At 65.7% G+C, this 112,855-nt stretch carries 105 protein-coding genes and 1 tRNA gene (1 of these 106 only partly in view); 54 read left to right on the top strand and 52 right to left on the bottom strand.

What is annotated here, in order from left to right; translation table 11 throughout:
• The first annotated feature begins 120 nt into the window (after positions 1-120).
• Positions 121-786 (top strand): OmpA family protein, encoded by a 666-nt coding sequence (locus tag CX676_RS02225; protein ID WP_101754087.1) that lies wholly within the window; start codon positions 121-123, stop codon positions 784-786.
• Positions 787-847: 61 nt separating this feature from the next.
• Here CX676_RS02225 and CX676_RS02220 read toward each other — a convergent pair whose 3' ends face one another.
• Positions 848-1,303, bottom strand: a complete 456-nt coding sequence (locus CX676_RS02220) for a DUF6428 family protein (protein WP_157935824.1) — start codon at positions 1,301-1,303, stop codon at positions 848-850.
• A 72-nt stretch (positions 1,304-1,375) separates the two neighbouring features.
• Here CX676_RS02220 and CX676_RS02215 point away from each other — a divergent pair, with 72 nt between their 5' ends.
• Together CX676_RS02215 and CX676_RS02210 are read left to right on the top strand one after the other, a co-directional pair.
• Positions 1,376-1,744 (top strand): ArsR/SmtB family transcription factor, encoded by a 369-nt coding sequence (locus CX676_RS02215; RefSeq protein WP_101751159.1) that lies wholly within the window; start codon positions 1,376-1,378, stop codon positions 1,742-1,744.
• A gap of 16 nt (positions 1,745-1,760) precedes the next feature.
• Entirely contained in the window at positions 1,761-2,153 is a 393-nt protein-coding gene (locus CX676_RS02210; RefSeq protein ID WP_232816561.1) for a hypothetical protein, read from the top strand.
• Positions 2,154-2,339: 186 nt separating this feature from the next.
• Here CX676_RS02210 and ftsY read toward each other — a convergent pair whose 3' ends face one another.
• The 7 genes from ftsY to CX676_RS02175 all read right to left on the bottom strand — a co-directional run bounded on the left by ftsY (position 2,340) and on the right by CX676_RS02175 (position 10,848).
• Complete coding sequence (gene ftsY / locus CX676_RS02205; RefSeq protein ID WP_101751158.1) at positions 2,340-3,530, bottom strand: signal recognition particle-docking protein FtsY; 1,191 nt, start codon at positions 3,528-3,530, stop codon at positions 2,340-2,342.
• Positions 3,531-3,619: 89 nt separating this feature from the next.
• Positions 3,620-5,071 carry a sodium/proline symporter PutP gene (gene putP / locus CX676_RS02200; RefSeq protein WP_101751157.1) on the bottom strand — a complete coding sequence of 484 codons (1,452 nt, stop codon included), beginning with the start codon at positions 5,069-5,071 and terminating at the stop codon, positions 3,620-3,622.
• A gap of 178 nt (positions 5,072-5,249) precedes the next feature.
• Positions 5,250-6,863 (bottom strand): glucose-6-phosphate isomerase, encoded by a 1,614-nt coding sequence (gene pgi / locus CX676_RS02195; protein WP_101751156.1) that lies wholly within the window; start codon positions 6,861-6,863, stop codon positions 5,250-5,252.
• Positions 6,864-6,901: 38 nt separating this feature from the next.
• Positions 6,902-7,579: a 6-phosphogluconolactonase gene (gene pgl, locus CX676_RS02190; protein WP_101751155.1), complete on the bottom strand. Its 678-nt coding sequence runs from the start codon at positions 7,577-7,579 to the stop codon at positions 6,902-6,904.
• A complete protein-coding gene (zwf, locus tag CX676_RS02185) occupies positions 7,576-9,036 on the bottom strand; it encodes a glucose-6-phosphate dehydrogenase (protein ID WP_101751154.1) in 1,461 nt (486 codons plus the stop codon). Before zwf ends, pgl begins: the two co-directional genes overlap by 4 nt.
• Before the next feature lie 76 nt (positions 9,037-9,112).
• On the bottom strand, positions 9,113-9,652 hold the full coding sequence (locus tag CX676_RS02180) for an RSP_2648 family PIN domain-containing protein (RefSeq protein ID WP_101751153.1): 540 nt from the start codon (positions 9,650-9,652) through the stop codon (positions 9,113-9,115).
• Positions 9,652-10,848 carry an RSP_2647 family RNA methyltransferase gene (locus CX676_RS02175; RefSeq protein WP_101751152.1) on the bottom strand — a complete coding sequence of 399 codons (1,197 nt, stop codon included), beginning with the start codon at positions 10,846-10,848 and terminating at the stop codon, positions 9,652-9,654. Before CX676_RS02175 ends, CX676_RS02180 begins: the two co-directional genes overlap by 1 nt.
• A gap of 158 nt (positions 10,849-11,006) precedes the next feature.
• On the opposite strand from CX676_RS02175, the gene edd reads away from it, so the two are divergent.
• Positions 11,007-12,809 (top strand): phosphogluconate dehydratase, encoded by a 1,803-nt coding sequence (edd, locus tag CX676_RS02170; protein WP_101751151.1) that lies wholly within the window; start codon positions 11,007-11,009, stop codon positions 12,807-12,809.
• A 4-nt stretch (positions 12,810-12,813) separates the two neighbouring features.
• Here the strand turns inward: edd and CX676_RS02165 are convergent, their stop codons facing one another.
• Together CX676_RS02165 and CX676_RS02160 are read right to left on the bottom strand one after the other, a co-directional pair.
• The gene (locus CX676_RS02165; protein WP_101751150.1) at positions 12,814-14,388 is read right to left on the bottom strand and encodes a tetratricopeptide repeat protein; all 1,575 of its coding nucleotides are present in this window, start codon (positions 14,386-14,388) and stop codon (positions 12,814-12,816) included.
• Positions 14,389-14,460: 72 nt separating this feature from the next.
• Positions 14,461-16,032: a class I SAM-dependent methyltransferase gene (locus CX676_RS02160; RefSeq protein WP_101751149.1), complete on the bottom strand. Its 1,572-nt coding sequence runs from the start codon at positions 16,030-16,032 to the stop codon at positions 14,461-14,463.
• Between the two features lie 135 nt (positions 16,033-16,167).
• On the opposite strand from CX676_RS02160, the gene CX676_RS02155 reads away from it, so the two are divergent.
• From CX676_RS02155 to CX676_RS02145, 3 genes are all read left to right on the top strand, one after another.
• Entirely contained in the window at positions 16,168-16,740 is a 573-nt protein-coding gene (locus CX676_RS02155; RefSeq protein ID WP_101751148.1) for a thymidine kinase, read from the top strand.
• A 117-nt stretch (positions 16,741-16,857) separates the two neighbouring features.
• On the top strand, positions 16,858-17,538 hold the full coding sequence (locus CX676_RS02150) for a DUF2270 domain-containing protein (RefSeq protein WP_232816560.1): 681 nt from the start codon (positions 16,858-16,860) through the stop codon (positions 17,536-17,538).
• A gap of 220 nt (positions 17,539-17,758) precedes the next feature.
• Positions 17,759-19,264, top strand: a complete 1,506-nt coding sequence (locus CX676_RS02145) for an RNA-directed DNA polymerase (RefSeq protein WP_101751147.1) — start codon at positions 17,759-17,761, stop codon at positions 19,262-19,264.
• A 183-nt stretch (positions 19,265-19,447) separates the two neighbouring features.
• Here the strand turns inward: CX676_RS02145 and CX676_RS02140 are convergent, their stop codons facing one another.
• On the bottom strand, positions 19,448-19,906 hold the full coding sequence (locus CX676_RS02140; RefSeq protein ID WP_101751146.1) for an SRPBCC domain-containing protein: 459 nt from the start codon (positions 19,904-19,906) through the stop codon (positions 19,448-19,450).
• A 104-nt stretch (positions 19,907-20,010) separates the two neighbouring features.
• Between CX676_RS02140 and CX676_RS02135 the strand changes: the two genes are divergently transcribed.
• Genes CX676_RS02135 through CX676_RS02110 form a run of 6 tightly spaced genes read left to right on the top strand, consistent with a single transcriptional unit; the run spans position 20,011 to position 25,434 of the window.
• A complete protein-coding gene (locus CX676_RS02135) occupies positions 20,011-21,168 on the top strand; it encodes a D-alanyl-D-alanine carboxypeptidase family protein (protein WP_101751145.1) in 1,158 nt (385 codons plus the stop codon).
• The gene (gene tmk, locus CX676_RS02130; protein WP_101751144.1) at positions 21,168-21,770 is read left to right on the top strand and encodes a dTMP kinase; all 603 of its coding nucleotides are present in this window, start codon (positions 21,168-21,170) and stop codon (positions 21,768-21,770) included. Before CX676_RS02135 ends, tmk begins: the two co-directional genes overlap by 1 nt.
• Entirely contained in the window at positions 21,767-22,870 is a 1,104-nt protein-coding gene (locus CX676_RS02125; RefSeq protein WP_101751143.1) for a DNA polymerase III subunit delta', read from the top strand. Before tmk ends, CX676_RS02125 begins: the two co-directional genes overlap by 4 nt.
• A gap of 1 nt (position 22,871) precedes the next feature.
• Positions 22,872-23,666 (top strand): TatD family hydrolase, encoded by a 795-nt coding sequence (locus CX676_RS02120; RefSeq protein ID WP_101751142.1) that lies wholly within the window; start codon positions 22,872-22,874, stop codon positions 23,664-23,666.
• Positions 23,663-24,493, top strand: a complete 831-nt coding sequence (locus tag CX676_RS02115; RefSeq protein WP_101751141.1) for an MBL fold metallo-hydrolase — start codon at positions 23,663-23,665, stop codon at positions 24,491-24,493. Before CX676_RS02120 ends, CX676_RS02115 begins: the two co-directional genes overlap by 4 nt.
• Positions 24,490-25,434 carry an AEC family transporter gene (locus CX676_RS02110; protein ID WP_101751140.1) on the top strand — a complete coding sequence of 315 codons (945 nt, stop codon included), beginning with the start codon at positions 24,490-24,492 and terminating at the stop codon, positions 25,432-25,434. The genes CX676_RS02115 and CX676_RS02110 overlap by 4 nt, the downstream gene beginning before the upstream one ends.
• A gap of 21 nt (positions 25,435-25,455) precedes the next feature.
• Here the strand turns inward: CX676_RS02110 and CX676_RS02105 are convergent, their stop codons facing one another.
• From CX676_RS02105 to CX676_RS02085, 5 genes are all read right to left on the bottom strand, one after another.
• Positions 25,456-26,409 carry an ABC transporter permease gene (locus tag CX676_RS02105; protein ID WP_101751139.1) on the bottom strand — a complete coding sequence of 318 codons (954 nt, stop codon included), beginning with the start codon at positions 26,407-26,409 and terminating at the stop codon, positions 25,456-25,458.
• 6 nt (positions 26,410-26,415) lie between these two features.
• Positions 26,416-27,714 (bottom strand): ABC transporter permease, encoded by a 1,299-nt coding sequence (locus CX676_RS02100; protein ID WP_101751138.1) that lies wholly within the window; start codon positions 27,712-27,714, stop codon positions 26,416-26,418.
• A 65-nt stretch (positions 27,715-27,779) separates the two neighbouring features.
• A complete protein-coding gene (locus tag CX676_RS02095; protein ID WP_101751137.1) occupies positions 27,780-28,856 on the bottom strand; it encodes an ABC transporter substrate-binding protein in 1,077 nt (358 codons plus the stop codon).
• 122 nt (positions 28,857-28,978) lie between these two features.
• The gene (locus tag CX676_RS02090; RefSeq protein WP_101751136.1) at positions 28,979-30,055 is read right to left on the bottom strand and encodes an ABC transporter substrate-binding protein; all 1,077 of its coding nucleotides are present in this window, start codon (positions 30,053-30,055) and stop codon (positions 28,979-28,981) included.
• A 48-nt stretch (positions 30,056-30,103) separates the two neighbouring features.
• Entirely contained in the window at positions 30,104-31,192 is a 1,089-nt protein-coding gene (locus CX676_RS02085; protein ID WP_101751135.1) for an ABC transporter ATP-binding protein, read from the bottom strand.
• Between the two features lie 189 nt (positions 31,193-31,381).
• Between CX676_RS02085 and CX676_RS02080 the strand changes: the two genes are divergently transcribed.
• On the top strand, positions 31,382-32,209 hold the full coding sequence (locus CX676_RS02080) for a lysozyme family protein (RefSeq protein WP_198590261.1): 828 nt from the start codon (positions 31,382-31,384) through the stop codon (positions 32,207-32,209).
• Positions 32,210-32,256: 47 nt separating this feature from the next.
• Here the strand turns inward: CX676_RS02080 and CX676_RS02075 are convergent.
• Together CX676_RS02075 and dapA are read right to left on the bottom strand one after the other, a co-directional pair.
• Positions 32,257-32,343 (bottom strand) — tRNA-Leu (locus CX676_RS02075).
• Between the two features lie 187 nt (positions 32,344-32,530).
• Positions 32,531-33,406: a 4-hydroxy-tetrahydrodipicolinate synthase gene (dapA, locus tag CX676_RS02070; protein ID WP_101751134.1), complete on the bottom strand. Its 876-nt coding sequence runs from the start codon at positions 33,404-33,406 to the stop codon at positions 32,531-32,533.
• Positions 33,407-33,517: 111 nt separating this feature from the next.
• On the opposite strand from dapA, the gene CX676_RS02065 reads away from it, so the two are divergent.
• Positions 33,518-35,698: a lytic transglycosylase domain-containing protein gene (locus tag CX676_RS02065; RefSeq protein ID WP_101751133.1), complete on the top strand. Its 2,181-nt coding sequence runs from the start codon at positions 33,518-33,520 to the stop codon at positions 35,696-35,698.
• Here the strand turns inward: CX676_RS02065 and CX676_RS02060 are convergent.
• Positions 35,652-36,623, bottom strand: a complete 972-nt coding sequence (locus CX676_RS02060; RefSeq protein ID WP_198590260.1) for a DMT family transporter — start codon at positions 36,621-36,623, stop codon at positions 35,652-35,654. The two genes, CX676_RS02065 and CX676_RS02060, sit on opposite strands and share 47 nt — an antisense overlap.
• Before the next feature lie 142 nt (positions 36,624-36,765).
• On the opposite strand from CX676_RS02060, the gene CX676_RS02055 reads away from it, so the two are divergent.
• Together CX676_RS02055 and CX676_RS02050 are read left to right on the top strand one after the other, a co-directional pair.
• Positions 36,766-38,676, top strand: coding sequence for a hybrid sensor histidine kinase/response regulator (locus CX676_RS02055; protein WP_101751132.1), 1,911 nt, complete (start codon positions 36,766-36,768; stop codon positions 38,674-38,676).
• Positions 38,669-39,376 carry a response regulator transcription factor gene (locus tag CX676_RS02050; protein WP_101754083.1) on the top strand — a complete coding sequence of 236 codons (708 nt, stop codon included), beginning with the start codon at positions 38,669-38,671 and terminating at the stop codon, positions 39,374-39,376. Before CX676_RS02055 ends, CX676_RS02050 begins: the two co-directional genes overlap by 8 nt.
• Positions 39,377-39,385: 9 nt before the next feature.
• Here CX676_RS02050 and CX676_RS02045 read toward each other — a convergent pair whose 3' ends face one another.
• Positions 39,386-40,174 (bottom strand): inositol monophosphatase family protein, encoded by a 789-nt coding sequence (locus tag CX676_RS02045; protein ID WP_101751131.1) that lies wholly within the window; start codon positions 40,172-40,174, stop codon positions 39,386-39,388.
• Between the two features lie 274 nt (positions 40,175-40,448).
• The gene (locus tag CX676_RS02040; protein WP_101751130.1) at positions 40,449-41,354 is read right to left on the bottom strand and encodes a LysR family transcriptional regulator; all 906 of its coding nucleotides are present in this window, start codon (positions 41,352-41,354) and stop codon (positions 40,449-40,451) included.
• 93 nt (positions 41,355-41,447) lie between these two features.
• Between CX676_RS02040 and metF the strand changes: the two genes are divergently transcribed.
• Positions 41,448-42,341, top strand: coding sequence for a methylenetetrahydrofolate reductase [NAD(P)H] (gene metF, locus CX676_RS02035; protein ID WP_101751129.1), 894 nt, complete (start codon positions 41,448-41,450; stop codon positions 42,339-42,341).
• A gap of 172 nt (positions 42,342-42,513) precedes the next feature.
• Here metF and CX676_RS02030 read toward each other — a convergent pair whose 3' ends face one another.
• Together CX676_RS02030 and CX676_RS02025 are read right to left on the bottom strand one after the other, a co-directional pair.
• On the bottom strand, positions 42,514-43,650 hold the full coding sequence (locus tag CX676_RS02030; protein ID WP_232816559.1) for a DUF2235 domain-containing protein: 1,137 nt from the start codon (positions 43,648-43,650) through the stop codon (positions 42,514-42,516).
• 69 nt (positions 43,651-43,719) lie between these two features.
• Positions 43,720-44,874, bottom strand: a complete 1,155-nt coding sequence (locus CX676_RS02025) for a type III PLP-dependent enzyme domain-containing protein (RefSeq protein WP_101751128.1) — start codon at positions 44,872-44,874, stop codon at positions 43,720-43,722.
• A 131-nt stretch (positions 44,875-45,005) separates the two neighbouring features.
• Here CX676_RS02025 and CX676_RS02020 point away from each other — a divergent pair, with 131 nt between their 5' ends.
• Positions 45,006-45,437: an Lrp/AsnC family transcriptional regulator gene (locus CX676_RS02020; RefSeq protein WP_101751127.1), complete on the top strand. Its 432-nt coding sequence runs from the start codon at positions 45,006-45,008 to the stop codon at positions 45,435-45,437.
• Between the two features lie 68 nt (positions 45,438-45,505).
• Here the strand turns inward: CX676_RS02020 and CX676_RS02015 are convergent, their stop codons facing one another.
• From CX676_RS02015 to CX676_RS02000, 4 genes are all read right to left on the bottom strand, one after another.
• Complete coding sequence (locus tag CX676_RS02015; protein ID WP_101751126.1) at positions 45,506-47,221, bottom strand: bifunctional sulfate adenylyltransferase/adenylylsulfate kinase; 1,716 nt, start codon at positions 47,219-47,221, stop codon at positions 45,506-45,508.
• Between the two features lie 277 nt (positions 47,222-47,498).
• Positions 47,499-48,083, bottom strand: coding sequence for a phosphoribosylglycinamide formyltransferase (purN, locus tag CX676_RS02010; RefSeq protein ID WP_101751125.1), 585 nt, complete (start codon positions 48,081-48,083; stop codon positions 47,499-47,501).
• Entirely contained in the window at positions 48,080-49,126 is a 1,047-nt protein-coding gene (gene purM / locus CX676_RS02005; protein WP_101751124.1) for a phosphoribosylformylglycinamidine cyclo-ligase, read from the bottom strand. The genes purN and purM overlap by 4 nt, the downstream gene beginning before the upstream one ends.
• A gap of 113 nt (positions 49,127-49,239) precedes the next feature.
• Positions 49,240-49,992 (bottom strand): DsbA family protein, encoded by a 753-nt coding sequence (locus tag CX676_RS02000; protein ID WP_101751123.1) that lies wholly within the window; start codon positions 49,990-49,992, stop codon positions 49,240-49,242.
• 208 nt (positions 49,993-50,200) lie between these two features.
• On the opposite strand from CX676_RS02000, the gene CX676_RS01995 reads away from it, so the two are divergent.
• The gene (locus CX676_RS01995) at positions 50,201-51,337 is read left to right on the top strand and encodes a pyridoxal phosphate-dependent aminotransferase (protein WP_101751122.1); all 1,137 of its coding nucleotides are present in this window, start codon (positions 50,201-50,203) and stop codon (positions 51,335-51,337) included.
• 5 nt (positions 51,338-51,342) lie between these two features.
• Positions 51,343-52,554 (top strand): N-acetylmuramoyl-L-alanine amidase, encoded by a 1,212-nt coding sequence (locus CX676_RS01990; RefSeq protein WP_101751121.1) that lies wholly within the window; start codon positions 51,343-51,345, stop codon positions 52,552-52,554.
• Here CX676_RS01990 and CX676_RS01985 read toward each other — a convergent pair.
• The 6 genes from CX676_RS01985 to CX676_RS01960 all read right to left on the bottom strand — a co-directional run bounded on the left by CX676_RS01985 (position 52,544) and on the right by CX676_RS01960 (position 57,649).
• A complete protein-coding gene (locus CX676_RS01985) occupies positions 52,544-53,206 on the bottom strand; it encodes a thiamine diphosphokinase (protein WP_101751120.1) in 663 nt (220 codons plus the stop codon). The genes CX676_RS01990 and CX676_RS01985 overlap by 11 nt on opposite strands.
• A complete protein-coding gene (locus tag CX676_RS01980; protein ID WP_101751119.1) occupies positions 53,203-53,415 on the bottom strand; it encodes a DUF2842 domain-containing protein in 213 nt (70 codons plus the stop codon). Before CX676_RS01980 ends, CX676_RS01985 begins: the two co-directional genes overlap by 4 nt.
• 4 nt (positions 53,416-53,419) lie before the next feature.
• On the bottom strand, positions 53,420-54,712 hold the full coding sequence (locus tag CX676_RS01975) for an adenylosuccinate synthase (RefSeq protein WP_101751118.1): 1,293 nt from the start codon (positions 54,710-54,712) through the stop codon (positions 53,420-53,422).
• 95 nt (positions 54,713-54,807) lie between these two features.
• Positions 54,808-55,170 (bottom strand): cell division protein ZapA, encoded by a 363-nt coding sequence (locus CX676_RS01970; RefSeq protein ID WP_101751117.1) that lies wholly within the window; start codon positions 55,168-55,170, stop codon positions 54,808-54,810.
• Complete coding sequence (locus tag CX676_RS01965) at positions 55,171-55,833, bottom strand: hypothetical protein (protein ID WP_198590259.1); 663 nt, start codon at positions 55,831-55,833, stop codon at positions 55,171-55,173.
• 118 nt (positions 55,834-55,951) lie between these two features.
• Positions 55,952-57,649 (bottom strand): BCCT family transporter, encoded by a 1,698-nt coding sequence (locus CX676_RS01960; RefSeq protein ID WP_101751116.1) that lies wholly within the window; start codon positions 57,647-57,649, stop codon positions 55,952-55,954.
• 214 nt (positions 57,650-57,863) lie between these two features.
• Between CX676_RS01960 and CX676_RS01955 the strand changes: the two genes are divergently transcribed.
• Genes CX676_RS01955 through hisH form a run of 4 tightly spaced genes read left to right on the top strand, consistent with a single transcriptional unit; the run spans position 57,864 to position 61,151 of the window.
• Entirely contained in the window at positions 57,864-58,520 is a 657-nt protein-coding gene (locus CX676_RS01955) for a potassium channel family protein (RefSeq protein WP_101751115.1), read from the top strand.
• Entirely contained in the window at positions 58,517-59,872 is a 1,356-nt protein-coding gene (locus tag CX676_RS01950; protein WP_232816558.1) for a TrkH family potassium uptake protein, read from the top strand. Before CX676_RS01955 ends, CX676_RS01950 begins: the two co-directional genes overlap by 4 nt.
• A 47-nt stretch (positions 59,873-59,919) precedes the next feature.
• Positions 59,920-60,507: an imidazoleglycerol-phosphate dehydratase HisB gene (hisB, locus tag CX676_RS01945; protein WP_101751114.1), complete on the top strand. Its 588-nt coding sequence runs from the start codon at positions 59,920-59,922 to the stop codon at positions 60,505-60,507.
• Positions 60,507-61,151 carry an imidazole glycerol phosphate synthase subunit HisH gene (gene hisH / locus CX676_RS01940; protein ID WP_101751113.1) on the top strand — a complete coding sequence of 215 codons (645 nt, stop codon included), beginning with the start codon at positions 60,507-60,509 and terminating at the stop codon, positions 61,149-61,151. The genes hisB and hisH overlap by 1 nt, the downstream gene beginning before the upstream one ends.
• Positions 61,152-61,243: 92 nt before the next feature.
• Here hisH and CX676_RS01935 read toward each other — a convergent pair whose 3' ends face one another.
• The 6 genes from CX676_RS01935 to CX676_RS23195 all read right to left on the bottom strand — a co-directional run bounded on the left by CX676_RS01935 (position 61,244) and on the right by CX676_RS23195 (position 70,691).
• A complete protein-coding gene (locus CX676_RS01935) occupies positions 61,244-63,019 on the bottom strand; it encodes an ATP-dependent nuclease (protein ID WP_101751112.1) in 1,776 nt (591 codons plus the stop codon).
• A gap of 227 nt (positions 63,020-63,246) precedes the next feature.
• Complete coding sequence (locus CX676_RS01930) at positions 63,247-64,776, bottom strand: Ppx/GppA family phosphatase (protein ID WP_101751111.1); 1,530 nt, start codon at positions 64,774-64,776, stop codon at positions 63,247-63,249.
• A 75-nt stretch (positions 64,777-64,851) separates the two neighbouring features.
• Positions 64,852-67,017, bottom strand: coding sequence for an RNA degradosome polyphosphate kinase (locus tag CX676_RS01925; RefSeq protein ID WP_101751110.1), 2,166 nt, complete (start codon positions 67,015-67,017; stop codon positions 64,852-64,854).
• Positions 67,018-67,053: 36 nt separating this feature from the next.
• On the bottom strand, positions 67,054-67,743 hold the full coding sequence (locus CX676_RS01920) for a P-loop NTPase family protein (RefSeq protein WP_101751109.1): 690 nt from the start codon (positions 67,741-67,743) through the stop codon (positions 67,054-67,056).
• A gap of 3 nt (positions 67,744-67,746) precedes the next feature.
• The gene (locus tag CX676_RS01915) at positions 67,747-68,919 is read right to left on the bottom strand and encodes an AI-2E family transporter (RefSeq protein ID WP_101751108.1); all 1,173 of its coding nucleotides are present in this window, start codon (positions 68,917-68,919) and stop codon (positions 67,747-67,749) included.
• Between the two features lie 62 nt (positions 68,920-68,981).
• Positions 68,982-70,691, bottom strand: a complete 1,710-nt coding sequence (locus CX676_RS23195) for a pentapeptide repeat-containing protein (protein ID WP_101751107.1) — start codon at positions 70,689-70,691, stop codon at positions 68,982-68,984.
• Positions 70,692-70,792: 101 nt separating this feature from the next.
• Here CX676_RS23195 and proS point away from each other — a divergent pair, with 101 nt between their 5' ends.
• The 8 genes from proS (at position 70,793) to CX676_RS01870 (ending at position 78,493) form a co-directional block, all read left to right on the top strand.
• Positions 70,793-72,148, top strand: coding sequence for a proline--tRNA ligase (proS, locus tag CX676_RS01905; RefSeq protein ID WP_101751106.1), 1,356 nt, complete (start codon positions 70,793-70,795; stop codon positions 72,146-72,148).
• On the top strand, positions 72,145-72,633 hold the full coding sequence (locus CX676_RS01900; protein ID WP_101751105.1) for a DUF2937 family protein: 489 nt from the start codon (positions 72,145-72,147) through the stop codon (positions 72,631-72,633). The genes proS and CX676_RS01900 overlap by 4 nt, the downstream gene beginning before the upstream one ends.
• Positions 72,634-72,793: 160 nt before the next feature.
• On the top strand, positions 72,794-73,978 hold the full coding sequence (locus CX676_RS01895) for an ABC transporter substrate-binding protein (protein WP_101751104.1): 1,185 nt from the start codon (positions 72,794-72,796) through the stop codon (positions 73,976-73,978).
• A 132-nt stretch (positions 73,979-74,110) separates the two neighbouring features.
• The gene (locus tag CX676_RS01890) at positions 74,111-74,893 is read left to right on the top strand and encodes an ABC transporter ATP-binding protein (protein WP_101754080.1); all 783 of its coding nucleotides are present in this window, start codon (positions 74,111-74,113) and stop codon (positions 74,891-74,893) included.
• Positions 74,890-75,729: an ABC transporter ATP-binding protein gene (locus CX676_RS01885; protein WP_101751103.1), complete on the top strand. Its 840-nt coding sequence runs from the start codon at positions 74,890-74,892 to the stop codon at positions 75,727-75,729. Before CX676_RS01890 ends, CX676_RS01885 begins: the two co-directional genes overlap by 4 nt.
• A 1-nt stretch (position 75,730) precedes the next feature.
• Positions 75,731-76,129, top strand: coding sequence for a hypothetical protein (locus tag CX676_RS01880; protein WP_101751102.1), 399 nt, complete (start codon positions 75,731-75,733; stop codon positions 76,127-76,129).
• The gene (locus tag CX676_RS01875) at positions 76,129-77,136 is read left to right on the top strand and encodes a branched-chain amino acid ABC transporter permease (RefSeq protein ID WP_101751101.1); all 1,008 of its coding nucleotides are present in this window, start codon (positions 76,129-76,131) and stop codon (positions 77,134-77,136) included. The genes CX676_RS01880 and CX676_RS01875 overlap by 1 nt, the downstream gene beginning before the upstream one ends.
• Positions 77,137-77,149: 13 nt before the next feature.
• Positions 77,150-78,493: a branched-chain amino acid ABC transporter permease gene (locus CX676_RS01870; protein ID WP_101751100.1), complete on the top strand. Its 1,344-nt coding sequence runs from the start codon at positions 77,150-77,152 to the stop codon at positions 78,491-78,493.
• A 78-nt stretch (positions 78,494-78,571) separates the two neighbouring features.
• Here the strand turns inward: CX676_RS01870 and CX676_RS01865 are convergent, their stop codons facing one another.
• Complete coding sequence (locus tag CX676_RS01865) at positions 78,572-79,201, bottom strand: J domain-containing protein (RefSeq protein ID WP_101751099.1); 630 nt, start codon at positions 79,199-79,201, stop codon at positions 78,572-78,574.
• 68 nt (positions 79,202-79,269) lie between these two features.
• On the opposite strand from CX676_RS01865, the gene CX676_RS01860 reads away from it, so the two are divergent.
• From CX676_RS01860 to CX676_RS01840, 5 genes are all read left to right on the top strand, one after another.
• Complete coding sequence (locus CX676_RS01860; RefSeq protein ID WP_198590258.1) at positions 79,270-79,536, top strand: BolA family protein; 267 nt, start codon at positions 79,270-79,272, stop codon at positions 79,534-79,536.
• A gap of 51 nt (positions 79,537-79,587) precedes the next feature.
• Positions 79,588-80,553 carry a class II fructose-bisphosphatase gene (gene glpX, locus CX676_RS01855; RefSeq protein ID WP_101751098.1) on the top strand — a complete coding sequence of 322 codons (966 nt, stop codon included), beginning with the start codon at positions 79,588-79,590 and terminating at the stop codon, positions 80,551-80,553.
• A 69-nt stretch (positions 80,554-80,622) separates the two neighbouring features.
• A complete protein-coding gene (recJ, locus tag CX676_RS01850) occupies positions 80,623-82,368 on the top strand; it encodes a single-stranded-DNA-specific exonuclease RecJ (protein ID WP_101751097.1) in 1,746 nt (581 codons plus the stop codon).
• 62 nt (positions 82,369-82,430) lie between these two features.
• Positions 82,431-83,123: a metal-dependent hydrolase gene (locus CX676_RS01845; RefSeq protein WP_101751096.1), complete on the top strand. Its 693-nt coding sequence runs from the start codon at positions 82,431-82,433 to the stop codon at positions 83,121-83,123.
• Positions 83,120-84,934, top strand: a complete 1,815-nt coding sequence (locus CX676_RS01840) for an aminopeptidase P family protein (RefSeq protein ID WP_101751095.1) — start codon at positions 83,120-83,122, stop codon at positions 84,932-84,934. Before CX676_RS01845 ends, CX676_RS01840 begins: the two co-directional genes overlap by 4 nt.
• 33 nt (positions 84,935-84,967) lie before the next feature.
• Here the strand turns inward: CX676_RS01840 and purU are convergent, their stop codons facing one another.
• The 4 genes from purU to CX676_RS01820 form a co-directional block, all read right to left on the bottom strand.
• The gene (gene purU, locus CX676_RS01835) at positions 84,968-85,852 is read right to left on the bottom strand and encodes a formyltetrahydrofolate deformylase (RefSeq protein ID WP_101754078.1); all 885 of its coding nucleotides are present in this window, start codon (positions 85,850-85,852) and stop codon (positions 84,968-84,970) included.
• An 80-nt stretch (positions 85,853-85,932) separates the two neighbouring features.
• Positions 85,933-86,385 carry a group II truncated hemoglobin gene (locus CX676_RS01830; RefSeq protein WP_101751094.1) on the bottom strand — a complete coding sequence of 151 codons (453 nt, stop codon included), beginning with the start codon at positions 86,383-86,385 and terminating at the stop codon, positions 85,933-85,935.
• Between the two features lie 33 nt (positions 86,386-86,418).
• Positions 86,419-87,306 carry a bifunctional methylenetetrahydrofolate dehydrogenase/methenyltetrahydrofolate cyclohydrolase FolD gene (gene folD / locus CX676_RS01825; RefSeq protein ID WP_101751093.1) on the bottom strand — a complete coding sequence of 296 codons (888 nt, stop codon included), beginning with the start codon at positions 87,304-87,306 and terminating at the stop codon, positions 86,419-86,421.
• A gap of 342 nt (positions 87,307-87,648) precedes the next feature.
• Complete coding sequence (locus CX676_RS01820; protein WP_101751092.1) at positions 87,649-88,992, bottom strand: NAD(P)-binding domain-containing protein; 1,344 nt, start codon at positions 88,990-88,992, stop codon at positions 87,649-87,651.
• 165 nt (positions 88,993-89,157) lie between these two features.
• Here CX676_RS01820 and CX676_RS01815 point away from each other — a divergent pair, with 165 nt between their 5' ends.
• Positions 89,158-90,450 (top strand): ABC transporter substrate-binding protein, encoded by a 1,293-nt coding sequence (locus CX676_RS01815; protein ID WP_101751091.1) that lies wholly within the window; start codon positions 89,158-89,160, stop codon positions 90,448-90,450.
• 4 nt (positions 90,451-90,454) lie between these two features.
• Here the strand turns inward: CX676_RS01815 and CX676_RS01810 are convergent, their stop codons facing one another.
• A complete protein-coding gene (locus CX676_RS01810; RefSeq protein ID WP_232816557.1) occupies positions 90,455-91,159 on the bottom strand; it encodes a FadR/GntR family transcriptional regulator in 705 nt (234 codons plus the stop codon).
• Between the two features lie 144 nt (positions 91,160-91,303).
• A complete protein-coding gene (locus CX676_RS01805) occupies positions 91,304-93,091 on the bottom strand; it encodes an APC family permease (protein ID WP_101751089.1) in 1,788 nt (595 codons plus the stop codon).
• Here CX676_RS01805 and CX676_RS22435 point away from each other — a divergent pair.
• The 7 genes from CX676_RS22435 (at position 93,078) to CX676_RS01780 (ending at position 96,865) form a co-directional block, all read left to right on the top strand.
• Positions 93,078-93,440, top strand: coding sequence for a hypothetical protein (locus CX676_RS22435; protein ID WP_157935823.1), 363 nt, complete (start codon positions 93,078-93,080; stop codon positions 93,438-93,440). The two genes, CX676_RS01805 and CX676_RS22435, sit on opposite strands and share 14 nt — an antisense overlap.
• A gap of 158 nt (positions 93,441-93,598) precedes the next feature.
• A complete protein-coding gene (locus CX676_RS01800) occupies positions 93,599-93,886 on the top strand; it encodes a hypothetical protein (RefSeq protein ID WP_232816556.1) in 288 nt (95 codons plus the stop codon).
• Between the two features lie 3 nt (positions 93,887-93,889).
• On the top strand, positions 93,890-94,276 hold the full coding sequence (locus tag CX676_RS01795) for a hypothetical protein (RefSeq protein WP_101751088.1): 387 nt from the start codon (positions 93,890-93,892) through the stop codon (positions 94,274-94,276).
• Positions 94,277-94,286: 10 nt separating this feature from the next.
• Positions 94,287-94,454 carry a hypothetical protein gene (locus CX676_RS22430; protein WP_157935822.1) on the top strand — a complete coding sequence of 56 codons (168 nt, stop codon included), beginning with the start codon at positions 94,287-94,289 and terminating at the stop codon, positions 94,452-94,454.
• Between the two features lie 9 nt (positions 94,455-94,463).
• Entirely contained in the window at positions 94,464-95,879 is a 1,416-nt protein-coding gene (locus tag CX676_RS01790; protein ID WP_232816555.1) for an APC family permease, read from the top strand.
• 18 nt (positions 95,880-95,897) lie between these two features.
• Positions 95,898-96,596: a hypothetical protein gene (locus tag CX676_RS01785; RefSeq protein ID WP_101751087.1), complete on the top strand. Its 699-nt coding sequence runs from the start codon at positions 95,898-95,900 to the stop codon at positions 96,594-96,596.
• Positions 96,593-96,865 carry a hypothetical protein gene (locus tag CX676_RS01780; protein WP_101751086.1) on the top strand — a complete coding sequence of 91 codons (273 nt, stop codon included), beginning with the start codon at positions 96,593-96,595 and terminating at the stop codon, positions 96,863-96,865. The genes CX676_RS01785 and CX676_RS01780 overlap by 4 nt, the downstream gene beginning before the upstream one ends.
• A 15-nt stretch (positions 96,866-96,880) precedes the next feature.
• On the opposite strand, the gene CX676_RS01775 is transcribed toward CX676_RS01780, so the two are convergent.
• Positions 96,881-99,247, bottom strand: coding sequence for an aminomethyltransferase family protein (locus CX676_RS01775; RefSeq protein ID WP_101751085.1), 2,367 nt, complete (start codon positions 99,245-99,247; stop codon positions 96,881-96,883).
• A 204-nt stretch (positions 99,248-99,451) separates the two neighbouring features.
• Between CX676_RS01775 and CX676_RS01770 the strand changes: the two genes are divergently transcribed.
• The 5 genes from CX676_RS01770 (at position 99,452) to CX676_RS01750 (ending at position 105,582) form a co-directional block, all read left to right on the top strand.
• A complete protein-coding gene (locus CX676_RS01770) occupies positions 99,452-100,405 on the top strand; it encodes a LysR substrate-binding domain-containing protein (RefSeq protein WP_198590257.1) in 954 nt (317 codons plus the stop codon).
• 117 nt (positions 100,406-100,522) lie between these two features.
• Complete coding sequence (locus CX676_RS01765) at positions 100,523-101,773, top strand: sarcosine oxidase subunit beta family protein (RefSeq protein WP_101751084.1); 1,251 nt, start codon at positions 100,523-100,525, stop codon at positions 101,771-101,773.
• Positions 101,774-101,784: 11 nt separating this feature from the next.
• Positions 101,785-102,072, top strand: coding sequence for a sarcosine oxidase subunit delta (locus CX676_RS01760; RefSeq protein ID WP_101751083.1), 288 nt, complete (start codon positions 101,785-101,787; stop codon positions 102,070-102,072).
• Positions 102,069-105,023, top strand: a complete 2,955-nt coding sequence (locus tag CX676_RS01755; protein ID WP_101751082.1) for a sarcosine oxidase subunit alpha family protein — start codon at positions 102,069-102,071, stop codon at positions 105,021-105,023. The genes CX676_RS01760 and CX676_RS01755 overlap by 4 nt, the downstream gene beginning before the upstream one ends.
• Positions 105,016-105,582, top strand: a complete 567-nt coding sequence (locus CX676_RS01750) for a sarcosine oxidase subunit gamma (protein WP_101751081.1) — start codon at positions 105,016-105,018, stop codon at positions 105,580-105,582. The genes CX676_RS01755 and CX676_RS01750 overlap by 8 nt, the downstream gene beginning before the upstream one ends.
• A gap of 5 nt (positions 105,583-105,587) precedes the next feature.
• On the opposite strand, the gene CX676_RS01745 is transcribed toward CX676_RS01750, so the two are convergent.
• The gene (locus CX676_RS01745; protein WP_101751080.1) at positions 105,588-106,601 is read right to left on the bottom strand and encodes a GlxA family transcriptional regulator; all 1,014 of its coding nucleotides are present in this window, start codon (positions 106,599-106,601) and stop codon (positions 105,588-105,590) included.
• Between the two features lie 121 nt (positions 106,602-106,722).
• Between CX676_RS01745 and CX676_RS01740 the strand changes: the two genes are divergently transcribed.
• Complete coding sequence (locus CX676_RS01740) at positions 106,723-107,352, top strand: helix-turn-helix domain-containing protein (RefSeq protein ID WP_101751079.1); 630 nt, start codon at positions 106,723-106,725, stop codon at positions 107,350-107,352.
• 3 nt (positions 107,353-107,355) lie between these two features.
• Here CX676_RS01740 and CX676_RS01735 read toward each other — a convergent pair whose 3' ends face one another.
• From CX676_RS01735 to CX676_RS01720, 4 genes are all read right to left on the bottom strand, one after another.
• On the bottom strand, positions 107,356-108,396 hold the full coding sequence (locus CX676_RS01735; RefSeq protein ID WP_101751078.1) for a heme-dependent oxidative N-demethylase family protein: 1,041 nt from the start codon (positions 108,394-108,396) through the stop codon (positions 107,356-107,358).
• A gap of 10 nt (positions 108,397-108,406) precedes the next feature.
• Positions 108,407-109,372 carry a PDR/VanB family oxidoreductase gene (locus CX676_RS01730; RefSeq protein WP_101751077.1) on the bottom strand — a complete coding sequence of 322 codons (966 nt, stop codon included), beginning with the start codon at positions 109,370-109,372 and terminating at the stop codon, positions 108,407-108,409.
• On the bottom strand, positions 109,369-109,977 hold the full coding sequence (locus CX676_RS01725) for a dimethylamine monooxygenase subunit DmmA family protein (protein ID WP_101751076.1): 609 nt from the start codon (positions 109,975-109,977) through the stop codon (positions 109,369-109,371). Before CX676_RS01725 ends, CX676_RS01730 begins: the two co-directional genes overlap by 4 nt.
• 74 nt (positions 109,978-110,051) lie before the next feature.
• Positions 110,052-111,191: an aminomethyltransferase family protein gene (locus CX676_RS01720; RefSeq protein ID WP_101751075.1), complete on the bottom strand. Its 1,140-nt coding sequence runs from the start codon at positions 111,189-111,191 to the stop codon at positions 110,052-110,054.
• A gap of 359 nt (positions 111,192-111,550) precedes the next feature.
• Here CX676_RS01720 and CX676_RS01715 point away from each other — a divergent pair, with 359 nt between their 5' ends.
• Positions 111,551-112,447: a class II glutamine amidotransferase gene (locus CX676_RS01715; protein ID WP_101751074.1), complete on the top strand. Its 897-nt coding sequence runs from the start codon at positions 111,551-111,553 to the stop codon at positions 112,445-112,447.
• A 2-nt stretch (positions 112,448-112,449) separates the two neighbouring features.
• Positions 112,450-112,855 carry the 5' portion of a GltB/FmdC/FwdC-like GXGXG domain-containing protein gene (locus CX676_RS01710; RefSeq protein ID WP_101751073.1) on the top strand. It continues 284 nt past the right edge of the window, so 406 of the gene's 690 nt are visible here — the first part of the coding sequence; its start codon is at positions 112,450-112,452; the stop codon falls past the right edge of the window.

The raw sequence follows: 112,855 nt of genomic DNA, 5'->3' as shown, positions 1-112,855 counted from the left end.
GTGACTGGCTTTTTCCATCGGAACCTGTGCAATTTGTCCGCGTTATTCGCCCGAAGGCCCGGAAAACAGGGCCGAATGACGGGTTTGAAACCGAAACGGAATGAAAAGGACAGAAACCAGATGACCACCCGGCTTATCGCGCTTGCCGCAGCAACCTCGCTTTTCGGCCTCGCCGCCTGCACCGACCCGAATACCGGCGCCCCCCTTGGCGGCATGAGCCGCACCCAGCAGGGCGCCCTTGCCGGCGCCGCCGTCGGCGCCGTTCTCGGCGCGACCCGCGACAGCGACAACAACAACGAGGGCCGCGACGCGGCGCGCGGTGCCATCCTTGGCGCGGCAGCCGGTGCCGTTGCCGGCAATATCCTCGACCGCCAGGCGCAGTCGCTGCAGCAGTCGATCAGCAACCCGAACATCCAGATCATCAACCACGGCAGCTACCTGCAGGTGATCCTGCCCGAGGGCATCCTCTTCGCCACCGATTCGGCCGCCGTCTCGGGCCCGGCGCAGAACGACCTCTATGCCGTCGCGCGCAACCTGAACCAGTACCCGAACAGCCGCGTCGAGGTGGTGGGCCATACCGACGATACCGGCCGCGACGCCTATAACATGGACCTGTCGCAGCGCCGCGCGCAGTCGGTCGCGGGCATCCTGACCGCTGCGGGCGTGAATGCGGGCCGCGTCGTTGCCACCGGTCGCGGCGAAAGCCAGCCGATCGCCTCGAACGCCACCGCCGAGGGCCGCGCCCAGAACCGCCGCGTCGAGATCCTGATCCGCCCGACCCAGTAAGCGCGGGCTACACGATGTTGCGAAAGGGCCGGTTTCACCGGCCCTTTTTCATGTCAAAGCCTCAGGCCGCCCCGCAGCAGCCCGCCGCGACCACACCGGCCAGCGCCTGCTGCGCCGGCTTGCACAGGGCAGCGGATTCCGTCAGCTGCAGGGTTACGGCCTCGTCACCCTGCCGGGGTGCCTCGGGGCGATAGAGCCGCAGTCCGGCATTGCCCGGCGCGAACTCGACCTGAAACGGGCTGTCCGCCAGACCGTCAACATGGCGGATACTCTGCCCCAGAATGGTGACAAAGCGCCCGACGGTCATGTGCCGCCCGCCCGATCCATCCAGCAACTGCAGGATCGCTTCGGTCCAATCGGTCTTGCGCGCGCCGCAATCGATGCTCTGAGTCTGGTTCTGCCGCCATTCGGTCACGTGATAGCCGCCCCGGATCGGCCCCGCATTGGTCTGAAAGACCAGCGGCGCGTCGGGCGGCAGGGTCGAGAGTGCATCCAGCAATTCTTGAGGTGTCATCATTGGCCCTTTTCATTTCAATGATTCTTGAAATAGAATACACCAGCATTCAGTCATTTCAAGAATATTTGAATCATGGAAGAAACCCGCGCCCTCTCTGCCCTCGCCGCAATGGCCAATCCCACCCGGTTACGGATTCTGCGCGCCCTCGTCGCCGCCGAGCCACAGGGTCTGACCGCCGGCCAACTGGCCGAAACGGCCGAGGCCACCCCCTCGCGCGCCTCGTTTCATCTTTCCAACCTGGCCGATGCGGGGCTTGTCACGTCGACCCGCAACGCGCGTGAGATCACCTATCGCGTCGAATTCGCAGCCATTGGCGGGCTGGTCGACTATATCATCCGCGATTGCTGCCGGAACAACGGGACCGTGATCGCCTGCTGCGCTCCCTCACGCAACTGTGGCGGAAACCCGGACGCGGCGCGCGGCGTTGGTCCCGAAACATGAGGTAGGAGCCACCCAGATGACCCTTGCACCGAAACTGGCCGCGATTGCGCTGGCCACGCTGACCCTGCCCGGCATCACGCTGGCCTCGTCCGACGAGGCATGGGAGGAATTCCGCGCCGAGGTCGAAACCGCCTGCACCGCGCTGATCCCCGACGAGGGCGGCGAGGCCGTCATCGAGGTCAATCCTTTCGGCTCGGAAAGCTATGGCGCGGCGCTGATCATCAACACCCTGCCCGATGGCGCAGGCGCCGACCGCTATGTCTGCATCTATGACAAAGAGGCCAAGACCGCCGAGATCACCGCACCCTTCCTGCCGCCCGAGCCGGTGGCCGAAGCAGTTGCCGACCCCGACGGCACCATCGAGGCCGAGGTGGTGCCGGAAACCGACGCCGCGCTGGTCCAGCAGTAACGCCTGCAGGCCCGGCCCGGGAACGAGGGCGAAGCCCGCCCGGGCCAGCGGCCGACCGCCCCCCTGGGGCGGCCGCTTTGGTGCGGTTAAGCGCCGAACAACTGTTCGATGTACTGGCACCATAAAGGTTCTCGGATCAACTGCCGCAGCGGCCACCCTGCGGTCGCCCGCCGGCCCTCTCCCGCTCTACAGCCCGACCAGCGCCCGCGCGAACTCGTTGGCGTCGAACGCATCCAGATCGTCGATCTGCTCGCCCACGCCAATGGCATGGATCGGCAGGCCAAAGCGATCCGCCAGCGCCACCAGCACCCCGCCCCGCGCCGTGCCATCGAGCTTGGTCATTACCAACCCGGAGACATCGGCGAGCTTCTGGAAGGTCTCGACCTGTGACAGCGCGTTCTGCCCGGTGGTCGCGTCCAGAACCAGCAGCGTGTTATGCGGCGCGGTCGGGTCTTTCTTGCGGATCACGCGGACGATCTTGGCCAGCTCCTCCATCAGGTCGGCGCGGTTCTGCAAACGACCCGCCGTGTCGATCATCAGAAGATCGGCACCCTCAGCCTCGGCCCGGGTCATCGCGTCGAAGGCCAGGCTTGCCGGATCGCTGCCCTCGGGCGCGGTCATCACTGGCACACCGGCGCGTTGGCCCCAGACCTGCAATTGCTCCACCGCCGCCGCTCGAAAAGTGTCGCCCGCGGCGATCACCACCTTTTTCCCCGCGGCGCGGAACTGGCTCGCCAGCTTGCCGATGGTGGTGGTCTTGCCCGAGCCGTTCACGCCGACGACCAGCACCACCTGCGGCTTCTTCGGATAGATCGGCAGCGGACGCGCGACCGGCGCCATGATCCGCGTCACCTCGCCCGCAAGCAGCTCCTTGAGTTCGATCGACGACACCCGGCGGCCCATGCGGCCTTCGGCGATATTGGCGGTGACGCGCAGCGCGGTCTCGACCCCCATATCGGCCTGGATCAGCATGTCCTCCAGCGCCTCCAGCATCTCGTCATCCAGCGCCCGGCGCGGCTCGGCCGTGGCCGCAGGCGCGCCGCCGCCGAAGATCCGCCCCATCAGCCCGGGCTTCTGCGCGGCAGGCGGCGCGACCGGGGCCGCGCTGACCGGGGCCGGACGCGGCGGCACCGGTTCGGGATGGGGGCGCGGCGCCGGCTCGGGGCGCGGCTGCGGGATCGGATCGGGGCGCGGATGCGGCGCCGGTTCCGGCTGACGGGCGACGGGTTCGGCCACCGTTACGGCGACCGTCTCGACGACCGGTGCGGGCTGGTTGTCCTCAACCTCCGGCGCGTCGCCGACGATCTCGTCCAGACCCTGCCCGATCTTCGAGGAAGAGCGGGTCAGCCGCTCGCGCAGTTTCGAAAAGAACGACATGATCCGCCCCGCTGGCCTGTTCTCGCGTTGCGCGCAACCTAATCACCCGAGGGCGAAAGGGAAAGCCCGCGCGGGGCTTTCCCCAAGGCTCAACCGGCTTTCGGCGCCCGGTATTCGCCCCGGTCCGGGGTGGCGAGGCTGACCACGACAATCGCGATCCAGGCGGCGATGAAGCCCGGCACGATCTCGTAAAGCGTGCCGCCAAGGCCCGAGGCGATCCACAGGATCACCACCACCGCGCCGGTGATGAGGCCCGCCACCGCGCCCGCGCCGGTCATCCGCTTCCAGGTCAGCGCCAGCACGATCAGCGGGCCGAAGGCCGCGCCGAAACCGGCCCAGGCATTGGCGACCAGCCCCAGCACCTCGGAATCCGGGTTGCTGGCGATCAGTACCGCCACCGCACCCACGGCCAGCACGGCGATCCGCCCGACATTCACCAGCTCACGCTCGGTCGCGCCGCGCTTGAAGACGGTGCGATAGATATCCTCGGTCAGCGAGGAGGAGGCGACCAGCAATTGGCTCGACACGGTGGACATGATCGCGGCCAGCAGCGCGGCGTAGAGGAATCCGGTGACCAGCGGATGGAACAGCAGGTCCGACAGGATGATGAAGATGGTCTCGGGGTCGGCCACATCCAGCCCCGTGCGCAGCGCATAGGCGCGGCCAAAGATGCCCACGGCCACCGCGCCGATCAGCGAGACGATCATCCAGCTCATGCCGATGCGGCGCGCGGTCGGCACGTCCTTGACGCTGCGCACTGCCATGAAGCGCACGATGATATGGGGCTGGCCGAAATAGCCCAGCCCCCAGGCCACGGCCGACAGCCAGCCGAGGAAGGTGACACCGGAAAAGAGCGACAGGTAATTCGGATCGACGCCTTCCAGCCGCGTGACCGCCTGATCGACGCCTGCGCCGCCCTGGGTGGTCAGGATCACGATGGGCATGATCACCAGCGCCAGCATCATGATGCAGCCCTGCACGAAATCGGTCAGGCTGACGGCCAGAAAGCCGCCCATGACGGTATAGACCAGCACCACGCCAAGCGTGACCAACACCCCGGTCATGTAATCGCCGCCAAAGGCGCTGGCGAAAAGCTTGCCGCCGCCGACGAGGCCCGAGGCGGTATAGACCGAGAAGAACACCACGATGATGATGGCCGAGACGATGCGCAACAGAACCGCCTGGCTGGGGAAGCGGTTGCCGAGGAATCCGGGGATGGTCAGGCTGTTATCGTATTCTTCGGTCTGCTGGCGCAGCCGGGGCGCGACGATCAGCCAGTTCAGCCATGCCCCGATGACCAGGCCGATGCCGATCCAGCTTTGCGACAGGCCCGAGACAAACAGCGCGCCGGGCAGGCCCAGCAGAAGCCAGCCGCTCATGTCCGAGGCCCCGGCCGACAGCGCCGCGACCGAGGGCGACAGGTTGCGCCCGCCCAGCATGTATTCCTCGGAATTGGCGGTCGATTTGCGCCAGGCATAGACGCCGATGGCCAGCATCAGCAGGAAATAGGCCGCAAGGCTGACCCAGACTCCGGTATCCATCACGCGTCTCCACTTATTACGAATCCGTGATCTACCGGGTTACGGGGTCAGGCGCGGGGCCGCAACCCCGGTTCCTTGAAGGGCTGAGGGTCGCGTTCGGTACATGACCCGCGTCGAAATGCGCCCTCCCGATGGGAGGGTCGGCGCGGCCCGTGCTGGTCGCACGGGCCAAAGCTAACTATGCCTCGCCCCGCATCTCGCGCACCAGTTCGGCCAGATGCACCGTCGAGGGATCATGCCCCGGCGCATCCTCGCCTTTCAGCAGCGGCTCGACCTTCAGCGCCAGTTCCTTGCCAAGCTCGACCCCCCATTGGTCAAAGCTGTTGATGCCGAGGATCACCCCTTCGACAAAGACCCGGTGCTCGTACAGCGCCACGATCTGCCCCAGGGCATGCGGCGTCAGTTCCTCGATCAACAGCGTGGTCGACGGGCGGTTACCCTTGAAGACCCGGTGCCGCGCCTGACGCTCCAGCTCCGCGCCCTGCAGCCCCTTGGCCTCCATCAGCTTGCGCGCCTCATCGAGCGACCGCCCGCGCATCAGGGCCTCGGACTGCGCTAGGCAGTTCGCGGCCAGCAGGATGTGGTGATGGGCCAGATCCGGTTCGTGGCCGCGCGCGGCAAGGATGAACTCGCAGGGAATGACGGCGGTGCCCTGATGGATCAGCTGATAGAAGGCGTGCTGGCCATTGGTGCCCGGCTCGCCCCAGACCACCGGCCCCGAGGCGACGGTCAGGTCATTGCCGTCCATGCCGACGCCCTTGCCGTTCGATTCCATCTCGAGCTGCTGCAGATAGGCCGGCAGGCGCATCAGCCGGTTGTCATAGGGCAGCACGGCGCGGGTCGGATAGCCGCAGACCTGGTTGTGCCAGATGCCGACCAGCGCCAGCATGACCGGCAGGTTCTGCTCGAAGGGCGCAGATCGGAAATGATCATCCATCGAGGCCGCGCCGGCGAGGAACTGGTCGAAATGCTCGGGTCCGACGGCGATCATCAGCGACAGCCCGATCGGTCCCCACATGGAATAGCGCCCGCCAACCCAATCGGCGAAACCGAAAACCCGCGCGCCATCGATGCCGAAGGCGGCGGTGCGGTTGGCATCGGTGCTGAGGGCTGCGAATTGCGCGCCGGGATCGCGCACGGTTTTCGCCATCCAGTCCTTCGCCGTCTTGGCGTTGGTCATGGTCTCGATGGTGGTGAAGGTTTTCGACGCCACGATGACCAGCGTGGTTTCCGGGTTCAGCCTGGCCAGCGTGTCATGGATGTCGGCGCCATCGACATTGCTGACGAAATGCGCGCGCGGCCCGTCGTGATAGGGCGCCAGCGCCAGCACCGCCATGGCCGGGCCGAGGTCCGAGCCGCCGATGCCGATATTGACGATATCGGTGATCGCCCCGCCCTGCCCCCGGAAGATGCCGGTGCGCACGTCACGGGCAAAGGCGCTCATCCGCTCATGCGTGGCGCGGACCTCGGGCATGACATCCTTGCCGTCGACCATGACGCTACCCGAGAGGTTCCGCAGCGCCGTGTGCAGCACCGCGCGATCCTCGGTCTCGTTGATCTTCGCGCCCGAGAACATCGCCTCGCGGCGGTCCGCGACCTGCGCGCCCTCGGCCAGCGCGATCAGCATCTGCCGCGCGGCCCGGTCGATCAGGGTCTTGGAATAGTCGAACACCATCCCCCCGGCCGCGACCGCATAGCCAGTGGCGCGGTCGGCATCGGTCAGGAACAGGTCGGTGATCCGGGTCTCGCTCTGCGTGGCGCGGTGCGATTTCAGCTTTGTCCAGTCAGACATGGCGGGTCCTTTCCGGGGGAACGATCGGGGTAAGGCCGTCACTCGGCCCAGTGCACGGTGAGATTGTCCATCAGGGCGCGGATCGGCGCCTCGAGCGGATCGAGCTTCTGCGCCCGCTCGAAGGCCTCGCGCTTTTCCGGACCGGTGATCAGCAGATGCAGGTTGATGGCATTGCGAAGGTAAGGTGCGGTCAGGGTGATGCGCGGCTCGTCGGCACCCTCGGCACGGATGGCCAGCACCGGCGGGGCATCGGGGGCCAGTGCGGCGGCCAGATGATCGGCACCGGGAAAGAGGCTCGCGGTGTGCATGTCATTGCCCATGCCCAGAAGCGCCACGGTGATCGGAAAGACCGGCTCCAGCCGGGCGCAGAGGCCCGGCAGCGCCTCATCGGGCGTCGCGTCGCCGGTATAGAGGTCGATGTAATTCGCCGCCGCCGCCTCGTCCTTCAGAAGATGCCGGCGCAGGAGCCGCGAATTCGAGCGCGGATGCTCGCCATGGACCCAGCGTTCGTCGCCCAGAACCACGGTCACGCGGTCCCAGTCCAGGTCGGTGGCGCTCAGCGATTCAAAGACCGGCGCCGGGGTGGTGCCGCCGGGAACACACAGGCTTGCCTGCTGGTTGGTGCGCAGATGCTGGCCCAGCTGGCTGGCCAGCTTGTCGGCCAGGATCAGCGCCAGCATCTCGCGGTCGGGATATTCGACGAAGTCGACATTCATGCCCTGATCTCCCGCCACCTTCGCTTGTCGCGATGCATCAGGCCCAGGGCCTCGTCGGGACCGGATGAGCCGGGATCATAGGGTTCGGGGCGCTGCTTGCTGTTTTCCCAGGCATTGATGATCGGATCGGTCCAGGCCCAGCTGGCCTCGATCTCGTCGCCGCGCATGAACAGGGTCTGGTTGCCGCGGATCACGTCCATGATCAGGCGCTCATAGGCGTCCGGCATGTCGGCGCCCTCGGGGCCAAGCGCATCGGCGAATGTCATGTCCAGCGGCACCTGCACCAGGCGCATCCCGCCCGGCCCCGGTTCCTTGATCATCACCTTGAGGTTCATGCCCTCGTTCGGCTGCAACCGGATCACCAGCTCGTTCGCCTTGGGCTCGCCCGAGGTCTGGGCATCCTCGAAGATCGAATGCGGCGGTTCCTTGAAGATGATGGCGATCTCGCTGGTGCGCGCGCGCAGCTTCTTGCCGGTGCGCAGATAGAAGGGCGTGCCCTGCCAGCGCCAGTTCGAGATGCGCACCTTCATCGCCACATAGCTTTCGGTGCGGGTGGCCGGGTTCTCGGAATCCTCGACATAGCCCTTGCCGTCGCCATTGGCCTGATACTGGCCGCGCACGATCTCGGTCGCCTCGACCGGCTCCAGCGCGCGGATCACCTTCAGCTTCTCGTCGCGCACGGCATTCGGGTCGAAGTGATAGGGCGGCTCCATCGCGATCAGGCACAGAAGCTGCATCATGTGGTTCTGCACCATGTCGCGGATCGCGCCCGAGGTGTCATAATAGCTGCCGCGCCCGCCGACGCCGACGGTCTCGGCCACGGTGATCTGCACATGGTCGATATATTGCGCGTTCCACAGCGGTTCGAAAAGGATATTGGCAAAGCGCACGGCCATCAGGTTCTGGACCGTTTCCTTGCCCAGGTAATGGTCGATCCGGTAGATCTGCTGTTCCTCGAAATGCTTGCGCAGCGTGGCGTTCAGCGCCTTGGCGGTGGCGAGGTCGCGGCCAAAGGGCTTCTCCACCACGATCCGGCTTTCACCGTCGGCGATGCTGTGGCTCGCCAGCCGCTCGGCCAGGTCACCGAAAAGCGCCGGCGCCACCGAGAAATAGAAGGCATGGACCGCGCCCTTGCGCATCTTGGCCTTCAGCTCTTTCCAGCCGCCCTCGCCCTTGGCGTCGATGCGGACGTAATGCAGATGCTGAAGGAACCGCGCGAGGTCGTCGTCGCCTTTCTTCACCCCGCCGAATTCGACGATGGCCGCCTTGGTCTCGGCGCGGAAGGCCTCGTCATCCTGTTCGCTGCGGGCAGCGCCGATGATCTGTGCCGCTTCGGGCATCTGACCGGCGACAAAGCGGCGGAACAGGCCCGGCAGGATCTTGCGGCGGGCCAGATCGCCCGTTGCGCCAAAGATCACAAGGTCGAAATCCTCGACCGGAATCACCCGAGAAACCATTCAGAGCCTCCTATGCGTCGTGCCCGTTCATAGCGCGTGTTAGCGTTAACATCAACCCGCATCATGCCTTGCCGCGTCATCTTGCCAAGGCGCGCCCCAGACGCGGCAACCGCGCGCGCTTCATCATCTGCGCCAGCGGCATCGCGCCCCCCAGACGTTCGGCCTTGGCATGGGCGGCGTGCACCGCCGCCGCCACCGGGTCGGGGTCATGGGCAAAGAGGTCCAGAAGGAAGGGATCGGGATGGACCGCGCGCAACCCCACCGCAGCCAGCTGGGGTCGGGGAAAGTCGCGCAGGTTGGCGGTGACGATCAGCTCGGCCCCAGCGTTCAGCGCCGCCTCGATCACATGGGCATCGGCGGGGTCGGGCAGGTCCAGCCCGGCGCTGCGGCTGCCCTGATCGCTGACCATCGCCGCCGGAAAGCGGTCGGTCAGCAGCGCGATCTCGGCCCCGGCCACGGCAGCAACATCAGCCCCCTGACGCGCGGCAACATGGCGCCATTCCTCCAGCAATCGCTGAGACCAGAGTGGTTGGTAAAGCCCCGCCGCCGCCACGTCCGCCAACACCTCCCGCAACACGGTCGGATAGAGGACATTGGCGTCGAGCAGTGCCTTCATTACCCGTCCAGCCGGAAGAACAGCGCCTTCAGATAGCCGGTTTCGGCGAGCTGCGGCAGGGTCGGATGGTCCGGCCCGGCCTGCCCGGTATGGATCAGCTGCGACCGCCGCCCACCGCGTCCGATGCCGCGCGCCGAGACATTGCGGAAGGCCGTCAGATCGGCGGCATGGGAGCAGGAGCAGAGCACCAGGTAGCCACCGGGCGCGACCAGCGGCGCGGCCAGTTTCGCCACCCGCTCATAGGCGCGCAAACCCGCCTCGAGCGCCGGTTTCGAGGGCGCAAAGGCCGGCGGGTCGCAGACCACCACATCGAATTGCGCGCCCTCCTCGGCCAATGCCTCCATCGCCTTGAAGGCGTCGGACTGGGTGATGCTGAGGCGCGTTTCCGCCGCCATCGCCTTCGCTCCGCCCTCGGCAAGCCCCAAGGCCGGTGCGCTGCCATCGATACAGGTGGCGTGCTCGGCCCCGGCCGCCAGCGCCGCCAGCCCGAAGCCGCCGACATGGGAAAACACGTCCAGCACCCGCGCGCCCTTGGTGAGCCCTTGGGTAAAGGCGTGGTTCGGCCGCTGGTCATAGAAGAGGCCGGTCTTCTGCCCGCCCATCAGGTCGGCCAGGTAGATCGCCCCGTTCATCGGCACCTCGACCGGCGCCTCGGGCGCCTGACCCAGCAGCACCTCCATCCGTTCGTCCAGCCCCTCAAGGCCGCGCGCCCGCCCCTGCCCGTTCAGGATGACGGTTTTCACCCCCGTCACCTCGGCCAAGGCCGTCGCGATCTCGCCCGCCATGCGGTCGGCCCATGCGGCATTGGGCTGCATCACCGCCGCGTCGCCGAAACGGTCGATCACCAGACCAGGCAGGCCGTCGGCCTCGGCATGGACCAGACGATAGAAGGGCGCGTCGTAAAGCCGTTCACGCATGGCCAGCGCGCGGGACAGCCGCCCGGCGATCCATGCGCCATCGATTCGCGCCTCGGCATCGGCATCCATCACCCGGCCGATGATCTTCGAGTTCGGATTGACCGTCACCAGCGCCAAGGGCTTGCGCTCGGCATCCTCCAGGATGGCGAAGCTGCCGGGCTCGATGGCGCGGGTGCGGCGGTCGGTGACCACCTCATCGGCGAAAACCCATGGAAAGCCGTGGCGTATCGCCTGGGGCTTGGATTTCGGGCGCAGGCGGATGATGGGCAGGTCGGTCATGGAAGGGTCCTTTCGCTGCCACATCTGGCACGGGCCGCAGACCGGGGCAAGCCATGCCCCGACCCGCCCACACCCGCATTTATGTATGTATTGCCGGCGATCCGGGCTTGAACTGTTATCGCTAACAGAATAACCTGTCGGCAACCGGAGGAAGCGACATGACCCTGAACGCCACCATTGCCCGAGTGACCGACCGCATCCGGGAGCGCAGCGCCCAAAGCCGGCCGCATTACCTGCAAAAGATCGCCAAGGCGGCCGAGGATGGCCCGCGCCGCGCGCATCTGAGCTGCGGCAACCAGGCCCATGCCTATGCCGCGATGGATGACAAGGCCGACATGGCCCATACGCGGATGCCCAATATCGGCATCGTCACCGCCTATAATGACATGCTGTCGGCGCATCAGCCCTTCGAGGCCTATCCCGCGCTGATCCGCAAGGCCGGCAAGGCGGCGGGCGCCACGGTGCAGGTGGCGGGCGGCGTGCCGGCCATGTGCGATGGCGTCACCCAGGGCCGCGCCGGGATGGAACTGTCGCTATTTTCCCGCGACGTGATCGCACTCGCCTCGGGCGTGGCGCTGTCGCATGACTGTTTCGATGCGGCGATGTACCTGGGCGTCTGCGACAAGATCGTGCCGGGGCTGATCATCGCCGCCGCCACCTTCGGCCATATCCCCGCCGTCTTCGTCCCCGCCGGGCCGATGCCCTCGGGCCTGCCGAATGACGAGAAATCCAAGGTCCGCCAGCAATTCGCCGCCGGCGAGGTCGGCCGCGACGCGCTGATGAAGGCCGAGATGGAAAGCTATCACGGCGCCGGCACCTGCACCTTCTACGGCACGGCGAACACCAACCAGATGCTGATGGAATTCATGGGTCTGCACCTGCCCGGTTCCAGCTTCGTCAACCCGAACACGCCCCTGCGCGACGCACTGACCGTCTCGGCGGTGGAACGCGCCGCCGCCATCACCCGGCTTGGCAACGATTACCGACCGGCGGGCGAGATCCTCGACGAACGCGCCTTCGTCAACGGGCTGGTCGGGCTGATGGCCACCGGCGGCTCGACCAACCTCGTCATCCACCTGCCCGCCATGGCGCGGGCGGCGGGGGTGATCCTCGACATCGAGGATTTCCACGACATTTCCGAGGCGGTGCCGCTGATGGCGCGGGTCTATCCGAACGGGCTGGCCGATGTGAACCATTTCCACGCTGCCGGCGGTCTTGGCTACATGATCGGCGAATTGCTGGAGGCGGGCCTCTTGCATCCCGACGTGAAAACCATCGTCGGCGACGGGCTGGAGCGTTACACCGCCGAGCCTAAGCTGGATGGCGACCGCGTCCGTTGGGAAGACGGCGCCAAGGAAACGCTGAACGACAAGATCCTGCGCCCGGCCGGCGATCCCTTTGCCGTCACCGGCGGACTGAAGCTGCTCGAGGGCAACCTGGGCCGGGGCGTCATCAAGATCAGCGCCGTCGCCGCCGAACGCCATGTGATCGAGGCCAAGGCCCGCGTCTTCAGCGACCAGGAACAGGTGAAGGCCGCCTTCAAGGCCGGCGAGTTCACCGAGGACGCCATCGTCGTCGTTCGCTTCCAGGGGCCGCGCGCGAACGGGATGCCCGAATTGCATTCGCTGACCCCGATCCTCGCCGTGCTGCAGGATCGCGGGCTGAAGGTCGCGCTGGTCACCGACGGGCGCATGTCGGGCGCCTCGGGCAAGGTGCCGGCGGCGATCCATCTCTCGCCCGAGGCGGCCAATGGCGGGCCCTTGGCGCGGGTGCGCGATGGCGACCTGTTGCGGCTCGACGCGACGATGGGCACGATCGACTGCCTTGCCGATGATTTCGACGACCGCCGCCCGGTGGTGGCCGATCTCAGCGGCAATAGCGAGGGCATGGGCCGCGAGATGTTCGCGATGTTCCGCGCCAATGCCGGGCTGGCGACCGAAGGCGCCGGCTGCGTCAGCTGAGGCGTTAGCCCGCGGGCGGGGTCACCGGCTCGCGCCGGATCGACACCGCGTCCGGGTCAAGCTTCTGCAACCGGATCGCCGCGCCCAGTGCGGTCTGCGCATCGCCGGTCGCCTGCGCCATCTCGATCAGGGCGCGCAGGCGTTTGGGTTGCTCGTCCAGTGGAAATCGGTCGATGACCCCGGCCAGCAGCACCCGCGCGGCGGTCTTGTCGCCGTGATCGAACTCGGCCTCTGCCAGAGCCGCGATGATCGGCAGGGAATCCGGCGTGCGCCCATGTGCCGCGCGCAGGATCTGCAGGGCCTCGCCGCCCTGCCCGGTCTCGCGCAGCGCGATGCCCAGATGCGCTCTCAGCCGGGGATCGGTAAGCCCGTCGCTTTCCGCCTCGCGGCAGAGCCGCAGCAGGTCGCGCCATTGATGCCGCTCGGCCAGAATCCCGGCCCGCTGCAGGCGATAGAGCGGGTCGCGGCAGCCCATGGCCTGCAACCGGTCCAGAAGCGCAAACCCCACCTTGCCCGCGCCGGGGAAGTTCTTCAGGCGCAGATAGGCCAGAAGACCCTTTTCCGTCGCCGCCTTGTCCGTCAGCACCTCGCCCATCTCGGCCAGCACCGCCGCCACCTGCGGATGACGAGCATCGAAGGCGAAATTCGAGGGATAGCTGTTCTCGCCCAGCAGGATCAGCGCGCCCTCGGGATAGATCGCCAGGCCGGCGATGCGCCCGGCCAGCCGGTGCAGCGGTGCCTCGGGATGGTGGACCCGGATCTCGCGATGGTCGATCTGGACGAAGAGATCGCGCAGCAGCGCCGGGTCGCGCCACGGCCCGCGCAGCATCAGCACACCGTCCTTGCCGGCACTGGCGGCCAGCGCGGTCAGAACCGTCGGATGGACCAGATCGCCGGCCTCGGCCGCCACGATCTTGCGCCCCTCGGACTTGGCTGCAGCAAGATGGCGATCCTCGGTCAGCAGCGGGCGTTTCTGCCGGGCCACGCGCTTGTGGATCACGATCAGGTTGTGGAACCGCTCGATCCGGGCCATGCCGCCGCCCTGCCCGGCCTGCAGCTTGGCCACCCGCTCCAGCGCCATGGCGAGGCTGTTCGGTGCCTCGAGTTCAAGCGAGCCACCGAACTTCGCGAAAAAGGCGGTCTGCACGTCCTCGATGATATAGACCCCGCCCGAGGCCAGCGTGGGGAAAAGCAACCGAAAGCTCTCGACCACATGGGCGTTCTGATGGCTGCCATCGTCAAGGATCACATCGAACGGCCCGCGCTCCTCCACCAGCCGCGACAGGAGGTTTGCATCGACCTGACTGCCCTGCCGGATCGCCACCCGCGGCCCGAGGTTCAGCTCCTTGCGCGCGATGTCGAGCCCGGTGACCTGACCCTTCGGGAAATAGTCGCGCCACATCGCCAGCGACTCGCCGCCCCGCAGCGGATCGGCATAGCCGCCAATGCCGATCTCCAAGAGTCGGACCGGCCGGTCGCGCAGCGGACCCAGCATCGCGTCATAGCGCGGCGTGTAATCGTGGAAGCCGTACTTGTCGGTGCCATGAAGAATGGCCAGACGGGTCAAGGCATCGGTCAACAGCGCGGCTCCCTGCTGTGGGTTATGGTCAGCCAGCCTAGGGCTGATCAAGCCGCAATTGAAGACACGGCGTCAGGTCTTGGCATCTGAAGCTGCGACAGGGCCGAGAACCTCGGTCGCCAGCGGGTCATCGGGCACCGCCTCGCGCAGACGCCGGGCGACGCGCTGCGCGGCCTCCTGATCGCCACTGACCAAGCACAGCTCGATCAGCTTGCGCTGGCGGACGGCACGGTCGGCGGGCGGGAACAGGACCATCGCCTTTTCCAACAGCTCGATGGCGCGGGGCCGGTTACCCACCGAAACCTCGAGATTGGCCAGCGTGGTGACGATCGACCGGACCCGGGGATTGGCTTCATGGGCGGTCCGCAGCAGATCCAGCGCCTCGTCCAGCCGGCCCTGGCGGCGCAGCGCCAGCGCCAGCGTCGGCAGGACCTGCGGATCGTCCGGCAGATGGGTCAGCGCCTCGCGGCACAGCCGCTCCATCGCCGGCCAATCCTCGGACTGGCGCAAGAGCTTGGCATAGAGCAGATAGAAGCGCTGATCGGTGCAGCCCATCTGCGACAGGCGCTGCAGCAGCGGCGCGGCGGCATCGGCGCCGTGGAACCGCTCGGTCATGACGGCGGCCTGCTGCAAACCGTTCTCGGTCGCGGCAGGATCGGCGATGACCTCGGAAATCGTCGCCATGGCGGCAGCGGCCAGCGGGTTTTCCGGGCTGTAGTCGAAGTTCGAGGGATAGGTATTGTCCCCGATCTGCAGCACCACACCATCGCCATAGATGGCCATGCCCAGAATGCGCGGCGCAGACGGCAGCAGCGGCGCATCGGGGAAATGTACCCGGATCTCGGTATGATCGACCTCGACGAACAGCTGCAACAACAGTGCCGGATCGGGCTGGCCCTCGATCAGCAGCAGGCCGGTCTCGCCCACCCGGTCCACCGCCTGCATCAGCGCGGCGGCATCCGTCACACTGTCAGCGTCGATCCGGGTTACGCCATCGGCGGCGCGAACCCGGCGATCATCCTCGATGCCCGGCGCGGACCGGCCAGGATCGCGCTTCCAGAAGGCGAAGATATTGTGGAAGCGCTCGACCGCGACGATCTCGCCGCCCCGCCCGCTCTGAAGCTGCGCCATGATCTCGGCCGCCATGCCGACGCTGTTCGGCGAATCCAGCGTCAGCGAGCCGCCGAAGCGCGGGAAGAACGAGGTCTGCACATCCTCGACCAGATAAAGTCCGCCTGGCTTCAGACCCGGAAACAGCAGGGCAAAGCTTTCGACCACATGCTCGTTGCGATGGCTGCCATCGTCCAGGATCACGTCGAAGGGCCCGCGCTCGGCCTCGATCTGGCTGAGGCAGTCGGCGTCGACCTGACTGCCCTGAACGATGCGCACACGGGACCCGAGATCGATGGTCTTGCGCTGGATATCCAGCCCGGTGATCTGCCCCTCGGGAAAGAAATCCCGCCAGACCGCCAGCGATTCGCCCCCCCTGACCGGCGAGCCATAGCCGCCCACGCCGATCTCGAGCAGCTTCAGCGGCTCGTCGCGCAGATGGTTCAGCAATCCGAAGTAATGTGGGGTGTAATCGTGATAGCCGAACTTGTCGGTTCCGTTCAGGATCGCCAGTCGGGTCAAGGGGTCGGTCATCGGGAAACTCGTTTACAGCAGGTAGCGTTCCGGCACTGTCCACCAGAACCGCGCCATAGAAAAGGCGCGTTCTGCCGCAGACTGATCAAAGCCGCGCCCTTGCCGCCCCCGCAGTCGCCCGCTAATCCCCTGCGCATGGCCAAGCTCTATTTCCATTTCTCCACCATGAATGCCGGCAAGAGCACGCTGCTGCTGCAAGCCTCCTACAATTACCGCGAGCGCGGGATGGAGACGCTGCTGCTGACCGCCGCGCTGGATGACCGCGCCGGCGAGGGGCGCATTGCCAGCCGCATCGGGATCGAGGACAGCGCGCTGACCTTTGACGCCGCCACCGATCTCTTCGCGCTGATCGGGCGGCAGGGGGCCAATTCCGCCTGCATCTTCGTCGACGAGGCGCAGTTCCTGACCCCGGACCAGGTCTGGCAGCTGGCCCGCGTCGCCGATGACCTGGGGATCCCGGTCATGTGCTATGGGCTGCGCGTCGATTTCCGCGGCGAGCTTTTCCCCGGCTCGGCGGCGCTGCTGGCGCTGGCTGATGACCTGCGCGAGGTGCGCACCATCTGCCATTGCGGGCGCAAGGCCACCATGGTCATCCGCCGCGGCGCGGACGGGGCCGCCATCCGCGAGGGTGCGCAGGTGCAGGTCGGCGGCAATGAAACCTATGTCTCGCTCTGCCGCCGCCACTGGCGCGAGGCGATGGGGCAGTAGCCCCCCAACCCCCGCAGCGATCCCGGCCCAAGCACTTGCAGCGGCAGAAAAATCCCGCTGCCAGCTTGCGCCAACGCCCCGGGCCATGCCAAGCTTGCCGCAGGGGGAGGCCACAGCATGGCCGAAGACGGCGAGCTCCGCGAACGCAAGCAACTGGACTCGGCCGAGATGGGGGTGCTGGCGCATCTCTATCGCGGCGAGGTCTATCGCTCGACCATCTGGCGCACCCGGCTCGACACCTCGACCAACTGGTCGGTGGTGACGCTGGGGGTGGCGCTGTCGATCACCTATTCCTCGCCGCAGGCCTCGCCGCTGCCCTTGGTGCTGGTCGGCATCCTGATCGTCTTCTTCCTGATGCTCGAGGCCCGGCGCTATCGCTATTTCAACGTCTGGCGCGCGCGCTGCCGCTGGCTGGAGCTGCATTTCATCGCCCCGATCCTGAAAGAGGGCGACCTGCACCTGGAAGAGCACTGGCAGGACCGGCTGGCCGATGACTATATGCGCCCCTCCTACCACGTCAGCATGTGGACGGCGGTGGGGCGCCGCATCCGGCGCAACTATTTCTGGATCCTGCTCATCCAGACCATCGCCTACCTGGGCAAGCTGGCGGTGCATCCGACGCCGCTGACCTCGGCCGGCCAGTTCCTCGACCGCGCCGCCATCGGCCCCCTGCCCGGCTGGCTGGTCCTGCTGATGGGCGCGGTCTACTGCGCCAGCTTCGGGGTGATCGCGGTGATGAGCGGCAGGCGCGACCGCCGCCGGGCGCAGAAGCGGCGGGATCCGCTGGGGATGGGGTGAGGGGGGGAACTTCCTCCTTTTCGCTGCAGATGCTCAATCCCAAATCGGGCCGGGACGCCATCGGCAGACAGGCCGGGAAGTGGCCGTTCGCCGCTGTCGCCAGAGAGGAGCGTTATTCGCGGTTAGTGGCCTTGGCATTTCTCTGCTCATGTCGCATCAATAGGCCGTGTGCTGAGGCATAGCCCAGAAGCTTGATTAACATGGCTGTGGAATATTGTTTATGACACGAATTGTCGATTTAGAGGCTGCTGCTGCAAGATCTTACCTTGAGAAACCAGAATGCTACTTTCGGTCGGATTTCCCTCCATACATCAGCTTTGAAGCTATTTTGAAAGAAACTGCAGCGACCTTGGGGGAAGATACATATCTTGCCTTTCAAAAGACAAAGCCTAACCGTCCAGTTGATATGCCCGGTGTCAACTACGAGCTTCTGAGCACGAAAGATGGGCGCTTTGCCTGGCGACCGTTTGAGCTCATTCATCCAGCAATTTACATGACTTTGGTTAAGATTTTCTGCGAAGAATCAAACTGGAAATTGCTTCAAAATCGTTTTAAAGAACTGCACTCAGGCGTTGTGGAGTGCACTAGCTTTCCTATGGCATCTAATGGCGACGACAAGCATGATGCCGTTCAAGTTCGAAACTGGTGGCTGCGATACGAGCAACGTTCTCTAGAGCTGTCGATGGATTACACACACCTGCTAAAAACAGATGTGTCTAACTGCTATGGTTCGCTCTATACCCACAGTATTCCATGGGCTCTACACGGATACAAAGCTGCTAAAGCAACACAGAATGACAAAGAGCTGTTTGGAAATAAAATCGATTTTCACATACGGAACAGTCGTTACGGCCAGACGAACGGAATTACACAAGGCTCTGTTCTGATGGATATTATCGCCGAATTGGTATTAGCATATGTTGATCACTTGATTACCGAAAACCTAACAGGAGAAAAGAACTTTCATATCCTAAGGTATCGCGACGACTACAGCATCTTCACGTTGAACGATCAGCGAGCGTCTGAGATCGTCAGGGTAATCAGTGACTGTCTCAGAAAAGTTGGGATGCAGCTTGGCGCTGCAAAAACTTCTGTTAGCACCAATATTATCGAGGGCGCCATCAAGCCCGAGAAGCTGGCAGGTATGCAACTCGAGAATATGGACATCACACAAGCGAAGACTATTCAAAAGCAGTTACTGCGACTTCACTCGTTTGCTCGCCTTTACCCTAATACAGGTTCAATAAAACGCTTAGCGGATAGCGCGTTCAAGAAAATATCTACGATTGCTGAACCTCCCGAAGATCTTGGCGTTCAGGTGGCGATTATTTGCGATATTGCTGTGATTTCGCCTAGTGCCTTTCCTGCGTTATCTGGAATTCTTGCCAAACTTATTTCACTTGCCCCAGAGTCAGACCGCCAGGGAATATGGGGAAAGGTAGCCGAGAAATTGAAGCGGATACCGCATAACGGTCATCTCGAAATTTGGCTGCAGCGAGTCACAAGAGCCAAAGGCGTTGGATTAACCTTTGACAGCACCGAACCGATTTGCCAAATAGTCAACGGCAATAGTGTTCAGCTCTGGAACAATGACTGGATCAGCAATCAAGCTTTGCTCAAGGCACTTGATGTCAAAAAAATCGTTGTCAGCAATCCGGAAGAACTCGATGCAGTTCCACATACCGAAGAGCTCTCGCTTTTTCGTGAGTACGCCGAATTTTCCTAGTCATGGGCCGAAAAATGATCGGGTTTCCGTCAGCGTGTTCAAATGTCATCTATTGAAGTTCAGCACTAGAGCTTTTCGGTCGTAGCGGGGCGGACGCTGCACTTGATTAATATCTCGAGTTTGGGCCGGATATGCTACGGTCCGCTGCTGCATCTACGAAACGCCGGGATCGCGTCACCCCCCTCACACATACATCCCCTCCCGCAACCCCACCCCATGATCGACCCACGCCTTCATCGCGGCCAGCATCTGGGACCAGCCCATGACATTGCCGTAGGCCTGCTTCAGCCCCTCGGGGGTGGCGGGCCAGCCGGTTTCGGTGACGTGGACCTTGGTGCGGCCGGCGGGCAATTCCTCGAAGCGGAAGATCACCCGGTTCAGACCGTTGCCCGAGGGGGCGGGCCAGTCGAACTCGATGCGCTCGGGTTTCTCGGCGATCAGCACGGTCACGTCGAAGGGGCCGGGGAAATCGCCGAACTCCCAGCTGACGGTGGCGCCGCGATCCATGCGGCCCTTGGCCCCGCCGGTGGTGAAATAGGCCGAGAGCTGCGCCGGGTCGGCCACCGCCTCGAAGACCGTCTCGCGCGGCTTGTCGATGATCGCCCAGACCGTGAAGTCCATGTCGGTTTCGGAAATGCTCACTATCCCAGTCTCCCTTGGGTCAAACCTCCGCGCGCGCGTGCCGGGCGCGTTGCGGCAGGTCTGCAGCTGTTGTAGTCAAGGCTCAAACAGGCAAAGGAAACCCCATGCGCGCCCAATTGTTCCGCATCGCCGCCATGCTGCTGATCGCCCTGCCGGGTCTGGCCCAAGCGCAGGCCTTTGACACCAATGCCCGCGCGGCCTGGGTCTATGACGTGGCGACCGGCACGGTGCTGATGGAAAAGAACGCCGACGAGGCGCTGCCGCCGGCCAGCATGTCGAAGCTGATGACCGTCTACATGCTGTTCGAGGCGGTGCGCGAGGGCCGGGTGCAGATGGATACCCGCCTGCCGGTCTCGACCAAGGCGCGGCAGATGGGCGGCTCGACCATGTTCCTCAACGAACAGGACCGCCCCACCGTCGAGGAACTGATCCAGGGCATCATCGTGCTGTCGGGGAACGACGCCTGCGTGGTGGTGGCCGAGGGCCTGGCCGGCACCGAAGAGGCCTTTGCCCGGCAGATGACCGAGAAGGGCAAGGAACTGGGCCTGACCAATTCCACCTTCGCCAATGCCTCGGGCTGGCCCGATCCGCGCCACCGCATGTCGACCCATGACCTGGGCGTGCTGGCGCAGCACCTGATCCAGGATTTCCCGCAGCTTTACAAGTACTTCTCGGAAACCGAATACCCGTTCGACAACCGCGCGCCTTCGAACCGCTTCAACCGCAACCCGCTGTTGAAGCTGGGGATCGGTGCCGACGGGCTGAAGACCGGCCACACGCAGGAGGCGGGCTATGGCCTGACCGGCAGCGCCGTGCAGGGCAATCGCCGCATCATCTTCGTGGTCACCGGCCTGCCGACCGAGACGGCGCGGGCCGAAGAGGCCGAGCGCATCGTCAACTGGGCCTTTCGCCAGTTCACCATGAAGACGCTGGTGCCGAAGGGCGAAACCGTGGTCGAGGCGCCGGTCTGGCTGGGCTCGACCTCGCGGGTGGCGCTGACCACCAAGGACGGGCTGAACGTGCTGATCCCCGGCGGGGCCGGCGACCGGGTGACGGCCGAGGTGGTCTATACCTCGCCCATCCCCGCGCCGATCAAGGCCGGGCAGCAACTGGGCGAGTTGGTGGTGCAGATCCCCGGCACCGGCGAGGCGCGGATGCCGCTGCTGGCCGCGACCGACGTGGCCGAGGCGGGGTTCCTTGGCCGGGTCAAGGGCGCGGCCCTGCGGCTTGGAGGGCGCGCGGTCGAGGCCGTGGGCCTTTGATGTTCATCAGCTTCGAGGGCATCGACGGCAGCGGCAAATCCACCCAATCGCGTCTTCTGGCCGAGGCTCTGCGGGCCGAGGGGCGTGATGTCGTTCTGACCCGCGAGCCGGGCGGTTCCCCCGGCGCCGAGGAGATCCGGCGGCTGCTGGTCGAAGGCGCGGGTGAACGCTGGTCGCCCGAGACCGAGATCCTCTTGTTCACCGCCGCCCGCCGCGACCATCTGGAACGGCTGATCCGCCCGGCGCTCGCGGCAGGCCGCACCGTCATCACCGACCGTTTCGCCGATTCCACCCGCGTCTATCAGGGCGCCACGCGCGGCGATCTGCGCGGCATGGTGGACAGCCTGCACGAGACCGCCGTCGGCCTCGAGCCCGACCTGACACTGGTCATCGATATCGACCCGGCCACCGGCCTTTCACGCGGCAAGGCGCGGGGCGGCAGCGAAGATCGCTTTGAAAGCCTCGGCCTCGGCTTTCAGGAAAAACTCGCCGCCGGTTTCCGCGCGCTGGCTGCCGAGAACCCGGCACGGGTGCGGCTGATCGACGGCTCGGGCGCGCCCGAGGATGTCGCCGCCCGGGTCCGCGCGGCCCTGCCGGCATGAGTGCCACCGACGATATTCCCGAACCCGACCGGGTGCCCGGCGCGCCCCATCCCCGCATGGCCCCGCGCGTCATCGGCCAGACGGCGGCGGTCGCCGATTTCGTCAGCGCCGCGCGCAGCCACCGGCTGCATCACGGCTGGCTGATCACCGGCCCGCGCGGGGTGGGCAAGGCGACCCTGGCATGGTCCATCGCCCGCTGGCTGCTGACAGGCGCCGAAAGCGACGACCTGACCGCGCCGCCGGATGCCCCCGCCGCCCGCCGCATCGCCGCGCTGTCAGAGCCGAATGTCATGCTGATCCGCCGCCCATGGGACGACAAGGCCAAGCGTCTGCGGGCCGAGATCACCGTGGACGAGATCCGCAAGGTACTGGGCTTCTTCCACATGAGCGCGGCCGAGGGTGGCCGCCGCATCGCCATCATCGATGCCGCCGACGAGATGAACACGGCCGCCGCCAATGCGCTGCTGAAGGTGCTCGAGGAGCCGCCGAAGGACGCGTTGATCCTGATGATCGCGCATCAGCCGGCGCGGCTTTTGCCGACGATCCGGTCGCGCTGCCGGGAGTTGCGCCTGACCCCACTGGCGCCCGAGCACATGGGTTCGGTGCTGCAGGATCTGGGCAGCGAGGATGATCCCGAGAAGCTGGCGGCGCTGGCCGGTGGTTCGGTCGGCGAGGCGCTGCGGCTGGCCGGTCAGGACGGGCTGGCACGCTATCAGGACCTGATCGACCTGATGGACAGCCTGCCGTCGATGGACCGGCAGAAGGCGCTGAAACTGGCGGATCAGGCGGCCAAGCGTGCCGATGCCGATGGCGATCCCTTCGACCTGATGGTGACACTGATGGACCGGCTGCTCAGTCGTCTGGCGCGCGCCGGGCTGATGGGCGCGCCGCTGCCGCAGGCGGCCGAGCGCGAGGGCCGGGTGATGGCGCGGCTCTCGCCCGATGACCGCGCCGCGCGGGACTGGGCGGGCGCACAGGCCGAACTGCTGGCGCGGGCGCGGATCGGGCGGTCCGTGAACCTTGACCCTGCGGCGCTGGTGATGGATATGCTGACCGAACTGGCGCATCTGCCGCCGGCCCAATCAGCCAGGACCTCGTGACATGACCGATGCGCCCCCCGCAATCGTCGATAGCCATTGCCATCTGGATTTCCCGGATTTCGACGGCCAGCAGGGTGAGATCATCGCCCGCGCCCGCGCCGCCGGGGTGACGCGCATGGTGACGATCTGCACGAAGATGCCGAATGTCCCCAAGGTGCAGGCACTGGCCGAGGCGCATGACGGGCTTTTCTACGCCGTGGGCCTGCACCCGATGAGCGTGGCCGACCAGCCGCCGGTGACGCTGGACGAGCTTCTGGGCTATGCCGCGCATCCGAAGATGGTGGGCATCGGCGAGACCGGCCTTGATTACCATTACACTGCCGACAGCAAGGACGCCCAGCAGGTCAGCCTGCGCCTGCATATCGAGGCCGCGCGCCGGACCCGCCTGCCGCTGATCATCCATGCCCGCGATGCCGACGAGGACATGGCCCGCATCCTGACCGAGGAATATCGCAACGGCGACTATAGCTGTGTGATGCATTGCTTCAGCTCGGGGCCGGACCTCGCGCGGGCGGCGCTGGATCTGGGGTTCTACCTGTCGATGTCGGGCATCGCCGCCTTTCCCCGCTCGCAGGAACTGCGCGACATCTTCGCCGCCGCGCCGCTGGAGCGGATCCTTGTGGAAACCGACAGCCCCTATCTCGCGCCGCCGCCTTATCGCGGCAAGCGCAACGAACCGGCCTATGTGGCGAAAACGGCCGCTGTCGGCGCGCAGGTCTATGGCATCGATTATGCCGATTTCGCCCGTGCCACGACCGAGAATTTCGACCGGCTGTTCTGGAAGGCTGCCGCATGATCCGCGCCACGATCCTCGGCTGCGGCTCATCGGGCGGCGTGCCGAGGATCGGCAACCGCTGGGGCGCCTGCGACCCTACCAATCCCAAGAACCGCCGCCGCCGCTGCGCCCTTCTGGTCGAGCGCGTGGGCGAACATGGCATCACCCGGGTGCTGATCGATACCGGGCCGGACATGGTGTGGCAGCTGATCGACGCCAATGTGACCACGGTGGATGCGGTGGTCTATACCCATGCCCATGCCGACCACACCCATGGCATCGATGACATCCGCCAGCTGGCCTATAATGCCCATCAGCGCATGCCGGTCTGGGCCGATGCGCCGACGACCCGGGCGCTGGTCAAGCGATTTGGCTATATCTTCGAGACGCCCGAGGGCTCGGCCTATCCTCCGGTCGCGGACCTGAACCTGATCGACGGCCCCTTTGGCATCGATGGCGCCGGCGGGCTGATCCAGTTCCTGCCCTTCCGGGTGCAGCATGGCGACATCACCTCGCTGGGGTTCCGCATCGGCGGGCTGGTCTATCTGCCCGATGTCTCGTTCATCCCCGGCGAGTGCTGGCCGCTGATCGAGGGGGCCGAGGTCTTTGTCTGCGACGCCCTGCGCCTGACACCCCATCCCAGCCATGCCCATCTGGCGCTGGCGCTGGACTGGATCGAACGCTCGCGGGCCAAGCGCGGGGTGGTGACGAACATGCATATCGATCTCGACCATGCCGAGACCATGAAGGCCACGCCCCCGAACGTCATCCCCGCCCATGACGGGCTGGTGATCGAGGTGGGCGTGAACGCCCCTGCCCCGCAGCCCCTTGCCGAGGAGCCGGCATGAGCGATCTTTTCACCGTCATCCTGCCGGTCTTCCTGGTCATCGGTTTCGGCTACCTGGTCGCCTGGCGCGGCTGGTTCTCGGAAAGCGCCGTCGATGGGCTGATGCGCTATGCCCAGAATTTCGCCGTGCCGGTGCTGCTGTTTTCCTCGATCGCGCGGCTCGACCTGGGCGAGGGCTTCCGCATCAACCTGATGCTGTCCTTCTATGGCGGTGCCTTTGCCGGCTACCTGGCAGGCTGGGCCGGGGCCAAGTTCATCTTCAAGCGCCCGCCTGCCGATTGCGTGGCGATCGGCTTCGTCTGCCTGTTCTCGAACAGCCTGCTTCTGGGCATCCCGATCATGGAACGCGCCTATGGCCCGGACGCGCTGATGGGAAACTGGGCGATCATCTCGATCCATTCGCCGCTGATCTATACCTTCGGCATCACCATGATGGAATTCACGCTGGCACGCGGCAAGAACCTGTCGGTCGGCGCGGTGGCCGCGCGGGCGCTTGGCGGGGTGCTGAGGACGCCCTTGGTCATCGGCATCCTCGTGGGCTTCGTGGTGAACCTGCTGACGCAGGCCGGGCTGGCTCTGCCCGAGGGCTTCTGGGCCGGGGTCGACATGCTGGCACGCTCGGCCCTGCCCGCTGCTTTGTTCGGCCTTGGCGGCGTGCTGCTGCGTTACCGGCCCGAGGGCGACATGGCGACCATCGCCATGTGCTGCGGCATCAGCCTGATCCTGCATCCGGCGATCAGCTTCGGCCTTGGCCGCGGTCTGGGGCTGGATACGGACGGGATGCGCTCGGCGGTCGTCACCGCCTCGATGGCACCGGGGGTCAATGCCTATATCTTCGCAAATATCTACGGCGCGGCCCGGCGGGTTGCCGCCTCGACCGTGCTGATCGGCACCCTGGCCTCGGTCCTGACCATCTGGATGTGGCTGGCGATTCTTCCCTGACAGGGGCCTGCCCCGCCCGGATCAGTGCGGTGTAACGCCCCGCAGCCGTTCCGAGCGGCGGCGCAGCAGTTCCACCGTGGTCAGCAGCGCGATCGAGAAGATCACCAGGATGGTCGCGACGGCAAGGATGGCCGGCGAGATCTGTTCGCGGATGCCGTTCCACATCTGCCGCGGGATGGTCTGCTGATCCGGGCCGGCGATGAACAGCACCGCGACGACCTCGTCAAAGCTGGTGACAAAGGCGAACAGCGCGCCCGAGATCACGCCGGGCAGGATCAGCGGCATGGTCACGCGGAAGAAGGTGGTGCGCGGATTGGCCCCAAGGCTCGCGGCGGCGCGGTTCAGCGACTGGTCGAAGCCCACCAGCGTCGCCGTCACGGTGATGATGACGAAGGGAATGCCAAGCGTGGCATGGGCAAGGATCACGCCCAGGTAGGTGCCCGCCAGCCGCCCGCAATTCGTCGGCAACCCGACCCAGCCCAGCACCGAACAGGGGTTCGAATAGAAGAAGAACATGCCGGTCGCGGTGATGATCAGCGGCACGATCATCGGCGAGATCAGGATCGCCATGATCGCCCGGCGGAAGGGCATTTCCGGGCGCGACAGGCCAAGCGCGGCCAGCGTGCCGAGAAAGGTGGCGAGGATGGTCGAGAAGAAGCCGATGATGATCGAGTTCTTGGCGGCATTGATCCACTTGGCATTGGCCCAGGCATCGGCCCACCAGCCGGCATTGCGCGGCCCGTCGGGCGCCTGCATCCCGAAGGTCAGCAGGCTGTCATACCAGCGCATCGAATAGCCGTCCGGGTCAAAGGACCGCATCTTCTCGGTGAAGGTGAAATAGGGCTCGGCGTTGAAACTGAGCGGGATGATCACCAGGATCGGCGCGATCAGGAAAATGAAGATCAGCGTGCAGATCAGCAGGTAGGACCAGTGCCAGATCCGCTCGGCCGGGGATGCGTAATTCGGAAGCGCCATCTTGCGTCACCCCAGCTTCAGGTTGTCGATGCCGACCATGCGGTCATAGCACCAGTAGAGCAGCAGCACCGCCGCCAGCAGAAGCGCCGCCAGCGCCGCCGCCATCGACCAGTTCAGCGTGTCGGTCATGTGCATGGCGATCATGTTCGAGATGAGCTGGCCAGAGGAACCGCCGACCAGCGCGGGCGTGATGTAATAGCCCACGGCGAGGATGAACACCAACAGCGCCCCTGCCCCCAGCCCCGGCAGGGTCTGCGGGAAATAGATGCGGCGGAAGGTCGTCCAGCTGGTCGCCCCCAGTGACCGCGCGGCGCGGGCATAGGAGGGGTTGATCGTGCGCATCACCGAGTAGAGCGGCAGGATCATGAAGGGCAGCAGGATATGGGTCATCGCGATGATCGTGCCGGTGCGGTTGTAGATCATCTGCAACCGGCCATTGGCGTCGATGACATTGGCCCAGACCAGAAGGTCATTCACCACGCCCTGCTGCTGCAACAGCACGATCCAGCTGGTCGTGCGCACCAGAAGCGAGGTCCAGAAGGGCAGAAGCACGAGGATCATCAACAGGTTCGACTTGCGCATCGGCAGCGTCGCCAGAAGATGCGCAATCGGGAAGCCAAGGACGAAGGTCAGCGCGGTGATCAGCAGCGACAGGCCGAAGGTGCGCAGGAACAGCATGATGTAGACGCGCTGGTTCTCGGCCACCTGGGTGATGCTGCCCTCGGCATCGCGCTTGCGGTCCAGCGAGGCAAGATAGAAATTCGTCGTCACCGGGCTCGAGGCTTCGCGCATCGTGCTCCACAGCACCGGGTCGGCCCATTTCGCATCGATCTCGGTCAGCGCCGCCTGGTAGGGCGGCTCCAGCCCATCGCGGACCTTGCGGCCGGTCGAGGTGAACAGCGACCGCGTGCCGGCCATGTCGTAGTTGATGCGGGTGCCGACGACGCCGATGCTGCGGTTCTCCGCGGCGGCGGTCAGGTCGGCGGCCAGCGCGGCCCAGGCCGCCTCGTCGGGATCGGTGCCACGCTCGGTATCGGCGAACCAGGCCGAGACCTGCGGCATGTTGGCCGAAAAGCCGTCATTGTAGAAGGATCGCTGCAGCATCTGCGCGATCGGCACCACGAAGGTCAGCAGGATGAAGGCCAGCAGCGGCAGCACCAGCAGGAAGGCGCGGCGCTTGGCGCGCTTCTGCGAGCGGCGCAGCGCGCGGGCCAGGGGTTGGCCATCGGCCGTGGTCAGCGGGCCATCATCGATACCACCCGCTTGGGTGGCGATGGCGGCGTGGGGATCGAGGGCCTGTGCCATGATGTCTCTTCGCGGTGGAAGGGCCACCGCCCCCGGACCAGCCGGGGACGGCAGCGGTTGTCGGATCAGCCAGCCAGCCAGGCGTTGAACTGTTCGCTCATCTCGGCATCGTGGTCGGCCCAGAATTCCGGGTCATCCATGATCGAGGTGGTCATGTGGTCCGGGTTCGTCGGCATGTGCGGCGCCATGTCGGTGGTGCCGTCCTTGTACTTGCCGACCAGCGCCGCCGAGGATTTCCGCGACGGGCCATAGGCGATGTATTTCGCCTGATCGGCCAGACGCTGAGTGTCGGTGGCGAATTTCAGATAGGCCATCGCGGCTTCCGGGTTGGGCGAGCCCTTGGGAATGGCGAACATGTCGAGATCCATGTACTGACCGTCCCAGATGATGGTGAAGGGTTTGCCCTCGCCAACCATGGCGTCGAAGAAGCGCCCGTTATAGCCGGTGGCCATCGTCACCTCGCCATCGGCCAGAAGCTGCGGCGGCTGCGCGCCCGCTTCCCACCAGACAACGCTGTCCTTGATGGTGTCGAGTTTCGCAAAGGCCTGCGCCACGCCTTCCGGGGTCGCCAGCTTCTCATAGATCTGGTCGGCCGGCACGCCATCGGCGATCAGCGCCAGGTAGAGCGTGCGCTTGGCGCTTTTCGGCAACCCGCGCTTGCCGGGATATTTCTCGAGGTCAAAGAAATCCGCCGCCGTGGTCGGGGCACCATCGGGGAACTTGGTGTTGTCATAGGCAATGACCGTGCCCCAGAAGATGTTCGCCACCGCGCAATCCTGCAGCGCGCCGTCGATGAAATCCTCGGCGGCCGGGGTGCCATCGGGGGCGGCGGGCAGATCGGCGGGGTTGATCTCGACCAGCGCGCCCTCGTCGCACAGGCGGATGGCGTCGGACACCTCGATGTCGAAGACGTCGCCGGTGATGTTGCCGGCCTCGACCTGCGCCTTCAGCGGCGTGGCCGGGTTGTCGGCGGCGATCATGTTGACCTTGATGCCGGTCTCGGCGGTGAAGGGCTTGTTATAGGCCTCGACCTGGCTGACCTCGTAGGCGCCACCCCACGAGACGACGTTCACCTCGCCCTCGGCCAGCGCGGCGGATGCCAGCCCGGCCAAGGCGGTGGTAGCGATGAGGATAGACTTCATTATGGTTCACCCTGTTTCAAGATTGTTGTCTTATCTTTTTGTTTTTATTGGCCCGTCCTGCTTCCGACAGGTTGTCAGGCAGAAGCGGGCGGCCCCATGGGACCACCCGCCGGATTGTCAGATCAACCGGCCAGCCAGCTGTTGAAACGCTCGTTCAGCTCGGCGTCGTGATCGACCCAGAAATCAAGGTTCGAGCCGAGCGCATTGGTCATGTTCTCGGCCGAGGTCGGCAGGTTCGGACCCATCGGCACCTCCGTGCCCTCGATATTGCCGACCAGCGCAGCCGCCGATTTGCGCGGCGGGCCATAGCTGATGAACTCGGCAGCCCGCGCTTGCGGCTTGGGCGAGGTCGAGTAGGTGACGAATTTCAGCGCGTCTTCCAGGTGCGGCGCGCCCTTCGGCACCACCCAGCCTTCCATCTCGTAGATCTGGCCGTCCCAGATGATCTTGAACGGCTTGCCCTCGGCCTGCGCGGCATTGAAGATCCGGCCGTTGAAGGCATAGGCCATGGTCACTTCGCCATCGGCCAGAAGCTGCGGCGGCTGCGCCCCGGCCTCCCACCAGATCACGTCCGACTTGATGCTGTCGAGCTTGGCAAAGGCGCGGTCCACACCCTCGGGCGTGCCGAGCGTGGCATAGACATCCGCCGGGGCCACGCCATCGGCCATCAGCGCCAGTTCGAGGTTGAACTTGGCACCCTTGCGCATGGTGCGCTTGCCGGGGAATTTCGCCAGGTCGAAGAAGTCCGCCGGGGTGGCGGGCTTGGCGTCGGCGAACTTGCTGTCGTCATAGGCCAGGATCATCGAATAGACATCGGTGCCGACAAAGCAGTCGGTCACGGCCCCCTCGATGAAGTCATCCGCCGCCGCCGTACCATCCTCGGCCGCCGCGAGGATCGAGCCGTCGATGGTTTCCAAGAGACCCTCATCGCACAGGCGCACCGCATCGGCATATTCGACCGAGGCCACGTCGACCGTCACATTGCCCGCCTCGACCATGGCCTTGATCGGCGTGGCCGGGTTGTCGGCGTCCTGCATCACCACCTTGATCCCGGTCTCGGCCTCGAAGGGCTTGGCATAGGCTTCCAGATGGCTGTTGCCATAGGCGCCGCCCCAGGACAGCAGGGCAACCTCCTGTGCTGCCGCCGGCAGCGCGATCAGGCCCGTCAGGGCAGTGGTCAGGATCAGGGAATGTTTCATAAGGTCCTCTCGCTTCAATAAATCTGTCTCTCCGCGCAAGGCCCGTGTTCAGACCGGGTCCAGCGCGCGGGCATCCTGCGGATGCCAGCCAATGCGGATCTTCTGACCCGGCGACAGCCGGGTCTGACCAATGGTATTGCGGCATTTCATCACGAAATCATCGCTGCCCGCGACCTTCAGCCGGGTCCGTAGGATATCGCCCATGTAGACGACATCCATCACCTCGGCCTCGACGGTATGCGCGCCCGAGGGCATCAACTCGGGCTTGAACTCGACCCGCTCGGGCCGGATCGAGACGGTGGTATCCTGACCCACCTGCCGCACATTGACGGCGGTGGCATCGATCGCCTCGCCATTATGCAGGCGGATGATCGCGTTATTCCCATCCAGTTTCTCAAGAATGCCGGGCAGCGCGTTGTTTTCACCGATGAAGCTGGCGACAAAGCTGTTTTCCGGCTGCTCATACAGCGCCGAGGGGCTGGCCAGCTGCTGGATGCGGCCATCGTTGAATACGGCGATGCGGTCCGACATGGTCAGCGCCTCGCCCTGGTCATGCGTCACGTAGACCACGGTGATCCCCAGCCGCTCGTGCAGGGCCTTGATCTCGAACTGCATATGCTCGCGCAGCTGCTTGTCGAGCGCGCCGAGGGGTTCGTCCATCAGCACGAGCTTGGGATCAAAGACCAGCGCGCGGGCCAGCGCGATCCGCTGCTGCTGCCCGCCCGAAAGCTGCGCCGGGCGGCGGTTGATGAAGGCGCCCATCTGCACCATGTCCAGCGCCCGCTTGACCCGCGTCTCGCGCTCGGCCTTGGTCATGCCGCGCACTTCCAGCGGGAAGGACAGGTTCTCGCCCACCGTCATGTGCGGGAAGAGGGCGTAGTTCTGGAACACCATGCCGATCCCGCGCTTGTGCGGCGGCACGTCGTTGATGTTCTTGCCGTCCAGCCGAATCTCGCCATGGGTGGCCTGTTCGAAACCGGCCAGCATCATCAGGCAGGTTGTCTTGCCCGAACCCGAGGGCCCCAGCATGGTCAGGAACTCGCCCTTGCCGATGTCGAGATTCAGGTCTTTGACGACAAGCGTCTGACCGTCATAGCTTTTCTGCACATGCTCGAAGACGACAAAGCCGCCGTCCATGCGATCTTGCTGCAATCCGCGCACTCCCTGATTGGCTTATTGGTCTTGTGGCGCGTCGTCACGTTACGCGCGCCGCCACAAGGATTGCAACTGGCTTTTCGTCCAACGCGCGGCTCTGCCGCAGGCTTACCTTATCTTAAGCCGGGCCGGTTACTCTTCCACAGGATCGGACGGCCGCGAAAGGTGCAGATGCTGCAATATCAAGGACTTGCCCGGACCCGGGCGCTGTTGGCGCTTCTGGCAGCCTTTCTGCTGCCGGTGCAGGCAGTTGCGGTGCTGTCGCAGGCAGAGCTGTCCGACCCGGCGGCGATCTGCGAGGGCGCGGCGCGGCAGGCAGCGGCGGAATACGGCGTGCCGACGGACATCCTCGGCGCGCTGGCCCTGACGGAGACCGGGCGGCGACTGGACGGCCATGTCCGCCCCTGGGCCTGGAGCGTGAATGCCGAGGGCGCGGGATCCTGGTTCGACGATCCGGCCTCGGCCCTGGCCTTCGCCGAGGATCGGGTGGCACTGGGCCGGCCCAATGTCGATATCGGCTGTTTCCAGATCAATTACCGCTGGCATGGCGCGAATTTCACCTCGGTCGCGGCCATGTTCGACCCGCTGACCAATGCCCGCTATGCCGCCAGCTTCGTGCTGCAGCTCTACCAGGAAACCGGTGACTGGCGCGCCGCCGCCGGCGCCTTCCATTCGCGCAGTCCCGAGAATGCCCGGAAATACCTCGCCCGCTTCGACGAGTTGTACGCCATGCTGCAGACCCGCGGCTTCGACGGCCTGACCGACTCGCCCGAGACCTATAACGAATTCGCCGATGCCGCCCCGATGCCCGAGGAGAGGGTCCGGGCCGCGCGCGAGAAGCTGACCTTGCTCGGCGCCCCGCTCGGCACGCCCCTGACCGGCATGGCCGGCTCGCTGGCGGTGATCGGAGAGACGCAAGGCCCGCTGATCGGCGGCGACACCGGCGCGGCACCGCTGGCGGGCGAGCCCTCGCTCTGGGCCAGCGCACTGACGCCGTGAGGCGACCGCCAAGGGCGGCTGTGCCGGTTCACCGATGAAGAGAAAGTTGGTGCGGTCGAGAAGACTCGAACTTCCACGGGAGTTACCCCACAGCGACCTCAACGCTGCGCGTCTACCAATTCCGCCACGACCGCATCCGGGGCAGTGGGCGGGGTGATAGCCAAAGGCGCGGCGGATGAAAAGGGGTAATCGGCGGGTTCGACGCGAAGAAATGCGCGGGTCGATCAGCCTGGGGAAGCCGGCGGTCCCCTGCCCCGTCACATGCAAACGCGGCGGTCCGGGAACCGCCGCGATGCGTCAGGTCAACGTTAGATCAGATGCTCAGATCAGGCCGGCATGGGCCAGCGCGTCGTCGATCTGTTTGCGGGTCGCCTCGCGCAGCGGCGTCAGCGGCAGGCGCACGCGCTCGTTGCAGAGCCCCAGCCGCGACATGGCGTATTTTACCCCGACCAGGCCCGGCTCGACGAAGATGGCGATATGCAGCGGCATCAGCCGGTCCTGGATCTCCAGCGCAGTGGCGTAATCGCCTGCCTGCGTGGCCTTCTGCATCGCCGCCAGCAGCTTCGGCGCGACATTGGCCGTGACCGAGATGCAGCCCACGCCGCCCTGCGCGTTGAAGCCATGCGCGGTCGCATCCTCGCCCGACAGCTGGATGAAATCCGTGCCGCAGGTGATGCGCTGCTGGCTCACCCGCTCCAGCTTGCCGGTCGCGTCCTTGACGCCGACGATGTTCTTCAGCTTGGCCAGCTCGCCCATCGTCTCGGGCGACATGTCGATGACCGAGCGGGGCGGGATATTGTAGATGATGATCGGCAGGTCGGCGGCGTCATGAAGCGCGGTGTAATGCGCGATCAGCCCCTCTTGCGTCGGCTTGTTGTAGTAGGGGGTGACGACCAGCGCGCCCTGCGCCCCGGCCTCGGCGGCGAACTGCACCAGCCCCACCGCCTCGCGGGTGGAGTTCGAGCCTGCGCCGGCAATGACCGGGATGCGGCCATCGACCACGCGGATCACCGTCTCGATCACTTGGCGATGCTCGTCATGGCTCAGCGTCGGGCTTTCGCCGGTCGTGCCCACAGGTGCGAGCGCGTTGCTGCCCTCGGCCACATGCCAGTCGACCAGCTTCTTCAGCGTGTCCAGATCCAGCTCGCCGTCCGGGGTGAACGGCGTGACGAGGGCAGGTATTGACCCTTTGAACATGACACGCTCCTGATTTGCGATTTTCTGAACGCGCAATCCCTATATCCCGCAGCCGGAATTGCCAAGCTTGTGAGTTGCGCCGCGCGGCAAAGCACCGCACACATATGCGGAATGCGGTTCATCGGCCACATATTCCGGGCGGGCGCGCTGGCCTTGATGCTGCCAGCCCTGCCCGCGCGCGCCGAAAATGCCGGTGCGATGGCGCTGGCCTTGGCTGCAGCCGAGACCGGCGACTGGGTCACGGCGAGGAAGGCCGCCGGGCGATCCGGCCCGATGGCCGAGGCGCTGGTCGGCTGGCAGGCGCTGATCGCTGGCAATGGCGCCTTCCGCGATTTCCTCGCCTTCCGCCTGAACCATCCCGGCTGGCCCGGCGAGGCGGCGCTGATCCGGCGCGGCGATGCGCTCTTGCGTCCCGACCTGCCGCCTGACCAGATCCGCAACTGGTTCGGCGATCGCCTGCCCGACAGCCTGCGCACGGAAACGGCCTTTCTCGCCACGCTCTCGGCCAGCGAGGCCAAGGCGGAGCGCGAACGCTTCTGGACCACGGTGCCGCTGGAACCGGCGGAAGAGGCTGCGTTCCTGAAGACCTATGCCGACGAGCTGACGCCCCTCGCCGCTGCCCGCGCCTTTGCCATGCTGGACCTTGGCGAATGGCAGGCGGCCGAGCGGCGGCTGGCAGAGCTTTCGGCCCCCGATGCCGCCTTGGCCCGCGCCCGCATCGCCCTGCAGGCCCGGCGCGACGGGGTCGATGACCTGATCAACGCCCTGCCCGAACCCGCCCGCGCCGATGCCGGGCTGGCAATGGATCGCTATCGCTGGCGGGTCCGTGCCAAGATGCATGATCTGGCGCGGGACCTGATGCTGGAACGCTCGACCAGTGCCGAGGCTTTGCGTGACCCCGAAGTCTGGGCCGAGATGCGGGTCGACTATGCCCGGCTTGCCATGCGTCAGGGCGATTGGGCGACAGCCGAGAAACTCGCGCGGGCGCATTTCCTGCCGCCCGAGAACGAGCATTACCCCGATCTCGAATGGCTGGCAGGCTATGCCGCGATGCGCGCCGGGGCAGCAGACCGGGCACTTGCCCATTTCGACCATCTGGAAACCGTGGTCGGCAGCGCCATCAGCCGTGCGCGCGCCGATTACTGGCAGGGCCGCGCGCAGGAGGCGCTTGGCAAGGGTGATGCCGCCCGCGCGGCCTATCAGGCAGGGGCCGAATATATCGGCACTTATTACGGCCAGCTTTCCGCCGAGAAACTGCACCTGCCCATGCCCGCCGAATTTGCCGTGCCGGGCAAGGCGCTCGACAGCCTGCCCGACTGGCGCGGCAGCGATCTGGTCGGGAACGAGCTGTTCAATGCCGGGCTGTGGATGCTGGGCACGGGCCGCGCCGACCAGGCGCAGCAATTCTTCCTGCAGGCGGCGGCGACCGGTGCCGAACCCGACGACATCGCCCGCATGGCCCGGCTGATGCTGGAAGCGCGCAAGCCCTGGCATGCGCTGCGGCTGTCGAAGCGCGCGGCCTCGCTTGGCGCGATCTATCCGGCGGCGCATTTCCCGCTGACCGGGCTGGAAGATACCGATCTCGGCATCCCGCCGGAACTGGTCCTGTCCATTGCCCGACAGGAAAGCGAGTTCAACCATACCGTCGGCAGCCATGCCGGCGCGCTGGGGCTGATGCAGGTCATCCCCGACACCGCGCAGGCCATGGCCCGCAAGATCGGCGAACCCTATGAGCGCGCGCGGCTGACGCAGGATGCGGGATATAACGCCCGGCTTGGCGCGGCCTATCTGGACGGGCTGCGCGATCGTTTCGGCGCCTCGGTGGCGCTGGTCGCCTCGGGCTACAATGCCGGGCCGGGTCGGCCCGCGCGCTGGATCGGGGATTTCGGCGATCTGAGGAAGGGCGCCGATCACGGTGGCGCCGATGCGGTCGACTGGGTGGAACTGATTCCCTTCGACGAGACCCGCAATTACGTCATGCGCGTGGCCGAGGCGCAGCCAATTTATCGCGCGCGGATCATGGGGAAGACGGTGCCGATCGTGCCGACCTGGGACCTGACTGGCGGCGGCTTGATGCCGGCACCGCCGCTGCGGCTGACGCTGGCGCTGTCGGCCCAGCCTCCTGCCCGGCCGCTCAGACTGGCGCGCTTGCCGGTCAGTGACGAGATGCAGGCCGCCGTGGCCGCCATGCCGGTGCCGCGTCTGGCGGCGGATGCGGGCGATGGCTTCCGCTGGCCCGAGGGGATCAGTGCGCCTTCGCCCTTGCCTTCTGACGCTCGCGCCACAAGGTGAACAGACCCGCACCGACCACCACGGCGGCACCGATGACCACGTTGGTCTTCACCACATCGCCGAAGAAGATCACCCCGATGACGCTGGCCCAGACCAGCTGGGTATAGGCAAAGGGCTGCAGCGCCGAGGCCTCGGCCAGCTCATAGGCGCGGATCAGCAGGTAGTGCCCGGCAATGGCGGTTATGCAGAGGCACAGCATCCAGAACCAGTCGAGCGGCGCCAGCCAGACCCATTGCCAGATGCCGACCAGCGTGATCGCGGCGGCGCCGGAAATGCCGGTCCAGAAAAAGCTGACCAGCGAACTGTCCTGCCGCGAGACATAGCGCGTCGCCAGCCCGTAGACGGCAAACATCAGCGCGGCGATCAGCGGCAGGATGGCGGCGGGGGCGAACATGCCCTGCCCGGGATTGAGCACGATCAGGATGCCCAGGAAGCCGATCATGATCGCCGTCCAGCGCCGCCAGCCGACCTTCTCGCCAAGGATTGGCCCCGACAAAGCCGCGACCAGCAGGGGCGAGGCGGTGAAGATCGCGTGCGTCTCGACCAGGCCAAGGCGGACGAAGCTCTCGACCATGATGACCACCTCGGCCACCAGCAGGACCCCCCGGAAGATCTGCATCCAGGGATGCTTGGACCGCATTGCCCGGCCAAGCCCGCCCGGCTGGCGCGCCACCAGCACGATGACGAACAGCGCGAAGAACCAGAAACGCAGCATGACGATGAAGATCGCCGGATACTGGCTGCCAAGCTGGCGCGACAGCCCGTCCTGCACCGCGAAGATCATCGCCACGGCGCACATGATCATGATCGCCAGCCCGGTGCGGTCCTCGCGCGGGGTGTTCAGGGGCGGCACCGCCGGGGCACGGGCCGCCGGGGCGTTCAGCGGATTGGCGGCCTTAGGACTTGCGGGGGGCTGGTCCGACATGGGGAATCCTTGCACATACTGCAGGCCCGATGCGCCTTTTGGTATGCCGGGTCAACCCGGTCCAAGGTTCGTCACCCCTGCCTTGCGCCTTGCGCATGGCTGGGCATTGCAACCCCCGCCGATCCGGGCACAATCCCCCGCCATGATCCGCGCCCCGAACCCTGACGAGACCCGCGCCGAACTGACCCGTTCGGGACTGAACCTGATCGGTCAGGCGCTGTCGATCTTTGACGCCGACCTGCGGCTGGCGGTGGCGAACCTGCAATACCAGGCCATGTTCGACCTGCCCGACGAGTTGACCCGGCCCGGCGCCAGCTTCGAGGCGACCATCCGCTATCTTGTCCATCGCGGCGAATACGGGCCGCAGGATGACCCCGAGGCCGCCATCGCCTTCCGCGTCAAACAGGCCGCCACCTTCGAGCCGCATTACTTCGAACGTCCGCGCGCCAATGGCCGCTGGATCGCGGTCGAGGGCGCGCCGCTTGGCGAGGGCGGCTGGATCACCGTCTATACCGACATCACCGACACCAAGCGGCAGGAATCGCTGCTGCGCGCACGCTCCGAGGAACTCAGCGAACAGGTGCTGGACCATGCCGAGCGTCTGGCCGCTGCCAACCGCGAACTGGCCGCCACCAACGCCGCTTTGCAAGAGGCGCAGCGCATCCTGACCGCCAGCGAGGCGCGCATCCGGCAGGTCACCGAGATGGTTCCGGCCCATATCGCCCATGTCGATGCCAGCTATCGCTACAGCTTCTCGAACCGCCAGCAGCCGCTGGTTTTCCCCGGCACCTCGGACCGGATCACCGGGCTGCATGTCTCGGAGGCGCTGGGGCCGCAGACCTTTGCCACGCTGAAACCCTGGCTCGACCGCGCGCTGACCGGCGAGCCGCAGGTCTTCGAGATGACGCACCAGCCCTCGGGCCGGCGCATCCGCATCGCCCTGACCCCGGACCGGACCGGACAGGGGGTCTATGTCCTCTCGACCGATGTCAGTGCCGAGGTGCAGGTCCGCGAGGCGATCAGCCATGCCGGCAAGCGCAGTCTTGCGGCGCGGCTGACCTCGGGCATGGCGCATGATTTCGGCAACCTCTTGACCATCATCCTCGGGCTGCAGGGGCGGCTGGCGGGGCTCGACCTGCCCGGAACGGCGGGCGCGGATGTACAGGCCACGCTGGCGGCGGCGCGGCGGGGGGCGCAACTGCTCAATCGCCTCGCCAGCATCAGCCTGCCGCGCGACCTGAGTTTCCAGCCGGTCAGCCTGCCGGCGCTGCTCAATGAGGTGGCGACGCTCGCGCGCCCCTCGCTGGCCGAGGGGGTGGTGCTCTCCGTCGAGTCTGCGCTGGACGATGCCCCGCTGCTGCTCGATCCCGGTGCCTTGCAGGATTCGCTTCTGAATCTGATCCTCAACGCCAATGCGGCGCTATCCGGCCCCGGCACCATCAGCCTGACCGCCCTGCCCCGTGGCGGCTGGTTGCGCATCATGGTCGAGGATAGCGGCCCCGGCTTCTCGCCCGAGGCGCTGACCCGCGCCACCGAACCCTTCTATTCCACCAAGCAGGGACAGGGGTCGGGACTGGGCCTGTCGATGGTCTATGACCAGACGAAGCTGGCCGGCGGCACCCTCAGGCTGGACAATACCGGGACCGGCGCGCGGGTGACGCTGAGCCTGCCCTTGCGCCGGGTGGCGCGGCAAATCGTTTTGCTGGTCGAGGATGACGACACCATCCGCACCGAGGTCCGCGCCATGCTGACCGGCCTCGGCCATGCGGTGATCGAGGCCGCCAGCCTGACCGAGGCGCAGGCGCTGACCGACCTGCCCGGGCTGACGTTGATCCTGTCGGACATGCAGCTTGGCGACGGTCTGGGCTTGGACCTGTCGGGCGCCGGCCTGCCCCTGGTGCTGATGACCTCGCTGCCGCCGGGCGATCCCTTGCGCGCGGGCGCAACCGCCCCGGTGCTCACCAAACCCTTCGATGCCGACCGGCTGGCGGGCGCGCTGGCGGATGCCGCTTGCCGCGCCGCCCCCGACACGCCAGAAGACCCCCATGACTGACGCGCCCCTGATCGCCATTCTGGATGACGAGCCCGAGATCCGCCGCCTCTTGTCGGGCGCGCTGGAGGAGGCGGGCTTTCGTACCGCCAGTTTCGCCCGCGCCACCGAGTTCGAGGCGGCTTTGCGCCGCATCACCCCCGAGGCCTGCCTGATCGATCTGGGCCTGCCCGACCGCGACGGGCTGGCGCTGGTGCATCGGCTGGCGCGCGAATCGGGGGCGGCGATCATCATCATCTCGGGCCGGGCGCAGGTGCAGGACCGCATCACCGGGCTGGAACTGGGCGCGGATGATTACATCATCAAGCCGTTCGAGACCGCCGAGGTGGTGGCCCGCATCCGCGCGCGGCTGCGCAAGCCCGCCGCCGCCGCCAGCCCCGAGCGCAGCGACAACCGCATCCGCTTTGCCGGCTGGACCGCCGATTTCGACAGCTACATGCTGATTGCGCCCGATGGTGCGGAAACGCCGATCAGCCATGCCGAAGCGGAACTGCTGCGCATCTTCCTGGACAGCCCGCGTCGGCTCATCACCCGCAACCAGATGCTCGAGGCGCTTGGCGGCACGGCGGGGGAAAGTTTCGACCGGGCAATGGATGTGCGCATCTCCCGCCTGCGGGGCAAGCTGGGCGAGGATCCAAAAAACCCGCGCCTGATCAAGACGATCTATGGCGCGGGTTATATCTTTCTGGCGGAACTGGGCTGAGGCGCGCGATCAGTCGCGGGCGCGAATGACCTTGGCGAACGTGTCGAAGATGGTGGCATTGGCGGCGACGATGCGGCCCGATTCCAGCACGTGATCGCCCTCGCGCAGACCTTCAGCAAAACCGCCAGCCTCACGCACCATCAGGATGCCCGCTGCGACATCCCAGGGGAAAATCCCGCGTTCCCAGTAGCCGTCGTAACGGCCGGCGGCGACATAGGCCAGATCCAGCGAGGCAGCGCCCCAGCGGCGCACGCCGGCGGTCAGCGGCATCAACCGGGCCAGGTCCTGCAGCGTCGCGGGCAACGTGCCGCGGCCGCCGAAGGGCACACCGGTGGCAAAGATCGACTCGATCATCTTCCCGCGCGAGGACACCCGCAGGCGCTGGTCGTTCATGAAGGCGCCGCCGCCCTTTTCGGCCACGAACATCTCGTCCTTGGCCGGGTCAAAGATCACCGCCGCGACGATTTCGCCCTTGTGCTCGAGCGCGATCGAGATCGCCCAATGCGGCAACCCGTGCAGGAAGTTGGTGGTGCCGTCCAGCGGATCGACGATCCAGCGACGGGTCGGATCCTCGCCCGCCTCCTCGCCGGTTTCCTCGCCCAGCCAGCCATAGTTCGGCCGCGCGCCGCGCAGTTCTTCCTTGATGATCCGCTCGGCCTCGCGGTCGGCGCGGCTGACGAAATCGCCCGCACCCTTGACGCTGACCTGCAGGTTCTCGACCTCGCGGAAATCCTTGACGAGGCTGCGGCCGGCCTTGCGGGCAGCCTTGATCATGACGTTCATATTGGCGCTGAGCATATGCGGACTCCTGTCGGGTTGCGCGCCTCTTAGGCGCATGGGGCAGGAAAGTGAAGCGGTTCGGATGGGAAGGCCCGTTACGTGCCTCAATTTTCCGGGCAGAGGGGCAGCGCCGGCCCGTGGGGTGGCATCGGAACGGTGCGCCAAAGCGGTTTATGGTGCCAAGCCCCTCTTCTGCCGGAACTCGGGACCAGCGGCACCAAAGCGCCAGCCCGGGGGCGGGCCGGCGCTGGCCCGGCGGGCTTCGCCCGCGTATCGGGCCGGGTCTGCTCCCTCAGCCCCTCAGCATTCTGACCGGCTCGGTCCGCGCCAGCCGCAACACATGGGCCATGTAGGGTTGCGACAGGTCGTCATCCCTGACCGCCGCGTAAAGCCGGCGCAGCATCCCGCCCTGCCCCAAGGGCAGCATCGCCAGTTCGGGATTGGCGGCATGGCGGCGCAGCACCCAGTCGGGCATCACCGCCACGCCCCGGCCCGAGGCGACCAGCATCAAGGCCACATCGGTCAGCTCGACCTTGCGGTGATGGGCGGGTTCGACCCCGGCGGGGGTCAGGAACTGGCTGAACACATCCAGCCGCGCCCGGTCCATCGGATAGGAGATCAGCGTCTGGTCGGCGAGATCCTCCGGCTCGACAAAGCCCTTCTCGACCAGCGGATGCCCGGCCGGCACCACCATCGTCGGCGAATAGTCGAACAGGGGCGCGAAGGTCACCTCCGGCACCTCCTCGGGGTCCGAGGAGATGACCAGATCGACCTGTTCCCGCGCGAGCGCCGGCAGCGCGCCGAAGGCGAGGCCAAGGCGGATATCCACATCGACATCCGGCCAGGTGCGGCGGAACTGGTCCAGCACCGGCAGAAGCCAGTCGAAACAGGCATGGCATTCCATCGCGATATGCAACCTCCCGACCCGGCCCATCTCGACACCCTTGAACTCGGCCTCGGTGGCGGCGACCATCGGCAGCACCTGCTCCGCCAGCCGCAGAAGCCGCATCCCGGCGGCGGAGAGCCGCATGGGCTTGGCGCGGCGCACGAAAAGCTCGACCCCGGCCTGATCCTCCAGCCCCTTGATCTGATGGGACAGCGCCGATTGGGTGATGTTCAGCACATCAGCGGCGCGGGCGAGCCCGCCCTGTTCATGGACGGCGCGGACGGTGCGCAGGTGGCGCAGTTCGAGATGCATGGTGTTGAGCCGATTTCATGACAATCTTGAGAAACATGAATTTGTCTCACGTCGCCGCGCATGGCACAAGGGCCTCAAGAAAAGGGAATCGCCATGACCACGCCGACTATCACCACTGCCCCGAAGATCAGCTTCGAATTCTTCCCGCCGAAAACGCTCGAGGCGTCTTTCGCGCTGTGGGAAACGGCGCGGGCGCTGGCACCGATGGAACCCGATTTCGTCTCGGTCACCTATGGCGCCGGCGGCACCACCCGGCAGCTGACCCATGAGGCGGTGACCACCATCCAGAAAAACTACGGCGTGACGGTGGCCGCGCATCTGACCTGCGTCGATGCCTCGCGCGAGGAAACGCTGGCCATCGTGCAATCCTATGCCGATGCCGGCGTGCGCGAAATCGTGGCGCTGCGCGGCGATGCACCGAAGGGTGCCGACCGCTTCACCCCGCATCCCGAGGGTTTTGCCAATTCGATCGAGCTGATCGAGGCGATCGCGGCGCGGGGCGACATGACCATCCGCGTCGGCGCCTATCCCGAGCCGCATCCCGACACGCAGGGCGGCACCGATGCCGACGTGGCCTGGCTGAAGCGCAAGATCGATGCCGGGGCCACCAGCGCCATCACCCAGTTCTTCTTCGAGGCCGAGACCTTCTTCCGCTTCCGCGACAAATGCGAGAAGGCCGGCATCACCGCCCCGATCATCCCCGGCATCCTGCCGATCCAGAGCTGGGCCGGTGCAAAACGGTTTGCAGCCATGTGCGGCACCTCGGTCCCGCAATGGGCCGACGACGCCTTCACCGCCGCCGCCCGCGATGGCGAGGGCCGCGAGGCGCTGCTGGCCACGGCGGTCTGCACCGAACTGTGCGACAACCTGCTGAAAGGCGGCGTCGACCGGCTGCATTTTTACACGCTGAACCGCCCGGGCCTGACCCGCGACGTCTGCGCCGCACTGGGCATCCAGCCGGTGCGCGAGCTGAAGGCGGTGGCGTAAGGCCGAGGGCCTGACAGCATGATACGGGCGGTCGCTCAAGGGCGGCCGCCTTTCTCATGGCGGATCGAGGGCCGGACGAGGGCCAGCGTCCGCCCGGGGGGCGGTCGGACGCTGGCCCGGCGCGCTTCGCGCTCGATTCCGGGCCAGGTCTGCTGATCCGCGCTCGCGTATTTCAGGCCGGCTTGCCCTCGTCCATCGACGGCAGGTCCGGCAGCACCGGCAACTCCACGCTCTCGGGCGTGGCGCGGCGCAGGCGGCGGCGTTTGGGCGCGGCGAACTGCGCCAGATGCCGGGTCAGGATCGCCGGGCCGGGATAGGGCAGCGGCACGGACGGATGCAGCGTCTCGGTCGCCTCGCGGCCGGCCAGACGCGGCGCGCGGGCGAGGAAGGCCTTGCCCCAGCGCCGCCAGTTGCCGATCGAGGGCGCGGTGGCATCGGTGGGGAAATGCCGCCGCCAGCCCTCGGGAAGCGGCAGACCCACGGCCTCGGCCCGTTCCATCATCCAGACGAGCGGGATATTGGCCAGTGGCCGGGCGAACTCCAGCCCCGACAATTGCCCGCCGATATCGGCATGGGCGCCCTTGAACCAGACCTGCTCGATCCGCCCGGCATCGCTGGCATCGTCCCAGAGGATCGGCGCGAAGGCCGCCCGGGTCTCGTCCAGCGCCAGCGCCTGAAAGCCGAAATCGACATGCGCGCCCAGATGCGCGTCGTGGAAGCGGTGGCGCGGCTCGCTGAGCATCCACAGCATCGGCAGGCGGATGCCAAGAGCCATCACCGTGTCGAAACAGCCGACCATGCGGATCTGCACATGGTCATGGCAGCGGCTGCGCCGGAACGCCTCGAGCGATTGCGGATTGCCGCCGCCCTGGTAATAGCGCCAGGCCAGCCGGATATGCCGCTCGGTCGCGTGGCGGTCGCGCAGAAGGCCGATCCGCCCGATCATCCCCGCAAGGCTGCGCACGGCGAATGCCCCGCGTGAATAGCCCAGCAGGTAGACGGGATCGCCGGGCGCATAGCCCGAGGCCAGCCAGCCATAGGCCTGAGTGATGCGCAACTCCATCCCACGCCCCGACGCCAGTTCCGGCAGCATCCGCCAATTGTCCAGTTGCTGACCGGCGGCGTAATGCAGTCGCAATCGGCCCGCATCGGGGGGCAGATGCCCCAGCCGACCACGCAGGGCGGCATAGATACGGCCGATCGCGCTGCGGCGACCTTCGGTCAGGGACGCGAAGGTGCCGTCGATCAGGATGACATGGGTGACGGGGGGCCGTCGGGGGGCAAGCGGTTGGGGGGCAAGGGGTTGCACGGGGAACACTCGGAAAGCTGGACTGAATGGTCAACAAATCCAGCGTAACACGAGTCGGTCAAAAATCTATCACGCGAGTGACATTACCGTTGCGTGACTCATCAGACCGAAGCCGTTGAAGCGCGTATTCGTCACCGTCGAATAGGCACCGATGCCGTGGACGATGACGTAATCGCCTTCTGCAATATCCTCGGGCAAAGTCAGCTCGCCCGGCAGGCGATCGACCGAATCACAGGTCGGGCCGAAGATCACCCGGCTCTGCGGATCGCCCTCGCGCAGCTTGCCCTGCGGGGTCAGCACCTGCAGCCGGTCGATATTGCCGATGATCGGCAGTTCCGCCAGCCCGCCATAGACGCCATCATTCAGGAAGACGCTGCTGCCGTCGCGCAGCGCCTTCACCCGGGTGATCAGCGCATAGGCATCGGCGCAGAGACCCCGGCCCGGCTCGCAGACGAGATCGGGGCGGTCGTCGCCAAAGGTCTCGGCAACGGTCTCGCCGATCTCGGTGAAGATCGCTTCCAGGTCGGGCTCGACGCCCACCACGCGATGCGAGGGGAAGCCGCCGCCGACGTTCAGCCGCTTGGCCTTCACCCCGGCCATTTCGCAGATCTCGCCCGCGACCCGGATATAGCTTTCCCAGGCAATCGGGTCGGTGCATTGCGTCCCCGGATGGAAGGTCAGCGAGGGGGTATAGCCACGCGCCGCGACCGCCGCCAGCAGCTCGGCCGCCAGTTCCGGCGTAGCGCCGAATTTCGAGCCGAAGTCATAGGCCGCGCCCAGCACCGGCAGCTTGAAGCGGGGCGATATCTCGACCGGGCCGTGATCGGTTTCGGTCGGCACGCGGGCGAACAGCTTGTCCAGTTCCGAACGGCTGTCGACCGACCAGGCACGGATGCCGGCACCGACCGCGTGGTCGATTTCCCATCCGGCGCGCACCGGGTTGTGGTAATGCCGCGCGGCGGCCGGGGACATCCTGCCGATCAGGTCGATCTCGAAGGGCGAGGCCACGTCGAAACCCTTGATCCCTGCCGCCAGCAGGTTCTGGATCACCACCTCTTCGGGGTTCGACTTGACCGCATAGGTCACCAGCCCGGGAAAACCCGCGACAAAGCGCCGGGCGGTTTCCTGCAGGGCCGACGGCGCGAAGGCCATCACCGGGTGATCCGGCTTCATATGCCGGATGATGTCGGCGGGATTATCCCAGACGGTCTTGTTCTGTCCCATTGGTGGCCTTTCCTTCTGTTCGTCCCGCAACCAAGAATGGCGCATATAGGTTCCGATTTCACCGATGAATATGGTAGAATTGTGTCACGCTTCGGTTATTTTGACGAACCACCCAGCAGACTGAGGGATTCATGGACGATCTGGACCGAAGCATCATCACCCAGCTGTCGCAGGACGCGCGCATCTCGGTCGCGGTGCTGTCGCGACGGCTGAAAGTGGCGCGTTCGACCGTCCAGGCGCGGCTGGAACGGCTGGAAAGCTCGGGCGCCATCGCCGGCTATACCGTGCGCTTGGGCGAATCGGCCCGTGCCACTCGCATCCGCGCCACGGTGCTGCTGGTGATCGAGCCGCGCTCGCTGGCGGCGATCCTCGCCCGGCTGAAGACCCTGCCCGAGGTCGAGCGCATCCACACCACCAGCGGCCGCGTCGACCTGGCGCTGCAACTGGCCGCGCCCTCGACCAGCGCGCTGGATGACGTGCTGGACCGGATCGGCGGGTTCGACGGGGTGCGGTCTTCGGAAAGCCTGATTCATCTCTCGACCAAACTCGACCGGGCGGTCTGAGGCCCGGATAGGGACGGCCCCGCCCGGAGGGGCGAGGCCGTTGCGATCTTTCTTGGCAAAGCTGCCGGTCAGCGCAGACCGATCAGCCCCATGTTTTCCAGCGTCAGCAGCACCTGGTGCGCGGCATTGTCCACGTCGATCTCGGTGGTGTCGACGCGCAGTTCGGGCTTTTGCGGTTCTTCATAGGGGTCCGAGATCCCGGTGAATTCCTTGATCTTGCCCTCGCGCGCCAGCTTGTAGAGACCCTTGCGGTCACGGCGCTCGCATTCCTCGATCGGGGTCGAGACATGCACCTCGGCAAAGGCGCCGTATTGCTCGACCATCTCGCGAACGGCGCGGCGGGTCGCGGTATAGGGTGCGATCGGCGCGCAGATGGCGATGCCGCCGTTCTTGGTGATCTCGGAAGCGACATAGCCGATGCGCTTGATGTTGATGTCGCGGTGTTCCTTACTGAACCCCAGCTCGCTCGACAGGTGTTTGCGCACCACGTCGCCATCGAGCAGCGTCACCGGACGGCCGCCCATCTCCATCAGCTTGACCATTAGCGCGTTGGCGACGGTGGACTTGCCCGAGCCCGAGAGGCCGGTGAAGAAGACGGTGAAGCCCTGGCGCGCCCGCGGCGGCGAGGTGCGGCGCAGCTGGGTCACCACTTCGGGGAAGCTGAACCATTCGGGGATGTCCAGGCCCTCGCGCAGGCGGCGGCGCAGTTCGGTGCCGCTGATATCCAGCACAGTGCCGCCCTCGGGCACCTCGTTCACCGGGTAATATTGCGCCTTTTCCTGCACATAGACCATGTGCTTGAAGTCGACCATCTGGACGCCGATTTCGTCCTCGTGCTTCTTGAACAGCTCTTGCGCGTCATAGGGGCCATAGAAGTCGACGCCCTTGCTGTTCTTGCCGGGGCCAGCATGGTCGCGGCCGACGATGAAATGGGTGGCGCCGTGGTTGCGGCGGATGATGCCGTGCCAGACCGCCTCGCGCGGGCCGGCCATGCGCATGGCGAGGTTCAGAAGCGACAGCGAGGTGGTAGCCGCCGGGTACTTGTCCAGCACCGCCTCGTAGCAGCGGACGCGGGTGAAATGGTCCACGTCGCCGGGCTTGGTCATGCCGACGACCGGGTGGATCAGCAGGTTGGCCTGCGCCTCGCGCGCGGCGCGGAAGGTCAGTTCCTGGTGGGCGCGGTGCAGCGGGTTGCGGGTCTGGAACACCACGACCTTGCGCCAGCCGAGCTTCTTGAACTGGGCGCGCAATTCGTTGGGCGTATCGCGACGGCCACGGAAATCGTAATGCGTCGGCGCCTGCAGGCCCTTCACCGGGCCACCGAGATAGACTGGGCCGGCCACGTTGTGTAGGTAGTTGATCGCCGGATGGGCCAGGTCATCGGCACCGGCGCCAAATACCTTCTCCGCCTCGAGCTTCTTGTTCGGCAACCATTTGTCGGTCACCGACATGATCGCCAGGATGACGCCTTCCTGGTCGCGCAGCGCGATGTCGGTGCCGGGCTCCAGCCCCTCGGCGAATTTCTCGCTGACATCGAGGTTGATCGGCATCGGCCAGAGCGAGCCGTCGCTCAGCCGCATGTCATTCACGACGCCGTTGTAATCGGCCTCGGTCAGAAAGCCTTTCAGCGGGTAGAAGCCGCCGTTCATCAGCAGTTCGAGGTCGCAGATCTGGCGCGGGGTCAGATCCCAGCTGGGCATGTTGCCCGCCTCGTCTTTCAGCGCCGCGGCGGCGTCGGGCGAGACATAGAGTTCGGGAATCGGGGCTTGGTTGGCTTGGGTCATGGTTGAGCTCGGATCATCCAGAGAAATCGGCAGGCGCCAGAGGGGCGCGGGATCGCGGCGGACCTATACCCGTCGGGTCTGACAATCAACCAAGCGCGGCGTGAATCCGCCGCCCATTGCTGCGTTGCAGCATGATCCGGGAAGAATGGCTGAACCGGGTCTTGGGCCTTTCGGGTGGACCGGGTTCCATGCCGCCCGGCCTCCATGCGGCAATCATTTGCGCAGGCCGTCGATTTGCAGAACGGGATTTTTTTCTCTGCAACGGGGCATGGGCAGGTCAGAGAAGGACCGGCTTCCGGTCGCCCGCGGCAAAACGGCGCAGCACCTCGGGATAGAGCCGGTGTTCCTGAACCAGCACCCGCGCCGCCAGCGTGTCGGGCGTTTCGCCCGGCAGCACCGGCACCCGCGCCTGCCCGAGGATCGGACCGGCATCCAGATCGGCGGTCACCTCGTGCACCGTCGCGCCCGCCTCGGCATCGCCGGCCTCGATGGCGCGGGCATGGGTGTGCAGGCCCGGATATTTCGGTAGCAGCGAGGGGTGGATGTTCAGCATCCGGCCAGCAAAGCGGCGGGTGAAGTCCGGCGTCAGGATGCGCATGAAGCCGGCAAGGCAGATGATGTCGGGCTCGGCGGCCAAGAGCGGCTCGAGCAGCGCTGCCTCGAACTCTGTCCGGCTGGCAAATGCGCGGTGATCGATGGCAACAGTCGGCACGCCCTGCGCGGCGGCCTTGGCCAGACCGCTGGCAGCGGGATCGTTCGAACCGACCAGCACCGGCCGCGCGGGATGATCGCCCGCCATGCTGTCCAACAGGCGCAGCATGTTCGAGCCGCCACCCGAGATCAGGATGGCGACGCGTTTCACGCCAGCGTGCCGGAATAGCGCACGCCGCGCCCCTCGGTCACCGTGCCAAGGCGATGGACGGTCTCGCCCTCGGCCTCGAGCAGCGTGGTCAGCGCATCGGCGCGGTCGGCGGCGACCGACAGGATCATGCCGATGCCCGAGTTGAAGGTCTTCAGCATCTCGGCCTCGGCAATGCCGCCGGATTTCTGCAACCAGCGGAAGACCGGCGGCAGCGACCAGGCGCCCAGATCGATCTCGGCGCCCAGATCCTTCGGCAGGACGCGCGGCAGGTTCTCGGTGATGCCGCCGCCGGTGATATGGGCCGCGGCATGAACGCCGCCGGCACGGATCGCCGACAGCACCGGCTTGACGTAAAGCCGCGTCGGCACCAGGAGGCCACGCCCCAGCGTGCCCTCGCCGAAGGGGCTGGGCGAATCCCAGTCCATCCCCGCCGCCTCGGCCACGTGCCGCACCAGCGAGAAGCCGTTGGAATGGACCCCGTCCGAGGCGAGGCCCAGCAGCACATCGCCATCGACGACGCCGGCCGGCAGGACCGAACCGCGCTCCATCGCGCCGACGGCAAAGCCCGCGAGGTCGAAATCGCCCTTGGCGTACATGCCGGGCATTTCCGCCGTTTCGCCGCCGATCAGCGCGCAGCCCGAACCGGCACAGCCCTTGGCGATGCCCTCGATCACCCGCGCGCCCTCGTCGACCGACAGCTTGCCCGTGGCGAAATAGTCGAGGAAGAACAACGGCTCCGCCCCCTGGCAGACGAGATCGTTGACGCACATGGCGACCAGGTCGATGCCCACGCCGTCCAGATGGCCCGTATCGATGGCGATGCGCAGCTTGGTGCCGACGCCATCGGTCGCCGCGACCAGAACCGGGTCCTGAAAGCCCGCCGCGCGCGGATCGAACAGCGCACCGAAGCCGCCAAGGCCATCGACCACCCCCGGCCGCTGGGTCGAGGCCGCCGCCGGCTTGATCCGCTCGACCAGCGCATTGCCGGCATCGATGTCGACGCCAGCCTCGGCATAGGTCAGACCGTTGGGTTTATCGCTCATGTCGCCGCCCTCGCTTGGATGGCGTCCCCATAGCGGAAGCCGGCGGGCGGGGCAACGGATTGTCGGAGCCCATTCCCGGCCCCATGGTCAGGGACCGGGTCGCGGGCATCACCCTACCCTTCGTCGGCAGCCATCTTCGCGCGGATCTCGGCTACGGTGGCGGTCAGCCCGGCCTGCGGCACGCCGCGCAGCAGCTCGTCGCCGATGACGAAGGTCGGCGTGCCCTGGATCGCCATCTTCTCGCCCAACTGGCGATTGGCGCGCAGCACCTCGCTGACCGCGTCGGAATTCATCGCCGCCAGCACCTTCTCGGCGTCGACGCCGATATCCTCGGCCACCTTGGTCAGCGCCTCGAGCGTCGCGCCGCTGCGCAGGGTGATCAACTCTTCATGCGCCTTCACATAGGCCTCGTCCCCGGCGATCTGCTTCACCGCCACGGCAAAGCGGGCCGAGGTGTCGCTGTCCTGCCCGAGGATCGGGAAATCCTTCACGATGAAGCGGATATTGCCATCGGCCTCGACCAAGTCCTGAACCTCCTGGTCGAACTGCCGGCAGACGCCGCAGCGATAGTCGATGAACTCGACCACGGTCAGGTCGCCATCGGGATTGCCGCCGACCCAGCTGTGGCCGTCCTCGAACAGCTCGTCCTGGAACTGGCTGACCAGAAGCTTGTCGTTCTGCGCCGAATCCGCCGCCCGGCGTTCCTCGAGCACGTTGATCGACTCGATCAGCACCTCGGGATTGGCCATCAGGTATTCGCGCACGGCCACGCCGAAGGCCGCCTTCTCGTCCTCGGTCATGGCGCTGATGTCAAAGGCCATGACCGGCGTGGCGGTCAGCAACAGGGCGGCGATCAGGCGTTTCATCGGGCATCCTTTTTTCGTGTCGCGCGCCAGAATACGCCCCGGACCCTGAATGACAAGGACACGGCTGTGTGATCGCGCCGACGCCGTCGCTTCTTCCTCGTCCAAATATCCATGCCGCCCGTGCCGTCCTCGCGGCCCGAAAAGGGTGGAGCCGCCGCCCCGCCCGCGCTAGAACACCGGGCAAAGAAAAAGACCGAAGGCCGGGCAGATGAGACAGTCGCAACGCGGGCAGGTGGACCCGTTCATCGTCATGGACGTGATGGAGGCCGCGCGCCGGGCGGAAGCGGCGGGCCGCAGCATCATCCATATGGAGGTGGGCCAGCCCGGCACCCCTGCCCCCGCTGGCGCCCGCGCGGCATTGGCACGCGCGCTGGAACAGCCGCTCGGCTATACCGTGGCGCTTGGTCTGCCGGAGTTGAGGCAGGGCATCGCGGCGCTCTATCAGCGTTGGTACGGGGTCGATCTGGACCCGGCGCGGGTTGTGGTGACGCCGGGCTCCTCCGGGGCCTTCATCCTCGCCTTCTCGGCGCTTTTCGATGCCGGCGACCGGGTGGCACTGGGGGCGCCGGGCTATCCCAGCTATCGCCAGATCATGCGGGCCATGTCGCTGGAGCCGGTGGGCATTCCGACCACGCTGGAGAACCGCTTCCAGCCCCGCCCCGAGGATATTCCCGAGGGCGTTGAGGGGCTGATGCTGGCCTCGCCCGGCAATCCCTCGGGCACCATGCTGACGCTGGACCAGCTGCGCGGGTTGATCGGCGCGGCACAGGCGCAGGGCACGGCGGTGATCTCGGACGAGATCTATCACGGGCTCTCCTATGGCGAGCGGGCGCATTCGGCGCTCGAGGTCAGCGATGATGTCTTCGTCATCAATTCCTTCAGCAAGTATTTCAGCATGACAGGCTGGCGCGTCGGCTGGATGGTGGTGCCGGAAACCCATCTGCGCACGGTCGAGCGGCTGGCGCAGAACCTGTTCATCTGCCCGCCCCATGCCAGCCAGGTTGCCGCGCTTGCGGCGCTGGACTGCACCGGGGAGGCCGATGCCAATCTTGCCACCTATGCCGAGAACCGCCGGCTGATGCTGGAAGGCCTGCCCAAGGCCGGGTTCGACCGCATCGCGCCACCCGACGGCGCCTTCTACATCTATGCCGATGTTTCGGCCCTGACCGATGACAGCGTGGCTTTTGCCGCCGAGATCCTCGACAAGGCCGGGGTCGCCGTCACCCCCGGCGTCGATTTCGATGCCGAGCGTGGGCGGACCATGCTGCGCTTTTCCTATGCCCGCGCGACGGCGGAGATCGCCGAAGGACTGGCGCGGCTGCAACGCTTCATGGCGGCGCGGTGAGGCTGATGCTGCGCATCGCGGCGCTGCTGCTGGCGCTCTTTGCCCCCCTTGCGGCCACGGCGCAGGACCAGGCCCTGCTGGATCTCGGCGCCTCGGCCCTGACCGCCGAGGGGCGCGACCGGGGTCGGCCGCGACCGATGGAATTGCGCCTGACGCTCAGCGAGCCGGTGCCTTACCGGGTCTTCCTGCTCGACGGTCCGCCACGGCTGGTCGTCGACATGAAGGGCTTCGATTTCGGCGAGGCGCAGCCCCAGCAGCTGTTCGGGGCCGATCTGGTGCCGGCGATCCGCTGGGGCCGTTTCCAGCGCGGCTGGTCGCGGCTGGTGGCGGAACTGCCCGGTCCCTATGCGGTCACCCAAAGCGCGCTCTCGACCAAGGCGATGCAGCCGGTGCTGCGCGTCGCGCTGAAGCCGGTCAAGCAGGAGGAATTCCGCCCCCGCGCCAGCGCCGCCGCCGCTTTGCGCAACCTGCCCGAGCCGGTTGCGCCGGTGGTCAAGCCCGAGGCGCTGGCCGATGACCGGCTGATCGTCGCCATCGATCCCGGCCACGGCGGCATCGATCCGGGTGCGCTGGCCGATGGCCATTCCGAGGCCGAGATCGTGCTGACCGTGGCCCTGGCCGCACGCGACGCGCTGGAACGCATCGGCATCGGCGTGGTGCTGACCCGCAGCGATGACAGCTTCATGGGGCTGGAATCGCGGATGACGGCGGCGCGGCTGGCGGGCGCCGACCTGTTCCTGTCGCTGCATGCCGATGCCCTGCCCGAGGGCGAGGCGGCGGGTGCGACCATCTATACCTGGGACGAAACCGCCAATGACGCGGCGGCGCAGCTTCTGGCGCAGCGGCACGAGCGCGATGACCTGCTGGCGGGCATGGACCTGACCGGCACCGACGACGCGCTGGCCGGCGTGCTGATGGACCTGGCGCGCACCGAGACTCAGCCCCGGTCCGAGAATTTCGCCAAGTTCCTCGCCTCGCGCATGGCGCTGGCCGGGATCGAGATGCACCGCCGCCCGGTCAAGGGCGCGCGCTTCTCGGTGCTGAAATCGCCCGACATTCCCTCGGTGCTGCTGGAACTGGGTTTTCTCACCGATCCCACCGACCGCCAGCACCTGACCGACCCGGTCTGGCGCGGGCGCATGGTCAATGCGCTGGTCGCGGCGATCAATGGCTGGGCGCGGGACGAGGGCGCGCGGGCGGTGCTACTCAGGCAGTAAACCCGAGCCCGGCCAGTGCCGCCGCCAGCCCGGCGCGGGGCAGCATCACCAGCATCGGTCCCGTCATGGTCAGGCGCACGGGTCCGGTCACGCGGTTCGAGGTGCCGCTGGCACCCGCCGGTGCAAAATCCAGCCCGTCGATCGGCCATTCGAGGCCATGGCTGGTGCCTTGCGAGGGACCCATGGGGAACAGCGACAGACGTGATCCGATGGGCAGGTCCAGCGACAGCGCGGGCGGGCAGAGAAAGACGACGTCCTCGGCGGCGATCAGGAGGACATTCGGCGCGGGCAGCCGCGCCATCACGTTCAGCGCCGCCAGCGTGTGATCCAGACGCCGCCCGGCGAAACCCACGGCGATGACGAAGGGCGCCTCGATCCGGGTCAGGCATTTCTCGAAATCGGTGCTGTCCTGTTCGGCGACGCGGTAGAGCGCACCGGGCGGCAGCAGGTCGCGCGCGGCTTCGGAGAGGCTGTCGAAATCCCCGATCACCGCCGAGGGGCGATGTCCCAGCTCCAGCGCCTCGTCGGCGCCGCTATCGGCGGCGACCAGCAAGGGCGCGAGCGCCAGCGCCTGTTCCAGATCGCGCTCCGACACCGCGCCGCCCCCGATCAGGGTGACGCCGCCCGCCGAGGTCACGACCGGCGCGGTCACTCACCCTTCCCGATGCCGGAAAAGATGCGCTTGAACGGCAGGATCCAGATGATGCCCAAGACCACGATCACCAGCAGCTCGACCAGAATCGGCAGGCGGCCATAGCGGTCGCCCAGCCAGCCGAGGATCATCCAGGCGATGGCGATATAGCCCGGCAGGCCGATCACCAAGAGCAACAGCGACAGGCGCTTGCGGGTCTTCAGGTCCATGGGATCAATCCGCGAAGGGATCGGTCACAAGGATGGTGTCGTCGCGCTCGGGGCTGGTGGACAGCATGGCGACCGGGCACTGGATCAGCTCCTCGATCCGGCGCACATATTTGATCGCCTCGGCGGGCAGATCGGCCCAGCTGCGGGCCCCGGCGGTCGATTCCGACCAGCCCGGCATTTCCTCGTAGATCGGCGTCACCTTGGCCTGCACGGCGGCAGCGGTCGGCAGGTAATCGAAGCGCTCGCCGTCGATCTCGTAGCCGACGCAGATCTTCAGCGTCTCGAACCCGTCCAGCACGTCGAGCTTGGTCAGCGCGATGCCGTTGACGCCCGAGATGGCGCAGGTCTGGCGCACCAGCACCGCATCGAACCAGCCACAGCGGCGCTTGCGCCCGGTGACGGTGCCGAATTCGCGGCCCCGCTCACCCAGACGCTGGCCGTCCTCGTCGTTCAGCTCGGTCGGGAACGGCCCCTCGCCCACGCGGGTGGTATAGGCCTTGACGATGCCGAGGACGAAACCGATGGCGCCCGGCCCCATGCCGGTGCCGGTGGCGGCCTGACCGGCGATCACGTTCGAGGAGGTGACATAGGGATAGGTGCCGAAATCGATGTCGAGCAGCGACCCTTGCGCGCCTTCGAACAGAATGCGCTTGCCGGCGCGGCGCGCCTCGTTCAGCACCTTCCAGACCGGGGCGGCATATTTCAGGATCTCCGGGGCGATCTCGCGCAGGCTCGTCAGCACCGCCTCGCGGTCGATGGGCTCAAGACCCAGACCGGCGCGCAGCGCGTTATGGTGGACCAGCGCCCGGTCGACGCGCAGTTGCAGCGTGTCGTCATCGGCCAGGTCGGCGACGCGCACCACGCGGCGGCCAACCTTGTCCTCGTAGCAGGGGCCGATGCCCCGGCCGGTGGTGCCGATGCGGGCGACGCTGTTCTGGGCTTCGCGCGCCCGGTCAAGTTCACCGTGGAAGGGCATGATCAGCGGGGTGTTTTCCGCCACCATCAGGTTCTCGGGATTGATGTCCACGCCCTGTTCGCGGATGGCGGCGATCTCCTTGACCAGGTGCCAGGGGTCCAGCACCACGCCATTTCCGATGACACTCAGCTTGCCGCCGCGCACCACGCCCGAGGGCAGCGCGTTCAGCTTGTAGACCTCGCCGCCGATGACCAGCGTGTGACCGGCATTATGGCCGCCCTGAAACCGCGCGATCACATCGGCGCGTTCGCTCAGCCAGTCGACGATCTTGCCCTTGCCCTCGTCGCCCCATTGCGCGCCGACCACCACCACATTGGCCATCAGATGCCCCTTTCGGTCCGTTTTTACGGATGAGGCAATAGAGGATCGCGGCCGGGGATGAAAGCGGCGATTTCGACGCGCAGCCTAGCGGTGTGTCAATCGACCAGCCGGTCCTCGAGCTGTTCGGCCAGCGATTCCGCCCGCGCGGCCAATTCGGCCATGGCTTCTTTCAGGTCGGCGGGAATCACCGGCACCTCGACCTTGGCCGGGTTCGACTGCAGTCGCGCCAATTGCTTCTCGGCCTTCTCGGCCCGGTCTTCCAGCACCGAGAACTTGTCGGCCAGCATCAGCCCCGCCAGCAGCAGCAACCGCTGTTCCGGCATCCGCCCGGCCTGTTCCAGGATCACCTGCGCCTCGGCATCCAGAAGTGCGGCGGCCCGGCGCAGCAGCTTTTCCTCGCCCGGCTGGCTGCCAAGGCGATAGTCCTTGTGTCCGATGGAGAAATCGACTTCGGCCATTTACCTGCCCCTGCTTTCTGCGTCGTCCAGATCGTCGTCCTCGGCCAGCTCGTCCCCGTCCTCGCCATAGACGGCATCGAAACCGGGATCGCGCTCGCGGGTCAGCTCGGGCACCCCGCCTTCGTCGCCGAAGCTGACGATATCGGCGGCGCGCGCGGCAGCGGCGGGGCTGGCGACATCGGCGGCGAAGGGGGCATCCGAGGCGGCGGAATCCGACAGCATCCGCTGCAGCTCGGCCATGATCTCGGCGATCTGGGCGATCTCGGCGGCGCGGGCGGCGCGCAGCGCCTCGATCTCGGCCTCCAGCGCCACGGCCACGGCCTCGACCCCGTCGGTCTCGCCGGCCATCGCCTCGATCAGCCCGCGATTGGCGGCGACCAGTTCCTCGTTGGCTTGCGACAGCCGCGCGGCATGGTCGGCCAGGTCGACCAGCCGGCCATCGCCCTGCCCGTCGAGATCGGCCGGCGATTGCGGCGGCTGGCGCATCGCCTCGAGCGCGGCTTGCAGGCGGTCATTATCGGCCAGCGCCTGGTCCAGCCGGGCCTGCAGCGCGGGGTCCGCGCCACCCTGGCCGGCCTGTCGCGGCGCGGCGGTTTCCAGAAGATAATCCATTCGGTCAAGCGCAGCAGCCAGACGGCGCTCGCTGGCCTTGATATCACTCATCACCTAAATCCTTGAGGCTGTCGCAGACAGGGCGTCATGCGACTTTCTGGCATCCCCGGGCACATAAAACAAGAACGGGCGGGGTTTCCCGCCCGTCCTTTTGGTCATTTCGACAGGTTCAGGCGATTTCGCGCCGTTCCGCCGCCAGTCCCTTGAAGATCGCCCAGACCGCGCCCAGAAGCACGATGGTGAAGGGCAAACCGGTCGAGACCGCCATCGCCTGCAGCGCCGTCAACCCGCCGCCCAGCAGAAGCGCGATGGCGACCAGACCCTCGAAACTGCACCAGAACACCCGCTGCGGCACTGGGGCGTTGATCTTGCCCCCGGCCGAGATGGTGTCGATCACCAGCGAACCGGAATCCGAGGAGGTGACGAAGAAGACGATCACCAGGATGATGCCGATGAAGCTGCTGATCTGCGACAGCGGCAGCTGTTCCAGCATCGAGAAAAGCTTCAGTTCCAGCGGCGCCTCGGTGATGCCGGCAAAGCCGCCAAGCGTCAGCGAGATGGCGGTGCCGCCAAGCGCGGTCATCCACAACACGCAGACCAGCGACGGTACGATCAGCACGGCGATCAGGAATTGCCGCACCGTCCGACCGCGCGAGACGCGGGCGATGAACATGCCGACAAAGGGTGACCAGCTGATCCACCAGGCCCAGTAGAAGGCGGTCCAGCCCTGGCGGAAATTGTCATCCGTGCGCCCGAAGGGGTTGGAGAGCGGAATGATGTCGACCGCATAGGCGCGCAGATTGCCGAAGAAGCCGGTCAGGATCGACCAGGTCGGTCCGACGGCGATGACGAAGACCAGCAGCAGGATCGCCAGCGCCATATTGGCCTCGGACAGAAGCTTCACCCCCTTCTCGACCCCGGCCACGACCGAGATGGTGGCGATCAGGGTAATGACCACGATCAGGATGATCTTGGTGGTGAGGCTGGCTTCGATGCCGAAGAGATGGCTCAGCCCCGCCGTCGCCTGTTCGGCCCCGAGGCCAAGCGAGGTGGCGAGCCCGAAGATCGTGGCAAAGACCGCGAGAATGTCGATGACATGACCGGGCCAGCCCCAGATGCGGTCGCCGAAGATCGGGTAGAAGACCGAGCGCATCGTCAGCGGCAGGCCCTTGTTATAGGAGAAAAGCGCCAGCGACAGCGCCAGCACCGCGTAGATCGCCCAGGGGTGCAGGCCCCAGTGGAAGATCGTGGCGGCCATGCCAAGGCGGCGCGCGCCAAGCTCGTCCCCGGTCGCGCCCGCAAGCGGTGCCCAATCGGTGCGCACCCCGTCCTCGACCACCGGCCCGGCCAGCGCGGCGTCGAAATGCCCCATCGGCTCGGCCACGCCATAGAACATCAGCCCGATGCCCATGCCGGCGGCAAACAGCATCGCGAACCAGCCCGACAGGCTGAAATCCGGTGTGGCCTCGGGACCACCCAGGCGGACGCTGCCATAGGGCGAGACGATCAGGATCAGGCAGGTCAGCACGAAGATGTTGCCCGCCGTCAGGAAGAACCAGTCGAGATTGCCGGTCAGCGCATCGCGCAAGCCGGTGAAGACCGGCTCGAGCGAGCTGGCGAACAGCATGGTCACCACGGTGAAGATCAGGATCGCACTCGCCGAAATGACAAAGACCGGGTTGTGGATGTCGTAGGGAATGCCACCGCGGTTCTGGATATTGTCCTGCCCGATCTCGTAATCGGTCTCGATGATTTCGGTTGCGCCCTCGGGCTCGGGGATCGCTTCGACCTCGGGGGGTGCAGTCTCTTGCCCCTCGGTGATGCGGTCATCCGCATCGTCGGGTCGTGGATCGGCGGGATTGTTCATTCCGTCCCTTTCCTTTGTTGGTTTTCATGGTCATCTGGCGGATTTCCGCCGGGGGCGAGAAACCTGCCACATCCTGTCCAGAATGGCCACCCACCCGCCCCGCGTGGCAGTTTTCGCGACGAATCCGGGGCCTGATGCGACCAATGCGCACCCCGTCTTGACCCTTCGCGGCGCCCCTGCGCAGTATCCGCCCACCGAAAAGGAGCCGGGACACATGAGTCGCGAGAACCGCAATTTCGTCGTCGTCGGACTTGGCAGCTTCGGCAGCGTGGTCGCGGCCGAACTGGCGCGCTTCGGCAACCGGGTCCTTGGCATCGACAATGACGAGCGGCGGGTGTCGGCCATGGCCGAAACCCTGTCGAGCGTGGTCATCCTGGATGCCACCGACGAGGGCGCGCTGCGCGAGGCGGGCGCCTATCAATACGATGTCGCGCTGGTCTCGATCGGCAACGATCTCGAGGCCAGCATCCTCGCGGCGATGAACCTGCGGCTGATCGGGGTCGAGACCATCTGGGCCAAGGCCGAGAACCGCACTCAGCACCGCATCCTGTCCAAGATCGGCGTCGACCGGGTGATTCTGCCGGCGCTGGAGATGGGCCGGCACACGGCGCAGATGCTGAACAACCCGGCGGTCCAAGATTATGTCGCGCTTGGCAATGGCTTCAGCGTGGTGAACCTGCTGATCCCGAAACGGCTGGCCGGCAAGGCCATCGGCGATCTGGCGATCGGCGAAGGCGTGCGGGTGCTGGGCGTCATGCGCGGCACCGAGTATTTCAGCGGTCAGGACGAGGGCTATCTGTTGAAAGAGGCCGACCGCATGTTGCTGCTGGGCAAGCGGCCCGAGCTGACGGCCTTCGGCGACCGGCTGTGACACGCTTCCCCCGCCTGACCCGGCGCGGCTTCCAGCGCTGGCTCAGCCGCACCCCGCCAACGGCGGTTCTGGCCACCGGCTACCTGGCGCTGATCCTGTTGGGCGGCTTCCTGCTGATGCTGCCCATTGCCACCACGCGACCGATCACGCTGCTGGACGCGCTGTTCACCTCGACCTCGGCGGTGACGGTGACCGGGCTTGGCGTCATCGATTCCGAGCTGACCCTGACCTTCTGGGGGCAGCTCATCGTCATGATGCTGATCCAGCTGGGCGGGCTGGGGCTGATGACCTTCGCCGTGCTGGTCTTTTCGGCGCTTGGCATGTCCATCGGCGTGGCCCAGAGCCATTACCTGCGCGAGGATCTGAAGCAGACCTCCTATGAAAGCCTGTCGCGGCTGACCTATACCATCCTGCGCATCGTGCTCTTGGCCGAGGTCGCGGGCGCAATGCTGCTGTGCCTGACCTTCGTGCCGAAATACGGGTTCGAGATGGGCCTCTGGCACGCCATCTTCCACTCGGTCTCGGCCTTCAACAATGCCGGCTTCTCGACCTTCTCGCCGGGGCTGGTCAACTATGCCACCGACCCGATCATCAATGTCGTGCTGCCGGCACTCTGGATCACCGGCGGCATCGGCTACCTGGTCACCTCCGAGATCGCCCGGCGCAAGTTCTGGCAGGGCTATACCTTGCACACCCGGCTGATGCTGGTGGGCACGGCGGTGCTGATCGTGCTGGGCGTCGGGCTGACGGCGGTGCTGGAATGGAACAACCCCGAGACGCTGGGGCAGTTCGACAGCTGGCTCGCCCGCATGACCGTGGCCTGGTTCCAGGGCGTCGTGCCGCGGACCGCCGGCTTCAACACCGTGCCCATCGGCGAGCTGCACGAGTCGACCTCGCTTCTTTACATGGCGCTGATGATCATCGGCGCCGGCCCGACCTCGACAGCGGGCGGGCTGAAGGTCACCACGATCATGGTGCTGTTCCTTGCCACGCTGGCCTTCTTTCGCAGGCGGACCCATGTCTGGGCCTTCGGGCGTTCGGTCGGGCTCGAGGAGGTGCTGAAGGTCATGGCGCTGATCGCGCTCTCCGCCGTGCTGATGTTCAGCGCGATCTTCGTCCTGATGATGACCGAGACGGCGGATTTCCTCGATATCAGCTTCGAGGTCGCCAGCGCCTTCGGCACCACCGGCCTCTCGCGCGGGGTCACACCCGAGCTAAGCGAGTTTGGCCGCATCGTCATCATGGTGGTGATGTTCCTCGGCCGGGTCGGGCCGCTGACGCTTGGGGTTTTCCTCGCGACCAGCGTGCCGTCTCGCGTGCGTTATCCGCAGGGACAACTGCATCTTGGCTGACCGCCCTGCCCGGCCTATAACCGCCGCGACAGTCGAAGGATCAGCCGATGCGCAGCGCCACCCTCACCCGCAACACCGCCGAAACCAAGATCGAGGTCAGCCTGAACCTCGACGGCAGCGGGGTCTATGACAACCAGACCGGGGTCGGCTTCTTCGACCACATGCTGGACCAGCTGTCGCGGCATTCGCTGATCGACCTGACCGTGCGGGCCGAGGGCGATCTGCATATCGACGATCACCACACGGTCGAGGATGTGGGCATCGCCATCGGTCAGGCGCTGATCCAGGCCCTTGGCGACAAGCGCGGCATCCGCCGCTATGGCTCGTTCCTTCTGGCGATGGATGACAGCCTCGTGCGGGCGGCACTGGACCTGTCGGCGCGGCCGTTTCTGGTCTGGAATGTCGATTTCCCGACCCAGAAGATCGGCACGTTCGACACCGAACTGGTGCGCGAGTTCTTCCAGGCGCTTTCGACCCATGGCGGCATCACCCTGCATGTCGACCGACTGCACGGGCTGAACAGCCACCACATCGCCGAGGCCGCGTTCAAGGCGGTGGCCCGCGCCCTGCGCGAGGCGGTCGAGCCCGATCCGCGCATGGCCGGCCTCCTGCCCTCGACCAAGGGGGCGCTCTGATGCGGGTGGCGCTGGTCGATTACGACAGCGGCAACCTGCATTCGGCGGAAAAGGCGTTCCAGCTGATGGGCCGCGAGGCCGGCGCCGAGGTGGTGGTCACCTCGGACCCCGAGGTCGTGGCCCGGGCCGACCGGATCGTCCTGCCGGGCGACGGCGCCTTTCCCGCCTGCCGGGCGGCGCTGGACGCGGTGGACGGCATGACCGAGGCGCTGCGGGACGCGGTGCTGGCGCGCGGGGTGCCCTTCATGGGCATCTGCGTCGGCATGCAGATGCTGGCCGATCTCGGCCATGAATACCGCCCGACCGAGGGTCTGGGCTGGATCGGCGGCGAGGTGGTGGCCATCGACGCGGCGGAAACCCGCGCCGCCGGCCTGAAAGTCCCGCATATGGGCTGGAACGACCTCGTCATCGACCACCCCCACCCGGTTCTGGAGGGCATCACCACCGGCGATCACGCCTATTTCGTCCATAGCTGGCAGTTCCGCGTGGCAAACCCCGCCGAGCGCCTGGCCCATGCGGGTTATGGCAGCGCGGTGACGGCGGTGGTCGGGCGGGACAATATCGTCGGGACGCAGTTCCACCCGGAGAAGTCGCAGGGGGTGGGGTTGAGGATGATCGGGAATTTTCTGGGGTGGAGGGTGTGAGGGGGGGAGATAATGGCATTTCGAGGCCTTAGTCGGTCGGCGAGTAAACACGCAGCTCGTTGACGTGTTAGGGTAGAAGAAGACGGCTTCATCTATTGCCTAAGCCATTGGAGCATCTGTTGAACACTCGCATAGTTTGGAAGGGCCTCTCGAAACCCATCGGATAAAAACTTGGACAGAAATGTGCTGTGTACAGACGGCGTTTTACCCTCCAAGCCAAGATGCGTTTCTATCGTTCCGTCCGTCCACACCCATATGCCTAGTTGCTTAAGATATTCGTGGACTGCGGCGACGTGCTCGCGAGCGTCTGGCTCTGCCGCCATTATCTCGTACGCTCTGGCGGCGGTGACCTCACCGTGCTTTTTAGGAAACCCGTCCTCAGCTAGGTCAATTTTACCCTCGCCCTGAAGTCGAGCTAAAATCGCCCGGCAGCCCAAGACGGCGACATTGTCATTCGCGATGAGTTCGTGCTGGATAGCTGGCCTAAAGGCGAAATCAAGATCGACGACCGCCTTGGTGGGGATTCCCATGGCCGATAGTACAGGAAGCGCTTTTGGTACATCGCTCGAACTACCGAGGGAAACCAATCCGAGTCTATCCTCCTCAAGCGAGCATTCGGCTTCAGATTGAAATAGGTCCGGAAGAAGCGTTTGCTCAGTTTTACCTTCAGCTAACACTACCTTTTCCGCGAACAGCAGCCGTGTCGAGTTCGAAAGAGCAAACAGTGTTGCCGACTGATGATCGGCATCCGCGATCGCATTCTGAACGGCATCGACCATCCTTGGAAAACATATTGTGCCTTGCTCCGGTGTGCGGCGGATCAACAAGGCGTTCGGCGCGATCGAGCGAGCTATCATGTTTGCGGAGTGGGTTGTAAAAACAACTTGATAACCCTCCGCTGAGAGCCGGCTCAGTGCGACCCGAACAACCTCGATTGCCTGTGGATGCAGGTATAGCTCGGGCTCATCGATAAGCAGAAGCGTAGTCCGAGCCTGATTTTCGGCAGCTTGTCTGCGTATTTTGGATAGGCACTTGATCAATGCTATCTGAACAGAACGTTGTGCGCCGTGACCAAAAGCGGAAGCATCGCGGCCTATTGCTCCGTCATTCTGCTGATCATAGATTTTGATCGTTGCACTTTTGAGAAAATCAGAAAATTCTGGTGTCTGTATATGAGTTTTTGCGATAACTCCAGGGAAAAACCGTTCGAGCTCCGCATGAATTTGATTATCCAAATTTACTAGCGACTCGTCCTTCTCATCGCCGTCGGCAGACAATCTCTTGGCGACCTGTGCTAGCGAATCTCTCACCGAATCGGAATTGCGCTGACTGACGGGTCCAACTATTTCCTTTATAAGCTTTCCAATTGTCGTGCCTGAAGCGAATTTTCCAACGTCTTCAGCTGCATTCTCCATAGCTCCAATGAAAATTGGTTCCGGAAATAGTTGAGAAATCGCCTGATCTATCCCTGCAGGGTTGGCATCCCAGATTTCTTCTTCATTTTCAATTCTTTTGATTTGCAGGCTGATCTGAGCGACTGGCAAATCTGGAGCATCCTGCTTTCGACGAAGGGATATAACCCCACCCAGCACGTACGGCTCAATTCGATTTCTGTGATTGGCTCCCAATGCGCCAAGGACATTCTCGTCTATGCCAGAAATCTCTGCCGTGACTACAACCGGAGATTCAGGACGACAAAAGTCAGATGCCTGTAGAGAGTATTTTTTTACTACCCATGACAGGGCTTGAAGAATATTCGTCTTACCAGCATTATTGTAGCCAACTAGCGGGGTAAAAGACTCAAGAGGAAGCTCTATTTCCTTGATAGATTTGAAATTACTAATATTGATCTTGAAAATTCGGTGCATTCCAACCCCACGATAGTGCGATAAACCGAATTTCGCCTATCAGTTGTAAGTTTGCAATCTTTAATTGTGTTGTAAGTGCAGAAACCTATCGAGAAACTAGGTCTCACATAGGAGATCGAGAGACAATTGTTTTTCCCTTCTCTAGCCGATGTGCGATCGACACCGGCGCCCCCAAAAAAGTTTGCATAGCTTGTCGAACATTCTATCTCGCAGCCCTTTGTGCCCCCTCACACCACCACCGCCTCCACCTCCATCGACTTACACAGCGACTCGAACCGCGACCGCGCCACTTCGCCGAACAGCGCCTGCCCCACCCGGGTCAGCTTCAGCTCCAGCGCCTTCGGCCGCAGGGTCAGCGTCCCCGCGCTGTTCGGGTCCTTGACCGAGAACATGGCGCCGAAGCGCATGGCCTTGCCGAGGATTTCAGCATCCTTGGTCTCGCGTTCGTTCAGCAGCGCGAAAAGCGGCGTCATCGGAGAATCCTCGCGGCTGTTCTTGTAGCGGTGCAGCAAGGCGAGGCCGAGGAAGATGCGCTCGGGGTGGGACAGCGCGGCCATGTTGGCGCGGGTGACGTTGTCGAAACAGGCCTCGGCGCGGTAATCGGGATGGGCGCGCCAGGTGGTGTCGTGCAAGAGACAGGCGGCGCGGATCAGCCGGTCGCGCTCGGGTGTCACGCCGGCGAAGAGCGGTTCGAGGAACTTGTAGAGCTTCTTGCCGAAACCGGGGGTGCGGGCCATCTGCCGCTCGGTGAAGCGGGCGGCCTCGATCAGCGGGTCGCGCTTGCGCAGGGTCTTGGACATGTGCTCGTAAAGCAGGCCCTCGCGGATGCCATAGCTGCTGACCGCCAGTTCCTTGGGCTTGAAGGTCAGGACCAGCTGGCGCAGCACCTGCGCGGCCAAGGGCACCAGTTCCATCCGCGCGGTGCCGATGCCCACCAGCTTGCGCAGATGCTCGATGTCGTTCTCCTCGATCCACTTCACGGTGTCCTGCACCGCCGCGGGACCCATGCGGTATTCGTGCAGAACGGTCATCGGGTATTGCGTGCGCTCGATATCCAGCCGCGCGATGGCCCGCCAGGAGCCCCCGACCAGGTAGATGCGGTCGTGATCGGTGCCGACTTGCGCCGCCAGCTCCTCCATCACCGCCTTGATATGGGCGCGCAGGCCATCCTTGCCGCCCTTGACCTGCTGCAGGCGGAAGGGGCCAAGCTGCGAGGTGGCGCGCTTGCCGACCTTGCCGTCCTTCAGCACCGCCAGTTCCATCGAGTTGCCGCCGATGTCGCAGACCAGCCCGCTGGCATCGGGCCAGCCCAGCAGCACGCCCTGCGCCGAGAGCCGCGCCTCTTCCTGGCCGTCGATGACCCAGAGCTTCAGCCCCAGTTCCTCCTCGACGCGCTTCTGGAAGGCCGGGCCATCCTCGGCATCGCGCACGGCGGCGGTGGCAACGCAGGTCAGGGGTTTGACGCCCATGCCCTCGGCCAAAGCGGCAAAGCGTTTCAGCGCCGAAAACCCGCGTTCCACGCCTTGGGGGTTCAGCTTGCCGGTGGCGGCCATGTCCTGCCCCAGGCCGGCCATGACCTTCTCGTTGTAGAAATAGGCCGGGCTGCGCGCCGCACCCTCGAACACCACCAGACGGATAGAGTTCGAGCCGACATCGACCACGCCCACACGGCTGAGTGCCCGGGCCGAATCATCGGTGAAGATCGAATCGCCCCAGGGCTCGATCTTCTTGCCAGCAGTCGTCAGAACCCCGTTCATCGCCTGTCTCCTTCTGGCCGTCCGGCCAAGCGCGCCGGGTTTGCCATGTGTAGATGACCCGTCATCCCGCCGGGGTCAATCCGACGAATGGGTCAGCGCCGGCACGTCGCGATGCCCCGCCGTGCCGCGACCCGACAATGATGGATTTGCCATGAAGAAACGATGACAGTTGAACAGGTCATCGCGCCCGGTCGGCAGGTAGCGGATATAGCGCCCGTCGGGCTGCAGGATCCAGCTTTGCGCCTCGTCGGCCATGTTCGCCGCCATGATCTGGCTGACGATCTGCGCCTTCACCGTCTCGTTCTTGCACTCGACCAGCGTTTCCACCCGGAAGGACAGGTTCCGCCCCATCCAGTCGGCCGAGGAAAAGAACACCCGCGCCTTTTCCGAGGGCAGGCCATGGCCATTACCGAAGCAGACGATGCGCGAATGTTCCAGGTAGCGACCGACGATGGATTTCACCCGGATATTCTCGGACAGGCCCTTGATGCCCGGGCGCACGCCGCAGATGCCGCGAATGACCAGGCTGATCTTCACCCCGGCCTGGCTGGCGGCATAAAGCGCCTCGATCACGTCCTTCTCGATCAGCGCGTTCATCTTGGCCCAGATCGCGGCGGGCCGGCCCTGGCGCGCCAGTTCCGCCTCGCGATTGATCATCGCCAGCAGGTCTTCCTTGAGGTCCACCGGGCTGATCGACAGGTTTTCCAGACCTTCGGGGCTGACATAGCCCGAGAGATAGTTGAACACCTTGATCGCATCGCGTCCCAGCGCCGGGTCACAGGTGAACAGCGACAGGTCGGTATAGATGCGGGCGGTAATCGGGTGGTAATTGCCGGTGCCGAAATGGGTATAGGTGACCAGCCGGTCGCCCTCGCGCCGCACCACGCTGCTGATCTTGGCATGGGTCTTGAGGTTCACGAAGCCATAGACGACATGCGCACCCGAGCGTTCCAGCCGCCGCGACTGGCGGATATTGGCGGCCTCGTCAAAGCGCGCCTTCAGTTCCACCAGCGCGGTCACCGACTTGCCCGATTCCGCCGCCTCGCACAGTGCCTCGACGATCGGGCTGTCGCGCGAGGTGCGATAGAGCGTCTGCTTGATCGCCAGCACATCGGGATCGCGCGCCGCCTGCGCCAGAAAGCGGATCACCATGTCGAAGGTTTCATAGGGGTGATGCAGCAGCATGTCCTTTTGCCGGATCGCCGCGAACATGTCGCCGTCATGGTCCTGCACCCGTTCCGGCACGCGCGGCGTGAAACCGGGCCACAGCAGCTCGCGGCGGTTGTCCAGCACCAGTTCCGACAGGTCGGCCATGCCCAGAAGGCCCTGCACCTCGACCATCTCGTCGGGATGGACCTCGAGTTCCTCCATGATCAGCGCCCGCATCCGCTCGGGTGCGCCGGCGGTGATCTTCAGCCGCACCACGCTGCCACGGCGGCGGCGCTTCAGCGCGGTCTCGAATTCGCGCACCAGGTCGTCGGCCTCTTCCTCGACCTCCAGATCGCTGTCCCTCAGCACGCGGAAGGCGCAATGGCCATTGTCGCGGTAGCCGGGAAACAGGCTCGCAAGGTTCATCAAGAGCAGGTCTTCCAGCCGCAGGAAACGCTCGGTCCCCGGCAGGCGGATGAAGCGCGCCAGCTGCGCCGGGATCGGCAAGAGCGCCTGCATCCGCCGGTCGTCGCGGTCGCGCACCAGCTCAAGCGCCAGCGAGAAGCCGGCATTGGGGATGAAGGGAAAGGGATGGGCCGGGTCGATGGCCAGTGGCGAGAGCACCGGGAAGACGCTGTCCTGAAAATAGCGGCTCAGATAGGTCATTTCCTCGGCGGTCACGTCCTCGCGCTCGAGGATGGTCAGCCCCTGCTCGGCCATGGCGCGGCGCAACCGGTTCCAGACCGCCTGCTGCGCACCCATCAGCCGGCGGGCATCGGCATTGATCAGCATCAGCTGTTCCGAGGGCGTCAGCCCGTCATCCGAGGGCACGCCATTGCCCTCGCGCACCAGTTCGCGCAGGCCGGCCACGCGGACGGTGTAGAACTCGTCAAGGTTGGTGGCGCTGATCGACAGGAAGCGCAGGCGCTCCAGCAGCGGCACGCGCTCGTTCCGGGCCTCGTCCAGCACCCGCCAATTGAAGCTGAGCCAGCTGAGTTCGCGGTTGAAAAAGCGCGCCGGCCCCTCGGGCGTACCGCCGGGAACTTCTTGTGCCGTGGGAAAGGGGTTACGAAGGAAATCGGCCTGGGTCATGTCTCGTCATGTGCTGGGCGGGCAGGAACGGCCGGATCATGCGTCGGCGGTGGCCAGCTTGTCCAGCAACTCCGAGGCGAGCCGCCGGCTGACCGGCTTCTGGTCCGACATCGCCGCCTGGTCCAGCGCCTCGACCAGCTTGCGGGCAAGGCCCAGGTCGCGATCCATGCGCAGGACCAGCCAGTCGATCACGGCGGACGGCACCGGCAATTGCCGGTCGGCGCAGAGCTTCACCAGCACGGCGGCCAGCAGCGTCTCGTCGGGCGCGTCGATGCGGATCTGCGGCATGGCGTCCATGCGACTGCGCAGGTCGGGCAAGCCCAGCCCCCAGTCGCGCGGCGGCGTGCGCGCGGTCAGAAGCAGCTTGCAGTCGCGCGCATGGCAGAGGTTCCACAGGTGGAACAGCGCCTGTTCGGCCTCGGGAAACCCGCCCACCCGATGCGCGTCCTCGACCACCAGCGCGCCGCCGTCAAAGGCCAGCGCATCGGTCATCTCGGGCAACAGCAGCCGGGCCGGAATGCGCTCGGCATCCTGTTCAACCGCCCAGAAGCTCGCCAGATGGGTCTTGCCCGCACCGGCCTCGCCGATCAGCAGCATCCGCCCCTGCGGCCAGGTTTCGGGTGCGTCCAGCGTGGCAAGCGCCAGCCGGTTTGCCCCGGCGACCAGGAAATCGCTGCGCGCATGGGCCGGATCGCCGGCGAGGTCAAAGGTCAGCTGCCGCGCCACGGATCAGGCGGTCTCGTCCCGACCGGCGGCAGCGGCATTCTCGACCCGGGCGATGTGACGCTCGGCCTCGACCGTGCCGCGCGGAACCAGTTCGACCAGCATCGGCTGCGCCGGCTCGGGCGGGGCGGCGCGGCCGGTATAGACGCTGCTTTCGCGATAGCGCTGGATCATGAAGCGGACGATGACGCCAAGCGCCGCGGCCAGCGGCACGGCCGCGACCAGCCCGACGAAGCCGAACAGCGCGCCGAAGACCGACAGGGCCAGAAGCAGCCAGACCGGGTGCAGCCCGATGCTGCCGCCGACGATCTTGGGCTGCAGGTAATTGCCCTCGACCACCTGCCCGATGATGAAGATCGCCGCCACCGCGCCGATCCACATCGGGTCACCCCAGAAGCTGAACAGCGCAACCCCAAGCGCCGTGCCGCCGCCCAGCACCGTGCCAACATAGGGGATGAAGGACAAAGCCGCCGCCATGATGCCGATGAAGAAGCCGAAGGGCAGCCCGACCACCGCCAGCATCACCGAATACCAGGCGCCGAGGATCAGCATCACCAGCCCCTGCCCGCGGATGAAGCCCGACAGCGCCTCGTCGATCTCGTGCGCCAGCTGGCGGATCGTCGGCGCATGTTCGCGCGGTAGCAGCGTGTCGATCTTGGCGACCATGTGGTCCCAATCAAGGAGCAGGTAGAAGGCCACGACCGGCACGATGACCAGAAGCGCGATGACGCTGATGACGCCCGCGACCGAGCCCATGACGGTCGACAACAGCTCGCCCGCCCGCTCGCCAATGGCCGAACCCATCTGCGACAGCGTCGAGGAGAGCGTGCTGCCCTCGGGGAAGAGGCTGGGGAATTGCGCGGTCAGGAAACGCTGCAGCCCCTCGACCATCTGCGGCCAGGTCTCGATCAGCGCCGTCGCCTGCCTCACGAGGACCGGCACGACCAAGAGGATCGCAATGACGAAGATCAGCACCGCGAAGCCGGTGATCACCACCACCGACATGGTCCGCGAGAGCCCCATCCGCTCCAGCCGGTCAGCCACCGGGTCCAGAAGATAGGCCACGCCCGCGCCAAGGATGAAGGGCAGAACCGCGCTGCCCAGAAGCCACATCACCAACAGCAGAATCGCCGCCGCGACGCCCCACCATTTCGCCTGTTTCTGAACCGGAATGCGCATGGATGGTCCCCTCTGGCCTTGAGGCTATGTGGCGGGTTGGGCGGGGGGATGCAAGGGTGTGGTCACCGACCACGAGGTCGAGGTGGGGTGTAGGTGGAGGGGTTGGCGCGCCAACGGCGGTATTCGGAGCTGGAGGTTTCGAAATCGAGTACCCAGTCGGGCCAATGCGCAGGAGGTGGCCGGAACTTCTCGGGCAAGATCACGCTGGCATCGCCAAAGAATGATCCGATTTGATCGGCGGTCAGATCGACGGCTGTTGTAAGATCGGCGGACCTGAGCGCTGCACCTCGAAGACTAGCAGTGTTCAGGTTCGCCCCTTCCAGCCGCGCGCCCAACAGGATTGCCCGTTCCAGCCGCGCCAGCGTCAGGTCCGCCCCTTCCAGCCGCGCGTCCCTCAGGTCTGCCCGTTCCAGCCGCGCCAGCGTCAGGTCCGCCCCTTCCAGCCGCGCGTCCCTCAGGTCCGCCCGTTCCAGCCGCGCCTGCGTCAGGTCCGCCCCTTCCAGCCGCGCGCCCCTAAGGTCCGCCCCTTCCAGCCGCGCGTCCCTCAGGTTCGCCCCTTCCAGCCGCGCGTCCCACAGGTTCGCCCCTTCCAGCCGCGCGTTCCTCAGGTTCGCCCCCTCCAGTCTCGCCCCCTCCAGTCTCGCATGCCGCAGATCAGCGTTAGACAAGTTCCGCTTCTGCAAAAGGCTCAAAGCATCGTCCCGCGCGCGGTTCCAATCAGCCTCATAGGATTGATCGAGCACCTCGAAATGGCTGATGCAAACAGCCAGATTGCCACGCTTCGCAGGTGAAAAAACCCTGTCGCACCAGATCTGTCTTTGGTGAAGCAAAAACTCCGGCTGGTCAGTGTCGGCAATCGGTCCGGGGCCACATTCCGATGTGGAGAAACCCTGCCCTGCGCACCATTTGGTGCGAAAACCTAGCTCTGCCCTGTCACGCGGCAGCCAATCCTCCGGCGTTTCGACGAGGACCGCACCATTCAATTCCGCTCTTGCCAGTAGTGTTGGCCAGAGCGTTTCACCATTTGGCCAAGGCCACATGTTCACCGAGCGCGCGAATCCTAGGATTGGAATCGAGACCAGACCGAGGCCCAGCAAAAAATCCGTCGCCAACGATCTCCGGCGTTGGACTTTGACCTGACCTACGCCACGCCGCAGCACCCACCAGCTTTCCACGCAAACGAGAATCGACAAGAACAGCGGCACTCCGCAGAAGATGATTGTCAGCAGACCATCGTGCTTTGGCATCGACCACCACCAGAAGGCGGTCAGAACAATCGGCGTCGCAAGGAAGATGAGGACCAAAACGACAAGATTCACCAGCCACTGAAGCGGATAGCGATATCCTCGCCGCCCCCGCACATACAGCGCGAAATCCACCACCACCCACGGACTCAGCATCTCGGCGGATGGCGCCCCCTCACTCGACAGCGCGCGCCACAACCGGAACAGGTAGAAATGCAGGTGTGCATAGAGCATCACCCCCAGAACCGGCGCGATGTAGAAAAACAACGACGTGGGGATCGTCACGCCGATCAACGGTAGCTCTGTTCGCCGTTCAGGAATGAAGAAATCCAGATCGACCACGCCGATCAGCGTCACGCCGACAAAGGCCAGATAGGACATCAGCAGGAACCAATTTGTCCGGCAGGTACGGATCAGCGCATCGATCCGGGCAATCTCGGCGGGATCAGACCGCCCTTCGCCATCACCGCCCGCGCGCGACCGGCGGCGTTTCGACAGGCGCATGTTGAGGGCGGGACCTCGTGACATGACCCCATCATGCCACCGAAACGCCGCCCTGTAATCCACCCATCTTGCCCCATCCCCGCCCGTGCCCTACACGGTGTCCAACCCTAGCTATGAGGCCACCCATGCGTCTGTCGCGCTATTTCCTGCCGGTCCTGAAAGAGGATCCCAAAGAAGCCCAGATCGTCAGCCATCGGCTGATGCTGCGCGCGGGGATGATCAAGCAGCAGACGGCGGGGATCTACTCCTGGCTGCCCCTGGGCTACAAGGTGCTGGACCGCATCCAGACCATCGTCCACGAGGAACAGCAGCGCGCGGGCCATATCCCGCTGTTGATGCCGACCCTTCAGCCGGCCGATCTCTGGCGCGAAAGCGGGCGCTATGACGATTATGGCGAGGAGATGCTGCGGATCAAGGATCGCCACAAGCGCGACCTGCTTTACGGTCCGACGAACGAGGAGATGATCACCGACATCTTCCGCAGCCATGTCAGCAGCTACAAGGACCTGCCGCTGACGCTTTATCACATCCAGTGGAAGTTCCGCGACGAGATCCGGCCGCGCTTCGGCGTGATGCGCGGGCGCGAGTTCCTGATGAAGGACGGCTACAATTTCGACCTGACCAAGGAGGACGCGCTGCACGCCTATAACCGGCACCTGGTCAGCTACCTGCGCAGCTATGAGCGCATGGGCCTGCAGGCCATCCCGATGCGCGCCGATGGCGGGCCGATCGGCGGCGACTATACCCATGAGTTCCTCGTGCTGGCCGAGACCGGCGAGTCGGAAGTTTTCTATGACAGCGAGATCACCGACCTGACCTTCGGCGACCGCGAGATCGATTACGACAGCGTCGAGCAGTGCCAGGCCGTGCTGGAGGAATTCACCAGCCGCTATGCCCGCACCGACGAGACCCATGACCAGGCGATCTTCGACAAGGTGCCCGAGGAACGCCGCCGCACCGCGCGCGGCATCGAGGTCGGGCAGATCTTCTATTTCGGCACCAAGTATTCCGAGCCGATGGGCGCCACGGTCGTCGGCCCCGATGGCGCGCGGGTGCCGGTGCATATGGGCAGCCACGGCATCGGCGTCAGCCGCCTGCTAGGGGCGATCATCGAGGCCAATCATGACGAGAAGGGCATCATCTGGCCCGAGGGCGTGACCCCCTTCCATGTCGGCATCGTGAACCTGAAGCAGGGCGATCCCTCGACCGACAGTGCCTGCGAGGCGCTGTATCGCGAGCTGAAGGCCAAGGGGCTCGATCCGCTTTACGACGACCGGGACGAGCGGGCGGGGGCGAAGTTTGCCACCATGGACCTGATCGGCCTGCCCTGGCGCATCACCGTCGGCCCGCGCGGGCTGGCCAATAACAAGGTCGAGCTGACCAACCGGCGCAGCGGCGAAAGCGAAGAGATCGCGGCGCAGGATGCCGTCGCCCGTCTGGACGAGATCTACCGGCCGGTGCTGGCGGCCGCGAAGCTGTGACCGGGTTCCTGCGGCTGCTGGTGGCGCTGCTCTGCGCCGCCGGCCTGTCGCAGTTCCCGGCCTTTTCCGACCAGTACGTCCAGCGGCTTGGCGGACAGGTCGATGCCCTGACTCGCGTCGCCGCCGAATTCGACGCAAGCGCGTCCCGCGCCGGCCTGACCCGCGAGGCGGCGCTGGCCGATCTCGGCGGCAGCGAATTTCGCGATCTGCATCAGGGCGATATGCGCCGGACCTTCGACAGGCTCGAGCACGCGGCGGCGGACCTCGCCATGCTGCGCCTCGCCGGCCCGCTGGAGCGGATGGCCTTGCCCCACCGGCTGCGCGACCGCGAAACCCTCGCCGCGACCTGGGGCGATTTCAGCCCCGCCGTACCGGTGACCTTCGCCGGGCTGGCCGCGGCGGGCATCGGCTTCCTCCTCGGCTGGATCGTCTTCACCCTCCTCGCCAGCCCCTTCCGCCGGCGCGAGCGGTTGGGTTGGCGCTGACCCGGCACGGGTGTCAGCCAACCGGCAACAGGCATTCCGCCCGGAATCATGTCGAACTGCCCGAATAGGCAGGTCCGACACTGAGATATGATGCTTTTCTTTTGGGAATGCGCCTTTTAACCTGCCGCGCAGGACATTGTTCCAACTGGGAGACAAGCATATGAAAAAACTACTTCTTGCCGCCGCCACCGGCGCATTGATGGCCGGTGCCGCAGGCGCTGAAGATGTCAAGATGGGCATTCTGCTGGGCTATACCGGCCCGCTGGAATCGCTCGCCGGCCCGATGGATGCCGGCGCGCAACTCGCCATGAAAGAGGTCAGCGACTCGGGCAAGCTGCTGGGTGGCTCGACCGTGACCGCCGTCACCGCCGACACCACCTGCATCGACGCTGCCGCTGCCACCGCCGCGGCCGAGCGTCTGGTGACCGCCGAAGGTGTGAAGGGCATCATGGGCGGCATGTGCTCGGGCGAAACCATCGCCACGCTGGAGAAGGTCGGGATGCCCAACGGCATCGTGATGATCTCGCCCTCGGCCACCTCGCCGGCACTGACCTCGATGGAGGATGGCGGGCTGTTCTTCCGCACCGCGCCCTCGGATGCGCGTCAGGGCGAAGTCATGGCCGACCTGCTGATCGCCAAGGACATCAAGACGGTCGCGGTGACCTATACCAACAACGACTATGGCAAGGGCCTGGCCGACAGCTTTGCCGCAGCCTACGAAGCCAAGGGCGGCAAGGTCACCATCAATGCCCCGCATGACGACGGCAAGGCCGACTATACCGCCGAAGTGGCGGCGCTGGCCGCTGCCGGTGGCGATGCGCTGGTCGTGGCCGGCTATGTCGACCAGGGCGGCTCGGGCGTGACCCGCGCGGCGCTGGACACCGGCGCCTTCTCGACCTTCGTCTTCCCCGACGGCATGGTCGGCACCGCGCTGGAGACCAATTTCGGCGGCGAAACCGAGGGTTCGATCGGCATCAACCCGGCCTCCGAAGGCGATGGCCGCACCAAGTTCAACGAGATGGCCACCGCAGCCGGCTTCGACCCGACCTCGCCCTATGCCGGCGAGGCCTATGACGCGGCGGCACTGATGCTGCTGGCGATGGAAGCGGCGAAATCGACCGATCCGTCCGTCTACAAGGACAAGATCACCGAGATCGCCAACGCGCCGGGCGAGAAGATCCTGCCGGGTGAACTGGCCAAGGGTCTGGAACTGCTCGCCGCAGGCACCGACATCGACTATGATGGGGCCAGCTCGGTCGAGCTGATCGGCAACGGCGAAAGCGGCGGCAGCTTCCGCGAAACCGTCATGAAGGACGGCAAGCTGGACGTTGTCGGCTATCACTGACCGACAGGCGAACTGATCGAAGGGCCCGGTGCGGATGCGCCGGGCCTGATCGCACCTAGGGACTGCCAAAAGAACGGGGCCGAAACCGGCCATGCCCGCCAATGGATGCGGGCGACCAGGGGGGAAGACGAGATGATCCGGGTCGAGGATCTGCACAAGCATTTCGGTGGTTTCCGCGCCGTGGACGGCGCCAGCCTGGTGATCGAGGAAGGCTCGATCACCGGCTTGATCGGCCCGAACGGGGCCGGAAAATCAACCTTGTTCAACGTGATCGCCGGGGTTCTTAAACCGACCTCCGGGCGCGTGTTCATGGGCAAGGAGGATATTTCCGGCCTGCCCCCGCACGAGCTGTTCCACAAGGGCCTGCTGAGGACCTTCCAGCTGGCGCATGAGTTTTCGTCGATGACCGTGCGCGAGAACCTGATGATGGTGCCCGGCGGCCAGACCGGCGAGACCATCGTCAACACCTGGTTCCGCCGGGGCAAGATCGAGCAGGAAGAGGCCGCCTTGCGCAAGAAGGCCGACGAGGTGCTGGACTTCCTGACCATCCGCCACCTGACCCATGAAAAAGCCGGCAACCTGTCGGGCGGGCAGAAGAAGCTTCTGGAACTGGGCCGGACCATGATGGTCGATGCCAATATCGTCTTCCTGGACGAGGTCGGCGCCGGGGTGAACCGCACGCTGCTGGGCACCATTGCCGACGCCATCCTGCGGCTGAACAAGGAACGCGGCTATACCTTCTGCGTCATCGAGCATGACATGGATTTCATCGGCAAGATCTGCAACCCGGTCATCGTCATGGCCGAGGGCAAGGTCCTGGCCCAGGGCTCGGCGGCGGATATCATGCAGAACGAGGCCGTCATCGAGGCCTATCTGGGCCGCGGCCTGAAGAACAAGGAGATGATCGGCGCATGAGTGGCAATGACGCAGATCAGGCCTTCGGCACGCGCGGCAACCGCGATGCCTCGATCGTCAACCCCAAGGGCCGGGGCACCGTTGACGGCACCCGCAAGTCCGGAGCCACCAGCCCGGCGGGCGAGAGCCTGCCCTTCCTCATCGGCGAGAACATGACCGGCGGCTATGGCCGTGGTCCCGATATCCTGCACGACTGCACCATTGCCGTCGACCAGGGCCAGATCGCGGTGATCGTCGGCCCGAACGGCGCAGGCAAGTCGACCGCGATGAAGGCGATCTTCGGGATGCTGGACCTGCGCCAGGGCCGGGTCTGCCTCAACGGGCAGGACATCACCGCGCTGAACCCGCAGGACCGGGTCAAGGCCGGCATGGGCTTCGTGCCGCAGGTGAACAACATCTTCCCCTCGATGACCGTCGAGGAGAACCTGGAAATGGGCGCCTTCATCCGCAATGACGACATCCGCGAGACGATGGAACAGGTCTATGAACTGTTCCCCGCCGTCGCCGCCAAGCGCAAGCAGGCGGCGGGCGAATTGTCGGGCGGCCAGCGCCAGCAGGTCGCGGTCAGCCGCGCGCTGATGACCCGCCCCAGCGTCTTGATGCTGGACGAACCGACCGCAGGCGTCTCGCCCATCGTCATGGACGAGCTGTTCGACCGCATCATCGCCATCGCCCGTGGCGGGTTGCCGGTGCTGATGGTGGAACAGAACGCCCAGCAGGCGATGATGATCGCCGACAAGGCCTATGTGCTGGTGCAGGGCGCCAATGCCCATACCGGCACCGGCAAGGAGCTGATGGCCAATGACGAGGTGCGCCGCACCTTCCTGGGAGGCTGAGATGAAGCCCTCCCTCACCGCCCTCACCGCCCTCACCCTTCTCACCGTTCTTGCACCCGCCGCCGCTTCGGCTGCCGCCTCGGGCATCACCTGCCGCTTCAGCATGGAATGCCTCGACGACGATTGCGCCCCCACCCGCTACGAGGCCGATCTGGAGCTGACGCCCATGGCCATCGATGCCGGGGTGGCCAAGCTGGTCGCCACCTTCGAGGATGACTCGGAAACCATCAAGCTGGCCGGCATGGACCAGAACGGATTGCAGCGCCTCTACAATCTGGACAGCGCGGCGGGCGCGCGGCTGCTGACCGTCTGGCCCGACGGCGTCGCGCGCTATACCACCCATATCGCCGATCCGGCATCAAGCATCACCTATGTCGGCCGCTGCGAGGAACCCCGGTAATGGATATCCTGAACGCCCTCGTGGCCTTTCTGAACTTCGTCTTCATCCCCGCCGCCGCCTATGGCGCGCAGCTGGCGCTTGGCGCGCTGGGGGTCACGCTGATCTACGGCATCCTGCGCTTCTCGAACTTCGCCCATGGCGATACCATGGCCTTCGGCACCGCCGTCGTGGTCATCGCCACCTGGGGGTTGCAGGCCATGGGCATCTCGCTGGGGCCGCTGCCCACGGCGCTGCTGGCCCTGCCCGTCGGCATCGCCGCCACCGCGCTGCTGGTGCTGGCGACCGACCGCGTGGTCTATCGCTTCTACCGGGTGAAACGCGCCGCGCCGATCATCCTGGTCATGGCCTCGGTGGGCGTGATGTTCGTGATGAACGGACTGACCCGCCTGTTGATCGGCGTCGATGAATACCGCTTTGACGATGGAGCGCGCTTCGTCATCGACGTGCGCAGCTTCCGCGAATGGTCGGGACTGCAGGAGGGTCTTGCGCTGAAGACCACGCAGGTGCTGACCGTGGTGGTCGCGCTGCTGGTCTGCTGGGCGCTGTTCCGCTTCCTCAACAAGACCAAGTCGGGCAAGGCCATGCGCGCCTATTCCGACAACGAGGACCTGGCGCTGCTTTCGGGCATCGACCCGGAAAAGGTCGTCCGCCTGACCTGGATCATCGCCGCCGGGCTGATGACCATAGCCGGCACGCTTTACGGTCTCGACAAGTCTTTCAAGGCCTTCAACTACTTCCAGATCCTGCTGCCGATCTTCGCCGCCGCCATCGTCGGTGGCCTCGGCAACCCGCTTGGCGCCATCGCCGGCGGCTTCGTGGTGGCCTTTTCCGAGGTCGCCGTGACCTATCCTTGGGTCAAGGTCGCGGGCTACCTGTTCCCCGGATGGGAGCCCGGAAGCCTGCTGCAACTGCTGTCGACCGAGTACAAGTTCGCCGTCAGCTTCGTCATCCTGATCGTCGTCCTGCTGTTCAAGCCCACCGGGCTGTTCCGCGGCAAATCCGTGTAAGGGGGCCCGAGCCATGTCATCCAATCGTCAAGCCGCTGCCTCCAGCCCCTGGCGCGCGCCGATCCTCTTCGCCATCCTCGCGGTACTGTTCATCCTCGAGGGCACCACCCGCAACGCCATGTTCTCGGGCAGCTGGAACACCTCGCTGGCCATCCTGAACATGGGCCTCATCTCGGCGGTCGTCGCGCTTGGGGTGAACATGCAATGGGGCTATGCCGGGCTTTTCAACGTCGGTGTCGTGGGCTTCCTGGCCCTCGGCGGCCTCGCCCCGGTGCTGGTCTCGCTGCCGCCGGTGGAGGGCGCGTGGAATGCCGGCGGACTTCGGGTGCTGGCGGCGCTGGCCGCGGGCCTTGGCACACTGGCGCTGGCCACGGTGGTCTGGCGGCGCATGGCGCGGGGCATGACCCGTGGCCTTGCCGTGACCGCCGTGCTGATCGTGGGCTTCGTCCTTTACCGCGAGCTTTTCGACCCGGCGGTGATGGCGATCGAGGCCAACCGCTCGGCGCAGTTCGGCAATATCGGCGGCCTCGGCCTGCCGGTTCTGCTGTCCTGGCCCGTGGGCGGCCTTTTCGCCGCCGCCGCGGCCTGGGCGGTGGGCAAGGTCGCGCTTGGCCTGCGCTCGGATTACCTTGCCATCGCCACGCTTGGCATCGGCGAGATCATCGTCGCTGTGATGAAGAACGAGGAATGGCTGGCGCGCGGTGTGAAGAACATCACCTCGATCCCGCGCCCGGTCCCCTACGAGATCGCGCTGCAGCAGAACCCCGAATTCCAGCAGGCTGCGGCGAACTGGGGTTTCCCGGTGGCCGAAGCCTCGGGCATCTGGGTCAAGCTCTGCTACATGTCGCTGTTCCTCGTAGTACTGCTGACCCTGATCCTCCTGGCCGAACTGGCGCTGAAATCGCCCTGGGGCCGGATGATGCGCGCCATCCGCGACAACGAGACCGCCGCCGAGGCCATGGGCAAGAACGTCACCGGCCGTCATCTGCAGGTCTTCGTGATCGGCTCGGCGGTGATCGGCATTGCCGGCGCGATGATGATCACGCTGGACGGTCTGATGGCACCCGGCGGCTACAACCCGCTGCGCTATACCTTCCTGATCTGGGTGATGGTGATCGTCGGCGGCTCGGGCAATAACTGGGGCGCGGTGCTGGGCGCGGTGCTGATCTGGTTCCTCTGGATCAAGGTCGAGGTCTGGGGCCCGCAGTTGATCGGCCTGTTGACTGCCCCCCTGCCCGCCGGCGCGGTGAAAGAGCATCTTCTGGACAGCGCCGCGCATATGCGCTTCATCGCCATGGGCCTGGTGCTGCTCTTGGTGCTGCGCTTCGCCCCGCGCGGACTGGTGCCGGAGAAGTAGACCGGGACCACCGGCAGGAAATGCAAACAGCCGCCGGGCCTCCGGCGGCTGTTGTCATTCCGGGGCGACGAAAAACCCCTATTCGTCGCGGAAATGCCGGCTGTCCTTGATCTGGTCCCAGGCCCAGACCACCTCGGCCAGACGGTCCTCGTCGGATCGGTCGCCGCCGTTCATGTCAGGGTGAAGATCCTTGACCAGCGACTTGTATTGCTTGCGGATTTCGGGCCGGGACCAGCTGTCCTTGGCCTCGAGGATCTCCAGCGCCTTGCGCTCGGTCGGGGGCAGCTTGCGGCTGATCTTGGCGCGCGCTTCGGCGCTGGTGCCGTTGGCGCCCAGAATCTCCATCGGGTCGCTGACGCCGTGCCGCGCCCATTTCTGTTCCTCTGCGGCGCGGCCAAAGGGCTTGGTCGGGCGTTCCCAGACCGTCGCATTGTCCAGGAACTCCTGGAACTCGGCCTCGGACTGGCCCTGGAAATAGTTCCAGTTCAGGTTGTACTCGCGGACGTGATCCTTGCAGAACCAGAAATAGTCATCGAGGTTGCGCGGGCTTTTCGGCGCGCGGTACTTGCCCGGCTCCTCGCAGCCCTCCTTGTCGCAGCTGCGCGTCGAGGTCTCGAAGGCGCCAGACATGCCGCGCCGGCCCTTTGACCTGCGCTTCTTGTCCTTGGCCGCCGAGATATCGAATCCGAACGGGTCGTTATTGGTCATGTTTCTGCACCTTTGCGACTCGGGAACGAGAGTTTAGGGTTTTTCACGGGACATGAAAGGGGTCGAGAATGACGAAACCGCAATTGATCGCGGATGAGATGGCGGAACGGCTGGCGGTGCTGCAGCCCACCCGGCTGGAAGTGATCGACGAAAGCGAGGGCCATCGCGGCCATGCCGGCTACCAGGAGGGCGGGCAGAGCCATTTCCGCATCCGCATGGCCAGCCCGGCGCTTGCCGGCCTCAGCCGCTTGCAGCAGCACCGGCTGATCCACACCACCCTCGGCGACATCGTGCCGCGCATCCATGCCTTGGCGCTAGAGCTTGAAGCCGCGTGACGCTGTGCCTAGAAGGCTGGCAACCCAATCGAGAGCCACGAGGATCAGGTAATGACCGCCCAGAAGGATTTCAACGACCGCATGCTGTCCCTGGGCCTTGCCCGCGTCAGCGAGGCGGCGGCCCATGCCTCGGCCCTGATGATCGGCCGCGGTGACGAGAAGGCCGCCGACCAGGCCGCGGTCAACGCCATGCGCGACCAGCTGAACATGCTGGACATCAAGGGCGTCGTGGTCATCGGCGAGGGCGAGCGTGACGAGGCGCCGATGCTGTTCATCGGCGAAGAGGTCGGCACCGGCAATGGCCCGGCCGTGGATATTGCGCTGGACCCGCTGGAAGGCACCACGCTGACCGCCAAGGACATGCCGAACGCGCTGACCGTCATCGCCATGGCCCCGCGCGGCACGCTGCTGCACGCGCCCGATGTCTACATGGACAAGCTGGCCATCGGTCCGGGCTATGACAAGGACGTGGTCAGCCTCGACATGTCGCCGGCGGAACGCGTGCGCGCGCTCGCTGCGGCGCGCGGTGTGAACGCCGACAACATCACCGTCTGCATCCTCGAGCGTCCGCGCCACGAGGACATGATCGCCGAGGTGCGCGAAACCGGCGCGGCGATCCGGCTGATCACCGATGGCGACGTGGCGGGCGTCATCCACACCGCCGAGGCCGAACTGACCGGCATCGACATGTATATGGGTTCGGGCGGCGCCCCCGAAGGCGTCCTGGCAGCCTCGGCGCTGAAATGCATGGGCGGCCAGATGTGGGGCCGGCTGCTGTTTCGCAACGAGGACGAGAAATCCCGCGCCCGCAAGGCCGGCATCACCGATTTCAACCGCATCTATACCCGCGACGAGATGGTGACGGCCGACGTGATCTTCGCCGCCACCGGCGTCACCAATGGCTCGATCGTGGCCGGGGTCAAGCGCGAGCCGCATTACCTGCAGACCGAGACCATCCTGATGCGCTCGAAAACCGGTTCGGTCCGGCGGATGATCTATCGCAACCCGATCCGCTGATCCGCTGCGGGGCTGAAGCTGCGGGGCGCTGCCCCGCACCCCGGGATATTTCTGCGAAAGAGAAACGGCATGGCGGCATATCTCGGCGTTGAGCAGTCGCTGACCGGACGGCGCTGGATCGGTCCCGATCCGGCGCGCGAACGGCTGGCCGAGGGTCTGGCGCAAACCGCGAACCTGCCTTTGCCGGTGGCGCGGGTGCTGGCCGAGCGCGGCGTGCCGGCGGAGGAGGTCGAGGGCTTCCTGACACCCAAGCTGCGCGACCTCTTGCCCGATCCCATGGCCCTGCGCGACATGGGACCGGCGGCGGCGCGGCTGGTTGCGGCGGCGCTGAACGCCGAGCGCATCGCCGTCTTTGCCGATTACGATGTCGATGGCGGCACCTCCGCCGCGCTGCTGGTCTGGTGGCTGCGCGCGCTTGGCCGGCCCGATCCGACAATCTATGTCCCCGACCGCATCGACGAGGGCTATGGCCCCAATCCCGAGGCCATCGGGATGCTGGCGGGCGGGCATGACCTGATCATCTGCGTCGATTGCGGCACGCTGTCCCATGAGGCGCTGGCGGCGGCAAAGGGGCGCGCCGATGTGCTGGTGCTCGATCACCACCAGGGTGGCGAGACGCTGCCCCCGGCGCTGGCTGTGGTGAACCCGAACCGGGCGGACGAGGATGGGGTTCTAGGCCATCTCTGCGCTGCCGGGGTGGTGCTCCTGGTGCTGGTGCAGGCCGGGCGGCTGTTGCGCGAGGCGGGGCAGACAGAACCGGCGCTGATGGCGCTGACCGATCTGGTGGGGTTGGCGACGGTGGCCGATGTGGCGCCGCTGGTTGGCGTGAACCGGGCCTTTGTCCGCGCCGGTCTGGCGGTCATGGCGCGGCGCGAGCGGCCGGGACTGGTGGCGCTGTCGGATGTGGCGCGGCTCGACGGCCCGCCGAATGCCTTCCATCTGGGCTTCCTCCTCGGGCCGCGCATCAATGCCGGGGGCCGGGTCGGGCGTGCCGATCTGGGGCTGCGCTGCCTGATCGCGCGTGACGCCAGCGAGGCGGCGAAACTGGCCGCTGAACTGGACGAGTTGAACCGCGACCGCCGCGCCATCGAGGCCGCCGTGCGCGAGGAGGCCTTGGCGCAGGTCGAGGCGCGGGGTGATGCGGGCCTGAGCTGGGCGGCGGGCGAAGGCTGGCATCCCGGCGTGGTCGGCATCGTCGCCGCGCGGGTGAAAGAGGCGACCGGCCTGCCTTCGGTGGTGATCGGGGTCGAGCACGGCATCGGCAAGGGCAGCGCACGTTCCGTTCCCGGCGTCGATCTGGGCCGGGCGATCCAGCGGCTGGCGCGCGAGGGGTTGCTGATGAAAGGCGGCGGGCATGCCATGGCGGCGGGGCTGACCGTGGCCGAGGCGGCGATTGCCCCGGCCATGGCGCGGCTGGCCGAGTTGCTTGCCCCCGATCTTGACGCCCGCACCGGCATTCATGACCTGCGCATCTCGGGCCTGATCGAACCCGCCGGCGCCACTATCGAGATGTTCCGCCAGATCGAAGATGCCGGCCCCTTCGGACAGGCCGCCCCGGCCCCGCGCTTTGCCTTTGCCGACATGCTGATCGACAGCGCCGCGACCATGGGCGACAGCCATCTGCGGCTGGATTTCCGCAGCCCCGGCAGCCCGCCGATGCAGGCCGTGGCCTGGGGGGCGATGAATGGGCCGCTTGGGCCGGCGCTGCTCGGCGCGCGCGGGCGGCGCTTTCATCTGGCCGGCAAGCTCGAGATCAGCACCTGGGGCGGGCGCGAACGGCTGCGGCTCAGGCTGGACGACGCGGCGCCGGTCTGAGGCGGCTGGCCCTTCCCCCTCCCCCTCGCTAACCTGCCGCCTGACCCGCGAAGGAGATTCCCATGAAACTGACCTGGCTTGGCCATTCCGGCTTTCGTCTCGAGATCGAGAAGGCAGTGATCCTGATCGATCCGTGGATGAGCGGCAACCCGGTCTTTCCCGCGGGTCGGCGCGACGAGGCCATCAAGGGTGCGACCCATATCCTTCTGACCCATGGCCATGGCGATCATAGCGGCGACACGCTGGCCATTGCCAAGGCCGAGGGCATTCCGGTCGTCGGCATCTATGATCTCATCAGCAGCTGGACCACGCATCAGGGCATCGAGGGCATCGGCTTCAACAAGGGCGGCACCGTCGATCTGGGCGGGGCCAAGGTGACGATGGTCAATGCCTGCCATTCCTCCTCGACCGAAGGCAGCGACGGCCCGATCTATGCCGGCAGCGAGGCGGGTTTCATGATCGCGGGCGAGGGGCACACCATCTATGTCAGCGGCGATACCGACATCATGGCCGACATGGGCTGGATGGGCGAATATCACCGGCCCGATATCGGCATCCTCTGCGCCGGCGGGCATTTCACCATGGACATGGACCGCGCGGCCTGGGCGGCGAAGAAATATTTCGACTTCAAGACCGTCATTCCCTGCCATTACAAGACCTTCCCGCTGCTGGCGCAATCGGCAGAGCCGCTAATCGACGCCCTGCCCGGTGTGACCGTGCTGACCCCCGAAGTCATGGAAACGGTGACGCTGTGAGCGCCTTCCAGCAATTCGAGGATGAAGGTTCGGCAGGCGATCACGCCGCGCGGCTGGCGGGTTTGCGCGGGCAACTGGCCAAGGCCGGGCTGGACGCGTTCATCGTGCCGCGCGCCGATGCCCACCAGGGCGAATATGTGGCCGATGCCGATGCAAGGCTGCGTTGGCTGACCGGCTTCACCGGCAGCGCCGGCTTTGCCATTGCCACGGCGGATCGTGCGGGCCTCTTCGTCGATGGCCGCTACAAGGTGCAGGCGCGGGCGCAGGTCGATACCACGATCTACAGCGTGATCGATTGGCCGGCGACGAAACCCGCCGACTGGCTGCGCGAGGCGCTGCCCGAGGGCGGCACGGTCGGCTTCGATCCCTGGCTGCATACCCGCCGCGAGATCGAGGCGATCCGCAAGGGGCTGGAGGGCAGCGGCATTGCCCTGCTGGCCGCCCAAGCGAACCCGCTGGATGCCGTCTGGACCGACCGCCCCGCCCCACCTGTGGGTCGCGCGCGGATCCATGCGGATGGCGTGGCGGGTGAGGCGGCAGCGGCCAAGCGCGACCGCATTGCCGCGGAACTGCGCAAGGCCGGGCAGAAGACGGCGCTGCTGACCCTGCCCGATTCCATCTCGTGGCTCCTGAACATCCGGGGCAGCGACATTCCCCGCAACCCGGTGGTGCAAAGCTTCGCGCTGCTGGGCGATGACGGGCATGTGGCCCTCTTCGCCGCGCCCGAGAAATTCGACGAGGCGCTGCGCAGCCATCTGGGCAATACCGTCACCATCGCCGCGCCCGATCAACTGGGCGCCGCGCTGGATGCCGCCGAGGGGCCGGTGCGGCTCGATCCCGGCAGCGCGCCGGAGGCGGCCTTCCTGCAACTGGAGCTTTGCGGCACGACCATCGCAGCCGGCACCGATCCGGTGATCTTGCCGAAGGCGCTGAAGAATGCCGCTGAACTCGAGGGGATGCGCGCCGCCCATCGCCGCGATGCCGCCGCCATGGTCAACCTGCTGGCCTGGCTCGACGGGCGCAGCCCCGAGGGGCTGACCGAGATCGACGTGGTGGAAAAGCTGGAGAGCCTGCGCCGCGATCAGGGCATTCTGGATATCAGCTTTGACACCATCTGCGGGGTCGGGCCGAATGCCGCCCTGCCGCATTACCGGGTCAACCGCGACAGCAACCGGCCGCTGGTGGCCGGGGATATCCTGCTGATCGATTCCGGCGGGCAATACGCGGATGGCACCACCGACATTACCCGCACGCTGGCCATCGGCCCGGCGCGCGCGGATGCCATCGGGCCGAATACGGCGGTGCTGCGCGGCATGATCGCGCTCAGCCGCGCGCGTTTTCCGAAGGGCGTCGCGGGGGCGCATCTCGATGCGCTGGCGCGGCAGTTCCTCTGGGCCGAGGGTCTGGATTTCGACCACGGCACCGGGCACGGCGTCGGCGCGGCGCTCTGTGTCCACGAAGGGCCGGCGCGGATCAGCCGGGTCAGCGAGATCGCGCTGGAGGCGGGCATGATCCTGTCGAACGAGCCGGGCTATTACCGCGAGGGCGCCTTTGGCATCCGCATCGAGAACCTGGTGGCGATCCGCAAGGTCGAGGCCGAGCCGGGGCGCGAGATGCTGGGCTTCGAGACGCTGACCCTCTGCCCGATCGACCGGCGGCTGATCGATCTGGCGGTCCTGTCACCCGAGGAAATCGACTGGCTGGATGCCTATCACGCGCGGGTCCGGGACGAGATCGCCCCGCTGGTCGAGGGCGCGGCCCGCGACTGGCTGACCCGCGAAACCCGGCCCCTGCGCGAAACGGCGGCCTGAACTGGAGGGGGCGGAGCAACCCGCCCCGCCCTCTCAGCCCATCAGTTCCGAGGCATAGCTGCCGGGCGAGGCTGGGAAGACCACAGTCTTGTCGCCGTTCAGGAAGACCCGGCGGCGGATATGGGCATGGATGGCGCGGGCCAACACCTGCGCCTCGACATCGCGGCCAAGCGAAACGTAATCCTCGGCGCTTTGGGCGTGGGTGACGCGGATCGTGTCCTGCTCGATGATCGGGCCTTCGTCCAGATCGGCGGTGACGTAATGGCTGGTCGCGCCGATCAGCTTCACCCCGCGCTCATAGGCCTGCTTGTAGGGATTGGCGCCCTTGAAGCTCGGCAGGAAGCTGTGGTGGATATTGATGATCCGCCCCGACATCTTGCGGCAGAGATCGTCCGACAGCACCTGCATGTAGCGCGCCAGCACCACCAGTTCCGCCCCGGTCTCCTCGACCACGCGGGTGATCGCCGCCTCGGCCTCGGGCTTGTTCTCCTTGGTGACCTTGATGCGGTAGAAGGGGATGTCGTGGTTCACCACCACCTTCTGGTAATCCATGTGGTTCGAGATCACCGCCACGATTTCGATCGGCAGGGCACCGATCCGCGCGCGGTACAAGAGGTCGTTCAGGCAATGGCCAAAGCGCGAGACCATGATGATGACCTTCATCTTCTCGGCCTCGTCATGGAAGGCATAGGTCATGCCGAAAGGTTCGGCGATCCCGGCAAAGCCCTCGTCCAGCGCCGTCAGGGCCGCGCCGGTTTCCGGGGTGAAGCTGATCCGCATGAAGAAATTGCCGGTCTCGGGGTCGTCATACTGGGTCGAGTCGGTGATGTTGCAGCCCTCTGCCGCCAGATAGGTCGAGATCGCGGCCACGATGCCGCGGGTCGAGGGGCAGGTCACAGTCAGGCAGAACTTGGTCATGGATTGGTCCTTGCTGGACGGCGCCGGATGCGGGTCCCGGGCAGCCTGTCGGGTCGATTTCGGAGGGTTCGCGATGATGTTCATTCTCTGACGGTCCCGGTTGTGGAGGGGGTGGAGAGGATTGCGTCGGGGAGCATCCCCCAGTCGTGAAGGTCGTTGACCAGCATCAGGCAGATCTTGCGGAACCTGTCTCTCAGCAGGTCGATCTCGGGGCCGCTCAACCCGTTCCGGGCCAGCGCCTTGTCCATGCAGGCGAGCCAGTCCTCGGCATCCTGCGCCCGGATCGGGATATGGCCGTGCATCCGGCGCAGGTCCATGTGGCCGTGCTTTTCGAGGTAGTATCGACGCCCGCCGAGGAACCCGCTGAGGAAGTTGAACTGCTCCTGCCGCGCATGGGCAAGGCCGTGACCGCGCAGGTGCAGCCGGCGCAGGGCCTCGCCCTCGGGCAGGGTCTCGATCAGGTCATAGAAATCCTCGACCAGATGGCGCAGGGCCGGCTCGCCGCCGATGCGGTCAATCATCTGTCCGGTCATGCTGGCCCTCCTTCCCCGGTCATGGCGCGGCCCCTAGGCGGTCAGCCCGGCGGGCGCGTCCAGCCCATTCGCGCGACAGGCGGCGGTCAGGGTATTGGCCAGAAGGCAGGCGATGGTCATCGGCCCGACCCCGCCGGGGACGGGGGTGATCGCTCCGGCCACGCCGGCGGCGCTGGCGTAATCCACGTCGCCCACAAGCACCGGCTTGCCGTTCCGCTCGATGCGGTTGATGCCCACATCGATCACCGTCGCCCCGGGCTTGACCCAGTCGCCCCGGATCATCTCGGGCCGGCCCACGGCGGCGACAAGGATATCGGCGCGGCGGCAGACCTCGGCCAGATCCCTGGTGCGGGAATGGGCGATGGTCACCGTGCAGCTGTCGCCAAGCAGCAGCTGCGCCATCGGCTTGCCGACGATGTTCGAGCGGCCGACGACCACGGCGCTCATCCCCGACAGGTTGCCATGCAGGTCGCGCAGCATCATCAGGCAGCCAAGCGGCGTGCAGGGCACCATAGACTTCTGCCCGGTGCCCAACAAGCCGACATTCGAGATGTGGAAACCGTCGACATCCTTGGCCGCGTCGATGGAATTGATCACCAGATCGGCGTTCAGATGGTCGGGCAGCGGCAATTGCACCAGAATGCCGTGAACTGCCGGATCGCTGTTCAGCCGGTCGATCAGCGCCATCAGGTCCGCCTCGGAGGTTTCCACCGGCAACCTGTGCTCCCAGGAGTTCATTCCGACCTCGAGCGTCTGCTTGCCCTTCGAGCGGACATAGACCTCGCTGGCCGGGTCCTCGCCGACCAGCAACACGGCCAGACCCGGGGTGATGCCATGTTCGGCCTTCAGCCGCGCCACATGGGCCGCGACCTCGGCCCGCACCCGTGCCGCGAAGGCCTTGCCGTCGATGACGCGGGCCATTGGCTGGCTTGCGCTTTCCACGGGAGTCATCTCAAGTTCGGTTTTCAACGCCATGCCGGTCCAACTCCGTCAGCTTGCCTGTTCTCAGGCGGGTCGCGGCCCGCGCGTCAGGCGATTTCATACCATTCCTGATGATAAAATATTATTCGCATTGGTCAAATATTCGATCGCGTGTTTGACCCGAGAATTTGCAGGCCGACCCTGCGCTTTCCACCCTCGCGGCTTGATCTTGCAGGCACAGATCGCGCGCCTTCCGCCGAACAACCAGCATCAGCCCGCAGCATCGCGAGGCGGGGGGCAACTCGCTGCTGCGGACTGATGGGGCTAGCCGGGCGGGGCGGGCTAGTTCTGCAGGTAAGAGACCATGGAATCGTCCAGCGCGTCCTTCCACGGCGTATGGTGGACCGGCGCCATCGTCCCGGTGATGACCGAGCGATAGCGGTGGTTCCTGAAGCCCATGATGTCCTGCTTCTTGTGCTCTTTCCATTCGTAGAAGGCCTCGCAGGCGCCATCCACGTCGAAGCTGGGATAATCGGTCTCGGCGATCAGCTCCTTGACGTAATCGCCCTGGTAATGGATCGCGTCATGCGCATCGACGCCGGCATCCTCGCCGGCCACCCGCGCCGCGACATCCGCCAGCATCGTCGCCGTATCGCTCGGCACCGCGATCCGGCCCATGATCGCATCGCGCACCCACCAGGCTTGCGCGTCGAACATGTTGAAGGTGAACCACTGATCCTGCATGCCGAGATAGAAAAGCTTCGGGTTATAGACCCAGACCACCCCCTTGTAGAGATCGGCCGCCGCCAGCCGGTTCGCGGTCTTCAGCCGCAGATCGTCGGGCAGGAACGGGAAATGGTGCTTGTAGCCGGTGCAGAGGATGACCGCATCGACCTTTTTCGAGCTGCCATCGGCGAAATAGGCGGTGGATTCGTCCATCCGCTCCAGCTTCGGGACCTCTTTCCAGTTCTCTGGCCAGTTGAAGCCCATCGGCGCGTTGCGATAGGCGACGGTGATCGACTTGGCGCCGTATTTCCAGCATTGCGAGCCGATATCCTCGGCCGAATAGGATGACCCCAGCAGCAGCAGGTCCTTGCCGGCAAACTCGCGCGCGTCGCGGAAATCATGGGCGTGCAGCACCCGGCCATTGAAGCGGTCGAAGCCCGGGTATTCCGGCACGTTCGGCACGGAGAAATGGCCCGAGGCGACGATCACGTTGTCGAACTCTTCGTCATACATCCGGTCGTTCTTCAGGTCATGGACGGTGACGGTGAATTTCTCGGTCGCGGGGTCAAAGTTGACCATGCGCACGGTGGTCGAGAAGCGGATCCAGTCGCGCACCCCGGCCTTCTTCACCCGGCCCTCGATATAGTCGAACAGCACCGCGCGCGGCGGGTAGGAGGCGATCTGCTGGCCGAAATGCTCCTCGAAGGCATAGTCGGCGAACTCCAGCCCCTCCTTGGGGCCGTTCGACCAGAGATAGCGATACATCGAGCAATGCACCGGCTCGCCATTCTCGTCGAGCCCGGTGCGCCACGTATAGTTCCACAGCCCACCCCAGTTCGACTGCTTCTCGAAGCAGACGATCTCGGGGATCTCGGCGCCCTTCTGGCGGGCCGACTGGAAGGCCCGAAGCTGCGCCAGACCGGACGGACCGGCGCCAATCACCGCGACTCGCTTGTTCATGAAGAACCTCCTATTGGTATGGACCAATTGTGATGATTTGGTGCTTTTGGTTTGAACCAGATTGGCCAACTGGTCTATATTCTGTCAATCAAAATTTTTGCCTCTCGGTGGACGAATGCAGAAATCTGCTCGCCATTGCCGAAAAAACCGGATCAGACTGCGGCGATGACCAGCGCGAGCTTTGCACAGAGACTGGCGATCAGGGGCGCCCTGCCCCGGCTGTCGGCCGGGGTCGAGGACACCATTGCCATCGGCTTCCTCGCGCCGCTGACCGGGCCGGTGCAATCCTGGGGCCTGCCGGGGCTGAACGGCTGCCAGATCTGGACCGACAGCATCAATCGCCGGGGTGGCCTGGACCTGGGCGGGCGGCGCCACCCGGTGCGGCTGGTGCCCTTCGATTGCCGCTACGAGCCGGAACGGGCGCAGGCCGGGGTGCGCCGGCTGGTGCAGGAGGATGACGTCAGGCTGCTGCTGACGCTTGGCGGCGATACGCTGGCGCCGATCATCGACTATTTGACCGACCGCAAGCTGCTGACCGCGACGCTGCTTCCCAGTGACCTCTCGCCCGATACGCCCTACCTGATCGCGCCAAGCGAGACCCACCCGGTCTATACTGTCACCGGCGTCGACTGGCTGGCCCGCAACCGCCCCGATCTACGCCGGATCGCGCTCTGCAGCCAGACCGATGCGCTTGGCCTGCCCTCGCTCGCCACCTACCGCGCCGCCTCGGCTGCGGCGGGCCTGACTGTGGTCAAGGAAATACGCTACGACCCGCAGGATCGCGATGCCACGGGGATCATCGCCGCCATGCTGGAGGGCGCGCCCGATATCCTCTGCTTCTGCACCAGCACCACGCCGATGGTCCACGCCCTGACCGAGGCCGCCCATGCCGCCGGTTTCCGGGGGCAGTTGCTGTCCTGCACGCTCGATTCCTATGACCGGCTGATCGACCGCACCTCCCCCGACCTCATGGAGGGGTTCGTCTTCCAGTTCCCTGATTTCGACGATCCGGCGCTGTCGGAAAAGGCTTTCTTCTTCAACCGCCCAAAGGATTTCTTCGACGAGTACCAACACCGCTTTCCCGGCAGCTGGAGCGCGGTCTCGTGGGAATATGCCGCGACGCTGGACATCTGGCGCGCGGCGGCGGAACGGGCGGGCACGATCAGCTCGCTCTCGGTGCTGGCGGCGATGAAGCAATCGGGCCGGGTCATGCACGCCTTTGGCCGCGCCGCGTGGTGGGGCGCGGATATCTTTGGCATCGACAATGCACTGGTCGGCGACTGGCCGGTGGTGCAATTGCAGGGCGGCAAGGCGCGGATCGTGGAGTTCGGCTCGGTCCCCGACTGGCTGGCCCGGCATGGCGCGCTGCTGAAGGCGCAGATGACGGAACTGGGCCAGATGTGGGATCAGCGGCAGGTGCGCGCCAATGCCCGGATCGCGCTGGACCGGCGGGGCTGACCGCCTACAACTCCTGCAGCAACAGCTTCTGTTCCTCGACCAGGTGCAGCTTGATGAACTCGACCGCTGCCTCGATGTCGCGGGCAGCGATGGCGTTGAACAGCGTGTTGTAACGCTGCTGGTAATCGCCGATCCGCTTGGGGGTCAGGTGGCGACGCAGCATGGCGGCGCGGAAATTCTGCCGGCAGGCGTCAATTGTCAGCTCGTAACAGGCTGCCAGCAGCGGGTTGCCGCTGCCCTCGGCGATCTGGCGGTAGAATTCTTCTTCCTGCCGGGCGAAGGCGGTGGCATCGGTGCGCACCTGCTCCATCTGCGACAGGGTCTCGCCAAGCGCCTCGATCTGGCGCGGCGCCATGTGGATGACCGCAAGCCGGATCATTTCCGGCTCCAGAATGCCGCGCATGACCAGGTGGTGCAGCGGGCTGGTATTCGCCGCCAGCGCCGAGCCGGTGGAGTTGCGGAACTCCTCGCCCTGCTGGGCGACGAAACTGCCGCTGCCGGCGCGGCGGCGGATCACCCGCCGCGTCTCCAAGACGTCCAGCGCCTCGCGCACGGTGTTGCGGGCAACGCCCAGTTCCGCGGCCAGCGTGCGTTCGGCCGGCAGCCGCTCGTCAACCTGGTACTCCCCGGCCTCGATCCGCGCCAGAAGCGTGTCGATCACCCCCTGCACCGTCGCGCCGATCGTCGCCTCGGCGGGATCGGGGGTCATGAGTTGCATCCGTCGCGTGGTCACCTTCGGCCTCCGCCGTTTCTCGCTTCAAGACTAAGCCGGATCGGGGCCAAAGCTCAACCGCGGCAGAACGCAAACGGGCGGCCCGGAAGGGACCGCCCGCCTCGGGGGGAACGCGATGGGTCAACCCGGCAGGACGAAGAACCAGTTCGCCCAGATCACGATGGTCGCGCCCAGAGCCAGCGCCAGATAGGGCAGGATGCCCGCCTTGCGCTCGCCCAGCTCGCCGCCCTTGAGACCCAGGTCCTCCAGCGCCTCGGGCGGGAAGTGGCCGCCATCCTGCACGTAATGGCGATACCAGAAGACCGGCAGGATCAGCGCGGCGAAGATCACCCCCGACCACAGCGCGCCGGAATAGCCCCAGACCTTGGCCCCGGCGCCGAGGAACAGCGCGTTCACGAAGGCCAGCACGGTGTTCAGCCCGATCAGGAAGGTCGGCGCCTTCCACGGCCGGCGGATATGGCCCGAATCGATCCGGTGGATCCAGCCGGCGTTCAGGTTGAGGAAGTTGAAGGTCAGGTAACCCACGTTCGAGATGGCGAGGACATAGAAATACCCCCCCGCATCCGAGGCCAGCGCCAGCAGGAACAGGTTGAAGCCGAGATCGGTCCACATCGCATTGGTCGGCGCGCCATGTTCGTTCACATGGCCGAGGTAGCGCGGCAGCCAGCCATCGCGCGACCCCTGATAGAGGGTGCGCGACGACCCGGCCATGGCGGTCATGATTGCCAGGAACAGCGCCATGATCATCAGGATCACGAAGATCTGGGTGACAATGTTCGAGGCGCTGACCATCGAGCCGAGCGCGGCGGCGATGCCGGTGCCATCGACGATTCCCGGCTCCAGCATCCCGGCGGCGCCGAAGACGCCCTGAAACGAGAAGGGGATGACGAAGAAGAAGACCATGCAGAGGAGGCCCGAGAAGAAGATGGCCTTGAACGTGTCCCGCGCCGGATCGCGCATCTCGGCTGTGTAGCAGACGGCGGTCTCGAAGCCATAGGTCGACCAGGCGGCAATATACATGGCGCCCAGAAACAGCGTCCAGCCGCCCACATCCCAACTGCCCCGGTCACCGCCATAGGCGACCGAGGGCGGCACGATGTCGGTCACGTTCATGTAGTTGATCGAGCCGGTGATGATCGGCACGATGCCGACGAGGAACAGCGGCACCAGCACGATCACCGCCAGCACCTTCTGCGCGCTGGCGGTCGAGGCGATGCCGCGATGCTGGATGGCGAAGATGATCAGCATCAGCACCGCGCCGATCACGAAGGTCGAGTTGAAATGCAGCGTGCCAAGCCCGGGAATGGTCAGGGCGAAGGCCTCCCAGTGGCGGATCGCCGGGGTCAGGGCCTCGACGGCCGCGGCGGTCGAGACGGCGGAAATGGCATCCGCCGGGCTCGTGCCGGCATTGGCGGCGAGGTAGTCGACAACCGGCTGGCTCTCGGCGGTGAACTGCGCGCCATTGGCCGCGATCCAGTCCAGCACCAGCTGGCTGTCGGCTGCGGGAATGGCAAACAGCGCGTTCAGCACATAGCCTGCGGCGATGGCACAGCCGAGCGACAGCACCGGCGACCAGGCGAACCAGTTGCACCAGACCGACAGCGGCGCGATGATCTTGGAATAGCGCAGCCAGGCCGTCGCGCCGTAAATCGAGGCGCCGCCCGACTTGTTGCCGAACATGCCGGCCATCTCGGCATAGGTGAAGGATTGCAGGAAGCCCATGCACATGGACAGCATCCAGACGACATAGGCCGCCTGCCCCGCCACCCCGGCGATCCCGCCGATCGAGAACAGCACCAGCGGCGGCACGCCCGCCGCCACCCAGAAGGCGCCGCGCCAGTCCAGCGCCCGGTGCAGGCTGCCGCTTGGCGCCGCGCTCTCCGTGGACGCATTAATGTCCGTCGACATCTCGTTTCCTTTCCCTGTTCTGGACGGATTGGCCGATCTTGCGCCGGCGATCCCGCGGCTTCATTGGCGTTGCGCAGGGCATGTCCTGTCGCTGGCGGCGTGCGCCGCCTGCCGGACAATCTGCCGCAAGACCGTCCATTCTCAAAGAAAAATTTTGCCTAGTAAGAAACAATCATTCATTTCAATGCAATTCCTGTCCCCTTCATCGGTACCGGAACACGCTGGAAGGGAGGAATCGTCAGCGATTTCGCGCAGGGCGATCCAACCGCGAATTGATCGCGGTCAAATCTGCCTTCTGTTTGGGCATCCCCCCGATAGAACCCTGCAAATGCTGGCCTGTGCCGCGTGATACCCCATCAGATTAGCCCTGAGCGACTCGCCCGGACTCAGTTGAAACTTGACAAAATGCCCGACAGCTAGTTTCCTATCCGTTAAAAAAGTTGATTGCAGAATAAGTCATTGGCCGCCGAACGCGGCCGGAACGTGATCGACAGACCGGGAGGAACCATGTCTGACCTGCAAGCACGCATCGAAAGGATGCATCGACGCGACGTGACCGTTGCCTGGGCCTTCGTGCTGGGATTGTGGCTGGCGATGGGCTTCGTCGCGCTGGCGACCTGGAGCCTCGCGCCCACGGCGGCGGCGCGGACAGTCCTGCTGATCGGCGGCGCCACGGTGCTGGTGTTCAACACCGCCGCGATCATGGCGATGCTGAAGCATTACCGCGAGGACCGGGATTTCATGTACGGGCTCGACATCAAGTTCCTCGACGCCGCCCGCGCGGCCAGGGGGTAAGCCATGGCCCGCTATACCCCACCCGTGCAAAGCAAGTTCGGCCAGATCACCGACGTGATCGTGCTGCTGCTTCTGACCGTCGGCGCGCTCTACATCCCGCTGTGGCTGGGACTGGCCGGCAGCGCCAAGACCGCCAATGTGCCGGAAAACCCGACCTGGGAATCGCTCGGCCAGAACCCGGTCATGGTCGAGAAATGGAACCAGCTGGGCTATGCCGACCCGGCCTCGGCGGCCGAGTTGATCACCGCGCGTTTCGACTATTCCTTCTCGATCGCCAGCCTCGTGGTGATGATCGTCGTCATCGTCGGCTATTACGCGATCATGCTGAAACTGTCGGAAAAGGAATATCGCGACGTCATCGCCGAGAAATTCGGCGAGAGCCGGAGCTGAGGAGCGGAACATGGACCTGTGGGACTTCATGGAACTGGCAGCCTGGGCGGCTTCGGCGGTCCTTGGCTTCATCATCGTGCGCGACTGGATCAAGACCGACAGCAGCTATTCCGAAGAGGTGCTGACCTCGTCGCGGGAAGGCGAGCTCGAGGCGATGACCGAAGAACACAAGGGCTGAGAGGGCAGGATGGCCGAATTCGACATCACTTCGAAGACGATGGACGGCATGGGCCCGCATGGTACCAATGTCGGCCTGCTGCGCGTGCTTGGGCCGGCCCATGTCTGGGCGCTTGGCGTCGGCATCGTTCTGGTCGGCGAGTACATGGGCTGGAACTTTGCCGTGGGCAAGGGCGGCGCCTATGCGGCGCTGATCGCCTGCTGGTTCGCCGGGCTGCTGTATTCCTGCGTCGCCATGATCGACAGCGAGGTCACATCGACCGTCGCGGCGGCGGGCGGGCAATACACGCAGGCCAAGCATATCGTCGGCCCGCTGATGGCCTTCAATGTCGGCCTCTATCTCGTCTTCGCCTATACCATGCTCGAGGCCGCCAATGCGATCACCGTGGGCTTCCTGATCGATACCGTGGCGGTGATGACCGGGCATGAGGGGCTGGACCAGCGGCCCTTCATCGTGCTGGCGATCATGTTCCTTGCCTGGCTGAACTATCGCGGGGTGCTGGCCACGCTGACCTTCAGCCTCGTCATCACTGCCATCGCCTTCAGCGCCATCCTGATCCTGTTCTTCGCCACTTCCCCGATCTTCGGCAGCGACGTGCTGCAGCACAGGGCGCTGATGACTGACCTGCCCTATGGCTGGCTCGGCGTGCTGGCGGCGATGCATTTCGGGCTGTGGTATTACCTCGGGATCGAGGGCACGACACAGGCCGCCGAAGAGGTCCGTTCGCCCGCCCGCGCCCTGCCCTTCGGCACGCTGGCCGGGATCATGACGCTGCTGATCGCGGCGACCCTGACCTGGTATGTCTGCGTCGGCCTGATGCCCTGGGAATATCTCGGTCAGGCCGGGGTGCCGCTGTTTGACGCCGCGCGGCTGTCGGGCTCGACGGCGCTGATGGTGCTTCTTGGGATCGGCACCCTCTTTGCCACGCTGGCCTCGGCCAATGGCTGCATCAACGACGCCTCGCGCGCCTGGTTCGCCATGGGGCGCGACCATTACCTGCCCTCGTGGTTCGGCGCGGTGCATCCGGTCTATCGCACCCCCTATCGCTCGATCATCTTCCTCGTGCCGATCGCGCTGATCTTTGCCCTTGGCGCGCCGCTGGATCAGGTCATCACCTTCTCGATCCTGTCGGGCCTTCTGGAATATACCTTCATGCCGATCAACGTGATCATGTTCCGCCGGAAATGGCCGCTCGGCACGATCAAGCGCGGCTATCAGCATCCGTTCCACCCGGTCCCGGCCATCGTGCTGCTCTGCCTCTGCGGCATCGCCTTCTTCGCGGTGTTCCTTGGCTATGGCACCCAGCTTGTGGCGATGATCTCGTTCTATGTCATCGTCTCGCTGTGGTTCCACTTCCGCCGCTATCGCTATGTCCGCCGGGCGGCGCAGTTCACCATGCCCTGGCCGCGTCCGCAGGGCTATTGAGCGGGCAGAAAGGCCGGGATGGAACAGCTTGGACTGGGACTTCTGGGGACCGGACTGGGGGCGGGGCTCGCGCTGCTGGCCCGACAGACCCTGCGCGCGGGACGGGCGCGCAAGGCCGGGCGGCGCGCCTATTTCGACCATTGCGCCGAGGGGCTGACCAACCCGCGCCGGGGCGAGGGCAGCGCCGGCTTTCCGCGTCTGGCCGGTCAGCATGGCGGGGCCGAGTTCGATCTGCAGGCGGTGCCCGACACGCTGACCTTCCGCAAGCTGCCGGCGCTCTGGGTGTTGGTCACGCTGCCCGCGCCGCTGCCGCTGCGCGCCACGCTGGACCTGATGATCCGGCCCACCGGGGTCGAACCCTTCTCGCACTTCCACAGCCTGCCCGACCAGATCACCCCGCCCCCCGGCTTCCCCGAGGATTGCGCCCTGCGCAGCGACGCGCCCGAGGCCCTGCCGCCCGAGGACATTCTCGCCCCGCATCTCGGGCTGTTCGCGGATGACAGCGTCAAGGAGCTGATCCTCTCGCCCAAGGGCCTCAGGATCACCTTTCTGGCCGAGGAGGCGAACCGGGGCCGCTATCTCATCTTCCGTGATGCCGAACTGGGCGCCACGCCCCTGCCCTTCGCCCGAATCCTGCCGCATCTCGACACCCTCCTGTCGCTGCGCCGCGACCTGCTGGCCCGGCACGACCCGCCGCGCGCGCGGGCCGTCGGATGACCAAGCCGCCGCTCAATCCCCGGCTGATCCTCGCCGCGGCGCTGATCCTGCCCGGCACCGGGCAGGTGCTGAACCGCAAGCCGGTGCGCGGGCTGGTGTTCCTGTTCTTCATCCTGCTGCTGGGCGGCTACACGCTGAAGACGGCGGCACCCGAGGTCTCGATCATCGGCAAGCTGTCGGGTGGCATCTTCGTCTATGCCATGTCGATCTTCGACGCCTACAAGCAGGCCCGCATCCGCACCGAGATCTGGCGGCATCAGCACCGCTGACACCGCCCGGCGCGGTCAGTAATTGCCCTTCACCCGTTCCTTGGTCGGGTCGAAATGAGGGAAGGGCACGACCGTCGCCAGCAGGCGCTTCTGATCGCCGTCCAGCCGCCCGACCTCGAGCCGCGTCCCCGGCTCGGCATGGGTCACATCGACCCGCGCCAGCGCGATGACCTTGCCGAGGATGGGCGATTTCACCGCCGAGGTGACGACGCCGATCTGCGGCTTGCCGACATGCACGCAATCGCCAGGGGTCGGGACGATGCCGCCATCGAGATCCAGCCCCACCAGCTTCTTCTGCGGGTTGGCCTTGCGCGCCTCCAGCGCGGCGCGGCCGATGAAATCGTCGCTCTTGCCCTTCAGCGGCACGGCAAAGCCGATCCCGGCCTCCATCGGGTCGGTCTGGTCGTCAAACTCCGACCCGGCAAAGATTAGCCCGGATTCGATCCGCAGCATGTTCAGCGCCTTCAGCCCCAGCGGGATCATCCCCATCGGTTCGCCCGCCGCCCAGATCGCATCGAAGATCTCGGTCGCGTCCTTGGGATGGCAGAAGACCTCGTAGCCCAGCTCGCCCGAATAGCCGGTGCGACTGAGGACCAGCGGCGGGCCGTCGAAACCGTGAAGGCGGCCAATGGTCAGGCGGAACCAGCCCAGCTCCTCTACCGTGGGCTGCGCCGGCGGGGTCCAGATCACCTCTTTCAGGATGTCCCGCGACAAGGGGCCCTGCACCGCGATGTTGCAATGATGGTCGGTCGAGCCGCGCACCCAGACGTTCAGCCCGCGCTCGACCGCCTGCTTGCGCAGCCACAGACCCGACTGGTCATTGCCGCCAATCCAGCGGAAATTCATCTCGCCAAGGCGGAACACCGTGCCATCGTCGATCATGCCGCCATGGTCATAGCACATGGCGGTATAGACGATGCCGCCCACCGGCAGCTTCTTCATGTCGCGGGTGACGCAGAGCTGCATCAGCGCCTCTGCATCGGGGCCAGTCACCTCGTATTTGCGCAGCGGCGACAGGTCCATCACCACCGCCTTCTCGCGCGCCGCCCAATATTCGGCGGTGGCGCCGTGACTGGTCATCTCGTTCGGCAGCCAATAGCCGTTATACTCGACGAAATTGCGGGTATGGCGCGCAAAGCAGTCGTGAAAGCCGGTTTTCCTGGTCTCTTCCAAATCAGCCCCCGGGGTTTTGCGCCAGCCGATGGAGCGCTTGAATTCTTCGGTCTTGTCATAGGTCCGCACCTGGATGTCGGTCGGGTTCCAGCCATTGGCCGGATCGATGTCGCAGGGACAGGCGGTCGAGATGCAGACGAGATCGGTCAGCGCCCTGAGCAGGACATAATCCCCCGGCCGTGACCACGGATCGTCCATGCCGATGGCATGGCTGTTATCCAGGAGCGTGTTGAAGAAATAGTTGATCGCAGGCCAGCCGCCGCGCGGGCGGATGCCGAAATTCGACAGCGCGGCATTGATATTGTCGGAACAGTTCACATGACCCGGATAGCCCAGATCGGCGTAATAGCGCGCGGTGCAGGCGAGGCCGAATGTGTCGTGCCGCCCGATCGTGTCCTGCACGATTTCCAGCAACGGCTCGTGATCGACGGTGAAATATTTCGAGTTGAGCCCCGGCATCGGGTAAAGCGAGCCCATCAGCGAGCGGGTGGTGGTCGGGTCGATCTCACGCTCCAGCCCCTTGTCCAGCGCGCGCAGCGAGAAGGCCTGAAAGTCCGAGCATTCGCGGCCCTTCACGTCGAGGATCTGGATATATTGCCCGGCCTTGACCTCATAGGGCACGGCCTGACCGGGCAGGATGTTCAGGTCGATCAAGGGATCGGCCAGCGGATCGGGCGCAACCAGCTGGTCCTTGCCAGCCGGCATCGTGGCACGGCGGATATACAGCACCACATCGGTTGGCGCCCATTGCTCCTGCGGCTCCATCGGTCCACCGGCGGCGCAGACGATCAGCAACCCGTCGACCGAACTGGTGAAGCTGGCGTAATCGCCGGGGCGCGAGCCATCGGCAAAGACCAGCGTGCCATCGGCGCGGCCCAGATCGAAGCCCGATTTCTCCAGCGCGCGCACCACCTTGCGGCCCGAGGGGTCGCGGATCAGCGCCTCTTTCAGCCCTTCCGGATCGCGCCCGCCCTCGGCCCCGATCATCCCGGCATCCGAGCGGCCGTCATGGGCAAAGACCACCAGTTCCACCGGTTGCAGCCCCTCGCGGTCCTGAATCGTGATCTCGTCGCCCTTGAAGATCGGCACCGCCCGGCTGCCGCCCCCCGGCACCGGATGGCGTTCCACCCCCGGCGGTAGGACCGGCAGGCCGGGGACCAGCACCCCGGCGCGTTGGAACGGCGTCTCGAAAAGCAGGGGCTGGTTCATCACCGGGACTCCAATGCGTCAAATCAGCTTCGCCGCCGCAGCGTGCCTCCCCACTATGGCCGAGGAGACCGCCGAACCCTGCGAAGAATATTGGCGGTCCTTGCCGCTAATTTCTGATGCCAAGCGGGCCTGTATCTTCTAGCGTCGGGAAGGTTTACCGGGCCGCGCGGCCACCGCCGCAGAAGGCAGGAAGGACAGCAAGGAATGACGCAGGATCACGCCAAGCGCCTCTCGACCGAACGGCGGCGGCCGCTGCCGCCGCTGGACTATCTTCTCGCCTTCGAGGCGGCGGCGGATCAGATGAGCTTTGCCGGCGCGGCGCGGCAGCTGAACATCAGCGAGACCGCGATCAGCCGCAAGGTGCGGCTGCTGGAATTGCATTTCGGCCTCGATTTCTTCTCGCGCGGCCACCGCTCGATCGAGCTGACCGCGCAGGGCCGCGAATTTCAGGCCCGCATCCTGCCGGCGCTGGAGCTTCTGCGCAGCGCCGCCGATGACATGCTGAAGACCAGTCAGAAGCGCCCGGTGGTGCTGGCGGCGACCAACTCGGTCGCCTCGCTGTGGCTGACCCCGCGGCTGCACGATTTCCGCCAGACAACGAAGCCGGTCAGCATCATGCTGGTCGCCTCGGACAATGACGACGAATGCCTGGCCGAGACAGTGGACCTGGCGATCCTCAGGGGCGATGGCGACTGGAAGGGGTTCGAGGCCGAGCGACTGTTCGGCGAGACGGTGTTTCCGGTCTGCTCGCCCGACTTCCTTGCCCGCCATCCCGAGGTCACCGAGGCCAAGAACCTGCCCGCCGCGCCGCTGATCGAAGTATCCAGCAGCCATACCGAATGGATGAACTGGCGCATCTTCCTGTCGCATCTGGGTGTGAATGGCGGGCGGCTGGACCGGGCCACGCTGTTCAACGCCTATCCGCTGTCGATCCAGGCGGCGGTGGATGGGCTGGGCGTGGCCCTGGGTTGGGCGCATCTGGTCGATCCGCTGCTCGACTCGGGCCAGCTGGTTCGCCCGCTTGGCGATCAGCAGGTGCGGACCGAGCATGGCTATTACCTGCTGGTACCAAAGAACCGCCCTGCATTTCCCGGCCGCAGCGAGGTCGCCGACTGGCTGATGCAGATGAGCGCCAACCGCAAACGCTATGGCCCCTGAGCCGCGTCCCTGAACATTCCCCCGCCATGTCGGAAGTCGCCTGCAGGATGTCCGAACCGGACCTAGCGCGCGACGCCGCCGCGCCCCAGTCTCGGGGGGCAACGCGCCGGGGGTGAGATGAGATATTCGGGCTTCAAGGTCCTCAAGGAGGCACTGACCGGGCACAAGGGCTGGCGACCGGCCTGGCGCGATCCCGAACCGAAAGCCCATTATGACATCGTCATCGTCGGCGGCGGCGGGCATGGGCTGGCCACGGCCTATTACCTCGCCAAGGTCTTCTCGCAGGCCAGCGTCGCGGTGATCGAGAAGGGCTGGATCGGCGGCGGCAATGTCGGGCGTAACACCACCATCATCCGCTCGAACTATCTGCTGGACGGCAACGAACCCTTCTACGAATTCTCGATGAAGCTGTGGGAGGGGCTGGAGCAGGATTTCAACTTCAACGCCATGGTCAGCCAGCGCGGCGTGCTGAACCTCTGCCACAGCGACGGCCAGCGTGACGCCTTTCGCCGGCGCGGCAATGCCATGCGGCTGAACGGCGTTGATGCCGAGCTTCTGGATACCGAAGGCGTGCGCCGCATTGCCCCCTTCCTGAATTTCGACAGCGCCCGCTTTCCGATCAAGGGGGGGCTGTTGCAGCCGCGCGGCGGCACGGTGCGCCATGACGCGGTGGCCTGGGGCTATGCCCGTGGTGCCGACAGCCGGGGTGTCGACATCATCCAGAATTGCGAGGTCACCGGCTTTCGCATCGAGAACGGCCAGTGCCGGGGGGTCGAGACCACGCGCGGCTTCATCGGTGCCGGCAAGGTGGGCGTGGCGGTGGCGGGCTCGTCGGGCCAGGTCATGGCCAAGGCCGGGCTGCGCCTGCCCATCGAAAGCCACGTGCTGCAGGCTTTTGTCTCGGAGGGGCTGAAGCCACTCTTGCCCGGGGTTATCACCTATGGCGCGGGGCATTTCTATGTCAGCCAGTCCGACAAGGGCGGGCTCGTCTTTGGCGGCGATATCGACGGCTACAACTCCTATGCCCAACGCGGCAACCTGCCGGTGGTCGAGGATGTCTGCGAGGGCGGGATGAGCCTGATGCCAATGATCGGCCGCGCCCGGCTGTTGCGCATGTGGGGCGGGATCATGGACATGTCGATGGACGGCTCGCCCATCATCGACCGCACGGATATCGGCGGGCTCTATTTCAACGGCGGCTGGTGCTATGGCGGGTTCAAGGCCACGCCGGCCTCGGGCTGGTGCTTCGCGCATCTGCTGGCGACCGACCGCCCCCACGACACCGCCACCGCCTATCGCTTCGACCGCTTCCGCAAGGGGCTGATGATCGATGAAAAGGGCGTCGGCGCCCAGCCCAACCTGCACTGAGGTCAGACCAGATGCTTATTCCCCACCCTCTGCTCGGCCCGCGCGACAGTCAGGAATTCACCTATCTCGGCGATGCCAGCCTGATCGACCGCCCCGACGGGTTGGCCGAGGGCGCGCTCGACCTGTTCCATGACTACCTCTACCTACGCGACAACCCCGCCGGGCTGCATCAGGAGCTGTGGTTTCACGAACAGGGCGACCGCAGCTGGCTGGTGGTGACGCGCGACACCCGCACGCATGAGATCGTTTCGGCGGAACTGGCCAGCGACGTGGCCCGGGCAAGGGGGCGCAGCAGATGAGCCAGAGCCACCGGATCGAGGGCGGGCTGATCGACCGCACGCGGCGGCTCGACTTCCGCTTTGACGGCAAGAGCTATCAGGGCCATCCGGGCGACACGCTGGCCTCGGCGCTGATGGCCAATGGCGTGCGGCTGATGGGCCGATCCTTCAAGTATCACCGCCCGCGCGGCCCGCTGACCGCCGGTTCCGAGGAACCGAATGCGCTGGTCGAGCTGCGCCGCGGCGCGCGCCAGGAACCGAACACCCGCGCGACCGTGGCCGAGCTTTACGACGGGCTGGACGCGCGCAGCCAGAACCGGATCGGCGCGCTGTCCTTTGACCTGCTGGCGGTCAATGACCTGATGTCGCCCTTCCTCGCGGCGGGCTTCTATTACAAGACCTTCATGTGGCCCAAGGCCTTCTGGGAAAAGCTCTACGAGCCGATGATCCGCCGGGCGGCGGGTCTGGGCAGTCTCAGCCGGGAAACCGATCCCGATCTCTACGACAAGGGCTTCCTGCATTGCGACCTGCTGGTCATCGGTGGCGGTCCTGCGGGTCTGGCGGCGGCGCTGACGGCGGGTCGGGCCGGGGCCGATGTGATCCTCGCCGACGAGGATTTCCTGATCGGCGGGCGGCTGAATGCCGAGACCCTGACCCTTGGCGATGCCAGCGGCGCGGACTGGGCCAAGGCGAGCGCCGCCGAACTGGCGAGCCTGCCGAATGTGCGGCTGATGCCGCGCACCACCGTCATCGGCGCCTTTGACCACGGCATCTATGGCGCGCTGGAACGCAATGCCGATCACCTGCCCGCCCCCGCCGCCGGCAAGCCCCGCCAGACGCTGTGGCGCATCTATGCGAAACGCAGCCTCCTGTGCGCCGGCGCGACGGAACGCCCGATCGCCTTCCGGAACAATGATCGGCCCGGTATCCTGATGGGCGCGGCGCTGCGCAGCTATGCCAACCGGTGGGCCGCCGTCCCGGCGCAGGAGGTGGCGATCTTCACCAACAATGACGACGGCCACCGCACCGCCGCCGATCTGCTGGCCAAGGGCGTCAGGGTCGCGGCGGTGATCGACAGCCGTTCCGACGCCCCGAAACCCGGCGGCTACGAGGTGCTGGCCGGGGCGGTGGTCACCGATGCGGCCGGTCGTCTGGGGCTCAAGTCCGTTACCGTGAAGCTTGCGAGTGGCGAGACCAAGGTCATCCCCTGCCAGCTTCTGGGCGTCTCGGGCGGCTGGAACCCGAATGTGCATCTGACCTGCCACCAGCGCGGGCGTCCGGTCTGGGATGCGTCACTGTCGAGTTTCGTGCCCGGCGGCGTGCTGCCCCCCGGCCTCTCGGTCGCGGGCGCGGCGCAGGGCCAGATGTCCACGGCTGCCTGCCTGCGGTCCGGCGCCGAGGCCGCAGTTGCCGCCCTGTCGGATCTTGGGGTCACCGCCCATCCCGCCGATCTGCCCGAGGCCGAGGATGCGCCCTACCGGATCACGCCGCTTTACCATGTGCCGGGCAAGGGCCGCGCCTGGCTGGACCAGCAGAACGATGTGACGGTGAAGGATGTGAAGCTGGCGCATCAGGAAGGCTATGTCTCGGTCGAGCATCTGAAGCGTTACACCACGCTTGGCATGGCCACCGATCAGGGCAAGACCGCGAACCTTGGCGGGCTGGCGGTGATGGCCGAGATGACCGGGAAATCCATCCCCGAGACCGGCACCACCATCTTCCGCCCGCCCTATACGCCGGTGCCGATCGCCGCCTTTGCCGGGCGCTCGGCCGGCAAGGATTTCCGCCCCACCCGGCTGACCCCCAGCCATCACTGGGCGGCCCGGCAGGGCGCGGTCTTTGTCGAGGTGGGCATGTGGATGCGGGCGCAATGGTTCCCGCGTCCGGGCGAGACCCAGTGGCGGCAATCGGTCGACCGCGAGGTTCTGGCCACCCGCAAGTCGGTCGGCATCTGCGACGTGACCACGCTTGGCAAGATCGACGTTCAGGGCAGCGAGGCGGCGGAGTTCCTCAACCGCATCTATGCCAATGCCTTCGCCAAGCTGCCGGTGGGCAAGGTCCGTTACGGGCTGATGCTGCGCGAGGACGGGATGGTGATGGATGACGGCACCGCCGCGCGGCTGGCCGAGGATCATTTCGTCATGACCACCACCACCGCCAATGCGGTGGGCGTCTATCGGCACATGGAATTCTGCCGCCAATGCCTCTGGCCCGATCTCGACGTGCAGATCATCTCGACCACCGAGGCATGGGCGCAATATTCCGTGGCCGGGCCGAATGCCCGCAAGCTGCTGCAAAAGATCGTCGATCCGGAACATGACCTCTCGAACGAGGCCTTCCCCTATATGGGCTGCGCCGAGATCACCGTCTGCGGCGGGCTGCGGGCGCGGCTGTTCCGCATCTCCTTCTCGGGCGAGCTGGCCTATGAGATCGCGGTGCCGACGCGCTATGGCGATGCACTGATGCAGCGGCTGGTCAAGGCGGGGGCGGAATTCGACGCCGTGGTCTATGGCACCGAGGCGCTTGGCGTCATGCGGATCGAAAAGGGTCATGCCGCCGGGAACGAGCTGAATGGCACCAGCACGGCGCTGAACCTCGGCATGGGCGGGATGGTGTCGAAGAAAAAGGACAGCATCGGTTCAACCCTTTCCGAACGCGAGGGGCTGAACCGCGAGGATGCGCTGGTGCTGGTCGGCTTCCGGCCGGTGAACCCTGCCGAAAGCTTCACCGCCGGTTCGCATTTCATCGCCCGCGAGGCCGAGGCCAATGCGACGAATGACCAGGGTTACATGACCTCGGTTTGCTTCTCGCCGAGCCTCGGCCATAGCATCGGGCTTGGCTTCCTGAAGAACGGCGCAGCCCGCAAGGGCGAGGTGCTGCGCGCGGTGAACCCGGTGCAGGATGCCGAGACGCTGGTCGAGGTGGTCAGCCCGCATTTCATCGATCCCGAGGGAGAGCGCGTCCGTGCATGATCTGGCCCCCCTGACCCCGCTTGGCGGCACCACGCCCCGGACCGACCGGATCGGCGCGCTGGTCATCCGTGAAGTCACCGACCGGGCGCTGGCCTCGGTCACCTGCCGGCGCGGGCAGGAGGCGGCATTCGTGGACGCTGCCACAGGCCTGTTCGGTTTCGCCCCCCCTGCCCCCGGACGATGGGCCGAACGCGGCGACTGGTCGCTGATCTGGACCGGACCGGACCAATGGTTCGCCGAAGCCCCGTTCGAGAGCCACGAGGAGATCGCGCGGATCATCAAGGACGGGTTTGGCGCCAGCGCCTCGGTCACCGAGCAAACCGATGGCTGGGTGCGCTTCGACATCGAGGGCGCAACGGTCATCGAGCTGCTGGAACGGCTCTGCCCGCTGCCGACCCGCCGGATGGAGACCGGCGCGGCAACGCGCAGCCTCGTCGAGCATATGGGCTGTCTGGTGATCTGCCGCAGCGCCGGTGCGCGCTTCAGCCTGATCGCGCCCCGGTCCTTCGCCGGCTCGCTGCACCACGCCCTCATGGCGGCCGCCCACAGCATCGCCTGAGGGGGTCAGGCCGAGGGCAGCGGGCGGTTGTCCTCATAGCGGAAGCGGTTGATGGTGCTGCGATCCTCGGCCGGGCTGGTGCCGAATTCCTGCCGGTAATGCCGCGTCAGCGGCGGCAGGGTTTCATACCCCACCGCCACGGCGATGCGCGGCAATGGCTCGCGCGAGAACAGTACCAATTGCCGCGCGGCCTTCATCCTGAGCGTGCGGTAATAGCGCGCGGGGCTTTGGCCGGTGGCCTTCTTGAACTGGCGCTCCAACTGCCGCGACGAGACACCCACCTGCTGCGCCACCTCCTCGACCGCGATCGGTTCCGACAGGCGGCTGGCCAGCAGATCGACGGCCTTCGCGACCGAGGCGGGCAGCAGGTCCACCGTGCTTTCGCGGCGGAAGGTCGGGGTCTTCTGGCGGATGCCGCGGCCGCGCACCACCGGGTGCTGGAACCAGCAGGCGACCTCGGTGGCGATGTCGGCGCCAAGCCGGTCCTCGATGAAGCTGAGCATCAGATCGAAAGAGGCGGCGGCGCCCGAGACGGTATAGCGCGGATGGTCGAAGACGATCACATCATCGCGCATCGGCAGGTCGGGAAATTCCTGCGCGAAGGCCGCCTCGTAGCACCAATGGACCGAGACCGCGTGCCCGTCGAGAAGGCCCGAGCGCGCCAGCGGAAACACCCCGCCGCTGACGCCCCCCACCGCCGTTCCATGCCGCGCCAGCCGGCGCAGCTGGCCCTCGGCAGCTTTACGGTCAGTGAAATTGGCGGTCGGGCTGCTGAGCAGGAACAGGTAATCAAGCCCGGTGGCCTCGGACAGCGTCAGGTCCGGCTCGAACACCACCTCGGCGCTCGAGGCGACACGATCCGGCGTTTCCGCCAGAATCCGCCAGCGGAATGCGGTGCTTCCGGCGATCTCGTTGGCAGCGCGCAGCGGCTCGATCATCGAGGTGAGGCAGGACATCGGAAAGCCCGGAAAGATCAGGAATCCGATGGTGGTGACACGTTGCTGAGGCAGAGGTTGCATATTACCATCAGGAAACTTATCGGGCAGCCCTGCCCTGACTAAACCCGAATCCCGCTTCGGTGTGCAAGTCAATTTGTGATGTTTGACCACGGCCCGCAGGGTCAGAAGAACCGGAGTTTCCATGACCGAACCCGTATTGGCGCAAGACCCGCACAAGGTCAGGGAAGAGCGCGAGAATATCCTCGAGGTCGCAATCGGCCGCGAGGTCCGGGCCTTCCGCCATCAAAGCGGCATGACCATCGCCGAATTGTCGAACCGCACCGGGTTGTCGATCGGGATGCTGTCGAAGATCGAGAACGGCAATACCTCGCCCTCGCTGTCGACGCTGCAATCGCTGGCTCATGCGATGAGTGTGCCGCTGACCTCGTTCTTCCGCCGTTTCGAGGATGTGCATCACGCGGTGCATACCAAGGCCGGCACCGGGGTCGAGACCGAGCGGCGCGGGACGCGGGCGGGGCATCAATACAACCTGCTGGGTCATCTGGGGAACAACTCGACCGGGGTGACGGTCGAGCCCTACCTGATCACCCTGACCACGGAATCGGATGTCTTTCCCACCTTCCAGCACGAGGGGATCGAACTTCTCTACATGCTGGAAGGTGAAGTGGACTACCGGCATGGCAAGAATGTCTATCCGTTGAAGCCCGGCGACACGCTGTTCTTCGACGCCGATGCGCCGCATGGGCCGGAGGTGCTGGTGAAGCTGCCGGCGCGCTACCTGTCGATCATCTCCTACGTGCAGGGCAAGTAGCCTTCAGTCCGGAAAGATCCCCGGCGAGGTCGGCGCACCGTCGTCATAGGCCGAGAGGTAATCGACGATCATCGGGCGGTTGCGGATGAAGCCCTTGTAGGTCGCCAGTTCCTCGGGCAGGTCACGCAGCACGCGGTGCAGGCGGCGGCCCCATTTCGGCACGCTGACCACATCCTCCAGCCGGATCAGGTAGCAGCGGATCGGAAAGACCAGCGCATTCGAGCGCGGCAGGCGGAAGAAGCTTTGCAGCTCGACCCGCAGGTATTGCTTCTGGCCAACGTTCTCGGGGGTCAGTTCGGTCTTCTGCACGCCCCATTTGTGGTAGTTCTCGGGGCTGGTATCCAAGAGCGGGTTGACCGTCATGGTCCAGTTCAGCCGCCTATATGGCGCGCCCTGCTGCAGGTTCAGAAGGAACTTCAGCGCCCGCTGGAACACCCCCAGTTCATGCGCCAGCGGCACCGGCGCGTGCCATTCGTAGAAGTTCATGCCGATGTCGAAATCCAGTGACCAGTCGGCCTGCGTGGTCACCATGCCGGCATCCATCCACAGGTTTTCCTCGCGCTGATCCAAGAGGGCGAAATCGCCCTGTGCCTGCCGGGTGATGTATTCCATCGGGCCGCAGGGCAGCGTGCTGTCGTCGAGGAAGGTAAAGCGCTGATCGATCCCCAGCGGCTTGTTGATCCAGTGCCAGCGGTCGCCGTCGCGGTGAAGCTGGAACAGGTCCGGATAGTCGCGCGCCTTGGCCTCCATGATCAGCTCGACCAGGTCCCAGCCCGCCAGCGTCATATGCGGCAGCGACTGGCATCGCAGCGGGTCATTGGCCAGTACCCGCGCGCGGTCCTTCATTTCCGAGATGTAATGCTCGTCCACGTCGAAGGTGTTTTCGAACACCGATCCCGGGCGCAGCGACAGGTGCGGCTCGAGATTGACCGAATACATGTAGCTGTCTTCGTGGAAGGGAAAGGGAAATCGCTGGATCGCCCAGGGCGAATTCCGGAAGGTATAGTCGTCGTGGAAGGTCTCGTCCTTGAACTGGATGGTCATCGCGCCTCTCCTATCGGTCAATCACGAGGGATTTTCCCTCGAACCGCGACACGCATGGCATGATCTTCTTGCCGCACGTCTTCTGGTCATCCGTCAGCCAGTGGTCGCGGTGGATAAAATGGCCCTCGTGGCTGACCACATCGGTCTCGCATTGCCCGCAGGCACCGCCCCGGCACAGATAGGGCGCATCGACCCCGGCGGCTTCCAGCGCCTCGAGCATGCTTTGATGTTCGCCGACGGTGATGACCCGGCCGGTGCTGGCCAGTGTCACCTCGAAGGGCTGACCCGATTGCGGGGCGAGGAATTCCTCGTAATGGACCGCCTCGGCCGGCCAGCCGTGATCCTCGGCCGTGCGGATCACCCAGTCGATCATGCCCTTGGGACCGCAAACATAGAGATGCGTGCCGAGCGGCTGGCCATCCAGCAACCGGGCCAGATCGATCACCTGTGTCTGGTCGTCGTGATAGACATGCACATTGGCCGGGAAACGCTCGGCCAGTTCCCCGGCATAGGACCCCAGCGCGGCGGTGCGGACGGCATAATGCAGCTCGAACCGGCCACCGGTCGCGGCCAATTGCTTGATCTGGGCGAGGAAGGGGGTGATGCCGATGCCCCCGGCGATCATCAGGTGCTTTTTCGCCCGCAGATCCAGCGCGAAGAGGTTCACCGGATAGCTGAGCACCATACGGTCACCGACCTTGACCTGCCGGTGCATGTAGAGCGAGCCGCCCCGCCCGGACTCGTCGCGCCGGACCGAGATGGTGAAGGCGCGGCGGTCGCGCGGGTCGGACATGAGCGAATAGGGGTTCAGCCGGGTGACGTCGCCGTCGCGCATCTCGACCACGGTATGCGCGCCGCCGGAAAAGGTCGGCATCTCGCCGCCATCGCTGCGCTCGAAGCGGAAGCGTTTCACCAGCTCGTTGACCTCGACCACGTCGGTCACGGTCACGTCGATCTTCCGGGTCCCCGCGCTCATGAATAAAGCTCCTTCGACGGGGGAACCTCGCCCGGGTCCTCGGCATCGATGCAGACCCCCTGGAAGGCCGCCATGCGCCGCGAATAGTGATCGCGGACGAACAGGTTCAGCCCGCAATGGGCGCAAACGAAGGGATCGGTGGTCACGTCTTCGGTGATGCCCTTGCAATGGACGCATTGCATCCGCCGCGCGACCGAGCCGCGATGCTCGGTCTGGATGGCACCGGCGGGGATGCCGGCCTCGATCGCCTCACGCATCGCCTTCCCCATCAGCCCCTCGGTCCCGGCCAGATAGACCTGCAGGCCCATATGGGCATCGGCCAGCGCCTTCCTCAGGCGCGGCTCGGCGGCGGGATAGCTGGGCCCGACATAAAGCTGCGCCGGTGCCAGCGCCTCGAGCCGCCGGGCATAGGTCGCGCCGGTGGCCTTGGGCAGGTAGATGACATGGGCCCGCTCCATCAGTCCCGGCGCCGCGGCCGCGAGGTCCAGCAGCGCCTCGGCCCCCTCGGCATCGGCGACCATCAGATGCGCCGAGCCGGGCCTTGCCGTCAGCCGACCATAGACCGGCCGGCTGGCGATGGATTTCGGGAACTGGAATCTCGTCATTTCCCCGCTGGTCCTTTCGCGTCTTGCAGGTTCGGGACGGGATGCGGACCGGCAGCGGCCCGCATCCCCGCAGTTCAGCCCTTGGCAGTCCGCCGCTTCTTCTCGACATCATAGAAGGGCATCGAATGGGTGGTCGCGGCAATGTCGCCATGGGTGCCGCAGCGCACCGTCAGCCTGGTGCCGTCATTGGCGCAATCGACCGGCAGCCGGGCGATGGCGATGTTGTGCTTGTTCAGCGGCGAATACATCGCCTGCGTCACCACGCCCACCTGCTGATCTCCGCGATAGACCGGCGCGCCATTGCCCGGCACGTTCGTTCCCTCGAGCACAAGCCCCCAGATCTTGAACCGCTCGCGGCCCTTCAGCCGGTAATGTTCCTCGGCACCACGGAAGCCGGTCTTGCCGGGCGAGACGGTGAAATCGAGGCCAAGTTCCCACAGCGTATCGCCGGGGCCCTCGTCGTCGAACGGATACATCTCGGAATTGTCATAGGGGAAGAACAGCAGATAGCTTTCGGTCCGCAGCAGGTCCAGCGTCGTGAAGCGGCAGGGAATGATCCCCATCGACGCCCCTTCCTCGAGAATGCGGTCCCAGATCGCCGGCGCGTCCTGCCCCCGGCAGAAGATCTCGTATCCGCGCTCGCCGGTATAGCCGGTGCGCGAGATCATCACCGGCAGGCCGAATAGCGAGGTCTGCATATGGCTGAAATAGTTGAGGTTGCGGATGCCCTCGACATGCTGCTGCAGATAATCGACGGCCAGCGGCCCCTGCAGCGACAGGTCGTGCAGGTTGTCGTCAAAGCGGATCGAGACATCGCGCCCGGTCGCCGCCATGGTCAGCTGCTCATGGGCCCCGCCCGAGCCATGCACCACCATCCAGGCATTGGGGCCGGTGCGATAGATGACGCAATCATCCACGAACTTGCCGGCATCGTTCAGCATGGCGGCATAGACCGAGCGGCCGGGCATGATCTTCTCGACATTGCGGGTGGTGGCGCGGTCGATGACATGACTGGCGGCGGCACCGGTGATGTGGACCTTCTTCAGCCCCGAGACATCCATCAGTCCGGCCTTGGTGCGGATCGCCAGGTATTCCTCAAGCGGGTCGCCCTTGGCATAGGACCAGGCCGTGCCCATCCCGCTCCAGTCTTCCAGGTCCGACCCCAGCGCGCGATGCCGGTCGCCCAGTGCCGAGAATCTCCAAGATGCCGTCATTGCTGTCTCCCTTGTCCCTTGTTGTCGTCTGTCAGCCGCGCCGGGCGGCAGGATGCACCGGACCAGGCCCGGGGCTTTGCGGATGATTGTGGTCCGAAACCCCGCAGCGGCAGCGAAGAATATTGGCAGCCGATGCCCCACATAATTGCAGGCAAAGCCCGCTTGTCTGGCGTCATCATGATTGCAAGCCTCCGGCTGGCAGGAAGGGGCTGGACCGCAAGACAGATGCCGCGCGGGCGCCCCGGATCGCTGAAGGATAGACCCGGCCGGTTATTCTCACAAGAAAAATTGTTTCTTCATAGTTGCTGTTCGGAAATGCTGCTGCTAGGCTGAAACGACACCAGCAAGGGAATCAGATCATGTGCGGCATTGTCGGACTTTTCCTGAAGGACAAATCACTTGAACCGCAGCTTGGCGCGATGCTGACGGAGATGCTGATCACCATGACCGATCGCGGCCCCGACAGCGCGGGCATCGCCATCTATGGCGGCGCGGATGACGGCGCGGGCAAGATCACCGTCCAGTCGCCGCAGCCCGAAAAGGACTTTGCCGATCTGGACCGCGAGCTGAAGGACGCCATCGGCAAGCCGGTCGGCATGGTGATCCGCAGCACCCATGCGGTGTTGGAGGTGCCGGTCGACCAGGTCGAGGCCGCGCGCTCGGCGCTGGCCGAGTTGCGCCCCGGTCTCAAGGTGATGAGCGTCGGCGACAGTCTCGAGATCTATAAAGAGGTCGGTCTGCCCAAGGACGTGGCCAGCCGCTTTGAGCTGGCCAAGATGCGTGGCACCCATGGCATCGGCCATACCCGCATGGCCACCGAGTCCGCCGTGACCACCAATGGCGCGCATCCCTTCTCGACCGGCTCGGACCAGTGTCTTGTCCATAATGGCTCGCTGTCGAATCACAGCAGCCTGCGCCGGATGCTGGCGCATGAGGGCATTTATACCGAGACCATGAACGATACCGAGGTCGGCGCCGCCTACCTGACCTGGCGGATGAAGAACGGCGCGACCCTTGGCGAGGCGCTGGAAGGCACGCTCGAGGATCTGGACGGCTTCTTCACCTTCGTCGTCGGCACCCATGACGGCTTCGGCGTGGTCCGCGACCCGATTGCCTGCAAGCCGGCGGTCATGGCCGAGACCGATCAATATGTGGCCTTCGGGTCGGAATACCGGGCGCTGGTGAGCCTGCCCGGGATCGACACCGCCCGGGTCTGGGAGCCGGAGCCCGCAACCGTCTACTTCTGGAACCACTGACCATGCAGAAATTCGACCTCGAGGCGCAGGGCCTGCGCGCGCTGAACGCGGCCCTTCACGCGCTGAACGGCCAGACCAATGAAACCGCGTGGGAGGTGGTGAACCCGAAGGGATCGCACAGCATCGCGGTGGGCCTCGACGCGCCGATCGAGCTGACCGTGCATGGCTCGACCGGCTATTACTGCGCCGGGATGAACAAGCAGGCGACCATCCGGGTCAAGGGCTCGGCCGGCCCGGGCCTGGCCGAGAACATGATGTCGGGCGCGGTGATCGTCGATGGCAATGCCTCGCAATATGCCGGTGCCACCGGGCGCGGCGGTCTGCTGGTCATCAAGGGCGATGCCAGTTCGCGCTGCGGCGTGTCGATGAAGGGCATCAACATCGTCGTGCACGGCAATATCGGCCACA

The sequence above is a fragment of the Paracoccus zhejiangensis genome (assembly GCF_002847445.1).
GTDB classification, from domain to species: domain Bacteria; phylum Pseudomonadota; class Alphaproteobacteria; order Rhodobacterales; family Rhodobacteraceae; genus Paracoccus; species Paracoccus zhejiangensis.
The sequence above is the reverse complement of the archived record's forward strand: the minus strand, read 5'-3'. Positions and strand labels throughout refer to the sequence as shown.

What these genes read in the sequence shown, in the direction of transcription:
- CX676_RS02215 (WP_101751159.1), top strand. Translation starts at nt 1,376, where the DNA reads ATGGAAGAAACCCGCGCCCTCTCTGCCCTCGCCGCAATGGCCAATCCC.
- CX676_RS02120 (WP_101751142.1), top strand. Translation starts at nt 22,872, where the DNA reads ATGACCGATGCGCCCCCCGCAATCGTCGATAGCCATTGCCATCTGGAT.
- CX676_RS01765 (WP_101751084.1), top strand. Translation starts at nt 100,523, where the DNA reads ATGAGATATTCGGGCTTCAAGGTCCTCAAGGAGGCACTGACCGGGCAC.
- CX676_RS01885 (WP_101751103.1), top strand. Translation starts at nt 74,890, where the DNA reads ATGAGTGGCAATGACGCAGATCAGGCCTTCGGCACGCGCGGCAACCGC.
- CX676_RS01775 (WP_101751085.1), bottom strand. Translation starts at nt 99,247, where the DNA reads ATGAACCAGCCCCTGCTTTTCGAGACGCCGTTCCAACGCGCCGGGGTG.
- putP (WP_101751157.1), bottom strand. Translation starts at nt 5,071, where the DNA reads ATGGATACCGGAGTCTGGGTCAGCCTTGCGGCCTATTTCCTGCTGATG.
- CX676_RS01725 (WP_101751076.1), bottom strand. Translation starts at nt 109,977, where the DNA reads ATGACGAGATTCCAGTTCCCGAAATCCATCGCCAGCCGGCCGGTCTAT.
- CX676_RS02160 (WP_101751149.1), bottom strand. Translation starts at nt 16,032, where the DNA reads ATGACCGACCCCTTGACCCGACTGGCGATCCTGAACGGAACCGACAAG.
- CX676_RS01925 (WP_101751110.1), bottom strand. Translation starts at nt 67,017, where the DNA reads ATGACCCAGGCCGATTTCCTTCGTAACCCCTTTCCCACGGCACAAGAA.
- CX676_RS01770 (WP_198590257.1), top strand. Translation starts at nt 99,452, where the DNA reads ATGACGCAGGATCACGCCAAGCGCCTCTCGACCGAACGGCGGCGGCCG.
- CX676_RS02095 (WP_101751137.1), bottom strand. Translation starts at nt 28,856, where the DNA reads ATGAAGTCTATCCTCATCGCTACCACCGCCTTGGCCGGGCTGGCATCC.
- CX676_RS01965 (WP_198590259.1), bottom strand. Translation starts at nt 55,833, where the DNA reads ATGAGTGATATCAAGGCCAGCGAGCGCCGTCTGGCTGCTGCGCTTGAC.
- CX676_RS02150 (WP_232816560.1), top strand. Translation starts at nt 16,858, where the DNA reads ATGGCCGAAGACGGCGAGCTCCGCGAACGCAAGCAACTGGACTCGGCC.
- CX676_RS02210 (WP_232816561.1), top strand. Translation starts at nt 1,761, where the DNA reads ATGACCCTTGCACCGAAACTGGCCGCGATTGCGCTGGCCACGCTGACC.
- CX676_RS01845 (WP_101751096.1), top strand. Translation starts at nt 82,431, where the DNA reads ATGAAACTGACCTGGCTTGGCCATTCCGGCTTTCGTCTCGAGATCGAG.
- purM (WP_101751124.1), bottom strand. Translation starts at nt 49,126, where the DNA reads ATGAGCGATAAACCCAACGGTCTGACCTATGCCGAGGCTGGCGTCGAC.
- CX676_RS02110 (WP_101751140.1), top strand. Translation starts at nt 24,490, where the DNA reads ATGAGCGATCTTTTCACCGTCATCCTGCCGGTCTTCCTGGTCATCGGT.
- CX676_RS01990 (WP_101751121.1), top strand. Translation starts at nt 51,343, where the DNA reads ATGCTGCGCATCGCGGCGCTGCTGCTGGCGCTCTTTGCCCCCCTTGCG.
- CX676_RS01935 (WP_101751112.1), bottom strand. Translation starts at nt 63,019, where the DNA reads ATGCACCGAATTTTCAAGATCAATATTAGTAATTTCAAATCTATCAAG.
- proS (WP_101751106.1), top strand. Translation starts at nt 70,793, where the DNA reads ATGCGTCTGTCGCGCTATTTCCTGCCGGTCCTGAAAGAGGATCCCAAA.
- CX676_RS01875 (WP_101751101.1), top strand. Translation starts at nt 76,129, where the DNA reads ATGGATATCCTGAACGCCCTCGTGGCCTTTCTGAACTTCGTCTTCATC.
- ftsY (WP_101751158.1), bottom strand. Translation starts at nt 3,530, where the DNA reads ATGTCGTTCTTTTCGAAACTGCGCGAGCGGCTGACCCGCTCTTCCTCG.
- CX676_RS02155 (WP_101751148.1), top strand. Translation starts at nt 16,168, where the DNA reads ATGGCCAAGCTCTATTTCCATTTCTCCACCATGAATGCCGGCAAGAGC.
- CX676_RS01735 (WP_101751078.1), bottom strand. Translation starts at nt 108,396, where the DNA reads ATGACCATCCAGTTCAAGGACGAGACCTTCCACGACGACTATACCTTC.
- zwf (WP_101751154.1), bottom strand. Translation starts at nt 9,036, where the DNA reads ATGGTTTCTCGGGTGATTCCGGTCGAGGATTTCGACCTTGTGATCTTT.
- CX676_RS02225 (WP_101754087.1), top strand. Translation starts at nt 121, where the DNA reads ATGACCACCCGGCTTATCGCGCTTGCCGCAGCAACCTCGCTTTTCGGC.
- CX676_RS01785 (WP_101751087.1), top strand. Translation starts at nt 95,898, where the DNA reads ATGGAACAGCTTGGACTGGGACTTCTGGGGACCGGACTGGGGGCGGGG.
- CX676_RS01805 (WP_101751089.1), bottom strand. Translation starts at nt 93,091, where the DNA reads ATGTCGACGGACATTAATGCGTCCACGGAGAGCGCGGCGCCAAGCGGC.
- CX676_RS01810 (WP_232816557.1), bottom strand. Translation starts at nt 91,159, where the DNA reads ATGACCCCCGATCCCGCCGAGGCGACGATCGGCGCGACGGTGCAGGGG.
- CX676_RS01975 (WP_101751118.1), bottom strand. Translation starts at nt 54,712, where the DNA reads ATGGCCAATGTGGTGGTGGTCGGCGCGCAATGGGGCGACGAGGGCAAG.
- CX676_RS01890 (WP_101754080.1), top strand. Translation starts at nt 74,111, where the DNA reads ATGATCCGGGTCGAGGATCTGCACAAGCATTTCGGTGGTTTCCGCGCC.
- hisB (WP_101751114.1), top strand. Translation starts at nt 59,920, where the DNA reads ATGCGCAGCGCCACCCTCACCCGCAACACCGCCGAAACCAAGATCGAG.
- CX676_RS01715 (WP_101751074.1), top strand. Translation starts at nt 111,551, where the DNA reads ATGTGCGGCATTGTCGGACTTTTCCTGAAGGACAAATCACTTGAACCG.
- CX676_RS02135 (WP_101751145.1), top strand. Translation starts at nt 20,011, where the DNA reads ATGCGCGCCCAATTGTTCCGCATCGCCGCCATGCTGCTGATCGCCCTG.
- CX676_RS01980 (WP_101751119.1), bottom strand. Translation starts at nt 53,415, where the DNA reads ATGGACCTGAAGACCCGCAAGCGCCTGTCGCTGTTGCTCTTGGTGATC.
- pgl (WP_101751155.1), bottom strand. Translation starts at nt 7,579, where the DNA reads ATGAATGTCGACTTCGTCGAATATCCCGACCGCGAGATGCTGGCGCTG.
- CX676_RS02125 (WP_101751143.1), top strand. Translation starts at nt 21,767, where the DNA reads ATGAGTGCCACCGACGATATTCCCGAACCCGACCGGGTGCCCGGCGCG.
- CX676_RS01745 (WP_101751080.1), bottom strand. Translation starts at nt 106,601, where the DNA reads ATGCAACCTCTGCCTCAGCAACGTGTCACCACCATCGGATTCCTGATC.
- tmk (WP_101751144.1), top strand. Translation starts at nt 21,168, where the DNA reads ATGTTCATCAGCTTCGAGGGCATCGACGGCAGCGGCAAATCCACCCAA.
- CX676_RS02015 (WP_101751126.1), bottom strand. Translation starts at nt 47,221, where the DNA reads ATGACCCAAGCCAACCAAGCCCCGATTCCCGAACTCTATGTCTCGCCC.
- CX676_RS02045 (WP_101751131.1), bottom strand. Translation starts at nt 40,174, where the DNA reads ATGCTCAGCGCCAATATGAACGTCATGATCAAGGCTGCCCGCAAGGCC.
- CX676_RS01930 (WP_101751111.1), bottom strand. Translation starts at nt 64,776, where the DNA reads ATGAACGGGGTTCTGACGACTGCTGGCAAGAAGATCGAGCCCTGGGGC.
- CX676_RS22435 (WP_157935823.1), top strand. Translation starts at nt 93,078, where the DNA reads ATGTCCGTCGACATCTCGTTTCCTTTCCCTGTTCTGGACGGATTGGCC.
- CX676_RS01720 (WP_101751075.1), bottom strand. Translation starts at nt 111,191, where the DNA reads ATGACGGCATCTTGGAGATTCTCGGCACTGGGCGACCGGCATCGCGCG.
- CX676_RS01815 (WP_101751091.1), top strand. Translation starts at nt 89,158, where the DNA reads ATGACCAGCGCGAGCTTTGCACAGAGACTGGCGATCAGGGGCGCCCTG.
- CX676_RS23195 (WP_101751107.1), bottom strand. Translation starts at nt 70,691, where the DNA reads ATGTCACGAGGTCCCGCCCTCAACATGCGCCTGTCGAAACGCCGCCGG.
- metF (WP_101751129.1), top strand. Translation starts at nt 41,448, where the DNA reads ATGACCACGCCGACTATCACCACTGCCCCGAAGATCAGCTTCGAATTC.
- CX676_RS02145 (WP_101751147.1), top strand. Translation starts at nt 17,759, where the DNA reads ATGACACGAATTGTCGATTTAGAGGCTGCTGCTGCAAGATCTTACCTT.
- CX676_RS02060 (WP_198590260.1), bottom strand. Translation starts at nt 36,623, where the DNA reads ATGTCGGACCAGCCCCCCGCAAGTCCTAAGGCCGCCAATCCGCTGAAC.
- CX676_RS01820 (WP_101751092.1), bottom strand. Translation starts at nt 88,992, where the DNA reads ATGAACAAGCGAGTCGCGGTGATTGGCGCCGGTCCGTCCGGTCTGGCG.
- edd (WP_101751151.1), top strand. Translation starts at nt 11,007, where the DNA reads ATGACCCTGAACGCCACCATTGCCCGAGTGACCGACCGCATCCGGGAG.
- CX676_RS02000 (WP_101751123.1), bottom strand. Translation starts at nt 49,992, where the DNA reads ATGAAACGCCTGATCGCCGCCCTGTTGCTGACCGCCACGCCGGTCATG.
- CX676_RS01800 (WP_232816556.1), top strand. Translation starts at nt 93,599, where the DNA reads ATGTCTGACCTGCAAGCACGCATCGAAAGGATGCATCGACGCGACGTG.
- CX676_RS02085 (WP_101751135.1), bottom strand. Translation starts at nt 31,192, where the DNA reads ATGGACGGCGGCTTTGTCGTCTTCGAGCATGTGCAGAAAAGCTATGAC.
- CX676_RS02080 (WP_198590261.1), top strand. Translation starts at nt 31,382, where the DNA reads ATGCTGCAATATCAAGGACTTGCCCGGACCCGGGCGCTGTTGGCGCTT.
- CX676_RS01995 (WP_101751122.1), top strand. Translation starts at nt 50,201, where the DNA reads ATGAGACAGTCGCAACGCGGGCAGGTGGACCCGTTCATCGTCATGGAC.
- CX676_RS01795 (WP_101751088.1), top strand. Translation starts at nt 93,890, where the DNA reads ATGGCCCGCTATACCCCACCCGTGCAAAGCAAGTTCGGCCAGATCACC.
- glpX (WP_101751098.1), top strand. Translation starts at nt 79,588, where the DNA reads ATGACCGCCCAGAAGGATTTCAACGACCGCATGCTGTCCCTGGGCCTT.
- CX676_RS01955 (WP_101751115.1), top strand. Translation starts at nt 57,864, where the DNA reads ATGAGTCGCGAGAACCGCAATTTCGTCGTCGTCGGACTTGGCAGCTTC.
- CX676_RS02065 (WP_101751133.1), top strand. Translation starts at nt 33,518, where the DNA reads ATGCGGTTCATCGGCCACATATTCCGGGCGGGCGCGCTGGCCTTGATG.
- CX676_RS01970 (WP_101751117.1), bottom strand. Translation starts at nt 55,170, where the DNA reads ATGGCCGAAGTCGATTTCTCCATCGGACACAAGGACTATCGCCTTGGC.
- CX676_RS01915 (WP_101751108.1), bottom strand. Translation starts at nt 68,919, where the DNA reads ATGCGCATTCCGGTTCAGAAACAGGCGAAATGGTGGGGCGTCGCGGCG.
- CX676_RS02040 (WP_101751130.1), bottom strand. Translation starts at nt 41,354, where the DNA reads ATGCATCTCGAACTGCGCCACCTGCGCACCGTCCGCGCCGTCCATGAA.
- pgi (WP_101751156.1), bottom strand. Translation starts at nt 6,863, where the DNA reads ATGTCTGACTGGACAAAGCTGAAATCGCACCGCGCCACGCAGAGCGAG.
- folD (WP_101751093.1), bottom strand. Translation starts at nt 87,306, where the DNA reads ATGGCCCGCGTCATCGACGGCAAGGCCTTCGCGGCACGGGTGCGGGCC.
- CX676_RS01960 (WP_101751116.1), bottom strand. Translation starts at nt 57,649, where the DNA reads ATGAACAATCCCGCCGATCCACGACCCGACGATGCGGATGACCGCATC.
- CX676_RS01730 (WP_101751077.1), bottom strand. Translation starts at nt 109,372, where the DNA reads ATGAGCGCGGGGACCCGGAAGATCGACGTGACCGTGACCGACGTGGTC.
- CX676_RS02025 (WP_101751128.1), bottom strand. Translation starts at nt 44,874, where the DNA reads ATGGGACAGAACAAGACCGTCTGGGATAATCCCGCCGACATCATCCGG.
- CX676_RS02050 (WP_101754083.1), top strand. Translation starts at nt 38,669, where the DNA reads ATGACTGACGCGCCCCTGATCGCCATTCTGGATGACGAGCCCGAGATC.
- CX676_RS02105 (WP_101751139.1), bottom strand. Translation starts at nt 26,409, where the DNA reads ATGGCGCTTCCGAATTACGCATCCCCGGCCGAGCGGATCTGGCACTGG.
- hisH (WP_101751113.1), top strand. Translation starts at nt 60,507, where the DNA reads ATGCGGGTGGCGCTGGTCGATTACGACAGCGGCAACCTGCATTCGGCG.
- CX676_RS02090 (WP_101751136.1), bottom strand. Translation starts at nt 30,055, where the DNA reads ATGAAACATTCCCTGATCCTGACCACTGCCCTGACGGGCCTGATCGCG.
- CX676_RS01780 (WP_101751086.1), top strand. Translation starts at nt 96,593, where the DNA reads ATGACCAAGCCGCCGCTCAATCCCCGGCTGATCCTCGCCGCGGCGCTG.
- CX676_RS01880 (WP_101751102.1), top strand. Translation starts at nt 75,731, where the DNA reads ATGAAGCCCTCCCTCACCGCCCTCACCGCCCTCACCCTTCTCACCGTT.
- CX676_RS01740 (WP_101751079.1), top strand. Translation starts at nt 106,723, where the DNA reads ATGACCGAACCCGTATTGGCGCAAGACCCGCACAAGGTCAGGGAAGAG.
- CX676_RS02220 (WP_157935824.1), bottom strand. Translation starts at nt 1,303, where the DNA reads ATGATGACACCTCAAGAATTGCTGGATGCACTCTCGACCCTGCCGCCC.
- CX676_RS22430 (WP_157935822.1), top strand. Translation starts at nt 94,287, where the DNA reads ATGGACCTGTGGGACTTCATGGAACTGGCAGCCTGGGCGGCTTCGGCG.
- recJ (WP_101751097.1), top strand. Translation starts at nt 80,623, where the DNA reads ATGGCGGCATATCTCGGCGTTGAGCAGTCGCTGACCGGACGGCGCTGG.
- CX676_RS02175 (WP_101751152.1), bottom strand. Translation starts at nt 10,848, where the DNA reads ATGACCGACCTGCCCATCATCCGCCTGCGCCCGAAATCCAAGCCCCAG.
- CX676_RS01860 (WP_198590258.1), top strand. Translation starts at nt 79,270, where the DNA reads ATGACGAAACCGCAATTGATCGCGGATGAGATGGCGGAACGGCTGGCG.
- CX676_RS01865 (WP_101751099.1), bottom strand. Translation starts at nt 79,201, where the DNA reads ATGACCAATAACGACCCGTTCGGATTCGATATCTCGGCGGCCAAGGAC.
- CX676_RS01830 (WP_101751094.1), bottom strand. Translation starts at nt 86,385, where the DNA reads ATGACCGGACAGATGATTGACCGCATCGGCGGCGAGCCGGCCCTGCGC.
- CX676_RS01755 (WP_101751082.1), top strand. Translation starts at nt 102,069, where the DNA reads ATGAGCCAGAGCCACCGGATCGAGGGCGGGCTGATCGACCGCACGCGG.
- purU (WP_101754078.1), bottom strand. Translation starts at nt 85,852, where the DNA reads ATGACCAAGTTCTGCCTGACTGTGACCTGCCCCTCGACCCGCGGCATC.
- CX676_RS01895 (WP_101751104.1), top strand. Translation starts at nt 72,794, where the DNA reads ATGAAAAAACTACTTCTTGCCGCCGCCACCGGCGCATTGATGGCCGGT.
- CX676_RS02100 (WP_101751138.1), bottom strand. Translation starts at nt 27,714, where the DNA reads ATGGCACAGGCCCTCGATCCCCACGCCGCCATCGCCACCCAAGCGGGT.
- dapA (WP_101751134.1), bottom strand. Translation starts at nt 33,406, where the DNA reads ATGTTCAAAGGGTCAATACCTGCCCTCGTCACGCCGTTCACCCCGGAC.
- CX676_RS02180 (WP_101751153.1), bottom strand. Translation starts at nt 9,652, where the DNA reads ATGAAGGCACTGCTCGACGCCAATGTCCTCTATCCGACCGTGTTGCGG.
- CX676_RS02055 (WP_101751132.1), top strand. Translation starts at nt 36,766, where the DNA reads ATGATCCGCGCCCCGAACCCTGACGAGACCCGCGCCGAACTGACCCGT.
- CX676_RS01870 (WP_101751100.1), top strand. Translation starts at nt 77,150, where the DNA reads ATGTCATCCAATCGTCAAGCCGCTGCCTCCAGCCCCTGGCGCGCGCCG.
- CX676_RS01790 (WP_232816555.1), top strand. Translation starts at nt 94,464, where the DNA reads ATGGCCGAATTCGACATCACTTCGAAGACGATGGACGGCATGGGCCCG.
- CX676_RS01760 (WP_101751083.1), top strand. Translation starts at nt 101,785, where the DNA reads ATGCTTATTCCCCACCCTCTGCTCGGCCCGCGCGACAGTCAGGAATTC.
- CX676_RS02020 (WP_101751127.1), top strand. Translation starts at nt 45,006, where the DNA reads ATGGACGATCTGGACCGAAGCATCATCACCCAGCTGTCGCAGGACGCG.
- CX676_RS02115 (WP_101751141.1), top strand. Translation starts at nt 23,663, where the DNA reads ATGATCCGCGCCACGATCCTCGGCTGCGGCTCATCGGGCGGCGTGCCG.